Annotated in this window: 120 protein-coding genes, 6 pseudogenes and 3 riboswitches (2 of these 129 running past the window's edge); of the genes and pseudogenes, 39 read left to right on the top strand and 87 right to left on the bottom strand. The window is 40.5% G+C overall.

Features of this window, described 5'->3' with window-relative positions:
• Positions 1-736 carry the 5' portion of an ATP phosphoribosyltransferase regulatory subunit gene (gene hisZ, locus MKY93_RS13045; RefSeq protein ID WP_176132575.1) on the bottom strand. The gene continues 494 nt to the left of window position 1, outside the view, so only the first 736 of its 1,230 coding nucleotides appear in the window; its start codon is at positions 734-736; its stop codon lies beyond the left edge, outside the window.
• A 152-nt stretch (positions 737-888) separates the two neighbouring features.
• Between hisZ and MKY93_RS13050 the strand changes: the two genes are divergently transcribed.
• The gene (locus tag MKY93_RS13050; protein WP_078818123.1) at positions 889-1,683 is read left to right on the top strand and encodes a histidinol-phosphatase HisJ family protein; all 795 of its coding nucleotides are present in this window, start codon (positions 889-891) and stop codon (positions 1,681-1,683) included.
• A 531-nt stretch (positions 1,684-2,214) separates the two neighbouring features.
• On the opposite strand, the gene MKY93_RS13055 is transcribed toward MKY93_RS13050, so the two are convergent.
• Entirely contained in the window at positions 2,215-2,790 is a 576-nt protein-coding gene (locus MKY93_RS13055) for a YdcF family protein (RefSeq protein ID WP_340759435.1), read from the bottom strand.
• 297 nt (positions 2,791-3,087) lie between these two features.
• Positions 3,088-4,470 (bottom strand): NADP-specific glutamate dehydrogenase, encoded by a 1,383-nt coding sequence (gdhA, locus tag MKY93_RS13060; protein ID WP_078818125.1) that lies wholly within the window; start codon positions 4,468-4,470, stop codon positions 3,088-3,090.
• A gap of 381 nt (positions 4,471-4,851) precedes the next feature.
• On the opposite strand from gdhA, the gene MKY93_RS13065 reads away from it, so the two are divergent.
• Positions 4,852-4,995 (top strand): hypothetical protein, encoded by a 144-nt coding sequence (locus MKY93_RS13065; RefSeq protein ID WP_176132576.1) that lies wholly within the window; start codon positions 4,852-4,854, stop codon positions 4,993-4,995.
• A 48-nt stretch (positions 4,996-5,043) separates the two neighbouring features.
• On the opposite strand, the gene MKY93_RS13070 is transcribed toward MKY93_RS13065, so the two are convergent.
• Complete coding sequence (locus MKY93_RS13070; protein WP_078818126.1) at positions 5,044-6,327, bottom strand: LysM peptidoglycan-binding domain-containing protein; 1,284 nt, start codon at positions 6,325-6,327, stop codon at positions 5,044-5,046.
• A gap of 182 nt (positions 6,328-6,509) precedes the next feature.
• Here MKY93_RS13070 and MKY93_RS13075 point away from each other — a divergent pair, with 182 nt between their 5' ends.
• Positions 6,510-7,145 (top strand): spore coat protein, encoded by a 636-nt coding sequence (locus MKY93_RS13075; RefSeq protein WP_078818127.1) that lies wholly within the window; start codon positions 6,510-6,512, stop codon positions 7,143-7,145.
• A 92-nt stretch (positions 7,146-7,237) separates the two neighbouring features.
• Positions 7,238-7,897, top strand: coding sequence for an HAD family hydrolase (locus MKY93_RS13080; RefSeq protein WP_078818128.1), 660 nt, complete (start codon positions 7,238-7,240; stop codon positions 7,895-7,897).
• Between the two features lie 43 nt (positions 7,898-7,940).
• Here the strand turns inward: MKY93_RS13080 and MKY93_RS13085 are convergent, their stop codons facing one another.
• Together MKY93_RS13085 and metA are read right to left on the bottom strand one after the other, a co-directional pair.
• Complete coding sequence (locus MKY93_RS13085) at positions 7,941-8,645, bottom strand: DUF421 domain-containing protein (RefSeq protein WP_139366018.1); 705 nt, start codon at positions 8,643-8,645, stop codon at positions 7,941-7,943.
• Between the two features lie 71 nt (positions 8,646-8,716).
• On the bottom strand, positions 8,717-9,625 hold the full coding sequence (metA, locus tag MKY93_RS13090) for a homoserine O-acetyltransferase MetA (RefSeq protein ID WP_078818130.1): 909 nt from the start codon (positions 9,623-9,625) through the stop codon (positions 8,717-8,719).
• 93 nt (positions 9,626-9,718) lie between these two features.
• Positions 9,719-9,825: riboswitch (SAM riboswitch) on the bottom strand.
• 172 nt (positions 9,826-9,997) lie between these two features.
• On the opposite strand from metA, the gene MKY93_RS13095 reads away from it, so the two are divergent.
• Positions 9,998-10,267 (top strand): AbrB/MazE/SpoVT family DNA-binding domain-containing protein, encoded by a 270-nt coding sequence (locus MKY93_RS13095; protein ID WP_078818131.1) that lies wholly within the window; start codon positions 9,998-10,000, stop codon positions 10,265-10,267.
• 190 nt (positions 10,268-10,457) lie between these two features.
• Here the strand turns inward: MKY93_RS13095 and MKY93_RS13100 are convergent, their stop codons facing one another.
• Positions 10,458-10,769: a thioredoxin family protein gene (locus tag MKY93_RS13100; protein ID WP_078818132.1), complete on the bottom strand. Its 312-nt coding sequence runs from the start codon at positions 10,767-10,769 to the stop codon at positions 10,458-10,460.
• A 620-nt stretch (positions 10,770-11,389) separates the two neighbouring features.
• Between MKY93_RS13100 and serA the strand changes: the two genes are divergently transcribed.
• Positions 11,390-12,976: a phosphoglycerate dehydrogenase gene (serA, locus tag MKY93_RS13105; protein WP_040759340.1), complete on the top strand. Its 1,587-nt coding sequence runs from the start codon at positions 11,390-11,392 to the stop codon at positions 12,974-12,976.
• A gap of 46 nt (positions 12,977-13,022) precedes the next feature.
• On the opposite strand, the gene MKY93_RS13110 is transcribed toward serA, so the two are convergent.
• Together MKY93_RS13110 and MKY93_RS13115 are read right to left on the bottom strand one after the other, a co-directional pair.
• Positions 13,023-13,469, bottom strand: coding sequence for a small multi-drug export protein (locus MKY93_RS13110; protein ID WP_078818133.1), 447 nt, complete (start codon positions 13,467-13,469; stop codon positions 13,023-13,025).
• Positions 13,470-13,544: 75 nt separating this feature from the next.
• Positions 13,545-14,339 carry an HAD family hydrolase gene (locus tag MKY93_RS13115; RefSeq protein ID WP_340759442.1) on the bottom strand — a complete coding sequence of 265 codons (795 nt, stop codon included), beginning with the start codon at positions 14,337-14,339 and terminating at the stop codon, positions 13,545-13,547.
• A 179-nt stretch (positions 14,340-14,518) separates the two neighbouring features.
• Here MKY93_RS13115 and thpR point away from each other — a divergent pair, with 179 nt between their 5' ends.
• Positions 14,519-15,067, top strand: coding sequence for an RNA 2',3'-cyclic phosphodiesterase (gene thpR / locus MKY93_RS13120; RefSeq protein WP_176132577.1), 549 nt, complete (start codon positions 14,519-14,521; stop codon positions 15,065-15,067).
• Between the two features lie 33 nt (positions 15,068-15,100).
• Here the strand turns inward: thpR and MKY93_RS13125 are convergent, their stop codons facing one another.
• The 3 genes from MKY93_RS13125 to bioD form a co-directional block, all read right to left on the bottom strand.
• Positions 15,101-16,789 carry a methyl-accepting chemotaxis protein gene (locus MKY93_RS13125; protein WP_340759443.1) on the bottom strand — a complete coding sequence of 563 codons (1,689 nt, stop codon included), beginning with the start codon at positions 16,787-16,789 and terminating at the stop codon, positions 15,101-15,103.
• 297 nt (positions 16,790-17,086) lie between these two features.
• Positions 17,087-18,466, bottom strand: a complete 1,380-nt coding sequence (gene bioA / locus MKY93_RS13130; RefSeq protein WP_340759444.1) for an adenosylmethionine--8-amino-7-oxononanoate transaminase — start codon at positions 18,464-18,466, stop codon at positions 17,087-17,089.
• Complete coding sequence (bioD, locus tag MKY93_RS13135; RefSeq protein WP_078818138.1) at positions 18,435-19,178, bottom strand: dethiobiotin synthase; 744 nt, start codon at positions 19,176-19,178, stop codon at positions 18,435-18,437. The genes bioA and bioD overlap by 32 nt, the downstream gene beginning before the upstream one ends.
• Before the next feature lie 96 nt (positions 19,179-19,274).
• On the opposite strand from bioD, the gene MKY93_RS13140 reads away from it, so the two are divergent.
• From MKY93_RS13140 to MKY93_RS13155, 4 genes are all read left to right on the top strand, one after another.
• Positions 19,275-19,841 (top strand): biotin transporter BioY, encoded by a 567-nt coding sequence (locus tag MKY93_RS13140; protein ID WP_078818139.1) that lies wholly within the window; start codon positions 19,275-19,277, stop codon positions 19,839-19,841.
• Between the two features lie 144 nt (positions 19,842-19,985).
• A complete protein-coding gene (locus tag MKY93_RS13145; RefSeq protein ID WP_176132579.1) occupies positions 19,986-20,891 on the top strand; it encodes an AEC family transporter in 906 nt (301 codons plus the stop codon).
• Positions 20,892-21,069: 178 nt separating this feature from the next.
• Positions 21,070-22,227 carry an acyl-CoA dehydrogenase family protein gene (locus MKY93_RS13150; protein ID WP_078818140.1) on the top strand — a complete coding sequence of 386 codons (1,158 nt, stop codon included), beginning with the start codon at positions 21,070-21,072 and terminating at the stop codon, positions 22,225-22,227.
• The gene (locus tag MKY93_RS13155) at positions 22,224-22,781 is read left to right on the top strand and encodes a DUF1273 domain-containing protein (protein WP_340759445.1); all 558 of its coding nucleotides are present in this window, start codon (positions 22,224-22,226) and stop codon (positions 22,779-22,781) included. The genes MKY93_RS13150 and MKY93_RS13155 overlap by 4 nt, the downstream gene beginning before the upstream one ends.
• 46 nt (positions 22,782-22,827) lie before the next feature.
• On the opposite strand, the gene MKY93_RS13160 is transcribed toward MKY93_RS13155, so the two are convergent.
• Both MKY93_RS13160 and MKY93_RS13165 read right to left on the bottom strand, forming a co-directional pair.
• A complete protein-coding gene (locus MKY93_RS13160) occupies positions 22,828-23,367 on the bottom strand; it encodes a hydrolase (RefSeq protein WP_078818142.1) in 540 nt (179 codons plus the stop codon).
• Between the two features lie 268 nt (positions 23,368-23,635).
• The gene (locus tag MKY93_RS13165; RefSeq protein ID WP_340759446.1) at positions 23,636-25,825 is read right to left on the bottom strand and encodes a malate synthase G; all 2,190 of its coding nucleotides are present in this window, start codon (positions 25,823-25,825) and stop codon (positions 23,636-23,638) included.
• A gap of 357 nt (positions 25,826-26,182) precedes the next feature.
• Positions 26,183-26,316: riboswitch (cobalamin riboswitch) on the top strand.
• 143 nt (positions 26,317-26,459) lie between these two features.
• On the opposite strand from MKY93_RS13165, the gene metE reads away from it, so the two are divergent.
• Positions 26,460-28,754 (top strand): 5-methyltetrahydropteroyltriglutamate--homocysteine S-methyltransferase, encoded by a 2,295-nt coding sequence (gene metE, locus MKY93_RS13170; RefSeq protein ID WP_221835204.1) that lies wholly within the window; start codon positions 26,460-26,462, stop codon positions 28,752-28,754.
• Positions 28,755-28,795: 41 nt separating this feature from the next.
• Here the strand turns inward: metE and MKY93_RS13175 are convergent, their stop codons facing one another.
• The 10 genes from MKY93_RS13175 to cyoE all read right to left on the bottom strand — a co-directional run bounded on the left by MKY93_RS13175 (position 28,796) and on the right by cyoE (position 39,478).
• Positions 28,796-30,115, bottom strand: a complete 1,320-nt coding sequence (locus tag MKY93_RS13175) for a Na+/H+ antiporter family protein (RefSeq protein WP_245799515.1) — start codon at positions 30,113-30,115, stop codon at positions 28,796-28,798.
• Positions 30,116-30,276: 161 nt separating this feature from the next.
• Complete coding sequence (hutH, locus tag MKY93_RS13180) at positions 30,277-31,806, bottom strand: histidine ammonia-lyase (protein WP_221835205.1); 1,530 nt, start codon at positions 31,804-31,806, stop codon at positions 30,277-30,279.
• A 176-nt stretch (positions 31,807-31,982) separates the two neighbouring features.
• Positions 31,983-32,432 (bottom strand): hut operon transcriptional regulator HutP, encoded by a 450-nt coding sequence (gene hutP / locus MKY93_RS13185; RefSeq protein ID WP_078818147.1) that lies wholly within the window; start codon positions 32,430-32,432, stop codon positions 31,983-31,985.
• A gap of 128 nt (positions 32,433-32,560) precedes the next feature.
• Positions 32,561-33,028 (bottom strand): 6,7-dimethyl-8-ribityllumazine synthase, encoded by a 468-nt coding sequence (ribH, locus tag MKY93_RS13190; protein ID WP_078818148.1) that lies wholly within the window; start codon positions 33,026-33,028, stop codon positions 32,561-32,563.
• 12 nt (positions 33,029-33,040) lie between these two features.
• Complete coding sequence (locus MKY93_RS13195; protein ID WP_340759447.1) at positions 33,041-34,234, bottom strand: bifunctional 3,4-dihydroxy-2-butanone-4-phosphate synthase/GTP cyclohydrolase II; 1,194 nt, start codon at positions 34,232-34,234, stop codon at positions 33,041-33,043.
• A 14-nt stretch (positions 34,235-34,248) separates the two neighbouring features.
• Positions 34,249-34,893: a riboflavin synthase gene (gene ribE / locus MKY93_RS13200; RefSeq protein WP_221835208.1), complete on the bottom strand. Its 645-nt coding sequence runs from the start codon at positions 34,891-34,893 to the stop codon at positions 34,249-34,251.
• A 3-nt stretch (positions 34,894-34,896) separates the two neighbouring features.
• Positions 34,897-35,985 (bottom strand): bifunctional diaminohydroxyphosphoribosylaminopyrimidine deaminase/5-amino-6-(5-phosphoribosylamino)uracil reductase RibD, encoded by a 1,089-nt coding sequence (ribD, locus tag MKY93_RS13205; protein WP_009497869.1) that lies wholly within the window; start codon positions 35,983-35,985, stop codon positions 34,897-34,899.
• Between the two features lie 513 nt (positions 35,986-36,498).
• Complete coding sequence (gene menC, locus MKY93_RS13210) at positions 36,499-37,611, bottom strand: o-succinylbenzoate synthase (protein ID WP_221835210.1); 1,113 nt, start codon at positions 37,609-37,611, stop codon at positions 36,499-36,501.
• A complete protein-coding gene (locus MKY93_RS13215) occupies positions 37,601-38,443 on the bottom strand; it encodes a GNAT family N-acetyltransferase (RefSeq protein WP_078818153.1) in 843 nt (280 codons plus the stop codon). Before MKY93_RS13215 ends, menC begins: the two co-directional genes overlap by 11 nt.
• A gap of 123 nt (positions 38,444-38,566) precedes the next feature.
• Complete coding sequence (gene cyoE, locus MKY93_RS13220) at positions 38,567-39,478, bottom strand: heme o synthase (RefSeq protein ID WP_009497872.1); 912 nt, start codon at positions 39,476-39,478, stop codon at positions 38,567-38,569.
• 556 nt (positions 39,479-40,034) lie between these two features.
• Between cyoE and MKY93_RS13225 the strand changes: the two genes are divergently transcribed.
• The 3 genes from MKY93_RS13225 (at position 40,035) to MKY93_RS13235 (ending at position 43,226) form a co-directional block, all read left to right on the top strand.
• Positions 40,035-41,027, top strand: a complete 993-nt coding sequence (locus MKY93_RS13225; RefSeq protein ID WP_078818154.1) for an ABC transporter substrate-binding protein — start codon at positions 40,035-40,037, stop codon at positions 41,025-41,027.
• Positions 41,028-41,142: 115 nt separating this feature from the next.
• The gene (locus MKY93_RS13230) at positions 41,143-42,003 is read left to right on the top strand and encodes an ABC transporter permease (RefSeq protein ID WP_040759673.1); all 861 of its coding nucleotides are present in this window, start codon (positions 41,143-41,145) and stop codon (positions 42,001-42,003) included.
• Positions 42,000-43,226, top strand: a complete 1,227-nt coding sequence (locus tag MKY93_RS13235) for a quaternary amine ABC transporter ATP-binding protein (RefSeq protein ID WP_221835213.1) — start codon at positions 42,000-42,002, stop codon at positions 43,224-43,226. Before MKY93_RS13230 ends, MKY93_RS13235 begins: the two co-directional genes overlap by 4 nt.
• A gap of 61 nt (positions 43,227-43,287) precedes the next feature.
• Here MKY93_RS13235 and cobT read toward each other — a convergent pair whose 3' ends face one another.
• Positions 43,288-44,334 carry a nicotinate-nucleotide--dimethylbenzimidazole phosphoribosyltransferase gene (gene cobT, locus MKY93_RS13240; RefSeq protein WP_340759449.1) on the bottom strand — a complete coding sequence of 349 codons (1,047 nt, stop codon included), beginning with the start codon at positions 44,332-44,334 and terminating at the stop codon, positions 43,288-43,290.
• Positions 44,335-44,484: 150 nt separating this feature from the next.
• Here cobT and MKY93_RS13245 point away from each other — a divergent pair, with 150 nt between their 5' ends.
• Complete coding sequence (locus tag MKY93_RS13245; RefSeq protein WP_078818155.1) at positions 44,485-44,985, top strand: ferritin; 501 nt, start codon at positions 44,485-44,487, stop codon at positions 44,983-44,985.
• 36 nt (positions 44,986-45,021) lie between these two features.
• Here MKY93_RS13245 and MKY93_RS13250 read toward each other — a convergent pair whose 3' ends face one another.
• The 5 genes from MKY93_RS13250 to MKY93_RS13270 all read right to left on the bottom strand — a co-directional run bounded on the left by MKY93_RS13250 (position 45,022) and on the right by MKY93_RS13270 (position 48,203).
• Positions 45,022-45,213, bottom strand: a complete 192-nt coding sequence (locus MKY93_RS13250; protein ID WP_340759452.1) for a cysteine-rich CWC family protein — start codon at positions 45,211-45,213, stop codon at positions 45,022-45,024.
• Between the two features lie 13 nt (positions 45,214-45,226).
• Positions 45,227-45,376, bottom strand: a complete 150-nt coding sequence (locus MKY93_RS13255) for a hypothetical protein (RefSeq protein WP_009497879.1) — start codon at positions 45,374-45,376, stop codon at positions 45,227-45,229.
• A gap of 16 nt (positions 45,377-45,392) precedes the next feature.
• Complete coding sequence (locus MKY93_RS13260; RefSeq protein WP_040759352.1) at positions 45,393-46,391, bottom strand: YcjF family protein; 999 nt, start codon at positions 46,389-46,391, stop codon at positions 45,393-45,395.
• Between the two features lie 119 nt (positions 46,392-46,510).
• The gene (locus MKY93_RS13265) at positions 46,511-47,068 is read right to left on the bottom strand and encodes a DUF420 domain-containing protein (RefSeq protein WP_340759456.1); all 558 of its coding nucleotides are present in this window, start codon (positions 47,066-47,068) and stop codon (positions 46,511-46,513) included.
• A 244-nt stretch (positions 47,069-47,312) separates the two neighbouring features.
• Entirely contained in the window at positions 47,313-48,203 is an 891-nt protein-coding gene (locus MKY93_RS13270; protein ID WP_009497882.1) for a LysR family transcriptional regulator, read from the bottom strand.
• 131 nt (positions 48,204-48,334) lie between these two features.
• On the opposite strand from MKY93_RS13270, the gene MKY93_RS13275 reads away from it, so the two are divergent.
• A complete protein-coding gene (locus MKY93_RS13275) occupies positions 48,335-49,312 on the top strand; it encodes a DMT family transporter (RefSeq protein WP_009497883.1) in 978 nt (325 codons plus the stop codon).
• Positions 49,313-49,379: 67 nt separating this feature from the next.
• Here MKY93_RS13275 and MKY93_RS13280 read toward each other — a convergent pair whose 3' ends face one another.
• On the bottom strand, positions 49,380-50,996 hold the full coding sequence (locus MKY93_RS13280; protein WP_340759458.1) for a methyl-accepting chemotaxis protein: 1,617 nt from the start codon (positions 50,994-50,996) through the stop codon (positions 49,380-49,382).
• Between the two features lie 262 nt (positions 50,997-51,258).
• Between MKY93_RS13280 and MKY93_RS13285 the strand changes: the two genes are divergently transcribed.
• A complete protein-coding gene (locus MKY93_RS13285) occupies positions 51,259-51,672 on the top strand; it encodes a hypothetical protein (RefSeq protein WP_340759460.1) in 414 nt (137 codons plus the stop codon).
• A gap of 45 nt (positions 51,673-51,717) precedes the next feature.
• Here the strand turns inward: MKY93_RS13285 and MKY93_RS13290 are convergent, their stop codons facing one another.
• From MKY93_RS13290 to argC, 5 genes are all read right to left on the bottom strand, one after another.
• Positions 51,718-53,259: an S-layer homology domain-containing protein gene (locus MKY93_RS13290; RefSeq protein WP_009497886.1), complete on the bottom strand. Its 1,542-nt coding sequence runs from the start codon at positions 53,257-53,259 to the stop codon at positions 51,718-51,720.
• Positions 53,260-53,658: 399 nt separating this feature from the next.
• The gene (locus tag MKY93_RS13295) at positions 53,659-54,789 is read right to left on the bottom strand and encodes an acetylornithine transaminase (RefSeq protein WP_340759463.1); all 1,131 of its coding nucleotides are present in this window, start codon (positions 54,787-54,789) and stop codon (positions 53,659-53,661) included.
• Complete coding sequence (gene argB, locus MKY93_RS13300; protein ID WP_009497888.1) at positions 54,786-55,547, bottom strand: acetylglutamate kinase; 762 nt, start codon at positions 55,545-55,547, stop codon at positions 54,786-54,788. Before argB ends, MKY93_RS13295 begins: the two co-directional genes overlap by 4 nt.
• The gene (argJ, locus tag MKY93_RS13305; protein ID WP_009497889.1) at positions 55,528-56,751 is read right to left on the bottom strand and encodes a bifunctional glutamate N-acetyltransferase/amino-acid acetyltransferase ArgJ; all 1,224 of its coding nucleotides are present in this window, start codon (positions 56,749-56,751) and stop codon (positions 55,528-55,530) included. The genes argB and argJ overlap by 20 nt, the downstream gene beginning before the upstream one ends.
• A 45-nt stretch (positions 56,752-56,796) precedes the next feature.
• Positions 56,797-57,831 carry an N-acetyl-gamma-glutamyl-phosphate reductase gene (gene argC, locus MKY93_RS13310; RefSeq protein WP_040759359.1) on the bottom strand — a complete coding sequence of 345 codons (1,035 nt, stop codon included), beginning with the start codon at positions 57,829-57,831 and terminating at the stop codon, positions 56,797-56,799.
• A gap of 199 nt (positions 57,832-58,030) precedes the next feature.
• On the opposite strand from argC, the gene MKY93_RS13315 reads away from it, so the two are divergent.
• The 5 genes from MKY93_RS13315 (at position 58,031) to MKY93_RS13335 (ending at position 62,865) form a co-directional block, all read left to right on the top strand.
• Positions 58,031-58,810, top strand: a complete 780-nt coding sequence (locus tag MKY93_RS13315) for an enoyl-ACP reductase FabI (protein WP_340759466.1) — start codon at positions 58,031-58,033, stop codon at positions 58,808-58,810.
• Positions 58,811-59,012: 202 nt separating this feature from the next.
• The gene (gene brnQ, locus MKY93_RS13320; RefSeq protein WP_009497892.1) at positions 59,013-60,338 is read left to right on the top strand and encodes a branched-chain amino acid transport system II carrier protein; all 1,326 of its coding nucleotides are present in this window, start codon (positions 59,013-59,015) and stop codon (positions 60,336-60,338) included.
• A gap of 188 nt (positions 60,339-60,526) precedes the next feature.
• The gene (locus tag MKY93_RS13325) at positions 60,527-61,465 is read left to right on the top strand and encodes a cation diffusion facilitator family transporter (protein WP_009497893.1); all 939 of its coding nucleotides are present in this window, start codon (positions 60,527-60,529) and stop codon (positions 61,463-61,465) included.
• A gap of 5 nt (positions 61,466-61,470) precedes the next feature.
• Complete coding sequence (locus tag MKY93_RS13330; RefSeq protein ID WP_040759364.1) at positions 61,471-61,926, top strand: hypothetical protein; 456 nt, start codon at positions 61,471-61,473, stop codon at positions 61,924-61,926.
• Entirely contained in the window at positions 61,927-62,865 is a 939-nt protein-coding gene (locus MKY93_RS13335; protein WP_009497895.1) for a TRM11 family SAM-dependent methyltransferase, read from the top strand.
• Positions 62,866-63,435: 570 nt separating this feature from the next.
• Here MKY93_RS13335 and MKY93_RS13340 read toward each other — a convergent pair.
• Positions 63,436-64,479, bottom strand: a complete 1,044-nt coding sequence (locus MKY93_RS13340) for a DUF4030 domain-containing protein (protein ID WP_340759471.1) — start codon at positions 64,477-64,479, stop codon at positions 63,436-63,438.
• Entirely contained in the window at positions 64,460-64,981 is a 522-nt protein-coding gene (locus MKY93_RS13345) for an RNA polymerase sigma factor (RefSeq protein ID WP_009497897.1), read from the bottom strand. Before MKY93_RS13345 ends, MKY93_RS13340 begins: the two co-directional genes overlap by 20 nt.
• Positions 64,982-65,253: 272 nt before the next feature.
• Here MKY93_RS13345 and MKY93_RS13350 point away from each other — a divergent pair, with 272 nt between their 5' ends.
• From MKY93_RS13350 to MKY93_RS13360, 3 genes are read left to right on the top strand one after another with little or no spacing between them, the layout of a single operon-like run.
• Positions 65,254-65,673, top strand: a complete 420-nt coding sequence (locus tag MKY93_RS13350) for a hypothetical protein (protein ID WP_040759367.1) — start codon at positions 65,254-65,256, stop codon at positions 65,671-65,673.
• A gap of 54 nt (positions 65,674-65,727) precedes the next feature.
• Entirely contained in the window at positions 65,728-66,144 is a 417-nt protein-coding gene (locus MKY93_RS13355) for a hypothetical protein (RefSeq protein ID WP_340759475.1), read from the top strand.
• A 45-nt stretch (positions 66,145-66,189) separates the two neighbouring features.
• Positions 66,190-66,648 (top strand): GNAT family N-acetyltransferase, encoded by a 459-nt coding sequence (locus MKY93_RS13360; RefSeq protein ID WP_009497900.1) that lies wholly within the window; start codon positions 66,190-66,192, stop codon positions 66,646-66,648.
• 140 nt (positions 66,649-66,788) lie between these two features.
• On the opposite strand, the gene MKY93_RS13365 is transcribed toward MKY93_RS13360, so the two are convergent.
• From MKY93_RS13365 to MKY93_RS13385, 5 genes are all read right to left on the bottom strand, one after another.
• Complete coding sequence (locus MKY93_RS13365) at positions 66,789-67,490, bottom strand: hypothetical protein (RefSeq protein ID WP_040759369.1); 702 nt, start codon at positions 67,488-67,490, stop codon at positions 66,789-66,791.
• A 2-nt stretch (positions 67,491-67,492) separates the two neighbouring features.
• A complete protein-coding gene (locus MKY93_RS13370) occupies positions 67,493-68,299 on the bottom strand; it encodes an ATP-binding cassette domain-containing protein (RefSeq protein ID WP_078818166.1) in 807 nt (268 codons plus the stop codon).
• 202 nt (positions 68,300-68,501) lie between these two features.
• Complete coding sequence (locus MKY93_RS13375) at positions 68,502-69,866, bottom strand: leucyl aminopeptidase family protein (RefSeq protein WP_340759481.1); 1,365 nt, start codon at positions 69,864-69,866, stop codon at positions 68,502-68,504.
• 44 nt (positions 69,867-69,910) lie between these two features.
• On the bottom strand, positions 69,911-70,066 hold the full coding sequence (locus MKY93_RS13380; RefSeq protein WP_009497904.1) for a hypothetical protein: 156 nt from the start codon (positions 70,064-70,066) through the stop codon (positions 69,911-69,913).
• A gap of 130 nt (positions 70,067-70,196) precedes the next feature.
• The gene (locus tag MKY93_RS13385) at positions 70,197-70,433 is read right to left on the bottom strand and encodes a hypothetical protein (RefSeq protein ID WP_040759370.1); all 237 of its coding nucleotides are present in this window, start codon (positions 70,431-70,433) and stop codon (positions 70,197-70,199) included.
• Positions 70,434-70,522: 89 nt separating this feature from the next.
• Here MKY93_RS13385 and MKY93_RS13390 point away from each other — a divergent pair, with 89 nt between their 5' ends.
• Both MKY93_RS13390 and MKY93_RS13395 read left to right on the top strand, forming a co-directional pair.
• Positions 70,523-70,960: a YaiI/YqxD family protein gene (locus MKY93_RS13390; RefSeq protein WP_340759484.1), complete on the top strand. Its 438-nt coding sequence runs from the start codon at positions 70,523-70,525 to the stop codon at positions 70,958-70,960.
• A gap of 39 nt (positions 70,961-70,999) precedes the next feature.
• Positions 71,000-71,308 (top strand): hypothetical protein, encoded by a 309-nt coding sequence (locus MKY93_RS13395; RefSeq protein WP_340759486.1) that lies wholly within the window; start codon positions 71,000-71,002, stop codon positions 71,306-71,308.
• Between the two features lie 122 nt (positions 71,309-71,430).
• On the opposite strand, the gene MKY93_RS13400 is transcribed toward MKY93_RS13395, so the two are convergent.
• From MKY93_RS13400 to MKY93_RS13445, 11 genes and pseudogenes are all read right to left on the bottom strand, one after another.
• Positions 71,431-72,090: a zf-HC2 domain-containing protein gene (locus MKY93_RS13400; RefSeq protein WP_340759488.1), complete on the bottom strand. Its 660-nt coding sequence runs from the start codon at positions 72,088-72,090 to the stop codon at positions 71,431-71,433.
• Complete coding sequence (locus MKY93_RS13405; protein ID WP_009497909.1) at positions 72,083-72,565, bottom strand: RNA polymerase sigma factor; 483 nt, start codon at positions 72,563-72,565, stop codon at positions 72,083-72,085. The genes MKY93_RS13400 and MKY93_RS13405 overlap by 8 nt, the downstream gene beginning before the upstream one ends.
• 456 nt (positions 72,566-73,021) lie before the next feature.
• Positions 73,022-74,122: pseudogene (locus MKY93_RS13410) on the bottom strand (threonine synthase).
• 611 nt (positions 74,123-74,733) lie between these two features.
• A complete protein-coding gene (locus MKY93_RS13415) occupies positions 74,734-75,372 on the bottom strand; it encodes a FusB/FusC family EF-G-binding protein (protein WP_340759491.1) in 639 nt (212 codons plus the stop codon).
• A gap of 397 nt (positions 75,373-75,769) precedes the next feature.
• On the bottom strand, positions 75,770-76,096 hold the full coding sequence (locus MKY93_RS13420) for a YnfA family protein (protein ID WP_009497914.1): 327 nt from the start codon (positions 76,094-76,096) through the stop codon (positions 75,770-75,772).
• An 88-nt stretch (positions 76,097-76,184) separates the two neighbouring features.
• Positions 76,185-76,694: a histidine phosphatase family protein gene (locus MKY93_RS13425; protein ID WP_340759493.1), complete on the bottom strand. Its 510-nt coding sequence runs from the start codon at positions 76,692-76,694 to the stop codon at positions 76,185-76,187.
• Positions 76,695-76,916: 222 nt separating this feature from the next.
• Positions 76,917-77,438: a GrpB family protein gene (locus MKY93_RS13430; RefSeq protein ID WP_340760933.1), complete on the bottom strand. Its 522-nt coding sequence runs from the start codon at positions 77,436-77,438 to the stop codon at positions 76,917-76,919.
• Positions 77,439-77,564: 126 nt separating this feature from the next.
• On the bottom strand, positions 77,565-77,759 hold the full coding sequence (locus MKY93_RS20440; RefSeq protein WP_078818168.1) for a DUF6980 family protein: 195 nt from the start codon (positions 77,757-77,759) through the stop codon (positions 77,565-77,567).
• Positions 77,760-77,879: 120 nt separating this feature from the next.
• Entirely contained in the window at positions 77,880-78,227 is a 348-nt protein-coding gene (locus MKY93_RS13435; RefSeq protein WP_009497916.1) for a hypothetical protein, read from the bottom strand.
• A 295-nt stretch (positions 78,228-78,522) separates the two neighbouring features.
• Positions 78,523-78,906, bottom strand: a complete 384-nt coding sequence (locus MKY93_RS13440) for a hypothetical protein (protein ID WP_245799518.1) — start codon at positions 78,904-78,906, stop codon at positions 78,523-78,525.
• Positions 78,907-79,494: 588 nt separating this feature from the next.
• A complete protein-coding gene (locus tag MKY93_RS13445; RefSeq protein ID WP_078818169.1) occupies positions 79,495-80,058 on the bottom strand; it encodes a DUF6434 domain-containing protein in 564 nt (187 codons plus the stop codon).
• A 230-nt stretch (positions 80,059-80,288) separates the two neighbouring features.
• Between MKY93_RS13445 and MKY93_RS13450 the strand changes: the two genes are divergently transcribed.
• Complete coding sequence (locus tag MKY93_RS13450) at positions 80,289-81,689, top strand: vWA domain-containing protein (RefSeq protein ID WP_340759496.1); 1,401 nt, start codon at positions 80,289-80,291, stop codon at positions 81,687-81,689.
• Positions 81,690-81,749: 60 nt separating this feature from the next.
• On the opposite strand, the gene MKY93_RS13455 is transcribed toward MKY93_RS13450, so the two are convergent.
• The gene (locus MKY93_RS13455; protein ID WP_340759497.1) at positions 81,750-82,508 is read right to left on the bottom strand and encodes a class I SAM-dependent DNA methyltransferase; all 759 of its coding nucleotides are present in this window, start codon (positions 82,506-82,508) and stop codon (positions 81,750-81,752) included.
• 175 nt (positions 82,509-82,683) lie between these two features.
• Positions 82,684-82,781, top strand: a riboswitch (guanidine-I (ykkC/yxkD leader).
• A gap of 65 nt (positions 82,782-82,846) precedes the next feature.
• Between MKY93_RS13455 and MKY93_RS13460 the strand changes: the two genes are divergently transcribed.
• The 3 genes from MKY93_RS13460 to MKY93_RS13470 all read left to right on the top strand — a co-directional run bounded on the left by MKY93_RS13460 (position 82,847) and on the right by MKY93_RS13470 (position 83,871).
• On the top strand, positions 82,847-83,188 hold the full coding sequence (locus tag MKY93_RS13460) for a DMT family transporter (RefSeq protein WP_009497920.1): 342 nt from the start codon (positions 82,847-82,849) through the stop codon (positions 83,186-83,188).
• Positions 83,188-83,502 (top strand): DMT family transporter, encoded by a 315-nt coding sequence (locus tag MKY93_RS13465; RefSeq protein ID WP_340759501.1) that lies wholly within the window; start codon positions 83,188-83,190, stop codon positions 83,500-83,502. Before MKY93_RS13460 ends, MKY93_RS13465 begins: the two co-directional genes overlap by 1 nt.
• Positions 83,503-83,610: 108 nt before the next feature.
• Complete coding sequence (locus MKY93_RS13470) at positions 83,611-83,871, top strand: hypothetical protein (protein ID WP_340759503.1); 261 nt, start codon at positions 83,611-83,613, stop codon at positions 83,869-83,871.
• Between the two features lie 57 nt (positions 83,872-83,928).
• On the opposite strand, the gene MKY93_RS13475 is transcribed toward MKY93_RS13470, so the two are convergent.
• The 8 genes from MKY93_RS13475 to MKY93_RS13505 all read right to left on the bottom strand — a co-directional run bounded on the left by MKY93_RS13475 (position 83,929) and on the right by MKY93_RS13505 (position 88,630).
• The gene (locus MKY93_RS13475; RefSeq protein WP_040759677.1) at positions 83,929-85,146 is read right to left on the bottom strand and encodes an MFS transporter; all 1,218 of its coding nucleotides are present in this window, start codon (positions 85,144-85,146) and stop codon (positions 83,929-83,931) included.
• A gap of 51 nt (positions 85,147-85,197) precedes the next feature.
• On the bottom strand, positions 85,198-85,395 hold the full coding sequence (locus MKY93_RS20445) for a hypothetical protein (RefSeq protein ID WP_040759380.1): 198 nt from the start codon (positions 85,393-85,395) through the stop codon (positions 85,198-85,200).
• 264 nt (positions 85,396-85,659) lie between these two features.
• A complete protein-coding gene (locus MKY93_RS13480) occupies positions 85,660-86,169 on the bottom strand; it encodes a YfiT family bacillithiol transferase (protein ID WP_340759506.1) in 510 nt (169 codons plus the stop codon).
• Positions 86,170-86,224: 55 nt separating this feature from the next.
• The gene (locus MKY93_RS13485; RefSeq protein WP_078818243.1) at positions 86,225-86,749 is read right to left on the bottom strand and encodes a hypothetical protein; all 525 of its coding nucleotides are present in this window, start codon (positions 86,747-86,749) and stop codon (positions 86,225-86,227) included.
• 73 nt (positions 86,750-86,822) lie between these two features.
• Positions 86,823-87,050: a hypothetical protein gene (locus MKY93_RS13490; protein ID WP_040759382.1), complete on the bottom strand. Its 228-nt coding sequence runs from the start codon at positions 87,048-87,050 to the stop codon at positions 86,823-86,825.
• 71 nt (positions 87,051-87,121) lie between these two features.
• Positions 87,122-87,574: a GNAT family N-acetyltransferase gene (locus tag MKY93_RS13495; protein ID WP_340760934.1), complete on the bottom strand. Its 453-nt coding sequence runs from the start codon at positions 87,572-87,574 to the stop codon at positions 87,122-87,124.
• 110 nt (positions 87,575-87,684) lie between these two features.
• Complete coding sequence (locus MKY93_RS13500; protein WP_340759509.1) at positions 87,685-87,978, bottom strand: hypothetical protein; 294 nt, start codon at positions 87,976-87,978, stop codon at positions 87,685-87,687.
• 91 nt (positions 87,979-88,069) lie between these two features.
• A complete protein-coding gene (locus MKY93_RS13505; RefSeq protein ID WP_221835234.1) occupies positions 88,070-88,630 on the bottom strand; it encodes a methyltransferase family protein in 561 nt (186 codons plus the stop codon).
• 266 nt (positions 88,631-88,896) lie between these two features.
• Between MKY93_RS13505 and MKY93_RS13510 the strand changes: the two genes are divergently transcribed.
• A complete protein-coding gene (locus MKY93_RS13510; RefSeq protein ID WP_221835235.1) occupies positions 88,897-89,388 on the top strand; it encodes a hypothetical protein in 492 nt (163 codons plus the stop codon).
• A 54-nt stretch (positions 89,389-89,442) separates the two neighbouring features.
• Here MKY93_RS13510 and MKY93_RS13515 read toward each other — a convergent pair whose 3' ends face one another.
• Both MKY93_RS13515 and MKY93_RS13520 read right to left on the bottom strand, forming a co-directional pair.
• Positions 89,443-89,742 carry a cupin domain-containing protein gene (locus MKY93_RS13515; RefSeq protein ID WP_221835236.1) on the bottom strand — a complete coding sequence of 100 codons (300 nt, stop codon included), beginning with the start codon at positions 89,740-89,742 and terminating at the stop codon, positions 89,443-89,445.
• Complete coding sequence (locus MKY93_RS13520; RefSeq protein ID WP_340759514.1) at positions 89,729-90,757, bottom strand: LLM class flavin-dependent oxidoreductase; 1,029 nt, start codon at positions 90,755-90,757, stop codon at positions 89,729-89,731. Before MKY93_RS13520 ends, MKY93_RS13515 begins: the two co-directional genes overlap by 14 nt.
• 93 nt (positions 90,758-90,850) lie before the next feature.
• Here MKY93_RS13520 and MKY93_RS13525 point away from each other — a divergent pair, with 93 nt between their 5' ends.
• Together MKY93_RS13525 and MKY93_RS13530 are read left to right on the top strand one after the other, a co-directional pair.
• Positions 90,851-91,930: a type III polyketide synthase gene (locus MKY93_RS13525; RefSeq protein WP_340759517.1), complete on the top strand. Its 1,080-nt coding sequence runs from the start codon at positions 90,851-90,853 to the stop codon at positions 91,928-91,930.
• A 1-nt stretch (position 91,931) separates the two neighbouring features.
• Positions 91,932-92,459, top strand: a complete 528-nt coding sequence (locus MKY93_RS13530; protein ID WP_340759519.1) for an isoprenylcysteine carboxyl methyltransferase family protein — start codon at positions 91,932-91,934, stop codon at positions 92,457-92,459.
• A gap of 307 nt (positions 92,460-92,766) precedes the next feature.
• Here the strand turns inward: MKY93_RS13530 and MKY93_RS13535 are convergent, their stop codons facing one another.
• The 3 genes from MKY93_RS13535 to MKY93_RS13545 all read right to left on the bottom strand — a co-directional run bounded on the left by MKY93_RS13535 (position 92,767) and on the right by MKY93_RS13545 (position 96,085).
• A complete protein-coding gene (locus tag MKY93_RS13535; protein ID WP_340759520.1) occupies positions 92,767-93,879 on the bottom strand; it encodes a TolB family protein in 1,113 nt (370 codons plus the stop codon).
• A gap of 64 nt (positions 93,880-93,943) precedes the next feature.
• The gene (locus MKY93_RS13540; RefSeq protein WP_340759521.1) at positions 93,944-95,410 is read right to left on the bottom strand and encodes a HAMP domain-containing sensor histidine kinase; all 1,467 of its coding nucleotides are present in this window, start codon (positions 95,408-95,410) and stop codon (positions 93,944-93,946) included.
• 3 nt (positions 95,411-95,413) lie between these two features.
• On the bottom strand, positions 95,414-96,085 hold the full coding sequence (locus MKY93_RS13545; RefSeq protein ID WP_340759523.1) for a response regulator transcription factor: 672 nt from the start codon (positions 96,083-96,085) through the stop codon (positions 95,414-95,416).
• Positions 96,086-96,460: 375 nt separating this feature from the next.
• On the opposite strand from MKY93_RS13545, the gene MKY93_RS13550 reads away from it, so the two are divergent.
• Both MKY93_RS13550 and MKY93_RS13555 read left to right on the top strand, forming a co-directional pair.
• On the top strand, positions 96,461-96,790 hold the full coding sequence (locus MKY93_RS13550) for a PadR family transcriptional regulator (RefSeq protein WP_078818210.1): 330 nt from the start codon (positions 96,461-96,463) through the stop codon (positions 96,788-96,790).
• Between the two features lie 15 nt (positions 96,791-96,805).
• Positions 96,806-98,002, top strand: coding sequence for a chromate transporter (locus tag MKY93_RS13555; RefSeq protein WP_078818211.1), 1,197 nt, complete (start codon positions 96,806-96,808; stop codon positions 98,000-98,002).
• Between the two features lie 162 nt (positions 98,003-98,164).
• Here MKY93_RS13555 and MKY93_RS13560 read toward each other — a convergent pair.
• From MKY93_RS13560 to MKY93_RS13575, 5 genes and pseudogenes are all read right to left on the bottom strand, one after another.
• A pseudogene (locus tag MKY93_RS13560) lies at positions 98,165-98,470 on the bottom strand (DUF1541 domain-containing protein); the annotation flags it as partial.
• A 247-nt stretch (positions 98,471-98,717) separates the two neighbouring features.
• Positions 98,718-98,921 carry a hypothetical protein gene (locus MKY93_RS13565; RefSeq protein WP_340759528.1) on the bottom strand — a complete coding sequence of 68 codons (204 nt, stop codon included), beginning with the start codon at positions 98,919-98,921 and terminating at the stop codon, positions 98,718-98,720.
• Positions 98,922-99,129: 208 nt separating this feature from the next.
• On the bottom strand, positions 99,130-99,297 hold the full coding sequence (locus MKY93_RS20450; protein ID WP_445683509.1) for a M56 family metallopeptidase: 168 nt from the start codon (positions 99,295-99,297) through the stop codon (positions 99,130-99,132).
• Between the two features lie 20 nt (positions 99,298-99,317).
• Entirely contained in the window at positions 99,318-99,455 is a 138-nt protein-coding gene (locus MKY93_RS13570) for a hypothetical protein (protein WP_340759530.1), read from the bottom strand.
• Between the two features lie 251 nt (positions 99,456-99,706).
• Positions 99,707-99,955: pseudogene (locus tag MKY93_RS13575) on the bottom strand (BlaI/MecI/CopY family transcriptional regulator); the annotation flags it as partial.
• Between the two features lie 835 nt (positions 99,956-100,790).
• Here MKY93_RS13575 and MKY93_RS13580 point away from each other — a divergent pair.
• A complete protein-coding gene (locus MKY93_RS13580) occupies positions 100,791-101,783 on the top strand; it encodes a M23 family metallopeptidase (protein WP_340759532.1) in 993 nt (330 codons plus the stop codon).
• Between the two features lie 759 nt (positions 101,784-102,542).
• Here the strand turns inward: MKY93_RS13580 and MKY93_RS13590 are convergent.
• The 7 genes and pseudogenes from MKY93_RS13590 to MKY93_RS13620 all read right to left on the bottom strand — a co-directional run.
• Positions 102,543-102,752 (bottom strand): annotated as a pseudogene (locus MKY93_RS13590) (arsenate reductase/protein-tyrosine-phosphatase family protein); the annotation flags it as partial.
• A 45-nt stretch (positions 102,753-102,797) separates the two neighbouring features.
• Positions 102,798-102,889 (bottom strand): annotated as a pseudogene (locus tag MKY93_RS13595) (ArsB/NhaD family transporter); the annotation flags it as partial.
• A gap of 104 nt (positions 102,890-102,993) precedes the next feature.
• Positions 102,994-103,341 carry an ArsR/SmtB family transcription factor gene (locus tag MKY93_RS13600; RefSeq protein ID WP_340759534.1) on the bottom strand — a complete coding sequence of 116 codons (348 nt, stop codon included), beginning with the start codon at positions 103,339-103,341 and terminating at the stop codon, positions 102,994-102,996.
• Between the two features lie 140 nt (positions 103,342-103,481).
• Complete coding sequence (locus tag MKY93_RS13605; protein ID WP_340759535.1) at positions 103,482-104,210, bottom strand: thermonuclease family protein; 729 nt, start codon at positions 104,208-104,210, stop codon at positions 103,482-103,484.
• Between the two features lie 19 nt (positions 104,211-104,229).
• Positions 104,230-104,571: a fluoride efflux transporter FluC gene (locus tag MKY93_RS13610; RefSeq protein WP_078818225.1), complete on the bottom strand. Its 342-nt coding sequence runs from the start codon at positions 104,569-104,571 to the stop codon at positions 104,230-104,232.
• Positions 104,572-104,943: a fluoride efflux transporter FluC gene (locus MKY93_RS13615; protein WP_340759537.1), complete on the bottom strand. Its 372-nt coding sequence runs from the start codon at positions 104,941-104,943 to the stop codon at positions 104,572-104,574.
• A gap of 29 nt (positions 104,944-104,972) precedes the next feature.
• Positions 104,973-105,761 (bottom strand): alpha/beta fold hydrolase, encoded by a 789-nt coding sequence (locus MKY93_RS13620; RefSeq protein ID WP_245799521.1) that lies wholly within the window; start codon positions 105,759-105,761, stop codon positions 104,973-104,975.
• A gap of 117 nt (positions 105,762-105,878) precedes the next feature.
• On the opposite strand from MKY93_RS13620, the gene MKY93_RS13625 reads away from it, so the two are divergent.
• On the top strand, positions 105,879-106,394 hold the full coding sequence (locus MKY93_RS13625) for a gamma carbonic anhydrase (protein WP_009497963.1): 516 nt from the start codon (positions 105,879-105,881) through the stop codon (positions 106,392-106,394).
• Between the two features lie 354 nt (positions 106,395-106,748).
• On the opposite strand, the gene MKY93_RS13630 is transcribed toward MKY93_RS13625, so the two are convergent.
• The 7 genes and pseudogenes from MKY93_RS13630 to MKY93_RS13660 all read right to left on the bottom strand — a co-directional run.
• Positions 106,749-108,146, bottom strand: coding sequence for a sodium:solute symporter family transporter (locus MKY93_RS13630; RefSeq protein ID WP_340759542.1), 1,398 nt, complete (start codon positions 108,144-108,146; stop codon positions 106,749-106,751).
• A 72-nt stretch (positions 108,147-108,218) separates the two neighbouring features.
• Positions 108,219-109,820 carry an N-acyl-D-amino-acid deacylase family protein gene (locus tag MKY93_RS13635; RefSeq protein WP_340759544.1) on the bottom strand — a complete coding sequence of 534 codons (1,602 nt, stop codon included), beginning with the start codon at positions 109,818-109,820 and terminating at the stop codon, positions 108,219-108,221.
• On the bottom strand, positions 109,813-111,021 hold the full coding sequence (locus tag MKY93_RS13640; protein WP_340759545.1) for a YgeY family selenium metabolism-linked hydrolase: 1,209 nt from the start codon (positions 111,019-111,021) through the stop codon (positions 109,813-109,815). The genes MKY93_RS13635 and MKY93_RS13640 overlap by 8 nt, the downstream gene beginning before the upstream one ends.
• Positions 111,022-111,051: 30 nt before the next feature.
• Positions 111,052-112,281 carry a diaminopropionate ammonia-lyase gene (gene dpaL, locus MKY93_RS13645; RefSeq protein WP_340759547.1) on the bottom strand — a complete coding sequence of 410 codons (1,230 nt, stop codon included), beginning with the start codon at positions 112,279-112,281 and terminating at the stop codon, positions 111,052-111,054.
• 12 nt (positions 112,282-112,293) lie between these two features.
• Positions 112,294-112,653, bottom strand: a pseudogene (locus tag MKY93_RS13650) (Rid family detoxifying hydrolase).
• Between the two features lie 193 nt (positions 112,654-112,846).
• Complete coding sequence (locus MKY93_RS13655; RefSeq protein WP_340759550.1) at positions 112,847-114,601, bottom strand: sigma-54-dependent Fis family transcriptional regulator; 1,755 nt, start codon at positions 114,599-114,601, stop codon at positions 112,847-112,849.
• A 292-nt stretch (positions 114,602-114,893) separates the two neighbouring features.
• Positions 114,894-115,343, bottom strand: the 3' portion of a protein-coding gene (locus MKY93_RS13660; protein WP_009497964.1) for a metal-dependent hydrolase. 192 nt of this gene lie beyond the right edge of the window; the window shows 450 of its 642 coding nt (coding positions 193-642); its start codon lies off the right edge, out of view — the gene reads right to left on this strand; it ends in the stop codon at positions 114,894-114,896.

The following is a 115,343-nucleotide window of genomic DNA, read 5'->3' on the forward strand; positions in this document are numbered from 1 at the left end:
ATAGTTCAACTATTTTATATGTTTCCTGCAAGTATTCGATGGCTTGTTGTACCGAATCGCTGACTTGAAGATTTAGTAGTCTTTCAAACACATGAGCCGGTGCACCGTATAACAGCGGCAATTGTTCGAGCACCTCTTTGACAGTTTGATCTATGGACAATTGTTCTAGGAAAGGACCGATTTCCACAATATTCTTTGCTTGAATCAATGTCTTCAATTCAGCTGTCTGCTCGCATGTCAGTTGCAGATCCGCAATCAATTCAGTAAAAAATCCAGCATAACCAATTTCTATTTTCACATCCGAGAAGCCTACGTCTCTCAATGCGTGGCAGGCCAGCATAATCGTTTCTGCGTCAGCTTCTGGAGAACTTGGACAGTAGTACTCCACGCCTGCCTGAGTCTTGCCGATTTTTTCGTTTTCCTGAAAGGTTTGTCTAAAAACTTCTTGGACATAATAGAAACGCATTTCTTCTGGCAAGTTGCCGTTTAGCTGAACAAGTTGCTGAGTTAATGGAATCGTTACATCCGGCCGTAATACTAGTACTTCGCCCGTGTAATCAATCACTTTGATCATCTCATTTTGATTGATCGACGTACGCACATTCGAATACAGATCGTATCGCTCAAACGCAGACGTTTTGATCCGCTTGTAACCATATGTAGTGAAACGTTTGCTCAACGTCCCGATGATCTTTTCATGTTTCTCATGTTCATTCGCTAGAATTTCAGAATACAAAATAGTTCTACCGCCTTCCGTCCGTTCAATACTTCACTACTTTACTACGCTAAAGTTAATTATTACTATACTGCTTATAAAAGACGTTGTCAACTGTATGTCTCATTATGGTTCTGTTACACTATGTAGTATAGAAAAGGAGACATGAGATTATGTTTGATTATCATATGCACAGCGCATTCTCTGCAGACTGCGAAATCCCAATGGAAGAAATGGTCAAGACATCCATAGCCAAAGGACTGAGCGAAATTTGCTTCACTGACCATGTCGATTATGAATATCCAGACGACACAATTACATTCGACTTTGACAAACACGCATACGCTGAAAAAATCCGGCAGCTCAACCAGCAATTCCATGGACAGCTAACGATCAAAAAAGGAGTCGAAATCGGTCTCCAGCCTCATTTATTGGATCGTTACGAAAAGCTAATGGATGAGCATGCTTTCGACTTCGTCATCTGTTCACTACATACCGTTGAAAACAAATCCCTTCATTACCGCGAGTTATTTGAAGATCGCACTGTCGAGGATGCATTCGAAACGTATTATCGAGAATTGCTCTATTGCGTGCAGAACTTTAATCGATATAGCGTATTAGGGCATGCCGACTTGATCAAACGCTACACCGATCAGCCACCAGCGCATCTTTTTCACGACGCGCTTGAGCAAATCTTCAAAACGATCATTCCTGAAGGCAAAGGCATCGAACTCAACACGTCAGGCTCGCGCTATGGATTGCCGCACAATATGCCAAGCACGGATATATTGAAGCTCTACAAACAATGCGGAGGTGAAATCATTACTCTTGGTTCCGATGCTCATCGAACGACTGATATCGCTCATGAATTCAAAGAGTCACTTGAACTCTTTCAATCGATCGGCTTTAACTATCTTGCAACGTTTAAAGACGGCCAACCTGACTTTCATGCAATTTCTTCTTTATAAGCGAAAAAGGGAGACTAGGACAAAACTAAGTTGTTCATAATGAAAGACGAACGATCACAAAAAACACAAATAGGTTACTTAGTGTGCGGTCAGGGATTTCCCCTCCAGGCCGGGATGCTTTCCGGCCAAATCCTACATTTTGTTCGGTAGGAAAGTTGACTTGGCCCCAAATACAAAAAGTTTGGCTATGTTCAATTTTGAAACATAGAAACCCAGTGCTTAATCCGTATTTTTTGGTATTCAATAATGTAAAACTGCTATCAAACTGCCTTGTATACAAAAATTTGGATTGAAGTTGAGGTCAGGGCGAAAGGCGAAGCGTTAGGATCACAGGTTTTCCGAAGCGGACGAGGAGGCTCACCTGCGTCCCACGGAAAGCGACCCTGCCCGCAGCGGAAATCCCATAGGCAGCGCCGAGTCTACAGTTTCTTTATATAGAAAAAACCGAACTATATTACAAAACTATGATTAAATGTTTTGTAAACGTTCGGTTTTTTTATCGCTTTGAATCCTTTTGTTCCGGCTACTTTTTCATTTTCTAAAAAGCCACGTCTTAAACAAAGCCAAACGTTCGCGAATCCATACCTTCGTTTTGACGATTTCGGGCGTCCTGGCTGCCACTACATCGGTCTTCCACCCTAATTGCTTTGCTAAAAACCGTGCTCTCGCCAAATGAAAATCACTACTAATAATCGTCACACCAGCCAATTCAGGCAGTAGTTCTTGCGTATATTTCAAATTTTCATAGGTGGAAGTGGACTGATCTTCAAGCAACAACCGCTCTTTTTCAATGCCTTGCTGAATCAAATAAGTATACATAGCCTGAGCTTCACTTAATGCCTCATCTTTACCTTGTCCGCCCGACAATACCAATTGAACGTGCGGAAAACGTTTTGCATACTCCGTTGCTGCCTCTAAACGATAACGCAGCGATAAAGATGGCTCTTCTCCATTCACTTTCGCTCCAAGAACCACCGCATATTTATACGAACCATCTGCTGTATGCTGTTGCGCTTCTTTCATCCTTTCTGCTGGTATCAACCAAAACATCATCAGCCCCGCAAGTAACAACGCTGCAACTATTACTATACCTATAAGCTTTTTCATTCACTCGCCCCTCTTCTTCAACAGTTAGACGGAATCAACTGAAGAAGAGTTCCAACTATTCAATACCTATATAAACTGAAATTAATAACTTACATTTGAAGTAAAACGTATAACATGTTGATTTCCGTTCTATACGGACGCTTTCTTCCACTCCAATCAACTGAGTATCCATATCTGAACAAACTTATGTTAAAACTTTAATTCAACATACCTATCTATTCAATGATAGATATGGTTTCACCCCTTATAAATCAGAACAGACACAAGGACCAAATCCCTGTGTCTGTCTCTACTACATTATCGAATTCCGTGCGCTACCATTGCGCCGGCTACTCTTAGGAAACCAGCAATATTTGCACCCATCACTAGATTACCAGGCTTGCCGAATTCATCTGCTGCCTTTTTACAATCGTTATAGATATTTTGCATAACTTCTTTCAAATGTTCATCCACTTGTTCTGCCGACCAAGATAAGCGTTGGCTGTTCTGTGACATTTCCATCGCAGAAACTGCTACACCGCCTGCATTGGCGGCTTTTGCCGGAGCAAATAAAACATTGTGCTCTTGGAATATCTCGATGGCTTCGATTGTACAAGGCATATTCGCGCCTTCCCCAACCGCCTTCACACCATTCGCGATCAGCATATGTGCTGCAATTTCATCAATCTCATTTTGTGTCGCACATGGTAGAGCGATATCACAAGGTATTGACCAAATCGCGCTGCAATCTGCATGATATTCTGCTTCAGGACGTTCTTTCGTATATTCCCAAATTCGTTTATTGCCAAATTCCTTCAACTCTTTAACCAAATCTAGATCAATTCCATCTTTATCATAGATATAGCCATCAGAATCACTACATGCTACGACGTTTGCACCAAGCTGCATTGCTTTTTCCATAGCATACGTGGACACGTTCCCTGAACCTGATACGACCATCGTCTTTCCATCCAATGTAAGTCCATTCTCTTTAAGCATTTCATCAACGAAATAAACTGTCCCATATCCAGTAGCTTCTTTACGTCCCAGACTTCCGCCATGATCCGGATTTTTCCCTGTCAGGATGCCAGCTTCATAGCCGCCTTTAATTCGATTATATTGACCGAATAAATAACCTATTTCACGTTTCCCAACGCCGATATCCCCTGCCGGCACGTCAATATCAGGACCAATATGCCTGCTTAATTCCGTCATGAAACTTTGAGTAAAACGCATGATTTCACGATCCGACTTGCCTTTAGGGTCAAAATCAGAACCACCTTTACCTGCCCCAATCGGCTGACCAGTTAACGCATTTTTAAAAATCTGCTCGAAAGCCAAAAACTTCATAATACTAGTATTTACTGACGGGTGAAAACGTAATCCGCCTTTATAAGGTCCCAGATCACTGTTAAATTGTACACGGAATCCTCTATTCACATGCACTTTCCCCTGATCGTCTTCCCAAGCTACGCGGAATGAAATGATTCGTTCAGGTTCTGTGATCCGCTCAAGAATACCATTTGAAATAAATTCGGGATGCTTAGCAAAGACAGGACGGAGGGAATCAAAGATTTCTCTTGTCGCCTGCAGAAATTCCTTTTCGTCAGGATTCCTTTTCTTTACTAATTCATATACTTCATGAACATAATCGTTTGCTCGTTTACGATTATTAAATTGGATTTCATCTATCTTTGTCATTTGCGCCCATCCCTTTCCCTGGTGTTATTCGAAATACATCGACTGAGTAGTCGCTCACTTTACTCAGTAGAAGTTATCCATAAAGGACGAGTTCTACTGAATAAATTGAATTTCTAATGAATTGAATTTCAATTGTTCGAAATATTTCTTTGTATTCCAATATTATTACTGAAATCAAAGCAAGATACAAGAATTATTTGTAATTTAAGCAGAATGCTTTTACTTTTGTGTCAATTTTATGTATTAGAACTAACTTCTTCATTTACAGTTGACTGAATATAGTGTATTATTAATCTATTCAAACAATCAATGTGAAGCGGTTAGTTTAAGAGCATTCGCATGAGCGGGAGAACCAATACGAAAAGAAAGAGGCGAAGCACCATGACAAAGAAAAACAATCCAATACGCTCCATTTTAGGAGCCAATCTGCTCCTTATCATGACTTTTGCTTTCCTACCTGCTTTACTCGTAAATCCGGATATGGATGTTTTCCAAAATGCGATGAAGTTGATTACTAACGAATAGACGATCACGTAAATGAGCCTTTCCTGAGTTTAGGGAAGGCTCATTTTTTCACCTTTTGCGAATGGTAAACCGATCTTCCAACAGCAACCAATTCTGCGGGAAAGCCAAGCCAAGCTTCCAGTACATAATCCCACGCAACCTAAATTCTTTCAGCAAATCAAATTTCGCATTGATGCTTCTTGCGTCTTCAAACCACACTTCATGTTCAGTTCCTTGTTGGTCATAGTACGTAAAGTGAGGAGCTTGAGCTACCGCATCGTATTCAATTGAGACTTTTTCATTGATGGCTAAATTTGTTGCCATTCTTGGACTCAAGGCCACAGCCGGCTTACTATCAGCTTGCCCGAATGGGGCGGACCAATCATAGCCATATAAATTTTGTCCCAAGAAAATCTTATCGCGTGGAATTTGGCTCACTGCATATTCAACGACTCTCCTGACAGGACCAATTGGACTGACAGCTTGCGGAGCGCTATACGTATATCCCCATTCATACGTCATCAAGACAACAAAATCACAGATTTCGCCATGTGCTTTATAATCATGGGCTCCATATATACCCGTCGTCACTTCTCCTGCTTTCGGAGCAAGAGCCGTCGAAATTGTTAATCCTGCCTTATGGATTTGATCGCGTGCATTGCGCAATAATTGATTATATAATTCACGATCTTCCGGGAATAATAATTCAAAGTCAAAATGAATATCTTTATAGCCTATCCTGTTTGCCGTCTCAATTGCATTTTGAATCATCCGATTTTGCGCGGCCTGATCGGTAAATAGGGCGTGGGCCAGATCAGCGCTGAATCCATAGTTTTCTAAGTTGGTCAACACCATCATATTTAATGCACCTGCATTTTGGGCGATGGTCGGAATGTCATCAAGGGGTGGTTCTTTAAGTGAGCCATCACGTTGGACTTCATAGCTGAACATTGCCAAATATGTAAGCTGTCCGACGCGTTGTCTGACTTCCGTGATCATCTGTTGGCTTACCGGATTGCGGGGCTCCACGTATAATAGAGAGTCGATCGGCGTCTTAGGCGGTTCAGGAATGTAAAGACGCTGACCTACCTGCAAAATGCCCGCCGGATTAATATTATTAATCTGTGCGAGCCGTTCGACTGATAGACCATGAGTCTGCGCAATCCTATAAAGACTGTCTCCAGGCCGAACCCAATAATATGTTCCAACAATCGGTATGACTAACGCTTGTCCAATCGCTAACTGCGAGGCATCTTCCAATTCGTTCGCTTGTGCAATTTGTTCATAGGGAACACCATAGATGTTTCCAATTATAAAAAGACTCTCACCAGGTTTCACTACATGAATCTGCATGTGACTCCACTACCTTTCTCATGTTCTCTAACCAAGATATGGTGGAGTCAATGGAAATATGCTTGTTTTCCGAAGTCCGTAAATCTTCGAGTAGTCCATAGACCATACTTCGTATTCCAAATGCATAATTTCACGAAACCTCCTCATACTACCGTTGATGTAAATGACTATTAAAGGAGGATATGTATTTGACTAATCAATTCGAAACATCTCAACACATGCACGACGGAGCAGTCCCCCCCTCTATGAATCATGGCGGCCATGAACTTTTTGACGTTCACGAAGTATTGAACACTGCAGTTGGTGCATTGAATCAATCCATGATTCTTCGTCCGCACGTAAAAGATCCAGAACTCTTAGATATTCTGGACCGACAGTACCGTTTTATGCTTGATGAATACAATATTACGGTTGAATGTTTCAAAACAGGAAAAGACCCATCACACCCTACGCAGAGTTATCAAATGAAAGTTGGCAGTGATTTTGTCTATGGCATGAAGGAAAAGGCGCCTTCAAAACCAATTCAATCGACAAACGAAATATCTGATGAAATCATCTCCGGCTTTTTGCTCGGTTCTGCAAAAAAAGGGGCCACTGGGAAAGCAGCTGCTGCTTTGGAGACGTGTAATCCAGTCGTTCGTCGTGTGCTTGCAGACTCCATACCCAACTGTATAGAAATGGCGTATGAATTGTCGATTTATCAAAATAAACATCACTATTATCAAGTCCCTCAGTTGAATACTCAGGACATGAACATCCTACTCAACTCATTTGCCCCCTCGCAAGGACAACCCAGCATGCCAAAAAACCTTCAATAACCAGCTAAAAGCAGACTTTTGTCTGCTTTTTTGCTTTCTCCCTCATTGTATTTGTATACTGTAAGAATACAGACAAATGAAGGGGTGTATTTATGAAAGTTGCCATTTTTGACTTTGACGGCACGTTGTATACGAAAGAAACCTTTAAATTGCTTATGGAGCAATTGAAGAAACACCCGAGTTACCAGCGTTATTACGGAAAATTCTACAGATCGATTTTACCTTTATATATCTGTTACAAACTAAAATTACTGCCTGAAACCGAAATGAAAGAACGATCCATGAAGCTGTATTTGAAGGCTCTTGAATCTTTAACAACTGCACAACTAGAACAATACTTCGAAAATATGCATGAAGAAATGTTAAACGATTTCAATGAAGATGTCGTCAACAGATTAGCTCGACATCAAGCAGAAGGTCATCATGTATTGTTAGTTTCTGGTGCTTATACTCCCTTTTTGACTGCAGTCACGAGCCATTTGTCATTCGATCGTATTATCGGTACTGAAATCCCTTCATGCGGCGAACAGATTACGATGGACCAACCATTTCTACATATCCAAGGAGAGCGTAAAAACGAACAAATCGAAAAAGCACTTCAAGGTAAATCGATTGATTGGGAGAACAGCTTTGCTTACGGAGATAGCATCTCCGACTTGCCTGTGTTAGAGCAAGTCGGCAATCCTGTAGCCGTCAGACCCGATCCGAAACTTGCAGCCATAGCAAACCAACGAAATTGGGACATTTTATGATGAAAGCTGAAAAGCCCTGAATTCGGCTTCAGGGCTTCAAGCTTCAAGCATTCTTCAATGTATTAACATATAAGTTTCCATCGGTTTGAATTTCTGCATACAGCACATGCTCCGGCTTTCCGATGCCTTGCAGTTCCAGTTGTTGTTTCAACCATACATCAGTCAGCTTCAATTCACGCATATTTTCCTCTTGTACTTTTCCGTCGGTAATAATTTCGGTCGGAATATATTTAGGTTTAGGAGAAGCCACTTTGACATCTTTTTTCGTCGCCTTCTCTTCGCCCGGCTTAAGCATTATGCTCAAGTTTCCATTCGTTTCGAAAATCGCATAATTGACATCTTTCATGGAAAAAACGGCTTGTTCCCGAAGCATCATATTCAATTCATTGAAATTCAAACGCAGCTTACTTAACGAGCCTTCCACAATCTTTCCATCCTGAATTACGATGATTGGCTTATCATCCAGCAGGACACGTAGTTTTTTTGATTTAAACGTTAAATAATTGGCAAGTATCGTCAATACTGCCCATAGGATCATACCATATAACCCATTTAAGAACGGCGTCTCGGACTCCCCTGCCAAATTGGCGGCAATCGAACCGATCGTGATACCTGTCACGTAATGGAAGAAAGTCAATTGAGATATTTGTTTTTTTCCCATGAACCGGGCCAGGATCAGAAGGACGATAAAGGAAATAACAGTCCGCAAAGTCATTTCCCAAAAAGACAGCTCCAAAAACTCATCCATATTCACAACGCACACCTCCATTGAGTGGAGTATGTGTGAAATGCGGGAAACTATACTTTCATAAGCTTATTTCAATCCCAAACGTATGGCGTTGCTTGATAGACATAGTAGTTCAACCAGTTCGAGAATAACAAATGTGTATGTGAACGCCAAGTATTCATTGGTTCTCTCGTCGGATCATCATTCGGGAAATAATTTTCAGGTACATCAATATCCAATCCCTTTTGGACATCTCGCCCGTATTCTTCAGCCAATGTATGTGCATCATACTCTAAATGTCCTGTCACCATTATGTTTTTTTCATCATTAGAAATCACAATGAATGCACCCGCATCATCCGATACAGATAGCAGTGTCAAATCCGGATGCTTCTCAATTTCTTCTATGGAAACAGCCGTGTGACGTGAGTGAGGAGCAACAAATACATCGTTAAATCCTCTTGCCAAATTGACTGTTTGGTCCGTGATATCGTGAGAAAAAATCCCAAAACATTTCTTCGGCAACTCAAACTTATCAATGCCGTAATGATGATAAAGTGCGGCTTGCGCGCCCCAACAAATATGCAAGACAGAGGTCACATTGGTTTTTGTCCACTCCATGATTTTCTCTAATTCCTTCCAGTACACTACGTCTTCAAATTGCATATGTTCAATAGGTGCTCCTGTAATAATCATGCCGTCAAACTTGCGCTCTTTCACGTGTTCGAATGTTGTATAAAACGTTTCCAAATGAGTTTGACTGACATTTTTGGAAACATAGGTCGCCGTATTTAAAAACGTCACGTTTACTTGCAAAGGCGTATTACCAAGTAATCGTAATAATTGAAGTTCTGTTTTTTCTTTTTCAGGCATTAAATTCAGAATCAAAATGTTCAGCGGCCGAATATCTTGCTCCGTCGCCCGATCTTCATCCATGATGAAGATTTTTTCTTTCTTCAGTAACTCACCTGCAGGTAATTGTTTCGGTATATTAATCGGCATATTTCTTCCCCCTTGGCTATTCATTCGGCCTGTTTTTACAAAATAAAAAACCTCTTTTCCTGTAGATAAGAAAATGAAGGTTTAGGACCACAGTTCTTATCTCTCAAGACAACAATCTTGTTGGAGGTAGCACCTTCCTGTTTACACAGAGGTTGCTGAAGCTTCATCAGGCCAAATCCCTCAGCTTCTCTTGATAAGTAGTATTTAGTTAATATCATTTCACGAAAATGATTTACTGACTATTATAACATTAATAAACTAATTGTATAGTCAAATTTTCAAATAGTTCTGCTCATTCCAATCTCGTAAATTGTAGACCGGAAATATTTGTGTATAATAGGAACTACCAACTACTTTTTAAAGGAGGAACTCATGAGATCTTTAGGCATTGTTCGCAAAGTAGACCATCTTGGCAGAATAGTTATTCCGAAAGAACTACGCAAATCTTTGCAATTAGATAAAGGCGATCCCATTGAAATTTTCGCAGAAGAAGATCGAATCATTTTGAGAAAGTATCAAGTGAATAAGGCATGCTTCATTACTGGTGAAGTAACGAACGAAAACAAAGAACTATCAAACGGATTATTCATAAGTCCTCAAGGCGCGAAAATCCTTCTCGAACAATTACAGGATTATGTTTAAATAATAACAAGCCAACCATCTCCTCGGATCGTTGGCTTGTTAGCATACATCAAAGTAATAAAATTTGGTTGACTTCAGAGTGAAAAGCGGAACAAGTGAATATAAGTTTGTAGCCCGGAGATTGGCTCCCCGCGGAAAGCCATCCTCCCGGAACCTGGATCAACGGTTCTTATACCCACTCACCCTCTGCTCACAAACTATTGATAAACTCTTCAATCTCCTCTTTCGTCTTGCGATTCTTACTGACAAAACGGCCTGTTTCCTTGCCTTCACTGAATGCGATAAAGCTTGGGATGCCAAATATATCGAGCTGAGTGCACAAGTCAATAAACTCATCTCGGTCGACATAAATAAATTGGTACTCGGAAAATTCCGTTTCCAGTGTTGGTAAAAACGGCTCGATCACTCTGCAATCAGGACACCAATCTGCAGAAAACAAGAAAATCACTCGCTCTTCTTGCTTCAATTGTTCGAATCGCTCGAAGGACTCTAAGTTTTTCATCTTACATTACCCCTTTACTTGAATAGTATGGCACTACTATAACATTGATTGGCATATATCTTCTCTTCTCACGACTTATGGTATTTCCTAATACTCCATAGTAAAAGTTACTTATAATCCGCTTTTATCTCTCAAACACGAACGTTCACAAATCATTCAATAATTTACGTTCGCCTTTATTAGTTTTTCATTTTTTTCCGAAAAGTAATTGACAATTACTTTTGACGTGTTATGATTAGTTCAAATTTAATACACGCAAAACAATTTTGACGAAGACATACCTTCCTGTAAAAGAATTTTCTAGAGAGCTGATGAATTGGTGAGAGTCAGTAAATTCTTGGGATGGCGGCACTTCCGAATTGCTTGGCTGAATAGTTCAGTAGGCCAATCCGTCACATGCACGTTACGCATGCTGAATGAAGGCTGCTTTTGCAGCAAAACAAGGGTGGTACCGCGTTAGTTTATTGAGCTTTTCGCCCCTTACGTATGTAAGGGATGGAAGGCTTTTTTATTTTTCCTAAAAGGAGGTAAGCATAGAACGTACATATGGGATCAACTCTATAAAATTCATTTTGAAAACTTTACAACAATAAAAACTACTGAAGGAGAGAATGATTATTATGGCTTTTAAAGTACTTATTAGTGACCCACTTAGCGAGGACGGTATTTTTCCATTACGACAAGCAGAAGGTTTTGAAATTGTGATCGATACAGATTTGACACCTGACCAACTGAAGGATCGGATCAAAGGTTTTGATGCTCTTCTAGTACGTAGTCAGACAACTGTTACGAAAGAATTGCTAGATTCTGCTGATCAATTGAAAATTATTGGACGTGCAGGTGTAGGTGTCGACAATATCGATTTGGACGCAGCTACAGAAAAAGGGATTATCGTCGTCAATGCTCCTGATGGAAATACAAATTCAGCTGCTGAGCACACGGTAGCTATGATGATGGCGATGGCTCGTAAAATTCCACAAGCATTCAATTCACTGAAGAACAATAAATGGGACAGAAAATCATTTCTCGGTGTAGAGCTAAAAGACAAAACATTAGGGATTATCGGACTTGGCCGTATTGGTGCAGAAGTTGCCAGACGTGCGAAAGGTCAACGTATGAATGTCATCGCGTACGATCCATTCCTAACTGAAGAAATCGCAAAGAAATTGGGTATTGAAATTGGTACGGTAGATGAAGTATTAGCAGCTGCTGATTTCATTACAGTACATACACCATTGCTGAAAGAAACTCGCAGAATGATCAATAAGGAAGCATTCGAAAAAATGAAAGACGGTGTACAGATCATCAACTGTGCCCGTGGTGGAATTATTGACGAAGATGCATTATACGATGCGATTGTCGCCGGAAAAGTAGCAGGTGCGGCACTAGATGTATTCGAGGAGGAACCATTCCTAGATCATAAGTTACTGACTTTGCCTGAAGTAATTGCTACCCCTCACTTAGGTGCGAGCACAATTGAAGCACAAGAATCTGTTGCTGTAGACGTAAGCCGAGACGTCGTCAACTTCTTGACAATCGGATCTGTCCGCAACCCAGTGAATTTACCATCCGTTTCTCGTGATGTTTTAGCGAAAATCGAGCCATTCTTTGACCTTACTGAAAAACTGGGTATGTTCTTATCACAAATCCAAAACACAGTCATCGACGAAATCAACATCCAATATGCAGGTGAATTGGCGAATTACGACGTGCGTGCATTGACTCGTAATACAGTGAAAGGTTTGTTGAAGCGCAATCTTGGCGAAACAGTCAATGATGTAAATGCAAGACTGTTGGCTGATCGTTACGGCATCAAAATAAATGAACAAAAAACGACGACAGCTAGAGGTTTCATGAACTTGATCACAGTGGAAGTTGTTACGGCAAAAGGCATCCGCAAAGTAGCCGGTACCCTTCTAAATGGTCTCGGGCCACGTATTGTGAAAGTTGATGATTATGTAGTTGACGCAATTCCACAAGGTCACTTGTTGTTCATTCGCCATAAAGACCAACCAGGCGCAATCGGACGTGTAGGTACATTGCTTGCGGAAGAAAATATTAATATTGCAGCGATGCAAGTGGGACGTTCTGCTGAAGGTGGAGACGCGATCATGATGTTAACAGTCGATCATCACGTTGAGTCTGCTTCTGTTGCACGCGTCAAAGAAGTTCAAAATATCCATGATGCAAAAGCTATTGATCTATAAAAACACAGGAAAACCAGCTGACATTTTGAAATGTCAGCTGGTTTTTTCACGTCCGTGTGACAAAAAAATCAAAGCCCATAGCAGTCAATATACCGAAAACGAGACACCAGAACGCGATACTGATCGCAGACCAAACGGCTGTCTTCACTTTATTGGCACCGAACACTAAACCGATAAACGCAGCGATATGTGTACCGATCAGAATGGGACCTGCAATTGTTAATACGGGTAATCCATATGTATTCATGATTTTTTCACCACGTTGCAATCGTTTTGAATTAACTCTTCCTTTTTTCTTATTTCTTCGTTCGATCCAGTCATTGATTTGCTGAAATCCGAGAATCAACAGAAGGATAGTCGCCATATTGCCTATAAATGCGAGGAGCATTACCCAAGTAGGTGACAGACCACTAATTATGCCAACGGGAATGACGAGCATAATTTCAATCCAAGGTATGGCCGCTCCTAAAAAAACTAAGATATATTCCAACATGCTTACCTGCCTCCTTGCTAATTGAACAGCTAGAGATTAGTATAACAGAATCGGAAAACCGATGAGAAGCAAGCCTCATCGGTTTTCTAGTCCAGACAGTATAGGAAACAAACCTTCTAAATGGTCAATTTCAAATGTTGGTTTCACTTCGTCGCTTGATAGTTTGTTTTCACGATTGATCCAGACGTTTTTCATTCCAACTCGGCTGGAACCGAGAATGTCGGTCATTAGATTATCACCGATCATCAATGCTTCATCGGCAGTCACACCGCATGTATCCAATACATGTTGGAAGATCGAAGCATCAGGTTTTCCTTTGCCGAATGCTCCAGATACAATAATATGATCAAAATACGGTGGAATCTCCGGAGAAATCGTCAATTTGATCTGCTGCAAACTAGGTGAACCATTTGTCAATAAAATGAGCTGGTAATCTCCCTTTAGGCGATCGAGTACTTCAAACGTCTCTTCATATATATATGGATGCTTTTTACGCTCTTTCGGAAAGAGCTCTGCCAATTCCCTGCCGAACGCTTCATCCTCTATCCCTAATTTCTTCAAACCTCGAATCCATGCTTCTTTTTGGTATTTTGGAATGATTCCTTTCATCTTTTGAAACTCTTCACCAGGATCGTCGAACACGCCCCACAACCCTTCAAATGGATTAATTCCGATATTTTGTGTATGAGGAAATGTCTCATAGGTCGCATATAATTCTCGCGCCTCTTCACGTACAGCTTTCTCTAACTCCACTGGGTTGACCCCGTTCTTTTTCGTCGCATACTCGCATGTTTTTTGAAATGCTATCGCAATACTCTTTGCATCCCAAATGAGCGTATCATCCAAATCAAAAATAAGTGTTTTAATCATCTTGCCAGCCCCTTTCTTATATACATTCAGTAGGTATATCCACTTTTAATTATACACATTAAACAATAAATTTGTTAGTTTGCCCGGTATCTATTGCGCATTGCAGATAAAAACCTTAAACTTTTATGCATAGTTATCAAGAAGGAAGGGAATCCCATCAAATAGGAGGTGAGTCCCGAATGGCACAACATTATTTTATCGGCATCTCGATTGCCACTCCCATTTCTGAAATAGCTGAACACTTTCGCTCCAAGTACCAACTGGCTGAAAGATATAAAGTAATCCCGCACGCTGATGACCTTCATATCACCATGCGCTATATAGGAGAGCTAGGTGAAGCCACTAAGTCTTCGCTTGAGCCTTCGTTACAAGAGATCGCAGAGGCAAATACCAGCTTCACTACTTCTGTTACAGGTTTGTCCTTTTTCGGATCGCCTTACGGACCGCGCGTTGTCTACCTTTCTGTTGAGGCGGTGGGAGCTTTGGAACATTTACAAAGACAGATTGCAAGGCGCACAGAAAATATTCTTGAATTAGAAAAAGACAATCGTTTCGTTCCGCACATCACGATTGCAAAGAAACGTAAGACTGCGGATAAGATCCAGTTATCTAAAGAAACGATTACTCCAGTCCAAATTGATATAGAAGGATTCACTTTATTTAGAATTCATCCTAACGTACGGCCATCTTACGAATCAGTTGCCTATTTTCCATTTAAAAAGAGCTGATTGCCTGTTCGCAATCAGCTCTTTTCTTTCATTTCACACTCGAAAGCGTCCCATATCGCTCTGCAGCCGTTCTGCCAACTCCGCCAAAGTTTGAGAACTAGATGTAATCTCCTCATTCGCCGCCAACTGTTCTTCTGTAGCAGCGCTTGTGGACTGAGCTTCAGCTGAAGCCTGGATAGCGAGTTCCTCCACTTGTTTCGCTCCCCCAGCGACTTCAGTGGTCATTGTACGGATTTCTTCGATTGCTGTGGAGACAGTGGAGATTTTTTCACTCACATCTGTAGTTGCATTTTCAATGTTTACAAATACGGCACTGGTTTTTTCTGTAGATGTTAAACCTTCTTCCACACGCTTCCGTCCAGCTCCAGTGCTGTCGACCGCTTTCGCTACATTCAGAATCATCGTATCGATCATCCGTCCGATTTCTTCAGCTGACCGCTTGGACTGCTCTGCCAAATTCCGTACTTCTTCCGCAACGACGGCAAAGCCTTTTCCATGCTCTCCTGCGCGTGCTGCTTCAATAGCTGCATTTAATGCTAATAAATTTGTCTGTTCCGCAATAGCTGTAATCATACGCGTGACATTCCGAATATTTTCGGAGTGCTCCGCCATATCATTAATGATTGTAGTGGATTCCCCTATAGTTTGGCTGATTGTTTTCATATCAGCCGAAAACTCCTCCATTAATAAAGAGCCTTCTTTCACTAATTTCGATACTTCCCCGGAGGATTCCAGCATCTCTTCGTTATCATCTGTAATTCGGTCAATCGCCGTCATCATTTCTTGCATGGCTAGGGTTGACTGACTGACAATTTGTGCTTGCGAGTCACTTGTCTGCAAGTTCTTTTCCGAAATTTCAGCGACCATTTCAGAAGCAGCCAAGCTTTCCTCTGCACTTGCAGATAATTCTTCCGACTGGCCAGCTAGCTGGGTGGCAGAGTCCCTAGCACGCTGAATGATGCCTCGTAAATCTCTAACCATTATATTCAGTGCAGTGGACATTTCACCGATTTCGTCACGATTTTTAACAGTTACCTCTTCCACAGCAAAGTTTCCACTTGATAATTCGGATATCGCCGCTGTCATCTTGCCGACCGGTCTAGTAATCAGTCTACTAATAATAATTGTGATAGCTATACTTGCTATGATGCCTATAATTAATAAAATTCCCGTCAAATTAATGGCGATAAAGGTATATCTTTGTACTTCTTCCTCTAGTTTTTCTTGTTCTTCCCGTTGATGTTCAATCATTACTTGTATATTATTCGTAATAATATCCTGATAAATCGCGCCGTTTACACCTACTTGAATGGCTTTATCTCGCTTTCCTTTTTGTACCTCTGCTATCATATTACGTATAACGCCATCGTAATTTACTGTAGCAGCGCCAATTTCAAGCATCGCTTTCTTCATCTCTTCATTATGTATAATGCCTTCTAAAATCTCCAACCGCTCTTTATTTTTTTGTTGTGCTTTCTCAATTCCATCCACATAGGAAGGATTTTCATAAAGGACGTATCCGCGTATATTACTCGACATTAAATTCTGATCTTTCAGTTGTTGCTCCAATAAAACAACCTTTTGCATTCGATCGTCAATCAAATAACGATACTTTTCATTGACATTTTTTAAAGCCAAAAAACCTACTGCCCCAATTAAGATCATAATGACCACAACACTTAAAAAGCCTGTCCATAACTTTTTCCCCACCGTGAACTTCACTAATTCCATCCCCTTCTGTCAGATATGCGAATACTTAGGCATAATTGCTCAAATCTTTTTAATTTATTATAGCGTAATAAATTGAAAAGGTATATAAGGAATAGATTGTTTATGGGAAATTAGAACCTCTCACTTCAGTAAATAATCAGATGTCTTCACTTAATTTCATTTATAATTCATTCAGTTATTTATGCAACTTAACAAATTGTTTTTTAATCCTAAGCTCATTAAAAGCAAACGAGTCTTAGAAATGAGCTGGAGTTTCGCAATCGCTACTCAGTTCTCTATCTTTGCATATTATATATTCATCGTTTCGGCCGCAGTTAACCCATAATTTTCTTCAATGACTAACCTTATACCTTCCTTTACTACCGCAACCATTTCCACCAATTGCTCGGCAGTCGTTGCAAGAGGTGGCATCAAAACAATCACATCACCTAATGGCCTAGTCAATAAGCCCAATTCGCGCATTTTCAGGGTAGACCGATATGCGATGCGTCTTTCAAATGAGAACGACTCTTTTGTGTATCGATCCTTAACGATTTCTATTCCGACCATAAGTCCACACTGACGTACATCTCCAACATGCGGCAACTCTTTTAGATCAGCAAGCAGCTCCGTCAGCAATTCTGCTTTATCAGACGCTTGTTGAACTAATTGTTCCTTTTCAAATATCTCCAAGTTAGCCAGTGCTACAGCGCATCCTAGCTGATTCCCCGTATATGAATGACCATGGAAAAATGTTTTCATTTCTTCATGCTTTCCATAAAAGGCGTTATAGATTTCTTCTGTTGTAAATGTTGCGGCTACTGGCAAATAACCACCCGTCAGACCCTTCGCTACCGTCATGATGTCCGGTTGAATACTTTCATGCTCCACAGCAAACATTTTTCCAGTACGGCCAAAACCCGTCGCCACTTCATCCACAATAAGCAACACATTGAATTCCTTGCACAATTCCTCTACACCTTTCAAATACCCAGGTGGCATTGTATTCATTCCACCCGCACCTTGAATCATCGGCTCCAAAACCATGCCAGCAATTTCTTCATGGCGTTCTTCAAAAAGCAAGCGCAACTTGTGCAGACTTTCATCACGTACTACCTGTTCGTCATTAGACGGATGTCGGTATACTGCTGGAAATGGAATAACAAGCGCATCAAATAATAAAGAAGTATATACCTTATGATACAGCTCGATAGATCCAACACTCATTGTACCGACCGTATCCCCATGGTACCCATTACTCAACGTAACGAATTTCATCTTCTGGCTAACACCCTTGTTTTGCCAATACTGATAGGCCATTTTCACAGCAATTTCCACGGATGTCGCTCCGCTATCCGAATAAAAAACACGCGTTAACCCTTCAGGCACTAACTCGATTAATTTTTCCGCTAATAAAATGGATGGAACATTTGCAGCTCCTAATAAAGTCGAATGGGCAATCAGCTGTAACTGCTTTTGAATCGCTTCATCTAGTTCTTTCTTTTGGTGACCGTGTACATTCAACCACAAAGAAGAATTTCCATCCAGATACGTTTTACCGTATATATCTGTGACCCTTACGCCTTCTCCGCTTTCAATGATCAATGGATCTTGCTCATAATCGGACATTTGCGTAAAGGGCAACCACATATATTGTTTACTTTTTTCCAATAATTGATCTGCTTTCATTTCTTAACGCCTCCCGTAATCTGTTCATGTCCCAATTTCGATAGCACTCTATTCTCTTAGACGGATCCCTCAGTGTGTCGTCTACATTTTTCAGATGAGGAATCACTCCAATGATCGGGATTCCAGTCAACTTACTGATCATTTCACCATTATCATGAATGATTTCTTTTTCATCTTGTTGTAAATCGTTGAGCAGTACCCCTGCAATGGGGATTTGTCTAGATTTCAACGTATTTATGGTGAGCACCGAATGATTGATCGTCCCAACACCCGCTCTTGAAACGATCACGACTGGTGCGTCTAATTCTTCCATCCAATCGATCATGCAATAGCCGTCTCCAGTCAATGGAACATATAATCCTCCAGCCCCCTCTATAACTACCCCTTCAGCTATTCCACCTAATTGTCTGACTGCTTCACTGAGACGAGTCGGTTGAATTTCTCTGTCTTCGATTAACGCAGCCAAATGAGGTGAGCAAGGTTTTTGGAATAAATATTCTATATTTCCTCTTCCCATCTGTTTATGCGCAGCCGATTGATAGACCATCACGTCAGGCGCGATCCAATCTTCATCTTGCTGAATAGCACCTGTTTGGACAGGTTTGAACGGGGTGAATTGTAACCCATGATCTGCAAAATAACTTATTAGCAGTGTAGTCGCTATGGTTTTTCCCACATCGGTATCTGTGCCTGTAACGAATAAAACCGTCATACAATATCCTCCTCTCCCGAAAATGTGTTAACTAAATATAAAAGTATGTTAACATATAATCAGAAACACAACAATAGTTTTTAGGAGGAATGGAAAATGAAAGCAAGAGAAATTGTCATTTGTGCGTTGTTTGCTGCGCTAATGGGAGTAGGAGCTAACATTGCGCCTTTACTGACGATCGGCGGTGTGCCAATAACATTGCAGCTGCTAATTGCAATTTCAGCTGGGGGGTTATTAGGAAGTAAATTAGGCAGTCTGTCTATGTTCGCCTATTTATTTATCGGTCTAGCTGGTGCGCCGATCTTCGCTCAGTTCAAAGGCGGTCTCGGCAGCATACTGAGCCCGACATTTGGCTATATCATTTCGTTTATTGTTGTCGCTTATATTGTCGGAAAGTTTTTCGAACGTAAAACACTGTTTACATATGTAGGAGCTGGAACACTTGCTATTCTGACAAATTATATTATCGGCACAAATTATATGTATTTGGCCTATATCTATTGGGTAGAGGCGCCAGCAAGCTTCAGCTATGTCATCGCATGGTCTTGGATGGTGGCCTACTTGCCATTGGATATCGGAGTTACCATTCTTGCCTTAATTTTGATTCCCCGATTACAGAAAGTATTGAAATTTCATTCTATACGCAAACGAAGCCTCTCATGACCAAGGATCCATCCTCTGCGATGGATTCTTTTTTGGCGTAATATCTTCTGCCCAAAAATATTTATTGAATTCAGATAAAAAAGTTTTCTAGTATCATAGTTCATGTATAATAAGTTTCATCAACCTAGAAAGGACGGAATCTTCTTGGAACTTATTTCAATCATCGCTCCTGTATTATTTATTTTTTTAATTGGTTTCATTGGACAGAAGTTCCTGTCATTCGATATTAAAACGATATCAACGGCAGCTCTTTACCTGATGTCTCCTTTTTTGGCATTCCGGACTTTCTATACGAATGCACTTGACCGAACGTATTTGTATATTGCTGCCTTCGCAGTACTGTTGTTGGTCATTCTGTTCATTATCGTCTGGTTTACTGCTGATATTATGAAAGCTTCGCGTTCTGAACGTTCTGCTATGATTCTTGGCGGGGTATTTATGAACAGCGGGAATTATGGAGTGCCTGTCGTATTGTTTGCATTTGGCTCGGCAGCCTTTGATTACGGGGTCATTATGATGGTCTTTCAGTCAATTCTAATGAATTCAATCGGTATTTTTTTCGCTTCCATCGGAGGAGAAGCACATGCGACTTGGCGTGACTCGATGCAGCGGGTTATACGTATGCCATTGATTTACGCTGCGATTCTAGGTATTATCTTTCAAGTTTCTTCTATTAAGTTATCTGATTCCATGATGCAGGGAGTTGACTTGATTGCAGATGCTTCCATCCCGGTCGTCATGCTCGTCCTCGGAATGCAACTGGCGATGATTGTCCGCAAGCGCGTTGCCTATCGATATGTCACAGCGGTGACGATTATTCGCATGATCATTTCACCATTGATTGCAGTTGTCATTTTAATATTTTTACCGGTTGATGATTTGTTGAAAGTGGTACTGATTATCCAAGCAGCAATGCCTGGATCAGCGAATACGACAATGTTTGCAGTTCAATTTGGAACGGAGCCAGATTTGGTCTCGTTTACGACACTCACAACGACATTGTTAAGTCTTTTGACAATTCCAATCGTTCTCTATTTCGTCATGATGTGACGTCATTTCTTTTATAGATTTTTTTATTCGTCAGAATGGTATTTTTTTCGATTATCTAGTATACTATACTTTCATGTCCTTGACGGAGACGATCAAGGATCTCGTAGATTTGTGCAGATCTTATATACGAAAGAAACTATAGATAAATGAAGACTGAAGTAGTAAGGACGTGTTTCTCGTGTCGACAGAACTTTTTATCACAACGGACTTTCAACGCCGATGGGTCAATGAATTGACTGAGGCAGGTCCGTTTTTCAGCAGCTTTTCAGAGCAATCTGATACGCTGTCCAAATTCCCAAAAGAGAATATTCAAAAACTCGTGGAAATGGGCTACACTACGTTGACACTCCCGAAGGAATTCGGTGGTGAAGGCATCTCCGTAACGGATATGGTGTTGTTTCAAGAAACGATTGCTCGTTTTGACAGTGCGACTGCTCTAGCTATCGGCTGGCATCAAGGCGTAGTCGGCGAACTGTATGAAAATCGCAAATGGACTGCGGAACAATTAGCGCAATTCAGCGAAGCTGTTCAGCAAGGTGCACTAATCAACCGTTCTGTAACCGAGGCTCAAACAGGAAGTCCTACGCGAGGCGGTCGCCCCCAGACGACGGCAACACGTTCTGCAGGCGGCTGGGTGATTTCAGGAGAGAAAACGTTCACTACAATGGCTCCTGCCCTTACCCACTTCCTAGTATCTGTATGGATTGAAGAAAAACAGCAAATCGGTTTCTTCTTGATTCCACGTGAATCAGAAGGGCTGTCCATCAAAGAAACATGGCATACGATTTCCATGCGCGGTACAGAGAGCCAGACGCTCGTTTTGGATGACGTAAAAGCCACGGATGATCAGTTAGTGGAAGTGAATGAAGCACCACGCGGCAATAAGCTCAATGGTTGGCTTCTCCACATACCGGCTTGTTATTTGGGAATCGCACAAGCTGCTCGCGATTACGCGGTTCACTTTGCGGCAACTTATCAGCCTAACAGTTTAGATGAGCCGATCGCTTCCCTCTTCAATATTCAAACTCAAATCGGCAAAATGGATTTGGAGCTCATTAAAGCACGCCATCTCCTCTATGATATTGCCTCGATTTACGATGACGAAGCACGCCGTGTTCATCTGCAAAATGAATTAGGTGCCGCAAAGTCGATTGTTACGAATAGTGCAATAGAAATTGTTAATCTCGCAATGCGAATTGTAGGGGCGAAGAGTTTGGAGTTATCGAATCCACTACAGCGCCATTATCGCGATGTACGCGCGGGTCTTCACAATCCTCCGATGGATGACATGACGATAACAAAATTAGCTCACGCGGCGATTAACGAACAAAAATGACGAAGCGAATCATAGTAAGTGGATACAAAGCACATGAATTAGGGATCTTCAATGAACAGCATCCGGGTATTGCGATTATTAAAAAAGCATTAACGGACCAGTTGCTGACCCTTCTGGATCAAGGACTAGAATGGGTTATCGTCAGCGGCCAGCTCGGCGTCGAGACTTGGGCAATCGAATGTGTTTGGGAGTTGCAAGAGGAATACCCGCAGTTACAATATGCCGTGATTACACCGTTTCTTGATCAACAAACGAATTGGAATGAGACGAAAAAAGAGCAGTATGAACAAATCATCGCGCTTGCAGATTATACTGTCAGTTTAACGAACAAGCCATACGAAGCACCTTGGCAATTTATTGAGAAGAATAAGTTTCTGCTTCGTAATTCAGATGCACTGTTGCTTGTTTATGATGAAGAGAATGAAGGCTCTCCGAAATTTATCAAACAAATGGCCGAACAATTGACAGAGACGACAGACTATGAACTTTTGACCATCAGCGCCGATGATCTTCAGCTTATTGCAGAAGATTTACAGCGAGAAAAATGGGAATAAAAAAAGCGAAATGCCAAACATTATGGCTATTCCGCTTTTTTATTTGTTATTTTATGATTTTCAACACTTTTTTAAATTCGTCCGTCCCCGCTTCACCAATCAGTTCATATAAAGCAGTTTCCACACACGTCGCAGTAACTCCAAGCCCCTTCATTTTCTCGAGGCCGATTTGTTTATTCGCTTCCGTCCGTGAAGTGACTGCATCTTCAACCACTTCGACTTCATAACCTTGCTTCACTAAATCTGCCGCTGTCAGATATACGCAAATATGCGTTTCAATTCCTGCAATTAATACTTGTTTGCGGCCCGAGCTTTCCAGCTGTTTCATAAATTCTTCATTGCCCGCCGCACTAAATGTCATTTTTGCGATGGGTTCCTGACCTTCTAGTAAACTGGATAAAGATTCAGTCGTCGGTCCCAGTCCTTCAGGGTACTGTTCCAACCAAAGTATTGGAACATTTAACACTTGTAATCCTTTGATCAGTTTCTCCAGATTATCATGCAACGTCTTACTATCTTTAACAATTTGCGCTAGCTTACCTTGTACGTCCACTAATACAAATAGCGTTTGCTCTTTTTTCAGCATCTCATTTCCCCCTTTTTAATAATTATTGCTATATAAACTGAAATAAATAACTTACACTCAAAGTAAAACGTAGGAACCGTTGATTTCCATTCCAGGCGGACGCTTTCCGCGGGGCGCGGGAGTCGCCGCCTTCCACTCCAATCAACTGAGTATCCATTTCTGCACAATCTCATGTAAAACTTTAATTAACATATACAGTATACCATATTTACAGATTTATTAGAAAAACAGCTCCTCTTCCAAATTAGAAGAGGAGCTATTAGTGTAATTAATTTTGTACCGTTGCTTTTTGTTTCGCTTTGGCTTTTGCTTCGATTCGTCGGGCGTGCAAGATTGGCTCTGTGTAGCCGCTTGGCTGTTCGGCACCTTTGAATACTAAATCGCAAGCTGCCTGGAAAGCAATAGAATCGTCATAGTTGGGAGCCATTGGCTGATAAAGTTCATCGCCAGCGTTTTGCTCGTCAACGACCTTCGCCATTCGTTCCAATGTTTCCTGGACTTGCTCTTTTGTCGTGATGCCGTGACGTAGCCAGTTTGCGATATGCTGGCTGGAAATACGCAATGTTGCGCGGTCTTCCATTAAACCTACGTCATTGATATCCGGAACCTTAGAACAGCCAACTCCTTGATCAATCCAGCGAACAACATAGCCAAGGATCCCCTGCGCATTGTTATCCAACTCTGATTGAATTTCTTCTGCAGGCCAGTCTGTGTTCGGCGCCAACGGGATCTCTAGGATTCCATCTCGGTAATCAATTGCGCTGTCGACATTGGCTTGAACTTCTTTTACATTGATCTCGTGATAGTGCAATGCATGCAATGTAGCAGCTGTTGGAGATGGCACCCACGCTGTGCTTGCACCTGCTTTTGGATGGGCGACCTTTTGCTCAAGCATTGCAGCCATCATATCCGGCATAGCCCACATTCCCTTACCGATTTGAGCATGTCCAGGAAGACCAGTCTTAATTCCGACAGCAACGTTGGATGCTTCATAGGAAGCTAACCACTTGGAAGCTTTCATATCATTTTTGCGGATAACAGGACCCGCTTCCATTGAAGTATGAATTTCATCACCTGTACGGTCAAGGAAACCTGTATTGATGAATGCAATCCGTTCTTTCACCGCATGGATTGCAGACTTCAAATTCAATGACATTCTGCGCTCTTCATCCATCAAACCGATTTTCAGCGTATTGCGCTCCAAGCTCAATAAATCTTCAATGCGGTCAAATAACTTATTGGCAAATGCCGCCTCTTCCGGGCTATGCATCTTCGGCTTAACGATATAAATTGAACCATGTCTGGAGTTTTTGAACTCTGCATCATCTTTCAGATTATGTGTTGCAATCAACGAAGTTACGACACCATCTAAAATTCCTTCAGGTACTTCGTTGCCGTTTTCATCTAAAATCGCATTATTTGTCATCAAATGACCTACGTTACGGACGAACATTAATGAACGGCCGTGTAGCGATAGCTCTTTGCCGTCTGGTGTTTTGTATGTGCGGTCAGGATTCATTCTTCGAGTGACCGTCTTGCTGCCTCGTTTGAACGATGCTTCCAGATCACCTTTCATCAAACCTAACCAGTTGCGGTAGACCCCCACTTTATCTTCAGCATCTACTGCTGCGATCGAGTCTTCACAGTCCATCAACGTAGAAAGTGCTGCTTCCAAAATCAAGTCTTTCACACCCGCCGCATCGTCTTTCCCAATTGGATGGTTTCGATCGATTGCAATTTCGATATGCAATCCGTTATTCGTCAACAAGACAGCGGAAGGTGCGTCTTCCGAACCGTTAAAGCCAGCCAGTTTAGAAGCATCTTTCAAGCCTGTTTTATTGCCATTCTGAAGTGTCACTTCAAGTTTTCCACTAACGATTGCATACGCTGTGGCGTCTGCATGTGTCCCTTCCGCAAGCGGTGCTGCTTGATCTAATAACTCTTTTGCAAAGTTGATAACTTTCTGTCCTCGGATCGGATTGTACTGTACGCCAGCTTCAGCTTCACCTTCATCACTGATGACATCCGTTCCGTACAATGCATCATATAGACTTCCCCATCTTGCGTTTGCCGCGTTCAACGCATAGCGGGCATTGTCGACAGGCACGACCAATTGGGAGCCTGCTTGAATAGCGATTTCATCATCGACATTGGAAGTTGTCACTTGGAAGTCCTCAACAATCGGTTCCAAATAGCCAATTTCCTTTAAAAATTCTTTATAGTTAGCAGAATCTGCTGTTTCTTTATTGTTTTGATGCCATTCATTGATCTTTTTTTGCAATTCGCTTCGTTTCTCTAACAGCGCTTTGTTTTCAGGAGCAAGTTCATGAATGAGCGAATCAAAGTTTGTCCAAAATTGTTCTTTTTGGATTTCTAAGCCTAATAGAACTTCCTCATTAACAAAGTTGTATAGTTCTTTTGCGACTTGCAGCTTGCCTACTTTTTCATAATTTGTCATAGAATAAAGCCACCCCTTAAGTTTTTTTGCGCTGCTCTGTTGTATAACATACAGCGATAAACACGATTCTTCCTCAATTGATCATAGGTGCCCCCACAGCCAATAATCAAGATTTCTTCGTATGAATGACGATTCATGTCCTAATTTGAAGTCGTGTTATTACTTATCATACCTAAACTCTATAAAACTTTCAACAGAATTGTGTAAATTTTCACACCTTCTTTTTTGAAAGAGAATTTGTTACTTTTGTACAGTTATATAACAGATGACAAAAAAAGAGTATTGCTTAATTATCTATTTACCAGCAAGTTGACACTCAACGAACCTTATGATAGTTTTAGAGACAATCATCATGAATTGAATAGTTTGAAAACAGGTGAAATGATCATTGCTTTCATTTCTTAAAAGGGAATCCTTTTCTTGGAGCGGTCCCGCCACTGTGAAGACGTGCTTACGTCCAGCCAGATACCTGCCTGTTTTCATAACGCTTAATCCTACGGTGAATAGGGAGGTGTTAGACACACGGCAAACGATGCACGCTTATTTAGGCATGCATTTTACACATACGTGCATTTCTAACATTCTTTGTTAGGAATGCTTTTTTTATTGGATAAAATCATGAGGGGGAAATCAAATGGTAAAAAGCAGTATTGTCGGCTATCCTGTTATTGGCGAAAACCGGGAGTGGAAACGAGCGTTAGAAGCATTTTGGGCAGAAATAATTTCGGAAGAAGAACTTCTGCGGACAACAAAAGACATCCGTTTAGCCAACCTGAAGAAACAACAAGACGCAGGAGTAGACCGAATTGCAGTCGGCGATTTCACATTGTATGACCGGGTGCTCGATACATCCACAATGTTCGGAATCATCCCTTCACGCTATCATTGGAAAGGCGGTCAAGTGTCGATATCCACTTATTTTTCAATGGCACGCGGTAATGACGATGCTGTCGCTTCCGAAATGACGAAATGGTTCAACACGAACTATCACTACATTGTCCCCGAGTATGAAGGACAACGTTTTCAATTGACTGAGAACAAACCACTTACTGCATACCGCGAAGCAAAGAAAGAACTCGGTATCGAGGGGAAACCTGTTCTACTCGGCCCCTACACTTTATTGAAACTTTCTAAAGGGTATGAAGAAATAGACGTACCTTCTATCATTCTGCAATTGATTCCTCTTTATCAAAAGGTATTGCAAGAATTACAGGATGAAGGCGTTCAATGGGTGCAAATTGATGAACCAATTCTTTGCACTTCCATTTCTTCTGATGAAATGAAAACCGTAACTGAAATTTACTTGCAGTTAACAAAAAACATAAATAGCTTGAACGTTTTAGTGCAAACATACTTTGATTCAGTTGAGCACTATGAAGCAACACTTGCATTACCAGTAGCTGGAATTGGTCTTGATTTCGTGCATGGCGGTGTCAAAAACTTGGAAAACCTTAAGAAATACGGCTTCCCTGATGATAAAGTACTCGCTGCTGGTATTGTGGACGGTCGGAATATTTGGCGATCAGATTTGAACGTCAAGCTGTCATTACTAGGAAAGATTCAACAGCATGTAGAGTCCGGAAACGTTTGGATCCAGCCATCCAGCAGTCTGCTTCACGTACCCGTGACAATTCAGTCAGAGCAGAAATTAGATTCAACAATTAAGAATGCACTTTCATTTGCGGATGAAAAAATTAAAGAACTCAATGTACTGAAAGCTGCGTTGCAACAAGGTAAAGAAAGCGTCGCTTCAGATTTCAAACAAAATGAAGCCGCTCTTACTGCATTCAATCAACTCCCTGCCCGCAAACGCGAGGAGGTTCGACAAGCAAGTTCAGGCAGTACTTTGTCTGACAGCAAGCGGAATCTGCCGTTCGCAGAGCGGAAATTGAAGCAGCAAGAGAAGTTCCAATTACCTGTATTGCCTACAACCACAATCGGCAGTTTCCCCCAAACGCCTGAAGTACGTATAACACGTACAAAATGGAGAAAAGGCGAAATTACGGATCAGCAGTACAAAGACTTTGTAAAAGCGGAAATTAAGGAATGGATCCAAATCCAAGAAGAACTCGGACTTGATGTGCTCGTGCACGGGGAATTCGAACGGACGGATATGGTAGAATATTTCGGCGAAAAGCTGGATGGTTTTGTCTTTACGGAAAAAGCTTGGGTGCAATCCTATGGTTCCCGATGTGTGAAACCACCAATCATTTATGGAGATGTTGTATTTACGAAGCCGATGACGGTAGAAGAATCCGTATACGCTAAATCACTGACAGATCACGAAGTAAAAGGTATGCTGACCGGACCCGTGACGATTTTGAATTGGTCATTTGTTCGCGATGACTTGACCAGAGAAGAAGTGACCAATCAAATTGCTCTCGCACTGCGTAAAGAAATCGAGTCGCTTGAAGCAGCAGGTATCCATATGATCCAAGTAGATGAACCGGCACTTCGAGAGGGGCTCCCATTAAAGCAATCCGAATGGAATCATTATCTCGACTGGGCTGTGAATGCTTTCCGTGTTGCTACAGCTTCCGTTGAGGATACGACGCAAATTCATACACATATGTGCTACTGTGATTTCAATCATTTCATTGAAGCAATCAGTGCGCTGGATGCGGATGTTATTTCCATCGAAACGTCACGCAGTCATGGTGATTTGGTGGAATCTTTCAAAGAATATCATTATGACAAAGGAATTGGACTTGGCGTTTATGACATCCATAGCCCGCGCGTTCCGGCTGTTGAAGAAATGACGGAAATCATCAATAAAGGTTTGGAAGTGCTAGAACCTTCACAGTTCTGGATCAATCCCGACTGTGGTTTGAAAACAAGAAAACGCGAAGAAACAGTTGCCGCATTGAAACATATGGTCATCGCCACGGAACAAGCACGTGAGCGTTTAGGTGTTTCTGCAGTAAAATGATAAAAGAGCAGATCCGTTATTTCGGATCTGCCCTTTTCGTTTTATAATACCATTGCTGCAATTACACCAAAGATTAGTAGAGGGATATTAAAGTGAAGGAATGTCGGCACACATGTATCCCAAATGTGATGATGCTTACCGTCCGCATTCAGACCCGAAGTTGGACCAAGTGTACTGTCTGAAGCCGGTGAACCAGCATCTCCAAGCGCCCCTGCCGTACCAATCAAAGCCGCCGTCGCGAGTGGCGAAAAGCCGACTGCCATACAAATCGGAACGAATAATGCAGCTATAATCGGGATCGTACCGAATGAAGAACCAATCCCCATCGTAATCAATAAACCGACAAGCAGCATGATAAATGCGATCATCATTTTATTGTCACCTAATATACCTGTTGCCGAATCAACCAGACTTTCTACCGCACCTGTCTCTTTAAGAACCGTAGCATAACCTGAAGCAATCAACATGACGAACGCAATCATACCCATCATTCCGATTCCCTCGTTCACTACCCTTTCGCCGTCCTTAAATGGAATAACAGTCAAGACGAACATCAAGAAAATCCCGGCAAGTGCTCCAAGTATTAATGAATCGGTTATAAGCTGTATAACTAATGCTGCAATAATTGAAACGATCGTGAAGCCGTGGCGTATATTAAACTTCAATTCTGCATTTTCCACTTCTTCTTCTCTTAGAATATTCACTTTCTCCGCCTCAACGTCCGCATAATTACGAGGTTTTCGATAAGAAATGAATACTGCCACGAACAGCCCGAGGACCATTCCGATTCCCGGAATCAACATTGCCATATTGGCTTCTGACATCGTAATATCCATACCACTTGCAGCCATTTCATCAACGATTATTCCCTTAAAGATCAATCCAAATCCAGCTGGGATCATAATATAAGGTGCTTTTAGACCGAAAGTAAGCGCAGTTGCAATGCCGCGGCGGTCAATTTTCATCTTATCGAACAGATGCAGCATTGGCGGAATCAATATTGGAATAAACGCAATATGTATAGGTACTAAGTTCTGCGAGAAACAAGCTACACCCGCAATCGTCAACAATAAAATTATTCGCTTTCCTCTTAATACCCTAACTAAATTTTTTACTAAAAACCCTGCAATTCCAGACATTCCGATCATGACCGCAAACATACCTAACAAAATATAACTTAATGCCGTGTTTGCCTGACCACCCATTCCTGAAACTAGCATATTTGTTGCATCTGTTAAGGAAAGCCCTTCCATCAAACCGGCTACTCCAGCTGCTGCTAAAATAGCAAAAATAACATTGACCCGCAATAAACTCAGTACTGCCATTACAATGACAGATACGACCACAGTATTGAATAACATCTTCTCATCTCCCATGTCCCCATTATACAACAAACTGCAATTACTGTAAGCAAACGCTTACATCTGCCCGAAGATATTTATCCAGATATACTCCAGCGGGAACTTCCCGCTTGGAGTAAAATACTAGATAATTAAATTTCATATCCCTTTATATTTCCTATTTAATTTGCGCTAACTTCAGTTGGCAAAGATTTATCTGCGAATGCCTTCCAATCCATTTCTAGTAACCAAGCTGCCGCTTTTTCAATATCTTTAGAGAAAATCCGGTCTTGCTTGATGCTCGGCACAATGTTTCTCGCTTCTTTATAGAAAGCTTTTGTGAAGTCCGCAAGTTTTTCAGCACCTCTATGTTCTGCAGCCTGCAATGCACAGATCAATTCAATAGCTAGCACTCTTCGCGCATTTTGAATAATTTGATAAGCATGTCGTGACCCGATTGTTCCCATGCTGACATGATCTTCTTGGTTGGCTGAAGATGGAATGGAATCCACACTCGCCGGGTGCGCCAACGTTTTATTTTCAGAAACAAGAGATGCAGCTGCATATTGCATGATCATTGCACCAGACTGCAATCCTGGTTCAGGGCTTAGGAATGGCGGCAAGTCGTTCAACTGCGGATTAACTAGACGCTCAATCCTACGCTCTGAAATATTCGCGAACTCCGCCATTGCCACTTTCAAGAAATCCATTGCAAAGGCAATTGGTTGCCCGTGGAAGTTTCCTCCTGAAATAACTTTGTCACCATCTTCAAAGATTAACGGATTATCTGTAGCTGCGTTCATTTCGATTTCCAGCTTTTCTTTGACGTAATCCAAAACTTGCCAAGAAGCTCCATGAACTTGTGGAATACAACGTAGCGAATAAGCATCTTGTACGCGTAATTCACCTTGTTTCGTTGTCAATTGGCTGCCTACGAACATACGGCGCATGCGTTCTGCTACTTCCGTTTGCTGGCGGTAACCACGTGCTTCATGTACATCGGCGTCGAATGCATCGACAATTCCACGCAAACCTTCCAACGTCATCGTAGAAATAGCTTCTGTCTGATACGCAAGCTGCTCTGCCTCAATATAATTGACAAGCCCCATTGCCGTCATCGCTTGTGTTCCATTAATTAACGCCAATCCTTCTTTCGCCTTCAACGTCACTGGCTCAATGCCCTCTTTTGACAACGCAATAGCTGATTCCATACGCTCTCCCTTATAGAACACTTCCCCTTCTCCCATCAACACAAGTGCCAAATGAGAAAGCGGCGCCAAGTCACCGCTTGCACCAAGTGAACCTTGTTGAGGAATAACCGGATGAATCTGTGCGTTAACTAGATCTAGTAAACGCTCTATGACTACCGGGCGAATTCCAGAGAAACCTTTTAGGAGTGCGTTTGCACGAAGAAGTGTCATTCCACGAGAAACCATCTCGGGGAACGGTTCGCCAATTCCACAAGCATGCGAATGAATCAAATTTAATTGAAGTTGTTCCGTATCTTCCGCTTCGATGAATACATCACTAAATTTACCGAATCCAGTAGTAATTCCGTACACCACTTTACTTTCCGCAACAATTTTCTCTACTGCTTCACGGCTCTTTTGAACCGCTTTCATACTTTCTTCAGAAGCTTTTACTTTCGCTCCATTCACCAATACTTCTTTCGCTTGTTCAATCGTTAACGTACGACCTGTCAATTCAATCATTTCCAATTCCTCCTCGTTGTCTTTAGTTCTAGTTGCGCTGATCCTGTGCAAAGAATTCATTCCTAAACAAGCAAAAGGAGACTATATTGACAGACGGGTGCCCTAAAAGGGGGGTCCCCGCATGTGTCAATATAGCCTCCTTATTGTCTAAATAACTATAGGCTTCATTCTTTTATTCAGATGTGATTGATACCTAAACCAATTGCCTCATGCTCGAAGCCACGAACCGGGGCACCGATTGTTCCATAGACAGCAACGGCAATCCATTCACCTTCCGCTGCATTTTCATACGGAGTCCCACGCACAATAGCAAATCGAAGTCCCGCTGTTCGCAGCATGCCGCCGAGCTCAACCTGCCCACGTGTCACGCCTTGCATAGCTTCGATTATCGCATGATAGAGCGCATGCATCTCTCGATAGATGTCTTGATTTACAATTCCTTGCCGTTTCGCAAGCGTTTCAATTGCCGCCACAATTTTCTGGAACTCCATTGAGCCCACTTTACCTTTTCCGAACTGCCAACCTAGTTGCTGCATGCCGTTTTCTATTCTACTATCTTCTGCTTCGCTATTTGAAAACGTATACATTACTGCCTGGCGTCCGATCTTCGTATCTACCTGATTCATGTTGTACCTTCTTTTTAGATGTACTTGATATTGAATATCAACTAATGACTAACTCTATTATTACAGAGGAAATCTCTTAGGTCAATACTTGAAAGAAAAATAAAGCGCTTACTGTGCAAATTTGGCGATCAATCGAATTGTTTAGTCAAGTTCGCCATTTCTATAGCCGACACTGCAGCATCCCAGCCTTTATTCCCTGCTTTAGTCCCTGCCCTTTCAATAGATTGCTCGATCGTGTCTGTCGTCAGCACACCAAAAATCACCGGGACTCCTGACTGCATACTCGCTTGTGCTACACCTTTGGCCGCTTCATTACAGACGTAGTCGAAGTGAGGTGTGGCTCCGCGGATGACAGTACCGAGTGTAATGACAGCATCATATTTTTGGGAATCTGCCATCTTCTTTGCGATCAACGGAATTTCAAATGCCCCGGGTACCCAAGCGATATCTACATCTGCTTCAGCTACGCCATGTCGTTTGAATGCGTCCTCAGCGCCCGATAACAACTTGCCTGTGATAAACTCATTAAATCGTCCTACGACAACGCCTATCTTTAATCCTGTACCTACTAAATGTCCTTCGAATAAATTCCCCATATCTATCTCTCCTTAAATTGTTAATAAGTGATCTAATTTTTCCGCTTTAGTTTTTAAGTATTTTTCGTTTTCTTCTTTCATCGGCAATTGAATCGGAACCCGTTCAACGATTTCCAATCCATAGCCTTTTAAGCCTGAAATTTTCTTCGGATTATTCGTCAACAAACGCATTTGTTTAACGCCAAGTTCATGTAAGATTTGAGCACCGATGCCGTAATCACGCAAATCTGCTGCAAAGCCCAGTTTTTCATTGGCTTCTACCGTGTCGAAACCTTGTTCTTGCAGTTCGTATGCTTTCAGCTTATTGATCAAGCCGATGCCTCTGCCTTCTTGACGCATATACAATAAAACTCCGCGACCTTGTTGTTCGATCTGAGAAAGCGCTGCATGCAATTGAGGTCCGCAATCGCATCGGCAGGAGCCAAATACATCGCCCGTCAAACACTCCGAATGAACACGTACTAACATGGGTTCTTCTGGCGTTACCTCACCTTTCACCAGCGCTACATGCTCTTTACCTGTTAACGTTTCGGTGTATCCAATCATACGAAACTCTCCGAAGTCAGTCGGCAGCTTGATCTCCGCTTCCCTAACAACCAGCCTCTCCTGCTGCAGGCGATAATGAATTAAATCTTGGATTGTAATTAATTTCAGATTCAATTCTTGCGCCATCAGACGCAATTCAGGCACTCGCGCCATCGTACCGTCATCATTCATGATTTCACAGATTACCCCTGCTGAAGAACTCCCTGCCAGTCGAGCTAAGTCAACCGCTGCTTCCGTATGACCAGTACGTTCCAAGACACCGCCGGATTTTGCGACTAACGGAAATACATGACCCGGACGTTTAAATTCACTAGCTACCGACCGCGAATCCATCATTTTGACAATCGTTTCGGCCCGTTCAAATGCACTGATTCCAGTGTGCGTGGAAAGATGATCCACACTGATCGTGAATGCCGTGCCATGCGAATCCGTATTGTGATCGGTCATCATCTGCAAACCAAGTTGTTGAGCTTTCTGCTCCGTAATCGGCACACAAATCAAACCGCGCCCTTTCGTCGCCATGAAATTAATAATCTCAGGCGTGATCTTATCAGCCAATGCGACGAAATCTCCTTCATTCTCCCGATCTTCATCATCGACGACGATCACTACTTTACCTTGTTTTAAATCTTCTAACGCTTCTTCAATTGTATGAAACATCTCTGTCCACTCCTTCACTTAAATCCGTGCTGTTGTAGAAAATCCTCTGTCAGTGGCTGTTCTTTCGCGTCTCGTCTCTTAAGCATGTTCTCTACGTACTTCGCCAGCATGTCGCATTCGAAATTAACAACATCCCCTAGGGACTTTTTCGCAATGACCGTCAGTTCTTGGGAATGCGGAATCAACGAAATCGTAATATCTGTTTCATTCACATCAAAAATTGTCAGTGACGTACCGTCTAATGCGATCGAGCCTTTTGGCAATAAATACGGACTATACTGTTCAGGCAAAGCCAGCCGAATATAAAGTGCATTATCGACAGTACGTTTTTCACGAATGATGGCGACACCATCGACATGTCCCGTGACGAAATGACCGCCAAATCGACCGTTAGCTGCAAGAGCACGTTCCAAATTCACTCGACTTCCCACCTTCAATTGTTGAAGTGAGGTAGAAGAGACGGTCTCAGGCATGACATCTGCAGAAAATTGTTCTTTCGAAAACTTTTTGACTGTCAGACAAACTCCATTGACTGCAATGCTGTCACCTAATTGGACATCGGCTAATACAGTAGAAGCTGCAATCGTCAATGTCATCGACTGCGCTCCCGGCTGTACACTTTTGACTGAACCGATTTCTTCAATAATCCCTGTAAACAACGGTCAATCCCTCTCTTTCGGTAGCGCTATAATTTTAATATCAGGGCCAATCATTTCCACACTTTCAAAAATCAACGGGAAGGCCTCTCCCATAATCTCCGGGTCTGTTCCACCAACAGGTGTCAGCGAGCCACTGCCGCCAAGTAACTTCGGCGCCATATAGCAAATAACACGCTGAACGGCACGCGCCCTGATGAATGAAGCATTGACCGCGGCACCACCTTCTACCAATAACGTCATGACACCGTCAGAGCCTAAGCGCAAGAGGATCTCTTCAATATCAAGCTGAATTTTCGGCATGCGTATGATTCGGACGTGCGGCTTTTGGAGCAACTGTTCACGCAAGTATTCTGCTTCATTCCCACAAAAAATCCATGTAGGTGCAGCATTGTTTTGAATGACTTGACTATCAATTGGTGTTCGTAACCAAGTATCTAAAATAACTCGAATAGGATGTTTTCCACCTCGGGGCAATCTGGTGGTGAGAAGGGGGTCATCATGAAGAATCGTTTGAACGCCGACTAAAATCGCATCTTGGGTATGACGAAGCAGATGGACATCGAGCCTTGCTTGCTCACTCGTCACCCATTTACTGTCTCCTGTAGATGTTGCAATCTTACCGTCTATCGTCATCGCTGTTTTCATTGTCACATGAGGTGTTTTCGTTCGAATAAAATGAAAAAATGGTGCATACAATTTCTGTGCTTGATCGGTACATACATCTTTCTCTACTTCCAAACCCGCAGCACGAAGTCGTTCCATGCCTTTGCCGGCAACCAACGGATTGGGATCGGAAATCGCCACGTAGACACGCTGGATACCAGCCCGAATAATCGCATCTGCGCAAGGCGAAGTTTTACCTGTATGAGAACAAGGCTCCAAAGTTACATACAAATCAGCGCCTTCCGCTTTTGTGCCGGCCATATCAAGCGCAACCCGCTCAGCATGTCGTTCCCCCGCCTGCAAATGAGCACCCATACCGACGATTCTGCCGTCTTTCACTATCACGGCGCCAACTGGCGGATTCGGAGAAGTTTGTCCAACAACGTTTCGAGCTAACTTCAACGCCATTCCCATATAATCTTGATTCACTGCACAACACTCCAACTTGCAAAATTCCTCTTGTGACAAAACAAAAAGCCCCGCAAAATATAAATGCGGGGCTTGTAACCATGACAAAATAAGCGTTATAAATGTAGATTTTAAAAACGCATTGTTCCTTCTCTCATCCAGACTTTAACTGTCGGCTTTGGAGTTTCACCAAATCCACCTTCTGCTTTTTAGCTAATCAATCACGCCTAGGCGTGATTGCGCCTGGATTTTGAAATGTACTCGCACATTTCAAAATCCATGACATCTGCCAGAGGCTTTATCTGGATTCAGCGGGCGTTTGAACACCCACTGAACAGAAAAGCCACCGTATTCATACCGCCACTTATGGAAGTGAGGGTTTCTGCTGAATTTAGATAAAAGCATCCGGGTCACGGACTAAGAGCTTGTAAGCTCATCACCGTCGGTAGGGACTTCCACCCTGCCCCGAAGGAAACTTATTCGATTACCTAAGAGTCTAGCACAACTAATAGTGAAATGACAATCACTGAATATTTATTCAGCTCTAAATACCCACTTATCCACCGTGAATTGATCGATCGCTTCGATATCCGTTTTATAACCAATACCAGCTTCATTTGGCACGGTAATATAACCATTTTCCGCTACTACCTCAGGCTTGATAATATCTTGATCCCAATAACGAGAAGAACCCGCCGTATCTCCAGGCAGTGTGAAATTCGGCAGCGTCGTTAAAGCGACATTGTGCGCTCGTCCGATGCCTGATTCCAGCATCCCACCGCACCACACATCAATCCCTTTAGCTGCGCAGTAGTCGTGGATCTTCTTAGCTTCCGTCAAACCGCCCACACGTCCGATTTTAATATTTATAATCCGACAGCTCCCAAGCTCCACAGCTTTCCTGGTATCTTCCAAGGAATGGATACTTTCATCCAAACAGATCGGTGTCGACATTTGTCTCTGAAGTTTTGCATGATCGATAATATCGTCAGACGCAAGCGGCTGCTCGATCATCATCAAATTAAACTGGTCCAATTCCTTTAAAACTTCTGCATCATCCAGCGTATAGGCAGAGTTCGCATCTGCCATCAATGGCACATCGGGAAATTCGTTGCGGATCGCTCGGATGACTTCCACGTCTTGCCCCGGTTTGATCTTCACCTTAATCCGCTTATAGCCTTCATCGATGAAACCTTTCACATTGGCAAGTAAGTCTTCCACACGTTCTTCAATGCCAATACTGATCCCGACTTCAATATAATCCCGTTCACCACCTAACGCTTCGGCAAGCGACATATCGTGACGTTTTGCATACAAATCCCAAACCGCACCTTCAATCGTCGACTTCGCCATGTTATTCTTTCGAATAGGTGCAAAAAATTCATTCACTTCATCCGGATGTTCGATTGTCTTACCAAGCACCGCCGGAATCAAGAAATCACGCAACATATGAATACATGTTTCCGTTGTCTCTTCGCTATACCATGGGTAAGTGAACGCCACGCTTTCTCCCCAACCTTCGTTGCCCAGTTCATCTTGCACTGTAGCCAACAGGAAGTCTCTTTGATGGATTGTTCCGAAACTCGTTGTGAAAGGATTCTTCATCGTCATACTCATCCTACGAATGGTTACACTTTCAATTTTCAATCGGCTCACTACTTTCATTTTGTAATGGAATCATGGAAAGCTTACAAAAACGATAGTATTGTACAGCTTCTTCCGTTCTGCGCACATCAATTAATGCAAACCCTGCGCTGCACAGTTGTTGAAATAGATTCCTTGTTTTCAAACGCCAATCAAGCGCCAACTGGGAGTCTTCAGTCTTCAGTAGCTGGGTATGTTTTGGAACGGGCACTTCTACCGCTTCTGCCGACAGCCAATCGTTTTCTTCAGGTAACTGCAGCTCAGGGTGATTTTCATTTGTCAGGCGAACCGTAAACGGACACATGTACTGAAGATTTATCGGTTGCCAACATTCATTCACTCGCGGACTAGTAATCCACCACGCCACTTGAAAACGGTCGGTCGGTAAGCCTTTATTCAGACCGTCCGCCATTTCACCGTAGCAATTGACGATATAGTCGTAACAGACTCCGTATAATTTTGATGTATTTAGGTAGGCATTGCGGCTTTCGAGTGGATCAAATGTCCAGACAATTAATTCATAACCCATCTCGCGCGCCAAACGTAGCTGTTCATCTTTCAACAACTTACCGATCCCCATTAATTGAAATTCTTGATCGACAGCTAACATATGGGAACATAAATACGACTGCCCTTCAGAGAATCCTGCAAAGCTGTAGGAAAAACCAATCATTCGCTCGCCGGCAAACGCGCCGACAATCAGGCCACCATTTTTCACCGCAGTAATCGTTTGATGAACAGGAATCGGCTCCATTCCCCAGATTTGCTTCTCAAGTTTTTGCACCGCATAAATTTCTTCAATTTCAGTCACTTTTCTAATTTGTACATTCGTCATCGGCGCACCTTCTATTTTTAGATTGAACTGCTAAATTCGTCTCCAACACGACGGTCTACACCACTCAATGTTAACATAAAAAAAGACCTCTCTTCACTTTAAGTGAAGGGAGGCTCTTTGCAATTAAAATGTCAATAAAATCATCATCATAAACAATAGGGTCATGTAATTCACAGAATACAAAAACATGACATGCGCCCATTTGTGGTTGTCCTTTGCATAAAAACCATAAATACTAGCCGCAATATAGCCAACATTCATCAACGTAGCGACGATGATAAAGCCCATTCCGAACATTGGCAACAAAAATGGAAAAGGCAGCAAACATAGTACATATATCAACATTTGACGTTTTGTGAAATCAAAACCGCACACAACCGGCAACATCGGCACGTTCGCCGCTTTATACTCATCATGCTTCTTCATAGCAATCGCAAACGTATGCGGCATTTGCCAAATAAACAAAATCGAAAATAAGACAATCGGCACAATATGATTCGCCGACATAATGGCAGCCCAGCCAATCAAAGGCGTTACCGCCCCCGAAACACTTCCAATTACCGTATTTAACGTGTATTTACGTTTAGACCACATCGTATAGGGTATGACATACGTAAACCACCCAATGAACGCGTAAAGAGCTGCTTCAAAAGTAGTAAATAAAAGCAATAACATGCCGATCCCAGATAACACCAAACCAATATTTAAAACTGTTTTCAAAGCAAAGTTTCCTGTAACAGTCGGCCGTTGCTGCGTTCTTTCCATGAAAGTGTCAATATCCGAATCAAACCAGTTATTCAACACGAGCGCACCTGCCATTAGAAAGGTGCTGCCGACCATCGTCAGCCAGAAAACGCCCCAATTCCCTGCAAGTGTCATTCCTGAGAAGTGAAGCGCCAACCAGAACCCTGCAAATACAGGCAAGACATTCGCGATGAGTACAGGACCTTTCACTAATGATTTAATATCTGAGAAGAAGGCAGATGCCGAGCGACTTTGTGTAGTCGTCGAAACAATATGGACTTCTTTCGTCATAAGATCCGTTCTCCTTTTCTACATACGTTCCTTTTTTATATAACTTTATTTATATTACTAACTATATCATTTTCTTAAAAGCAAAATCAAAAATTCACGATAATTCCTCATAAACTGTTACAAATCTTTGTCATTCAGCTTTCAGAAATGTTAAACCTAACTAATTTTCTTTAGTAATCTAAAAATTCTGATTCTTACGTTTGGAAATGCAACATTTCCCTCTAGTATTCGACTCGAGGAAATCCTATACCCCTTGTAGGATAGAGCCTTGATTCGTCCATATTTAATTCCAGTTAAAAACTTTACTTTTTAATGAAGTTTATAAGTGTATTTTATTATAAAAAATACACTCAATCATCAGTTGTCTAAATTATTAAATTGATAATAATTTTACTATCCTGTAAACTATCTAAATGTCACCACGAAATAAAATGATAGTTTTTCCTTAATCTCTTCAACTTTCCTACGTTTTTTCTGGGTGATTGCAAATAAGAGATTCGAGTAAAAAAGATCATTTCGTGATGAAAAAAACCACAGACAGAAGGGATTTGATTTTTTGAGAAAGTTTACGTTTCTATTCTCAGTCTTCGCATTACTGCTTTTAACTGCTTGCGGTAATAGTGTAAGCAAAGATTCGATCAGTGTCATTAAACTTGCAGACGCAGGATGGGACAGCATTCGTGTCCACAATAGCATCACACAACTCATTTTGGAGGAAGGCTATGGATATGACACAGAAGTAACCAATGGGACTTCTACGGCCGTATTCCAAGCTTTACAGCAAGGCGATATCCAAATCTACACCGAAATTTGGACAGATAACATGGAAGATATCTACACTAGCGCTATTGACAAAGGAGATATAGTGAAACTTTCAACAAACTTTGACGACAATTCTCAAGGTCTATATGTACCGACTTACGTGATAAAGGGCGATCAAGAGCGCGGCATTGAACCTATGGCACCTGACCTGAAGACAGTGGAAGACCTGGCAAAATACCCTGAACTTTTCAAAGACCCCGAAAACCCAGAAATGGGCCGCATTATCGGCGCCCCTTCGAGCTGGGTCGTCAGCAAACATTTAGCTGAAAAAATGAAGACTTATGGCTTAGATAAGACGTTCACATACTTGGCTCCAGGATCTGACTCTTCAATTATTGCTGATTTGGTGAGCGCTTACAAAAAAGGCGAGCCGTGGGTAGGTTATTATTGGTCTCCAACTTGGGTAACTGCAACGTATGATTTAACACTTTTAGAAGATCATCCGTTTGACCAAGAAATTTGGGACAAAGAAAAAGGAACTGAATTCCCACCGAATGATGTTGTAGTCGGTATTCATAAAGATCTGCAAACCCAAGCACCTGAAGTTGTTGACTTTCTGAAAAACTATGAAACGAGTAACGACTTAACTGAAGAAATGCTAAATTATATGGGCGAGAATGAAGCAGATCCAGACGAAACCGCAAAATGGTTCATGAAAGAACATGAAGACATTTGGACTTCATGGGTACCTGACGATATTGCTGAGAAAGTAAAAGCAGCACTATAAAAAACTAAAAAGATTGCGGGGATGGACGCCATTCCGCTCCATCCCCTTCTTCACTACTTACTTAACTTAACTACAGAAAGAGAGGGACAAGCTAGTGTAATCTAGCTTAATGCCTATGACTGAATTCCCCAATGTACGAATACCGATAGGAGACTATGTTGAAAAGTTTATCGACTTTCTCGCAATGAACTTTGGTTGGCTTTTTGATTTTATCTTCATGATTGCTTCATCAACTATCCGCACGATCGAAACGACTCTGTTAGCCACACCATGGTGGGTAATCATGATTATCGTTTTCTTACTGGGATGGTACTTCAACAATATATACGGCGGTTTGCTGTTCGCCCTCTTCATTTTTTTAATCGGATCTTTTGATCTCTGGACAGAAACGATGACCACTGTTGCCATTATCGTGATTTCTGTTGTCCTATCCCTTGCGATCGGTATTCCGGTTGGCATATTGATGGCCTTCAGCCGAACATTTTCTATTATCATGCGGCCGATATTAGACGCCATGCAGACGATGCCTACCTTTGTATACTTGATCCCTGTAATTTTCTTCTTCCCTTTAGGAAACGTACCAGCAATTATTGCAACGATTATTTATGCATTGCCCCCTGTCATTCGACTAACGGAGCTTGGCATACGAAATGTCGATGATGAAGTAATAGAGTCGGCCGAGTCATTCGGATCCTCCCGTAATCAGATGCTCGTAAAAGTACAACTTCCTCAAGCATTGCCTACAATGATGGCAGGTATTAACCAAACGACTATGATGGCGTTGTCCATGGCGGTAGTCGGTTCAATGGTTGGCGCACACGGTCTCGGTGAACGGGTACTATACGCTATCAATCAAATCAATATTTCATTAGGATTTGAAGCAGGTATCAGTATCGTATTTTTAGCGATTATCATAGACCGCATCACAAATGGAGTGGCGGATCGCCTACAAAGTTCTAGGAGGAGATCAGCATGACAGTAAAACTCAAAGTAGAAAATGTCACCAAGATTTTTGGCCCCCGCCCTAAAAAAGTTATTCCGTTAATTGAAAAAGGTGCTTCTAAACGAGAAATTCTCGACAAGACTGGACATACAGTCGGTGTCTATAATGCCAATATGGAAATTATGGAGGGCGAAACATTCGTCATCATGGGTTTATCGGGAAGCGGAAAATCTACGTTGATCCGTTGCTTTAATCTGCTGAACAAACCGACTTCAGGCGCAATTTACGTAGACGGGGAGAATATTGTCTCTTACAACAAGGAACAGTTAAAATTTTTCCGCCAAAAGAAAATTGCGATGGTTTTCCAGCACTTCGGTTTATTCAGCCACCGGACGGTTATGGAAAATATCGAATACGGTCTCGAAGTCCGCGGATTGTCCAAAAACGAACGACGTGAGATTGCTCAAAAGCATATTGATACAGTCGGACTAAAAGGTTATGAGAATCAATATCCCGATGAACTCTCAGGTGGAATGCGTCAGCGTGTCGGTATTGCACGGGCTTTGACGAACGATCCGGATATTCTATTGATGGATGAGCCGTTCAGTGCGTTAGATCCACTCATTCGAAGAGAGATGCAGCTGGAGCTCTTGGATATTCAGACACGCTTGCAAAAGACCATTATTTTCATTACACATGACGTCAATGAAGCCTTCCGTATCGGTGACCGTGTGGCTGTCATGAAAGATGGCAATGTCGAGCAAGTCGGAACACCGGAAGATTTATTAGAATCACCGGCGAATGATTATATTGTTGAGTTCACACGGGAAATCGATCGTTCCAAAGTTTTGCAAGCTGAAAATATTATGTCGAAGCCATTGAGCATCGTAAATAGTAAAGACGGGTTGCATGTCGCTATTAAAAATATGGAAGAGCATGGAATCTCCAGCGTTTTCATTACGAACCGCGAGCGGCAATTACTCGGATTGGTCACTATTGATCAAGCGATTGACGGCGTAAAAAACCGCAAGACCATTGATGAAGTTATGTCTACTGATGTGCGGACGGCTTACCCGGAAGAATATGTCCAAGATATTATTCCACGTGTGCTTGATTCTAAGTATCCACTTGTCGTTGTAGATGAGACAAATCGAATTAAAGGAATCATTCTGCGTGTACATGTACTCTCAAGTATTATTAGTAATTCATCTGAAGATCAGGACGTTGAAGCGATCACACCAGCGGAAACCGTTTGAACTGATGAATTTAAAAACTGAGAAGAAATGGCGATGGCCACTTCTTCCCAGTTTTTTCATGTCATTCATTCTTACCGGAGACCCCTGCGCTTTCGAAGGTCGCCATTTCATTGACCATGTAGACAGCAGATTGAATGATGCTAAAAGCTACCGCTGCACCTGTCCCTTCCCCAAGTCTCATGTCCAGTGAAACAATTGGTTCCTTCCCTAAGTATTCATAGGCTTTTTGATGGCCCGGCTCCATAGACTGATGGCCAAGTAACATATAGTTCACTGCACCTTTTCCAATACTCTCCGCAACGCATGCAGCCGCCGTAGAAATAAATCCATCCAACACAATTGGTATCCGATTCGATGCGGCTGCCAGCATTGCACCCGCCATTGCAGCAATTTCCAAGCCGCCGACTTTGCGTAGTATGTCGTAGCCATCTTGTCGGTCCGGCTGATGAAATTCCAGAGCCTGTCGAACGACGTTGATTTTATGTACATGCTGTTCAGATGAAATTCCTGTTCCGAAGCCCACAAGCTCCGCAGGATCCATTCCCGTAATAGCCGCGACAATCGCACTGCTCGTAGTTGTATTACCGATACCAACTTCTCCTACTACTAGACAGTCTACTCCTTTATCAAACAGTACCAGTGCTTCCTCGTAGCCTATTTGTATCGCTCTCTCTACTTCTTCCTCTGTCATTGCCTCTGTACGTAAGAAATTTTGAGTACTTTGGCGAATTTTGCGGTTTTTCACTAGTCCCGTAAAATCATCACCGATCACACCGACATCCACCAATGAAAATTCGGCTTGCTGCTGTCTGCCAAATACATTAATCGCAGCTCCGCCTTGCGCCATATTGTCTACCATTTGACGTGTAACTTGTTGCGGGAATGCCGAAATCCCTTCTTCGACGATGCCGTGATCCGCAGCGAACACGATAATACCGAGCTTATAGATGACCGGTTTGCGATGCCCCTTCATTTCGGCCAGTTGCATGACAATTTCCTCTAATTTCCCTAAGCTTCCGACCGGCTTTGTCAGCATATCCAAGTAAGCCTTTGCTTCAACTCTTGCCTCTGTATCCAACATGGGGACATTGTAGTTATTCAATTTCATTCCTACTTTCTTGTTGTTCTTTAACTTCTCTTTACTAGTATATCATCCGTTGCGTGTATAGGCATATTTAGGAATGAAGGCTAGTTCCTTTAGGTTCAATTTACACCAATATGGGTATAGATAGGGTATAAAGAAAAGGAGACGATGTACATGATCAGCGAAAAATTAGCACAAGCTCTGAATGAACAAATGAATAATGAATTCGCCGCCGCGCAAACGTATTTATCCATGGCATCTTATTGTGAATACCGCAACTATAGCGGATTTGCTCACTATTATTTACAGCAAGTAGAAGAAGAGCGGTTCCATGCCATGAAAATTTATTCCTACTTAAATGACCGCGGTATTCATGCAGTCATTACGGAAATTCCCGCGCCTACTACTTCTTTCGAAAATCTTGTGCATACTTTTGAAGTTGCGTTAGAACAGGAGAAAAAAGTAACAAAATCATTTTATGCAATCATGGATTTGGCATGGGAAGAAAAAGAACACGCGACAATCTCATTCCTCAACTGGTTCTTGGATGAACAAGTCGAAGAAGAAGCGACATTCGATAAGCATATCGAGTATTTGAAACGAATTCGCGATGATAAGAATGCGCTGTTCATTTACGAAAAGGAACTGGCGACACGCTCGTTTGCAGACGAATAAAAATAGGCAAGCGCCGGTCGTCAGACCTTCGCTTGCCTATTTTCCTGCAGTGATACGCTTCAGACAACTTTGACAAACACAGCGTTTGTGCAATTCTTCCCTCGGAATTTGACCATACACTTCATCAGGAAATTTTTTGTCTGTACACCAGCATTTGCCCCCATCTTTCAAATTTCCATTACCGCATTGGTTATGCCCGTTGCAAATCGGACATACTGTCTTCCCCATTCCATTACCCTCTTCACATACGGTGTTTGTCCAACTCCGCAGTATTTTTCTTTTCCAGCTCTTCCACTCGCTCCTCCAATTCCTTATTGCGTTTCATGCTTTCCATCGAGTAAAGCCCTGCCAGTAAAGCGACCACAAATGTGGCATAATTAAACCACTCCATACAACCCGCCCCTTTTTCACTTTTCTTTCTTTAAATACATCTTGTAAACTTTCTTCAATGTCTCAGGCTTTAAATCCATATCATTTTCATACATATATTTCACAGCATAGCCGAGTGCGACAGTCATGGAACCAGCAACGCTAGCAGCCACGACCATTCCAGCGCCCGGTATGACTTTGACGATTTGACGAAATGCTGTTTTGCCGATATTCCCAACCACCGTTGCAATGATTAATTCCTTTGCGTGGTCTTTCGTAATCGGTTTTCCGTATAGAGTTGAAAGTTTCAACATCAAACCAACTTGTAAAGTGGTCAGCGGAACAAAGTCCGCTCCAGGAATAGGGACTGCGCCGATTGCGGCTGCCGATGCTCCAGCCGCCAAAATCCACCTTTTTGCGATGGATGGCTTATCTGCCATATTGGCCGCCAGCAAGAGATCCTTATTCACTTCCTTCAGCTGCTGAAGAATTTCTTTCTGCAATAACTCCATATGTTCTCCAGTCTTGGAGGAAATCGGAATGACAGGATACGCAAACTCAGTATGCTCTAGTATGTAGTTCACTAAACTTGGAATATCATCTGCCGCATCAATTTTATTCAGCACTATAATGACTTTCTTATTAAAAGTGGCAATTTTATTCAGTGATTTCAATTCCGTATCCGACAGCACAGTGCCTGCTGCATTTAAGAAAAATAAAATTACGTCGGCTTCATTGTAAAATTTTAATGTTTCTTGAGAGTGTTCTTGGTAAATATCATCGAGTCCCGGCGTATCGACAAACAGGATATTGTCTCGGTAGTAATACTTTTTGACTTCTTTCGTCTCTCCCGGTTGCGCTCCCACTTCAGCTACACTTTTTTGCATAAGCCGATTTAAAGTAGAAGATTTTCCTGCGTTGACATCCCCAATCATCGCAATCAATATTTCTTTCTTTAACTGTTCATTAATATCATCCGATTCTTGTTGAAAAATCTGATCGAATGCGTCATTTGACATGAAATTAGAAGTATTCATTCCTTCACATCCATTCATTTATTTTCAATACTCAGTTTAGTCTGTTGTAAAAAAGAGCATCAGTCATTCTACCTCTTCTGACTGATGCCCTTTTAAGTTGTTTACCAAACAATCTTCCCTTAATAATAAGGCGAAATCAATATATACACAAGTACCCCGGTCAAGCTAACGTATAACCAAATCGGCATCGTCCATCGTGCAATTTTACGGTGACGCGCGTTTTCCATATTCCAAGCTCTGGCGACACTTGTCAAAGCAAGCGGAACAATTACAGCAGCTAAGACAATATGAGAAAACAAAATGAAATAATAGAAACCAGCCATGAAACCACTGCCGCCATACGGAGTCGATTCAGCTAAATAATGATAGGCCACATAAGTGACTAAGAACAATGCAGTCGTACTGAATGCAGCGTATATGAATCGTTTATGAACCGTAATATTTTTCTTCAAAACGGCGACCAAAGCGCACACTAAGAAAATAAAGGTAAAACTATTAAAGATGGCATTCAAAAGAGGCAAGATCGTAATGTCGAAAGCAGTAAAGTCTTCGGCTCCCGGCAGACCTGACAGCACACCGATTGCTCCAATCAAAATCACCGAAATGATAATGATGGCCGGTCGGTAATTGCGCTTTTTGAATGAACTGGAACTAGCTGTTTGATTGCTGTAATTCATCTATTGTCACTCCAATTCTATATTTATCAATTATGCCTCAGCATAATTGCGTCCGGATTTTTTCGAGCTTGCTCGAAAAGCTCCCTTAAAAACCCGTTACATCCCCCCGAAATTCAGCAGGCGTTTAAACACCCTCTGAACCGCAATAAAATCACATTCTTCATACCACATGCAGATTTAGAAGTATACTGCTGAAATCAGATAAGCTACCCTTCATATTAGCATAAGTAACCTATCGTAGACCTCAAATTTGTGTCGAATTTTGCAATTGATTCGATGTTTCTTGATGGAAGTCTTCAATGACTTGAATGAACTTATAGATCGTCGGAGTTAAATACGAATCGGCACGGCGGACGAAAACAGTTTTAATCTGACTATACTCCGATGGCAAGTGATAGCAATGAACGTGACCTTGTTCCACTAGATGAGCGACAGCCGATTTTGGAACGAATGTCACGCCGAGACCTGCTGCTACACTACCGAGAATGGTCTCCAGCGTACCAAATTCCATCATTTTCGTCGGTTTAAATTGTTCATCCTCCAGCCACTGTTCCAATCGGGCACGATAGCCGCATCCTTTACTGAAGCATAAAATCGGTTCATCTTTGATATCTTCTTTTGATTGAAACGGCTTGTCGGAAACAAGGACGAGTTCTTCCTCCAAAACGTCATGGACCGCTAAATCAGGGTGCGTCGTGCCTTCGGAGATGAAAGCACCGTCCAATTGGTGGTGAAGCACTTTATATTGCAATTGTTCAGTGACGCCCGTCAGTAAAGATAAATCTACTTGTTTGTATTTTTTATTGTATCTCGAAAGAATGACCGGAAGTTTGATAACCGTTTCTACAGAGCCGATTTCCAGTTTTCCGGACGGCTCTTTGTCGTTTTGTACAACTTTCCTCATCTCATTCGTCAATGATAGAATTTTCTCGCTGTAGATCAACAGTCTTTTCCCTTCGGGCGTTAAAATCATCCCTCTATTATGGCGATTGAATAACGGTGTCTTCAGTTCATTCTCCAACTTCTGAATGCGAGAAGTAATATTCGATTGAACGTAGCGCAGTTCTTTTGCCGCCTCCGTAATTGTGCCTTTTTCGGCTACCATTTGAAATATTTCCAAGTCTTTAAACTCCATCGTCATCCCCCTTTTCTTCTGTCTCTTTTATGATATCAATAATAATGATAGTAGTCATCATTATTATTCGTTTTACATGATGTCTATTTTCTAGTTTACTAGAGTAAGTACTTCGAGGGGAGTTTGGTCCAATGAAAAACAAAATTATATGGGGAGCGTTTCTATGTTTTATCGCCAGTGCATCATGGGGCGCGATGTTCCCTGTTGCCAATAGCGCATTTAAAGCAATTGATCCCTTTTATTTCACATTGATTCGCTACGTATCGGTAACAATTTTACTCGTCATTTTATTGTGGTGGAAAGAAGGAAAACAGGCTTTTCGCTTGGAGAAGAGGGGTTTATCGCTTTGGTTTTTCGGTACGATGGCATTTGTTGTCTACAACTTGTTCATCTTCTGGGGCGAAGATCTGATGGGTGAACCGGGAATCATGGTTGCTTCCATTTCAGAAGCCATGATGCCGATGATTTCCATTGTAATCGTTTGGTTCATCAGCAGGCAAAAGCCGCATGGTTTTACATTAACATGTGTATTTACTGCATTTATCGGTGTGATGCTCGTCATTACAAAAGGTGATTTACGAACATTTTTGACTGCGACGGATGATATAATTCCGTCCTTGCTCATCTTTTTAGCTGTGATCGGCTGGGTGGTCTATACGATGGGCGGCAATCAGTTCAGCGAGTGGTCTTCATTGCGTTATTCCACATTAAGCTGTCTGCTCGGTACTGCCACAGCTTGTGTCATCGTCTTTTTCGTCACGTTGACTGGTTATATTTCCGTTCCGACACTTGCAACTGTGCAAACAGTTAGTCCGCATATGCTGTTTATGATTGTTTTCCCCGGTATCATTGCATTGCTTGGCTGGAATGTCGGAGTTCGAATTTTGTCACCATTAAATGGTCTACTATTCATCAACTTTGTTCCAGTGACTACATTGGTCATTTCGTTTGTGCAAGGTTATCAGTTGACGGTGTTTGATTATATCGGTACGGTATTCATCATTCTTTCTCTTGTCGGCAATAACATTTTCTTGCGGTTGCAGCAAAAGCGCAAAGACGAAGTACGACAATACAAGAAACAATCTGCCGAGCCTAGTGTTTCGGCTTAAACATGAAAAGTAAACAGGCGATGCAAACCAACTGGTTTTGCATCGCCTGTTTCGTTGTTTGTGTAAATCAAAATTTAAAGCGGTGAACAATGCGGTTCAGCGCGGCAGCTTGGTCTGTCAATCTGACCGCGTCACTCGCCAACTGTTGAATTCCTTCGACTTGCTCATCCATTCCCGCAACGGTTTCTGTAACACTATCCGTAAATTGTTCGGAAATGATTGTGATCTGCTCGATAATTCTTTCAATCTGTTCGCCGTCTTGAATCATTTCTTCCGCATGACGACTGTTGTTATTGACAGCAGATTTCGTATCGATCACCGCTTCATTCATTTGATGGATGGATTGACCGGCAACTTTGACGATTTCCACACCTTCTTGAATTGTGTCGGTATTCGATTCCACTTGCTGTACCGCAATTTTCACTTCATTGTTGGTTTGCTCGAGTGTTCGCACCACGTCATTCGCAAAATCATTCGTTTCTTCAGCGAGTTTACGGACTTCATTGGCAACAACGGAGAAACCACTTCCCGCTTCACCCGCCCGTGCTGCTTCGATGGATGCATTCAGTGCCAATAAGTTGGTCTGCTCCGCGATTTTCGTAATCAGAGATACTTTTTGAATGACTTGATGGATGTCTTCCGCCACTTGCATGATTTTCTGGGAAGATTTTTGCACGGCTTCATTTATTTGCTGCATCTTTTGCTCGGATTCTTCAATAGCTTGGCTACCCTCTTCTGCTGCTTGAGATGCATCTTCAGACTTTGCGAGCGTCTGCTGGATACGCGCTTCCATTTCACGGATGCCTTGCATCATCGTTTGGACCATGGCGTTTGCTGACTGTAATGAAGAAAGTTGTTGCTCCGTTCCGACCTGGAAGTTTTGCATGGTGTCCCCATATGCCGTGAAAACACTAGATAAGCGTTTCGCTTCAGATGCTTGATCTTGACTAATTTGGTCAACGATACCGGATGAACTATCCAGCTCTTTGACGATGTTTTTCGTGCCAATCACCATTTTATTAATTTCAAATCCAATTTGATTGAATTCCGATCTTGACCGTTCAGTGACTTCCGCCGTCAAATCCCCTGTCGAAATTTTTCTCGTGACTTGGCGCCAGGAACGGATGCCAATCATGACGGTTTTATAGAGTGCTATGATTGTAATAGCAGAAATAAGAAGCGATGCCACCGAAAAAATCAGCCCTTGGTTGAAAGGTAAATCAAGAAGATATGCAATCAGTGCCATGATAAGGGCTGGCAGTAGAATAGCGCCCGTCATGCCGTAAAGAATATACTTTTGATGAACGATCCGACCGAGACGTAAACTATAGCGAGTGCCGTTTGATTTGATGATTGGGGCGGATGCGTCAATAAGACGTTCACCTGATTGTCGTTCATATATTTGCAGTAAAGGTTGGTCAGTATTCGCAGCTTTCAAGCCAACAGGATCAGAAAATAACGTTCCTTCCCATAATCGGTTTGTATGGATGTAGCTGCGCCCTGTCTCGTCGACGATGACAAAGTATTCATCTTCATTCAACTCATCATCCAGCAATCTATGAAGCTGTTTGTAATTTTTTTCAAATGAATGTTCATTTTCCACTAGAGGTTGAATGCGTTTTGTTACTTTTTCTACTTTGTTAAGCGCTTTTCTTGCAGATGATGATCTTAATAGCTTCTCCATTCACTTTCCCCCATCCGTGCGTATCTACTATATATTTACTATAGCATAAAGTGTGAGGAAAGTTATACGTATTTTGAATATTGTAGTTATTGAGCTGGCGAATTTGCAAAATGCAAATCTTCAATTACTATCTAATAATCCAGTCAGACAATAAAATTCCAATCTCCCAAATCTAGTTTAAGCCTCTTAATTTGATTTGCGCGATGGATTCTTTTACACTTGTTTACGCAAAAGATTTAGTCCTCAATAGGAGTGGTACTTAATGAAGAAATGGTGGTTACTTCCCGCGTTGGCGATAGTCTTGGCAGCGTGTGGAAACAACGAAGAATCGCAACCCAAAGAAGAAGAGGAGATTGCGAAGGATACGATAGAATCTGAAGAGGAGTCGGTAACATCTCCTGATAGCGAAATCGCGCCGGAAGATGAGCCGGAAGATCATTCAGCTTCGTCTGCTTCCGACTTATCAGGGTATGAAGAGTCTGCTGTATTAGGCGAGCATATGCCAATCTATAAGCTTACATCCCACGTGGAGACAGACAATCCCGGTAAACGAATTATCTTATTTGAAAATGGACGTGGTGAAAAAGTCTATAAAAGTATTTTTATAAAACATGACCGCTTCTTGAAAATTATCGATTTGAAAGATGATCAGCTACTGTATAAAGACAAATTATAAGATTGAGAAAAAGCGCGCAGGCCATGGTCTGCGCGCTTCTCCTATTTAACGAAGATATCTTCTAGCTCCAGCGTATTCTGATTTGTATGGTTCAAGTGTCAACGGCACAATTTCGACAGTTCTTTTCGGATTCGGTGCGTGGATCATTTGACCATTGCCAATATACATACCGACATGATGCACGGTCCCTTTTCCTTTATTGTAAGCAAAAAACAATAAGTCACCCGGCTGCAAATCTTTTTTCAAGACTTTCATACCATTGACCGCTTGCACGGAAGCATCCCGCGGCAAGTTGATGCCGTGTTGGCGGTAGACAGAATAGGTAAAACCTGAGCAATCGAGGCCGAAACCTGAAGTACCTGCCCATAAGTAGGACAACCCGTCAAAGATTTTAGCAGTCTCTACGATTTGCTGAGCTGTCGGGTTCGGCAAACTTTCTTTTGCATTTACCAATTTCACAGTATTCTTATTAATATATTTCACCCCGTCCGTTGGGGTCTGCACAGCGATTCGATCGCCTGTCTCTCCGACAACTGGCAGGGTGGTGTTGAAACTGATCGTTCGGAATGGTTTTTTTCCATTTTCATCATGAGTCAGAATGGCTGTTTTTGTTTTCACCATAGCCGTTTTACATGTTGAATAATTTGGATAAACAGTTGCGAGATGGTTCTTCGGCAGCCAGCCAGGATAGCCCGCTGCATGTTTTGGTGAGCTTTGATCTACAACTGCGACTTGCGCCCAATCCCCTTTTGTCTGCAGTACTTTCACAGTTTGTCCATAAAGAACCTGTGTCTCCAACTTACCAACAAGCCATTGTTTTTGCGGCAGGGTCATGGAAGATACCCATTTACTAATGTCCGGTGTTTTACCGTTCGCATATGAATCTACCGGACGTTTCGTGCCAGGCTGTTTCCATAATGTTGAGACCGGGACAGTGACAACTTGCTGAGCTTTATTGTCACCGATATAACAAGCGGGCGTATTTTTAAAGCTTGGCTCCAAGATTCTGGCAAGGAACACCGCGAAGTGCCCGCGCGTTAAGGAATCATTCGGCTTAAATGTATTGTCTAAAAATCCAGTTGTAACGGATTGAGCAGATAACGTTTGAATCGCAGGCAGTGCCCAATAGGAAGCAGGTACATCACGGAATCGATAGCCGGATGTTCCTTTCAAGTCAAATGCTCTGACGAATACAGCCGCCATCTGTCCGCGTTTCAAGTTGCCATTCGGCAGGAATTCCTGATTTGCATTGCCCATAAAAATGCCCTCGTCCACCATTGTCGCAATCAGCTGATAGTGCGGATGGGATGACTTGACGTCTGAAAGTTCCACAGCTGGTCGATTTTCCATCGAAAGCTTCAATGCACGCTGAATCATAGCGGATGCTTCGAGTCGCGTAATCGGTTCATTGACACGGTACTTTTGGTTGGGCTTTTCTATAATAATCCCTTGTTCGACTAAGTATTTTATTTCGACGGAGGCAGAATGCTCATCTTTCACATCAGGAAAAATGGCTGCCAGTGATGACAGTGGCAGTACATACGCAGCGATCAAAACAGCCAACAGCAAGCTGTATAGTTTTTTCAAATCTAGGACACTTCCATTCTAGTTGTTTTTCATTAACTATACCTTAGCCTGATTTCTTTGTATAGAAAAAATTCCAAAAAAGGGTTGTGTAGTAAGACGTGGAGACACTAGATGTGCTGGGCAGTAAGTGGATTCATTTGAGGGGGATAAAGCTGTTCTATAGGCGTTTGAAGCGAATTTATGATCGCGTTCATTGTGTTTATGATCACTTGGAGGAGGTGTATGAGCGGTTAGAGATGAGATATGAGCGACGGCATAATTTTATGAGCGCATTTAGGTAGATTATGAGCACGAAGCAACAATTGACGAAATAAAAACTAGGGCTATCAGGAAAACGTTCCAGATAGCCCTTCCATGTTGAATTGCAGCTCACCGACTACTTTAATTCAAGTGGTTCCTCTATACCAATATGTTCTTTAAAATCCCAACAGCCTGATCGATTTCTGCTTGAGAAACCGTCAATGGCGGCAATAGTCGAATGACATTTGCTCCGGCTGGCACAAGTAGCAGTCCTTGCTTTTCAGCTTGTTGAATGACTGGCCCGATTACTTCATTGGAATGAATACCTATCAATAGACCGTTACCGCGCAGTGAATACTTCTCGGCTGGCAACACTGCTTGTAATTGTTTTTTAAAATAAGCTGATTTGTCTTGAACAGCTTGCAAAAACGCAGGATCAAAGACATGATCGACGACCGTTTGTGCGACCGCAATCGCTAATGGATTCCCACCGAACGTCGTTCCATGCGAGCCAGGTCCGAACGTGTCGAACAAGTCTTTTCCTGCAAGGAGTGCGCCTATCGGGAAACCACCGCCAAGCCCTTTTGCAAGCGTGATGATATCCGGCTTCAGTGCTGTCTGCTCGTACGCATAACGAGTCCCCATACGGCCGATTCCTGTTTGGACTTCATCAATCACCAATAAAATCCCATAGTGCTGACAAACTTCCATAATCGCTTGCGCAAATGCAGGTTCGACCGAATTGACTCCCCCTTCGCCTTGGACAACTTCAAGCATGATAGCTGCCACGTTTTCATTCGCTGCGTCCGTCAGTGCTTCTACGTCATTGAAAGGCAATGCTTCAAAACTTTCAAGCATTGGACCGAAACCTTGCTTGATTTTATCCTGTCCTGTCGCAGCCATTGCCCCGAACGTCCGTCCATGGAACGATTGTTTGAACGTCAGGATCTTATGCTTTCCTGTATGTTTCCTTGCAAGCTTAATGGCCGCCTCGTTCGCCTCAGCTCCGCTATTGCAAAATAGTGCATACGCGAGATCCGTATCTTTCGTCAACGATTCCGCTAACTTTTCCTGTTCCGGACTTTCGAATAGGTTCGAGATATGCCAGAGTTTTTCACTCTGTTCTTGTAACGCTTTGACAATCGCAGGATGAGCATGGCCTAAACTGACGACTGCGATGCCGCTCGTAAAGTCCAAATACTCTTTTCCTTGATCGTCTGTGACGACAGTGCCCTGTCCTTTGACAAGGTGCACCGCACGTCTCGCATAGTTATTAAACAAAGAAGTCACACGATTGCCCCCTCATTGGTAATGACCGTCCCTGTCAGCTGTTGACCGACAATCTGAACGGAAGGAATACCTGCTTCCAGACAGTCCATTGCTGCCTGAACCTTCGGGATCATTCCTCCATAGATATCTTCCGTCTCAATCCAGCGATGAATATGTTCCGGCATCACATTCGCCTGAGGTTGATTCTGAATTCGAATTCCCGGCGTATCCGTCACGAGCAGTAAGCTTTCCGCTTCAACCGCTAACGCAATCTGACTGGCTACAGTATCCGCATTGACATTCAACGGCTCCCCTGCAGCCGTCGCCCCGATACAGGAAATGACCGGAATTACATCTGCACTGAGTAATGAATCCAAAATATCCGTTTGTACGTGCTGAATTTCGCCTACATAGCCATACGTCTCGAAATCCAACAGATCACAAGTGAAAAGATTTGCATCAAAACCGCTCAGCCCAATCGCTTTAACGCCTTGCTCATTAAAACGATGAACAAGCGCCGGATTGACTTGACCGATTAAAATGGATTGGACGACACCAATCGCTTCTTCGGAAGTAACACGAAACCCATTAATTACGGAAGAAGTAATCTCACGAGCCGCCAGTTCCTCATTAATATTCGGTCCGCCGCCATGGACGATAAGTAATTGTATGCCAGCTTGCTGCAATTCTTTCACGCGATCAAAAAACGATTCACTCAATTCATCCAGCATACTGCCACCAAGTTTTATAACCTGTCGCTTATGTGCGATAGGTTGCATTGATTTGGACATAGTCATAAGTCAGATCGCACCCCCATGCGGTACCCTCACCAGTTCCCTGGTTCAGTTCCACGACAAATTTCACTTCATGCTGCTTCAAATAAATGAGCAGTTCATCTTCCGAAAAAGGAATCGGCTCGCCGTTCTCCACGACGAGTGTCGTACCGATATAGATTTTGATGTCGTCCGGATCAATCGTCGCGCCACTATACCCAACTGCAGCGATGATGCGGCCCCAGTTTGCGTCACAGCCGAATACCGCTGTCTTCACAAGCGGTGATCCTACAACTGACTTCGCGATTTTACGTGCCTCTTCATCAGAGACAGCGCCTGTCACTTTCGTTTCAATTAACTTCGTTGCACCCTCTCCGTCTTTCGCAATCATTTTCGCCAAGTCACGCGCTACCGCGTGCAATGCGTTTAAGAAAGATTGCCAATCAGGGTGTGAAGGAGTCAGTGCATTATTTCCTGCCATTCCATTTGCCATCACAAGAACCATATCATTTGTCGACGTATCCCCATCCACTGTGATGGAATTGAACGTCACGTCTGTAATGTCTTTTAGCGCCTGCTGCAGGTGTTCAGATTCAATATTCGCGTCCGTCGTAATGAAGCCGAGCATTGTCGCCATATTTGGTTCAATCATTCCTGAACCTTTCGCCACACCTGCAACGACCACTTCGCGATCATCGATAGCTGTTGCATATGCTGTATTTTTCGTCACCGTATCCGTCGTCAAAATAGCTTGTGAGAATTGAATCGAGCCTTCTAAACTATCTAATGGCTGCAGTTGCTCTATACCAGCCAACAACGGTTCCATTTTCATCTGTTCTCCGATCACACCTGTTGAAGCAATGCCGACTAAATTTTGATCGATCCCTAAATGTTCGGCTGTTTTTTGCTGCATCGTCAAAGCATCTTTCATGCCTTGCTTGCCTGTACAAGCATTCGCATTGCCCGAGTTGATGACAACCGCCTGCATTTTCTGCGTTTCATATACCACTTGCTTGGTTACGCTAAGCGGAGCTGCCTGGATCGCATTCGTAGTGAAGACACCCGCAACACTTGCCGGCACTTCGCTGACCAATAATGCCAGATCGTTTTTCTTATGTTTCAGTCCGCAATGAATGCCGACTGCTTTAAACCCTTTTGGTGAGATAATATTTTTACGCGAGATGCGCTTCATGCTTTCGATGGTTTCCATATACGTGCTCCCCTCAATTCCGGTATTTTCTGTGTGAGCTTCTTATCAAATAAATAATGGAATATTATCAATTCCAGTCGTTTCATCCAGACCATATAAAATGTTCATATTTTGGATCGCTTGGCCGGAAGCTCCTTTTACAAGATTATCGATGACAGCTACTATCGTCGCTCGATTTGTGCGCGGATCTACCTTGACATGTATATCACAATAATTGGAGCCGTATACTTGTTTCGTTCCGATCTTCTGGATATCTGTCAGGACTCGGACGAATGGACTCTCTTTATAGGTTTCTCTTAAACAGTCTAGTAGTTGTTTTTCAGTTACCTGTTTATTCACTTTTGCATAGCTTGTTGCCATAATTCCTCTCGTCATCGGCACGAGATGCGTTGTGAATGTGATCGGTTCAGGCTGATTCGCGAATAGATTCATCGCCTGCTCGATTTCAGGTATATGCTGATGCTGATGAAGTTTATAGATGGAGAAGTTTTCATTCGTTTCACTGAAATGCGTTACCGCACTCGGTTTATTACCAGCGCCGGAAACCCCGCTTTTTGCATCGATGACTAACTGGCTGCCATCGATCAATTCATTTTTTAATAGCGGCAACAATGAAAGTAACACCGCCGTTGGATAGCAACCCGGATTTGCAATAAACTCCGCCTCTTTGATTTGCTCTTTATTCCATTCGGGCAGCCCATACACACTTTTCTCCAAAAATTTCATTTCAGGGGCGTCTTTTTGATACCACTCTTCATATAAAGAAGGATCTTTTAATCTGAAGTCACCTGCTAAGTCGATTAGCTTCGGCCCTACCCCTACAAGAGGAGGAAGTAACGAAGTGGTCACTCCTGCCGGTGTACTGAAGAAAACTGTGTCAAGTTGCCGGATATGTTCCTGCTCTATCGCCTGCATCGGTTGGTCGTGAATCGTCACGAGATGCGGATATTTCTCAGAAAATACAGTCCCCACTTCGGAGGATGTGAATAAATCAATCTGCTCAATTTCCGGGTGGTTGTGCAGCAACCGAATCAATTCGAGGCCACCATACCCGGACGCTCCTATGATTCCTACCTTCAACGTCATCACCTCATTATTCATTACAGCTAAGTATACTTGTGCATAATTATAAAGTCAACTGTATTTTTATTTATTGACAGTCAATTCAAAAAAGGTGAATTTGCTACTGTAGAAAAGCTACATCTTCAATCGCACAATATGGTACTATTATGAAGAGTATTAGAAGCTACAGTGACGAATGAAAATTCAGGAGGTTATTATGGTAGATTTATTAAAATTGTCAGGAAAAAATATTGTCATTATGGGTGTCGCAAATGAACGCAGCATTGGTTGGGGAGTTGCGAAAGCATTATTTTCAGTCGGTGCGAATGTTATTTTCACTTATCGAAAAGATCGATCCCGTGAGAAATTGGAGAAGGCTTTAGAAAAGAATGATCTGCAGGCTACGCAAATCGTGCAATGTGATGTGAATAGTGATGAAAGCATGGCTCAAGCTTTCAAAACGATCGGAGAACAAGTAGGTGTCATTCACGGACTTGTGCATTCTGTCGCCTTTGCACACCAAGAAGATTTGCGTAATCCATTCGTTGAAACAACCCGTGATGGATATGCATTTGCGCAAGACTCCAGTTCATATTCATTGGTTGCAGCAGCACGTGAAGCACGCCAGTACATGACAGAAGGCGGCGCAATCATAACGATGAGTTATTTAGGAGCGGAACGTGTGCTTGAAGGATATAACGTAATGGGGGTTGCCAAAGCAGCCTTGGAAGCATCTGTACGCTATTTGGCGTCTGAACTTGGAGAACAGAATATTCGTGTCAATGCGATCTCTGCCGGTGCGGTCCGTACACTGTCTGCTAAAGGAGTTCCTTCCTTTAATACGATTCTCGGTCAAATCGAAGAACGCGCTCCACTGAAACGCAATGTCAAACCGGAAGAAGTTTCCGATATGACAATTGCGATGTTAAGCAACTTGTCTAGCGGTGTGACAGGCGAAGTGATTTATGTGGATGCCGGCTATCACATTATGGGGTAATAGATGCAGGATTCTCATTTTGAGAATCCTTTTTTTGCTTTCCATGAGTACAATTACGTGATTCAGAGAATTCTATTCTGTATACTTGACAGAACATTAGTACATATCATATAGTATTACGGCAGCAGATTGGAATTTAATATGCATACAGAAAATTAACAAAATACATGCGCTTCTCAGAGTTCTTCAGGAGGAATTATAAATGAATAGTTTTACCAGGTTTGACACGATAAAACTAGGGCTGACCATGTTCGCCCTTTTTTTTGGCGCAGGGAATATGATATTTCCTCCACTTCTTGGTCAACAAGCGGGAACGCAAATGTGGATCACGCTTGCTGGATTTCTGATCACTGGTGTAGGACTTCCCTATCTTGGCGTAATTGCTGTGACAATGAGTGGAAATCAGCTGAGTGACTTGGCAGGAAAAGCCTCTCCTATATTCGCAACATTCTTTCCATTTATCGTCTATTTGGCACTCGGACCGTTTTTCGGTGTACCGCGAACAGCAACTGTGTCTTTTGAAATTGCCGTGTCACCTTTTGTACCGTCTTCTCATCACGGGCTGGCATTGGCGCTATTTTCGATCGTCTTCTTCGCTGTGACGGTTTGGCTTTCAATGAAACCGAATAAAATGGTCGATCGTTTTGGCAGCCTTTTGACACCTGTGCTTCTTGCCATCGTAACGCTTATTGTTGTGATCGGTATTGTTAATCCATTGGATGCGGCAGGAGCGCCTCAAGGTGCTTTTGCAGAAGATTTCTTCATTAAAGGATTTATAGAAGGATACGGCACGATGGACGCGATGGCCGCGCTCGTTTTCTCTATTATCGTCATTAACGCGGTGAAAGCAAAAGGAATTACAGATAGGAAAGCCATTACCTCCATTACGATGAGAGCAGGTCTGATTGCGGTTGTCGGATTGAGTCTCGTATATGCTGGGCTCGCCTATCTAGGAACAACAAGCCGTGGCGTAGCAGCCGGTGCAACGAACGGTGGAGATATATTGGCAAAGCTCGCTTATGCATTAATGGGAAATAACGGACTATACCTGCTTGGAGCTGCGGTTACACTCGCTTGTTTGACGACGTCGGTAGGATTGGTATCCGCCAGTGCCACGTATCTTTCAAGAGTCGTTACAGCGATTCCTTATAAAGCATTTGTGGTCATTATTTGCGGGTTTTCCACGATCGTCGCGAATATTGGTCTGACGAAATTGCTTGCTGTGACGATTCCAGTGTTGATCGGTATCTATCCGTTAGCAATCGTACTGATTTCATTCCGCCTATTCCATAAGGTGTTCAGAGGTTACCATGAAGTATACATATTCGGTTTAGTCGCCGCTGGTGTAATCGGACTCTTTGATATGCTGATTGCTTTTGGCTTGGAGTTGAAACCTGTAGTCAAGGTACTCGGATACTTGCCCCTATATGAGCAAGGTGTCGGCTGGATCGTGCCAGTTTTAGTGTTCGGCTTGATTGGTTTTGTAATTGCTTTCGCGCAGGGCAAACCGAGAGTCACGCAGGATTAAGTGGTCTGTCTCTCCTCAGTTGCATAGAATATCGTTTCATGGGATAATGGACTAACTACAAATGAATGAGTGATCGCAATGAAAATTCTTAACCAAATCCAACAATTAAAAATGTTTCAAACCTCACCTACAACAGGTGAGGTTTTTTTGTTGCTTATAGGAAACACTAGTAGAGGGGGAAAAAAATAATGATCAATCTCAATCAAAGTCAAAATCATTCTGCTTCTGCTATTATGGCAATCTGGATTAGTTTGCTGAGCAATATCGTCTTAACCGTTTTAAAACTAATCGTCGGGTTTGTTTTTAGAAGCCCTGTGTTACTTGCCGACGGCTTCCATAACGCAGGAGACGTCGTCGCTTCAGCCGCTGCTCTAACTTCTATGCAGATTTCAAAACGCCCTGCTGATGAAGATCACCCATATGGTCACGGCAAGGCAGAAGTGATCGGGTCCGGTATTGTCGCGATCATTTTAGGACTAGCCGCCATTTATATCGCATTCGAAGCGGTAAAGGCGCTATTCGAAGAACCTGCAACGGCCAGCAAAATTGCTTTGTTGACGGCAGTGATCTCATTCATTTGGAAGTATGTACTGTACGTCTATACGATGCGCATCGGGAAAAAGGAAAATAGTAAAGGATTGATCGCAACGGCATACGATCATTTGGCAGATGTCTACGCTTCACTCGCCGCAGTCGTCGGGATTGGCCTGGCGTTAGTTGGAGATCTTTTTGACATTCCCTTCCTTTCTTATGGCGATCCATTTGCCGGTATCGTCGTGTCGGTTCTCGTTTTTCGGTTAGCAATGGAGATCGGTAAAGAGAGTATGGATATTCTTATGGAGAAAAGTGTCAGCGATGAACGTCTCGCTGCGTTTGAAACAGTTATTCTCTCTGTACCTGAAGTGAAGAGAATCGATCGTCTTCGCGCGAGAGAACATGGCCATTACGTGCTGGTCGATATTCGAATTGGTGTAGAGGGAAATTTGACGGTTCAAGAAGGTCATGTAATTTCGAGCAGGATCCGAAATATGATCATGGCGCAAAATGAAGATGTCGACGAAGTGTTAATTCATTTAAATCCGTGGTATCCCGAAAATGAATCCGGTATACTTACTAACGAGGAGTGAACGAAATGAACCCATTAACAATTGATGCATTGGAAATCTGTCTAAAGGAAACTGAAGAAACACTACGCAGCGCAGACTCCGCCTTTTTAAAGGAGCCGATATCCTATCTAAAATCTCACTTACCTGAATTTCTTTACGTAGAATCCCCTGACTTTGACGACTACAAAGTGGATTCACTCGTAATTGAAGTAGATGATATTTTTGGAACATATATGGTGCTTTTCGGTTTACAAGGGAAGAAAAAAGAAGGAGATGCGATTCGTTCTTATATCGAATCCATCCTTCAGCAACAACTCATTGGATTCAGTATCTCTTTTTCAGATAACGAAGGTCTGTGGGAAGTGAATATGCCGCTTGATCCAATTGAAGGTTTTGAAGAGTCCATGCCAATCGAGCAAGTGCTTCAACTTCTTCACCAAGCACTAGATGGTCTGCGCAACCAAATGAAAGCAGGTAAGTAAGTGAGGTCTCCAAAATTTATTTATACGTATATCCGCCATCGTGATGAGCAAGAACTATGTCAGATGGAAATGCGTGCTTTTTTCGGAAAAGACGTGCAGGACAATGTCATCCAGAGCGATATGGAAATCAATCCATCACGCAGTCCATTTATGCAAGCACGACTTGATGTATGGATTCAGGCAGATAGTGCGGATTCATTGGCAAAACAAGCTTCTGAACTAGAAATTGGCCAATCATTCAAGACGGTTTGCCTCAATGATATGGAGCTGGCCGGTACCCCGAAGATCGGTCATGCCGAACGCCGTAAAGTCGAACGAAATGTCGGACTACAAATAAAGGGTGAGCCTGAGCTGGATGATCCCAAAGTATTGATTGGGATTATACAATTGGCGGATCAGTGGTATGCAGGAAAGCTGACCCGAAGTTCATCCGACTGGCATGCACATCAACAAAAGCCCCATATGTATTCGACTGCGCTCGGTACTCGATTGGCAAGAGCAGCTGTGAATATTGCTGTGCCACATCCTGAAGGTGTGCGGGTGATCGATCCATGCTGTGGAATCGGGACCGTGCTGGTGGAAGCTTTATCGATGGGGATTCCGATCGAGGGACGGGATATTAATCCGCTAGTCGTCTATGGTTCAAGAAAAAACATTGCGTATTTCGGCTTGGAAGGCACTGTGACAATCGGACCAATCTCAGAAGTGAAAGAAACGTATGACATTGCGATTATCGACATGCCTTATAATTTGTTTACGCATATTACAGCTGAGGGACAACTGGAGATTTTGAAGGAAGCCCGTCGTTTTGCCAAAAGCTGTTTGATCATTACGATTGAAAACATGGATGAGATGCTTGCAGTAGCTGGGTTTCATGTGGCGGACCGGTGCCTTGCGCGGAAAGGGACATTTTCTCGAGAAGTGGTTTTGTGTACATAAAAAGAGGCTATGACAGAACGAAAACATAGTCCGTTCCCCTGCGCTCCAAAAGGCACGCTCTTGAATACTAAATGGGTGAGCCTGTAAATATGGCGTACAATAGAAAAAATGCATGAAGGCGAAATTTGTCCTTCATGCATTTTTGAAGTTATGTCCCAGCCACTTATCTCATATCAACAATTTTAAATTCTATAAGAACACTTAAATATTCCTTGTAATAGATTCATTTCACATTTCCTAATAGAATTTTAGGTAGGAGTATTCAATTTTTTTCATGGTAGCCAGCTCCGCTACCTCGCCTTTGTATATTAAATCAAACGTATACTGATCGTTAGTTGAATAAGTTTTGTCCCCATCTTTTTCACTTTACCTCTGTTCCTTTATAATTATATACAGCTTTCCAATGTTCACTTTCACCTTTAAATTGATATTCATTGGGTTTTTTTCTAAACAAGCTGTCAACATTATGATTGTGAATGCTGCGCAAATATCTTTTTCAACTTAATCCCCCCTGCTGTATACTTCGTTAAACCGGAAGAAATTCCTACTTATTCCAATAATCCTCTCAACTTAATTTGCTATTTCAATGAAAGGTGTTTCCTTATCTTCCATTAATTGAATTGTGTACTTGTCATCACGAATGATCTCTTGTATCTCTGGAAGAGCTAAATATTCCCGTATCGCCTGTTCAATTTCTTCCGTAGTTTCTTTAGAAGTCAGTTGGTCCAAGTTTGATTTAATATATACATAGGCACGCCCGTTTTTCACTTTATACGATATACCTTCCAGTTGATACCTTGATTTCCCTGCCAATGCATCGTGTATATCCGATACAATATAGGCCCATCGGTTATCTTGCTGCCGATGTTCCAAATTGAAGGTTGTTACTTTTACATCCTTCACCTTTAACTTTTCTTTCTTTATTTCATTTTCAATATCTGCGATAATTTCCGTGCTCTCTAAAATATGATCCGGCATATCAATGGTGACGGTGTTCGAAATCCAGGATGTCTTCAAACCTGCCAATTCATGATCTGCTTCTTCGGCATAACCATACGCTGTAAACACTTCCTTCACAATCTCACGTACTTGATCATAAAGATCATTTGATTTTTGTGGACGTGGTGTATCCAATGCTTGAAGAATCTTCACTTCATAGCTGTCATAGCCATTTTCCGATAAAAAGCCCAGTATTTTCGGTTCAAGTTCTTTTGTAGCTTGCTTCAACGTAGAATCATTCAGTTCGAGTGCTATTTCAATGAGGTATGGAGATGGCAAGACCCCTACCGAACTCACCGCATACCCCTCCGCTTCCACTAATTTAAACAGTTGTTCTGTTAAATCGGACGTGTCCTCACCGTCTGAAATACTAGGCGTAATCGATATAGGCAAAACCTTCGCAGCAAGACCAGCCATAGTAGTTGAATAAAAAGGAGACAGGATGAAAAAAGCCATACATACCATGACTGCAACATAAAGGTACTGTTTTGTTTGGCATCTTTTGCTGCGAATTGTGCCATTCATAATTTTAGTTCGTAGTTGACTTTTGGATTCTTTCGTCATCTTTAGTTCTTGTTCCAGATCCTTAAATTCTTCATCCATGAAATCTTTCATAGGTAAACCCTCCTTTTATCAGTTCATTTTTCAATTCAGCCAAGGCTCGTTTCAACGTCATTTTGACCTTGCTTTCAGACCAGTTTAGAATGTCGGCTGTTTCTGCAGTAGAAAACTCTTTTAATTTCCTCAAAATAATTACATGCCGATAAGTCAGCTTTAATTGTTGAATCGTCCGGTAAAGTTGTTCCGTTTGATCATTCATCGCAACAATCTGTTCAGGCATAGGCTTGAAATCTTTTTCATGCATTGTTAAACCTAAATAATGTTGCAGCGGATGTTTTTTTCTGAAATAGTCTTGTGTGACATTAAAAGCAATAGCAAATAACCACGTTTTCGCTGTCGATTGCTGTTCAAATTTCGAATAATTCTTATGTGCTTTCAGGAACGTTTCCTGGGTCAAATCTTCTGCTTGTTGATAATCTCTCACCATTAAGAGTATGTAGCTTAAAATAGATTCTCCATATTCATCGAACCATTCAACCAAGTCGTCTTCTTTCAAAGATGTTCACCTCTTTCTATATACTTAGACGGAATCTGGAATGGAAGCGTCACGTTTTTATAATTTCATTTTTAATCAGTGAGTAAAAGTGATCGCTCAGCAACATATATCACGAATCAAGGAAAAAAGCATTAATCCGCTGTTGGATTAATGCTAATGAAGTGAATCTATTTAAGTTAGCTATAATCCATGCCACTAAACAAAAATAAAACTGCTTATTTGTATGGTAAAATTAATCTAAAGTTAACATGGAGGTGACTTTCATAAAAAGGTTGTTAGCAGCAATAGTTGCAGCTATTATTTTCGCTGTCATTTATTCATCTATTTCCTATGTTCCGCAGTCACAGCGTGAATATAATACGTATTACTTCGGATTCTTTGAAACAGCTTTTTTCGTCATATTATATGCTGGACCTGTTTTTCTTATGGTCGGGATCCCTTGTTCGATACTGATTGATAAATTATCTGAATTAGGAAATCTGCATTCAAAGAAAAACAAGTACATTAAAAGACTGATATTCTATTCAATTGCAGGTCTATTAGTTGGCACTGTCTTCCCTCTAATTTTGATGCCAGGAGATAATTCACTGTCTATCCTCTTTTGGTATAGTCTCATTGGATTTGCGGCATCCACTATCTATTACCATGTACTATTATTGATAACTAGTAATAACCTATTTAAAAGTAAATGATTTAAATTGAAAAGGTGAGTTATGAAAACGTTCGTCAAATTACTTATTGGATTCATGTCCGTGTTTACGCTAACTGGTTGTTTCGGTGAGGAGTATGATTTTACTCCACCCACTGTTCTTTTATCAGATCCTAACACCTTAGAAAGTGTCAAATTAATTGAGACGAATATTGATTGGAATTCTGATAAGGTATACAAAAAAGTAACGGAAGACTATGTAGCTTTTGCAAAAAGCCAAGAACCTTTGCATTTCAGTTCTAAGCAGAAAGTGGATATAGAATTTGATAGTCAGGATTTTGCTGTCGAAGAGCTTAGCGTAGCAGTGTGGGAAAATGATAAGCAGATAGAATTGGAATTACATGACGACCGAAGCTTTTATTTTCCAAAAGAAAAAGGCAAATATGTGCTCGAGGTACAGCTGATTTCTGATAAGGGTAACGCTCAATATGTAGGAAATATTATTATCGAATGAAAACGAAACGACAAATTTTCAGCAAAGCGGAAAGAGAGAAAGATCATGATAAAAAAAATTGATATAAAGAATGAAACAATTGCTGAAGAACTATTAAAACTTCAACTGCTTTCTTATAATGTAGAGGCAGAGTTAATTGACTTCTACGAGATACCTCCATTGAAAGATACCATCAAAACATTACAACAGTGCGATGAAATTTTTTATGGTCATTATGAACAGGACGGGGAGTTAAGTGGGGTAATTTCCATTAAGGTAGAAAAGAATGTCCTAGATATACACCGATTAATGGTGCACCCAAAGCACTTCAGAAAAGGCATCGCCAATATGTTATTGGCATTCGTTGAAGGCAGTGAGAAAGAAATTGATAAAATTATCGTATCAACAGGAACCAAAAACACGCCCGCAGTACGTTTCTATGAAATAAACGGATTCTCAAAAACAGGTGAAACTAGAATAACAGAACAACTTTCCTTAACTTCTTTTATTAAGATTCTTCACTGAGCATATACCTAGAGAACTGGTTGCATAGCCCAATAAAAGATTGATGAAATGAAGATGCCGCTAATTTTTTGAGAATTAGCGGTGTTTTTTAGTTTAGATGCTGAATAATCGGTCAATAATTAAGCACCCAATCAGGCGACTTATTCCTTTTTTATAAACAATCTTATCGTCAATATGAATGCCAGTATGATATAAACCACTATCCACATCGCATCCATCCAAAAATCCATTGCAATGCCATACAATGCATCATCTGTAAAATGGATAATGACTTGGGTTATGGGAGGAAACGGTAAAAGAATCCATTTAAATATAGACAGCTTCTCCGCAATTCCTTCCCCCGCCAATGACACGGCAATGACGAACATGGATGAGAGCCATGCAAACCGTTTTGAATCCTTCTTTATAATAGAGAAAAAGGATCCGAGCAATATACCGAATATTGCTGACACCAAATGTCCGTAAATGACAACACCCAATTGAAGCATTTGAATGTCTTCCTTAAATATAGAAAAGGTTAATGGATACACTATTGCACTCATACCCATCACAAACGCAAAGAGGAAGCAGACGAACCATTTACCATATAAGTACAAACGTTTGCTTTTCAGTTGAACAATCAACAAATCTTTTTCTCCATTTTCCTCTAATGAAAATACAGACATCGCCACCCACGTCATAATTAAATATAATGAAATACATGTAACTGCATAACTGCTCAAAATTGGAACACCGCTGTATGTATAAAAAATGATAATCCATGCTCCGAATAAGGTGATTGGTGGAATGAATGTCAACGAGCGGATATAACTTTTCAGTTGATATTTAATGTAACCTGGCATTATCATGCTTTCTCCTTCACTTCCAGTATGGAGCAGTTCATTTGGAGCAACTTCAGTAATAGTTCATCACTTTTTTCTTGATCCACAGTAATTAGTGCTGTATTGCCGTCAAATTGTATTCGGTTAGGCGGTATAAAACCTAAGTCCTTTTCATCAATAAACTGTACGCGGATCCACTTTTCCTTTTTAAAGTGTGGCTGATAGGAAGTCATTTTTCCGGAACTAATATGTAAAATATCTGTTGCCATTTGTGAAACTAATCCCTCGTCATGTGCTGTAAATAGGATTGGCATTTGCCCTCGAATCTCTTGCAATACAGAGATCAATGTTTGTTGTGATTTCAGATCCAATCCAGTTAGCGGCTCATCTAAAAGAAGGATTTCAGGGCGCATGAGCAATGCTTGAATAATCCCCACTTTCTGTTTCGTACCTTTTGAACAAGCCTCAAGGGGCATAGATAAAAAAGGACTTAAATCAAATAAATCAACATAGTTTGCAATCAGCTGTTCTTTCCCCTCTTCAGCCGCATGAAAGGAAGCTGTAAGAGACAAGTATTCTTTCACTTTAAAACGAATGCCTTCGGGAAAGTGTTCTGGTACATATCCAATTTTGTTCGTATTCCTAATCACTTTACCATCTGTTGGTTCGTAAATGCCTGCTAAAACTTTTAACAATGTACTCTTACCTGAACCATTGCTCCCCTGAACAAACAACACTGATTTCTTTTTACAAGTAAAGGATATATTCTCAAACAAACGATTCCCATCAAAATCCTTACTAACATTACGCGCTTCCAAAACAACCGACACTCATGCACACTTCCTTTCCGAATGTTACATATTAATGAGAATAAACCATTAAACTCACTGTACTTGATTAATAGAAATTCGCGTTGTTCATACGTTTACTATAAGATTAATTCCAATAGATCAAAACACATACAAAAAAGCAATGCATAATGCAATGCTTTCTTGTATTTGTAACAGATTAGTATAAATTGGATCACTGTTATTATTTCAATGATGTAGTGTAATCCGCAAGCAATCGTGCACCATATCCCGTTGCCGACTTCGTATAATAGCCTTTCGTCTTCTGCTTATCCATGACGCCTGCCATATCCACATGCAACCAGTTCTTCTTCGGTGCAAATTTACGCAAGAAGAGACCCGCTGTGATTGCACCCGCTTCAGACATCGAGCTGATATTATTACAATCCGCGTATGCGCTATCCAATGATTCTTCATAGACATCAACTAAAGGAAGCGGCCAGATGAAATCACCGTTTTGATCGCCAATTTTCTTCATTTTAAAGGCTAATTCCTCATCACCAAAGACACCGCCGACTTCCGTACCGAGTGCGCTGACTACGGCCCCTGTCAATGTCGCAATATCGACTGTATACTCTGCGCCTAATTCTTCTGCACGAATCAAGCCATCCGCCAGAATCAAGCGACCTTCCGCATCCGTATTGCCGACTTGTACGCTTATGCCATTCTTATATTGAATGACTTCACCAGGCATTACCGCTTCCGGTCCAGGTGTGTTCTCCACCATCGGAATCAACGCAACGACATTTACTTTCGCATCAGAATACGCAAGAAGTGACATCGCACCGCATACTGCTGCCGATCCACCCATGTCCATTCGCATATCACTATCGTCTCGTCCACCTTTTAAGCTGATGCCGCCAGAATCGTATGTTACACCTTTTCCAACAAGCGCAACAAGTGGTTTTGAAGCATCGGTTTGTAGAGTCATTTCAACAAATGAAGGCTCATACTTACTACCACGGCAAACTGTAAGGACTCCATTCATTTGGCGCTCCTCAATTTCTTTCTTGCCGAGTACATCCACTTTTACCTTTGTACCTTTAAAATAGTCTTTCAGCACTTTCGGATACGTTTGCGGGTTGAGAACATCAGATAATTCATTCATCAGATCGCGGGAAAACTTCATCGCTTCTGCACGGACTACTCCTGCTTTCACTGCCGCTTGGTCCGCATCTTTTATTTCTAACACTGTAATAGGATTCGCTTTCTTGGATTGGTAGCGATCGAAGTGATACGCTCCGAGATGCCAGCCCTCCACAAATGCCGTTACCGCTTCGTCAGCAGACAACCATTTTTGTTCTAATTGCTCTGCGCTGATCGTTGCTGTTTGCACTTTTTGCGCAGATAAGTCTCGGGATACTTCACCCGCAATGTTGCGGATATCGTCGAGTGATTTCCATTGCTTGTCTTTTAAGACAACGACTTGTTTTCCTTCGAGAACAAATGAAGAATGTCCTCCAGATTGATTGTTTACGAATTGTTTCACCAGTTGATTTTTCGTTAACTGTCCATCATTTGCGAATAAAATTTCTGCGTTAATTTGCATGTATTAGTAGCTCCCCTCATTATTTCGCTTCTCTAAATAGTTTATCATTTTTTATCGAAGAGCGCTAAGCTTAGCGTTGCAATGGGACCGAGCAGTAAAGACAGCAAGAACCAATTGAAGCCGCTTCGATTCTTCCCTTGCGCGAGTACCGCATTAATGAGTGCGAGCGTCCCCCACCCGACAAAATATCCTTCATTCATTTACTATCACTCCATTATTAGTTTGTTATACCATTGTATACGGTTTGAGTGATACGTTGGTTTCATGGACAGTTTGCCAAACAAAAAAGGAACATTCAAGATGCTCCTTTCAATCCAAACTGCTATTCTGTTAGCTATTAATAGCTGTCGGTGCAATGTCATCGTTGGAATTTTGGTAGTTTTGCTCCCCAACTTTTGCACGAATTTCCTCTTCTGACAGCGGTGGCGGAATTTCGTGATCTGCCAGTGCTCTCGTTTCCGGAGGTACTTCAACATTTTCCAATGCAGCATTACGCGCATCAATTTCACGTCCATATTGCTCGCGCTGTTCCACGGTAGATCTTTCGCCCTTCGGTAAATCAGCCATACATGTCACCTCAGTCTCCTGTTTTCCCTTATCTTTCCCCAAATTTGTTATACTAAACCTACTAAGTGAAGCGGAAGGAGTTCGACATTTTGACAACTATTTTAGTGGATGCGGACGGCTGCCCTGTCATTCAAGAAACAATTGCGCTTGCCAATGAATTCAAGTTGCCTTGCGTGTTGATTTGCGACACGGCCCATGAAATGCATCGAGAAGGCGCGGAGACAATTACCGTTTCAAAAGGCGCAGATGCCGTGGACTTTGTATTGGTGAACCGAATCAAAAAAGGCGATATTGTCATCACACAGGATTATGGATTGGCTGCTATGGCACTGGCGAAACAAGGTTTGCCAATCGATCAAAATGGCAGACTGTATACAAATGAAAATATTGACCAATTGCTTGCTGCGCGACACCAAGCCCAGAAAATCAGACGTGCTGGAGGAAGGTTGCGGGGTCCGAGAAAACGGACAGCTGAGCAGACAGAAGGGTTTGTGTCCAGTCTAAGGAATTTGTGCGACTCGCTATAGAAGGGGTAAATTTTATGGATACAGGCAGGTGTTGAAAAATTGTTAAAATTACTGATCATGCTTTTTTGTCTATTCATTGCACTACGGCTTCTTTTTAAAAAAAGACAAATCATTTTAGGTTTATCCGTTAAACAAGTCTTCCTTTCACTTGTTGCTTACCTAGTTGCCGTTTTAATTGGAACCGTTTGTATTTATTATATTGGGAACTGGATTGCAAAGAGCTTTGCAAGTCCCTTTCTTCAATATGCTGTATTCATATTGATCATTATTGTTACGTTTGCGTTCGTTCAACCCTTATTGCACAAAGCGGTTAACAGAATCACTGACGGCAAATTGTTCAGTGATTAATAAGCATAGGATAAAAAAAGATCCCTTTTGATTTTTCAAAAGGGATCTTTTTATTGAAGTGAATGCTTATTTTCATAGACCATCTCGCAGGTTTGTTTCTAAACTTTAACTCTCTGTTTATATCATTCGATTTCGTATAGATCTTTTACAAGTATTTCGTCAGTACTATCTTTATAATGTATAGTTACTTTATCTTCATCTTTTATTTTTTGTTTTTTTCCATCATCAAGCAAAAGTGTATTGTTATCTACAAAAGTATATCGAATGCTAATTCCGTCTTTCAAAAGTTTTGTCGAAGGGGTAAAATCATCTCTCATTTCATAGACAAATATAGAATTTATATATCCTTCATCCGAATTTTCCATCGTTAAAAGATAGCGATTTTTTTTAGATGGTTTGAAGGTAAGTGTAGTAGTCATATCTTGGCTTTGAATGTTTGCCTCCACGTTGTCGGCATTTGCTAATCGCATGTCTACAAACATAATATAATAAGTCGCAATCAATAGAAGAAAAACGGATACTAATGATAAGACAATAACCAAAACCTTTTTTCTGTTGTTGGTGCGTACTTTTTTGAAGTAATCAATATTTCTTTTTTCCTTTGTTCGCTCATTTTCATCTTTTCGGAAAAACTCTTCTTTCATCTCGTTTAGATAACTTCTGCATTCTTCACATTGTCCCATGTGTTTATTCATTTGGTTGTTGGTCTTCTCACTAGTTAGCCCTTCGATATAAGCAGGGGCTAAATCCTTAAAAACACTATGTTCCATCGCATTATTCACCCTTCCTTAATTCTAATTTTGCGCGGTAAAAAGTTACTCTTGCCCAGTTTTCTGTTCTTTCAAATACGGTTCCTATCTCTTTAAAAGATAAGTCACCCAACAATCGAAGATATAGTATTTCTCTTTTTTCCTCACTAAGCCGCCGTGCTTTTTTAAAGAATTCCATTACATCTTCATGTCGTATATACTCTTCCTCCAGATCGTAAAATTTTGTCTCTTCAAGACTTAGTGATGTTACCAGCTGCTGTTTTTTATTATTGCGATTGGTTTCTTGTAACCAAACGTTTTTAGCAATCGAACAAAGCCATGTAGAGAATTTTGCTTTACCATTGCTATGATAGTTATTAATGGACTTTACTGCTTGATAAAATGTTTCTTGTGTTAATTCTTCTGCTGAATGAAAGTCATTCGTTAAAGTGAACAAATACTTGAAAATAAAATCTCCATATTCTTGATATATAGTATCTTTATCCACTGCCTACCTCCCTCGTCCAACTTGGAATGATTCGAATTCGAGTAACCTATCTCAATGAAAGGTATTTTGTTGATCTAATTTACCATTTCTTTATAGTAAATCAACATCTCAAATGGCTAATCACTTATATATCCATAAATTTCAGGTTTCGTTACAACATTTTTAAATTTTCCATTCAAAACTTTGCATAAAAAAATAAACATCTTATAAAAAGACGCAGATATGCATTTATTTAACTATACGAAAGGATCGATCACAAGACTTATTGAATAAAAGAACTAATTACTTAGGAGACCGAATAGGATAAGGTCTACTTTGCACATTCAAAAAAACACAAGTGGTTTCAATCCTCCACTTGTGTTTTTTGCGTGTTTATGAAAGTTTATAAGCTAATTCCTCGCTAACAATATAGGGCTTTGAACTAAAGTTTGATTTTTATGGAAGCATCCTTTAATTCTAATTCGACTTAATGCCAGCTCCACATAAAGGGATTATAATTACCTCATCTTGAGACTTCGAATACTTTAAGTACCCTGCATAATTAATAGCTGAAGTGATTTCTACATAGAATCCTTTCGTTGCAAGTTTTTTACGAGATTCAGCTATTGCTTCTTCGCCAAATGTAATAATTGTGCCTTCAGTTTCTCGGATTGCTTCTAATATTTGCTTCGACCTTGCTGGCACTGCAATGGCAATCCCCTCTGCTAAAGTTCCTTCAATACGAACGGGCTTTGCAATTAACTCTTGTTTTTCAAACGCTTTAGCCAGTGGTGCGCAATTTTCAGCTTGAATGGCTACAATCTTTGGCATACGTTCAATTTTTTCCACCTCTAAAAGTTCCTTGAAACCATAATATACTCCTAATACTAATGTTCCGTTGCCTACTGGAACAATCACTGTATCGGGTGCTTTTTTTAACTGCTTAAAAATCTCAAACGCATATGTTTTCGTTCCTTCGTAAAAATATGGATTATAGACATGCCTGGCAAAAAAATCTTGTTCTTCTTCAACAGCTAATTGGGCCGCAACAGCCACATCTTCTCTTATCCTTTTAATAGCTTTAACCTTTGCTCCATGTGCCTTAATTTGCGCAAGTTTTTTGGGTGAAGTATCGGCACTCACATAAACATCACATTCAATTCCGTCTCTTGCACCATAAGCAGCAATTGCTGTTCCTGCATTCCCACTACTGTCTGCAATCATTTTTTTCACGCCTAGTTGTTTTGCCAGAGTTACTAATACTGCAGCGCCACGATCTTTAAATGAAAGTGTCGGCATCATAAATTCTTTTTTCACAAAAGTACTTGACTCTGCTTCATCTAATACAAGTAAAGGCGTTTGACCTTCACCTAGAGTAACAGATGACCATCCTGCCAAATCTTCTCCAGCGTTCACTGAAGACGCATATCGCCAAATCGATGGATGGCTTGTCCATGGATCTTTTATTGAACCTACTTCGGATTTTAACAGGTTCAGCAGTTCGCCACATTCACATTTCCAGCGAGTTTCTTAAATCGGATAAGTTTCATTACATACTGAACAAATATAATTAGTCATTTTCATCGTCTCCATTATTCGATATTCCCTATTGCTTCATATTCAATTTTAATACAAAGATGTAGAAGGAAATGAAGCAGCCCTCCCAATGGAATAAGCATGAATGTGTATCCATAAAAACTTGTCCCACAGACCTAGAATTTTTTAAAGTCGTGGAACAAAGGCTTAAAGATAGACCTGAATTGAAAGTTGAGAGTAGGATTTATATGTGGTGCTCATTCTCCTAATTAAGAGAGCAGATCACGCTGAAGGAAGTGGGCAAAAAAATATGGGTGCTTTGGCGAGCCCGTAATGACACGGACTGACAAAACACCCTTCAACAGCTAGAAAAAACACTTATTCCATTGTCCCGATGACCGTGAAAGCAACCGGCCTCATTGAGTGGCTCGCCTAACCAATAAGCAGACATTTTTAGGGGGTAAAATGAGTATTATTGGTCGTGCCTTTGGCTAATGGACTTACCAATAATATACCCAATCCTTCCAACTCAAAACTTATTTTCAGTTACAAATTCATTTTCTTAGAAATTAGACGTTAAATGATCAATAAAAAAAATTGGTATTTTAACTTGACGCGCCGGGTCGCAAGTGACACGATTTTCCACTATTGTTTTATTTTACGTTATCAACAAAATCATATACTTTTTCCAAAGAAAGCAAATGGTGATTACAATCTTCAGTATCTCGACAGATATAATTCCCTTTTTTTGTATAGGTTCCAGCAATATTTCCTTTTGTTTTTGTCATAAACATACAAACAGGAGTCAGTCGGTTACATATTGCACAAATTTGCTTAGTTTTCGTTTCATCAAATGTACCGGTTAACCCAATCATGCCCTTCCGAGTAGGAACGGCCATATATCTTTTTTTCGTTCCAAAATCGTCATAACTAAAAAAAGACATTCTATTATAGTTCAGACTTTCTTTCGGCAACTTCATTTTTTTCACTTTTGGGAAAAGCTTTTGCAACTTCTGCTCTGAAAGCTCCTTGAACGGAATGATGTAAGCTTCTATTTCTACTAGATATTGTTCGGCTGTTTCCTTATCTACAACATTTACTATTTGGTTAAGTAGGTTCCTTTGTGCGGCTGTTACCCCCGCAAACAAATCTACTGTTTTTTCGATTGACAGTGATTCTATCGCGCCAATGACTTGTTGATCATTCACTGTTGCGTGACCATTCACTAGTTGTAATACCTGTCGTTTTATAAAATTAAACTGATCGTTTCTTATAAATTGTTCGTTCTTCATTTCTGTCAGCTCCTCTGTTTTTATGATGATCAAACAAAGTGCAAAGCCTTTAAATCGGAAATGGAGAAACTACATTCAAGCGATTAGATAACCATTCGCCCCATGCAAAGAATCGCCTTTTGATCATCTGGCTTTGCATGAGTCTTTTTAGAAGCTGGCAATGCCATTTGAGTTGCCATCTTCACATCACCTCCCGAAATATCGCCCTCTTTCTAATAGGCGCTACGTCGTTTATCATACAACTTTCTGTCTTTCGAGACAATATTTTTTTGTAAACGAATTGCATGTATATAAAACAAACAATAGACTAGTACTACACAAATAACCTATTGTTAACGGCTTTTTCCCCTCAATAATTAAAGTTCCCTATACTTGAGTTGGAACAGATTATTTTGTGTCATTGACGTGGTGCGAACAATATCACTGAAACACCAACCAAGCAGATACCTGCCCCTATAAAATCATATATATCAGGTGTTTTTTTATCAATTCCCCACCCCCATAATACGGATAGAAAGACAAAGACGCCTCCATATGCTGCATACACCCTACCAAAGGATGGGAATGTCTGGAATGTAACTACCACACCGTATAAAACTAATGCTATCCCTCCGAATAGCCCTAAAACAGCAGATTTATCCTCTCGCAACCATTGCCATATTAAATAACCTCCACCGATTTCAGCTAAGCCAGCTAAAAGGAAAATAATAACGACCTTAAACATCTTTAAAACCTCATCTCTTGAATTTCTGCAAACAATATAGCACGTTTATGCGACATGCATGCGATTGTTTATTAAACCATCACACGTGTCAATTTAATAAAGTGTATGTGGTACAATTCCAGTGCTTTGAACTTGACCTTTTCTTACCTTCCCACCCCATTTTCTGAAGCTCTTTTGCGATCAGCATGTTAAAAAAACCATGACCTACCAATACTATCGATGTATGTATTTCAGCGTATACTGCTAATAATTCTGATGCCTTTTCAGCTCGATCTTTTGCTTCTTTCAAGGACTCACAATCTCTTGAATAGCCCAAAAACCATAAACACCTTAAAATCAGGCTCCAAGTACTCGGACTTAGTTTGATACTCCCCACTGATGGATTGGGCAATTCTGTTTCACGAAACAAGGGGTCTGATACAGCTAATAAATTGGGTTTTAACAATCTTGCTGATTCTATAGACCTTTCTAAATCACTTGAAAAAACAATATTTGCCGATGCTATTCTATCAAGCGTATCTTCCGGATAAAAGTTTTCTTCAAAAACCCCTTGATTATCATACTTTCCAACCCAAATCTTAAACTCTTTACATTTCATTCGATTACTATCAGTACACGTAGATCTACCATGCCTAATTAATGAGATTTCCATAGTAACTCTCCTGCTATTCATTTTATGATAATATACCACTAAATGGCCATTTTACTGAATAGGCGGAGGTCCATAATCTGGAATTACGATCGTTTGTTAAAACCTATTTTGTAAGTACCATTTGATATTTCATAATTTGGTCCGATTCCAAAAGATAACAATTACAATTCACCTTTTACTTTTTCTCTTCCATTCTAGCGCCATTCGTTCCAAGTTCTGTACGAAGTTATTTTTACCGTCACTGTATCCTTCAATATCTTTTGGGAACTGTCGGGCAAGTCGCTCCTTTATCTCCCCATATTCTTCCGCCGTTCCTTTATGTGAATTAAGATAATCGCGTACTGCAAGATGTCGCTCAATCTGAGTAAAATTATCGGCTTGTAATATATGTAGTTGATGTGTCCTGTTTTCTCCGCCTTTTCTAAAATACCTTCTTCCTTTCATACCCAATTCTCCAAGCGCCTCGTAACCTATTTCAAACATTTTTTCGTTATATTTATTGATATTCTCAATATCTTTGACTATTGGCATAATATCAATGATAGGCTTGGACTTTAAACCCGGAACCGCCGTGCTTCCAATGTGGTGAATCTCAATAATCTCTTCTTTTAATATCTCCTTAATCTTTTCCGCTTCCATTTTGAACAGTTTAACCCAGTTTTCATCATAGTTTGTTACAACAATATTCATAGCACGGTTCACCACGATATCTTACCTCCTTCAATTCCCTTGTTTGCACTCATTTTTATTCAGCTGCTTGGCTCGTTTTTGGAAAATACTGATTCAACTGTCGAACTTCATAAGAAGGATAGTAAATTATAATTTCGAACTACACCACGGACAGAATTCAATTCTTACACTTGAAGAGCCACCATCATGGATTACCAACCCGTATTCGATGTCTTTAGCATAAAAAATTATTATTTTATCAGGACATTCAAATGGATCGCTATGCACATCACATTTGAAATTTGCGTGGTATTCCATATCTTCACAACAGTGTTTTTTCATATATTTCTCCTCCTAAATTTAGCGTTCCATTTGTACGAGATGGACGCAATTATTCGCTGCTATAACGGATAGAGATTGTAATGCCATGCCCTATGAAGGAGAAGCTTTCAAGAGAAGTTATTATAGTATTAGCTGGTGCACCTCCCCAATAATGAACATTATTAAGCCGATCAGTGAAAGCATTATACCTACATAGAAAGGCCACGGATTGTCTTCTCTTTCCTTATCATATGTAAAAAGGGTTACTATGCAAAAGATAAGAGTAATGACAGGAATGAAGCCGTATTGAGGACCGAATGCAAATGCTATCCCACCAAAGATTAATCCAATAAGACCATAGGGATTTTGAGTTGGAATCCGGTCTAGATATTCCTTTTCATTCTCGGATAAACCATCCTTTTTGTCTCCCCATACATCTATATCTTTCATTTCATTGAGCAATTCTATTAACTTGTTAAACGATTTCATAAATCAAATCCACCTCATCATTTGATAGGTAATTCACTTTAAAAGTTTTGGCATTTTGAACTATGTGCGTCTAATTTGCGAGCCCTATACTGTCTTCTATCCTTATTCGAAATCAGGTCAACTTCAGAAAGAGCACACTAAAATCCATTAGTGCACTCAACTATTGACTGTATGTGTGTATTTATCAAAGATTATAAGTAAACGCTATCTATCTGTATGCATGTGAATAATTATATCTTCTACTTGATTTTTTCTAGACATACGGCTCCCATTATTGCATCCGATAGTTAAAAATCTATCTAGCTAAATCTGTGAAAAACTCCCTCATATCTTCAGGTAATGCTTCAACTGCAAGAACTTTTAATCTTTCAGTTCCTGGCGAAGTCATAATTATATAAGTTTTTTTCTTATATTCAAATAAAGTAAACTGCCCTAGGCTATCTGCTGAATGCTTTTGAATATAATTGAAATCTTCCTCTGAAAAATAGTCTTCATAGCCATCCAATATAAGTTTTTGTGCCTGCTCAAAACTATCTGAAAAATGCAGTTTTTGATATAATTCAAGTGAATTTTTAGGTGTGAAAAAATAGATATAATATACTGATCCACTAACTATAAATAAGAACAAAACAAAGAAGACAATCCAATCTTTTTGCGTTTTTTTCCTTAAAGCTCTCAAGTTTCATCCCCTCTGCATTAATAATTCTTCCCTCTCATAATTGTAAATCCCCTCTTTTTAAACCCATGTTATCTTCTCTTTAAGTAAAATCATTCCTTTTATCAAGAATATTGTTAGTGAAATTAGGGAAGTTTTATACCTTGTTTTTTGAACGAAAAGAAATGCAAAACTTCTACTAAGATTTATTATTTTTTAACCGTTTATCTAGCATTAGCGATGATTCTTATTTCATTATCGTATCCTTTATTTGAATGTCTTTCTAGCATAACTTTCTACTATTTATCTTAAAATGCATCTACTCATTATCTTTTGTGTAAATCTTTTTTAGCGTTGTATTAATATTAACTAGAGCTATCAATATAAAGCCAAGCATTATGAAAGTTATAATTTCACCTGTAAAAAAAGACACGACACCTAATATCAAGGCATATAGCCCATACAAACTGTTATTCATATACAAAACCCCTCTTTTACGACAAACTTGTTCATTTGTTCAACGTTTATGCTGATTCCTATTTCAAAATTAATTCCAGTTCTAGAATAACCTCACCCTATATTAGCATATATTGTAAAATTATAAAAAGCTATTCACCCTTTATATTTATTGCTACCTGGCAGAACTTTAATTTTATTCCAAGCTTTAATTGCATCTTCTCGTTTTTTATTTTTGTTTTGAGGATCCGCAAAATAATCTCTGATGAATTGATTGTATTCGAATTGCGGGCCTATTTGTTTGTTATAGGATGGGTCTTTTTTTCTTTCTTCTTCCTCGTACCACGCTTCCACCACGTCCCGATATGTTTTTCCTGCATTGGCCTTAAAATAATTTTGAATATGCGTGGAGAAATGAAACTTCGGGATGACTGACTGGAAGAAGCCTCTAACTACCTGACTACAACGATGATTTTCTGCAATCACTGTATCTAAATTTAATTCTTCTAATTTTGTTTCTGTCGAGAAAGAACTTCTTTTCCTTGTTGGCTTTTCAATTTTTCCGGTATCGAGAAATATTGCTATTCTCTCTGTAAGTTCAGTTTTAGAACCTGAAGCACTTATCCCATTTTCTCTACAGAAAGATTGTAATTCCTCTTTTAGCCAATAAAAATCACGAAAATTATGTACATCTAAATCCCTTGTTAATTCAGGCCTCAATTATCCTACCTCCGATTTTAAATTCCGAATTAATGAATGCCAATATATTCTCTGTCTTAAAGATAGCCATTACCACCCATTCAGACTCCCCCTTTTTAACTACTATTACATTATAAACTTGTATTCTTCACCATGCCTTTTTCCTATTTATATATGAAAATCTTTAACCAAATTTAAATAGTGCTACAATATTAAAAATACATTCTATATTTCTGAGATAAGGAGACCTAATGAAACTAAAACCCTTTTTATTGTGGACTGCTTTGATTTTCATCCTAGCTGCTTGTGATGGAAAGAAATCAGTCTCAAACGAACCCAATGCCCCAAAAGATGTAGAGGCAACTGAGAAAGAAAAAGAATCTGAAACTGATAATGAGACTAAAAAGCAAATTATAGCTGAAGACATTGAGCCTACCCCACTTCCGCAAACATTAGCTGAATTAGCTGAGTTACCACCTGGTTATACAGGTCCCCAGCTTTTTGGAATACATGAGGAAGACCATCCGAAATTGGATGAATTAACTGCACACTTACCTGATATTTCTGGTGAACCTACAGAGGCACAGCTTGATCACTACTATAATGAAATTTTGGCAGTATTCCAACATGATTTTAAAGGTCCTGAAGAGTTACTTGCCAAGATGCGTTTCCAGGCGATAGGCAATCCTGATATTGAGGATTCTCGGATGCAGTTTAAGGAAAATTTAAATGTGCTTGTGTTGCTTGATGCTTCTGGAAGTATGGGAAAAGATCTTGGCGGGGAAACACAAATGGCAGCAGCGAAAAAGGCAATTACTAATTTCGTGGAAGGCCTGCCTGCCGAAGCCAATGTTGGACTGCGAATTTATGGACATGAGGGTACAGGCAATACTTCTGACAAAGCAAGGTCATGTGCAAGCAGTGATTTGATCTATCCTATAGGAAAATACGACAAAGCGAACTTTCAAACTTCTTTAGAAAAAGCTCAGCCAGCAGGATGGACTCCAATTCAATTGGCGATCAACGAAGCTCAGAAAGATTTAGCAGAGTTCAAAGGAGATCAAAACACAAATATTGTTTATTTGGTCAGTGACGGGGTTTCAACCTGTGATGATGATCCCGTTGCCGCCGCCAAACAGCTTTACGGGTCTGATATTACTCCCATTGTCAATGTCATCGGATTTAATGTCGACAATGAAGGTCAAAAACAGTTGAAAGAAGTAGCCAAAGCAACAGAGGGCACATACGAGGACGTGCAAAATGCAGAAGGGCTACAAAACGAGTTAGATCAAATGAAGGAAATAGCGAAAAACTGGAAAAAGTGGAAAGATCAAAAAACAACGAGTCTAAATCATGACAAGCTAAAAAACTCGCTCGATATCTTTGGCTATGAAACAGGTGAGTATAAAAAAAGGGTAGATGAAGGAAGTCAAGTTGGAGTAGCCCTACAATATTTATATCAGGATCAAAATTTGATATCGCGGGAAACCCACGACTATTTAAGAAAAAGAAATTCTGAATACCACACTTGGATTGAAGAAGAATATATTAAATTAAAACGAGAATTGGAAGAACTTAACGAAAAGAAGATTGATGAAGCGTTACAATTACTCGAAGAAAAGTTTAATCAAAACGTGCCAAGAGATTCCTAATACAGGAATCTCTTTTTTTACGGAGTCACTCTCACTGAATAGGTAACCACTATTAATAGATTACCTTTTAACAATGGCTTCAAATGTTATGGTTTGAGTTCGGTCTGTTGGATATTGTCCATACTTATAATCTGCTGAGATCGTTATATCCTCAAATCCAATCCGTTCAAGGATCATTTTAAACTCTTCAACTCCATACCAACGAAGTGGGAATCGCTCTAGCTCTGTTTGTATAAGTTTTCCGCTGTCCCACTTTTCATAGCGATTATGAGACACAGTGTATTGATTGATGTGGTCAACTTCAACAATTTTACTTTCTAATGTAATCATCCCACCATCCTTAGATTCCCAAGTTCTCGTCGATATTTCGTTTGTCGTTACCTCGGTTTGTAAAAATATGTCCAGTATAAGCTTACCGCCATTAGAAAGATGATTGAAAAAGTTTTTTAGAGCTTTAATTGAGTCTTCTCTTTTATATAGGAGCAGAAAGGTTCCAGTTGGCACGATAATCGCTTCATATTCTGTATCTAAAGAAAATGACTCCATTTTTCCTTCAAATAATTTCGGGTACAGCCCCCTATTTTCACAGTTATCACGGCAAATTTTTAACATCTCTTCTGAAACATCGAAACCGTCAATTTTTAAACCTTTTTCTAATAGTGGTATAAGGATACGTCCCGTTCCGACCCCTGGCTCGAGGATGTTCCCCTTACAAGAAGACAATCTTTCGCTATAAAATTCTACATCCCCAAATGAAAGACCGATATATTTGTCTATATCGTATACTTCTGAAGAAAGCCTATTGTAATAACCCAACATATACTTTTCCCCTTCTTTCTAATTTGATTTAGCATGCCCTTAGTTTACTATAAATCTATGTGTTGAGATACTCATTCCTTAACAGTCTAATACGATTGGAGCTAGTAATTGAGCTTGATTAATGAATATATCTTTTCATTCAAAAAAGGTGTATACTATTAGACAATAGAATAACTAAAATGTTTTCTAGGGTTCCGCAACTATTTTGTTGGTCTGGTCCGAGAGAAAACTCACAGTCATGCTGTGTCACGGAAGGATAAAAGCCTGGGAGAAACTGTTCAACAGTTTTTTCCAGGCTTTTTTATTTTGCAGAAAAAATAACAGGAGGTGTTCTGTATATGAATACAGATTGGATCAAAGTAATCATTGCAGCTTTTTTTGAAATTGGTTGGGTTATTGGATTAAAGCATGCAAGCAACTTTTGGGAGTGGACAGGGACGGCTGTTTGTATCGTCGTTAGTTTTTATCTGATGATTATGGCAGGGAAAAAACTTCCTGTAGGAACAGTCTACGCCGTCTTTGTAGGACTAGGAACTGCTGGAACAGTATTTGCAGACATCATATTTTTTGGTGAATCGTTTAAAATAGCGAAAATTGTTTTGGTCATGGTTTTATTGGGTGGGGTTATTGGCTTGAAATTAGTGACGAAAAATCCTGTTCCAGAAGGAGATGAGTTGTAATGGCATGGGTTTCTTTAGTTGTTGCAGGTTTATTTGAAATGTTTGGTGTCGCCATGATCAATAAGTTGCACAAGGATCGAAACTGGCAGGCATTTGTTTTGTTGGTGGCGGGATTCGGAGCAAGTTTTCTATTCCTTTCTCATGCAATGAAAACATTACCTATGGGAACAGCCTACGCCATTTGGACAGGAATTGGGGCTTCGGGCGGTGCGATTTTAGGAATGGTTCTGTACGGTGAACCAAAAGATTCGAAAAGAATGTTTTTCATTGCACTGGTTCTAGGCGCAGCAATCGGATTAAAACTGATTTCATAAACCATCATTGGAAAGCCTATTTTGTAAGTAGGCTTTCCTTTTTCAAAACTCTAATTTTTCATCCAAGTTAATACGCGTATAATTTGAAATGGTTCTGTCCAAATGATTATGAAACTTAATAAAAAAAACGCAACCACTGATGAAAACTTTGCCGCACCCTTTTCTCCCCTAACCATTGCCCAAAAGCATAGAAACGATCCAACAATTAACGAACCAAACCCTAAGACCATAAGGAGCTCAAAGGATTCCTTAAAAATATATGAGAAACCAATTAACAGAACACCAATAATTGCAAATAGAGTTGACAAAACACTAAAACTTCTCATAGCGGTCCCTCCTCTCCACTCATTATACCGAATAATAATTTAATTCGGAAAGTTGATATAAGATATTGTAATTCTGGAGACGCACTCTATACGGAACAACTTAATAAAAAGCCTTTTTTGTTTTATCCAAAACAACTATACTCATAATAATTCCTAGAATCAAAAAGGCGAAGGAACCTATACTATATATGAACCGAATCTCATACGACTCAGCAAGAACACCAACTGCCGCAGTAAATAGAATGATTAATAATGCCTCTAATATGCCAAAGATACTTGAAAACCTACCCATGATATGGACCGATACATTATTTTGATAAAATGTTAAAAAACCAGTATTCCCAAATGATATTGCGAATGTTAATGTTAAAAATCCTATAGCTGCCCAAGTAAAATCTTGTGAGTATGCAAAGATCAAATAACCGATTGGTGTAAAAATTGCACCTACGCCGATAAGGATGTTCGTTTTTAAACGACCAGCGAATAAAGCGTTTGTTAATGAGCCTATTATAATTCCTATTCCCGCGATACTTACCAGAAATCCATAAGAACTTTCAGATAACAGGAGAACTTTTGTTGCGAATGCGGCTTCTAATGAATCTAACGCTGTCATAAATACTGTAATTCCACTAAAGAGAACATAAACCAATGTAATATGCATGTTTGATTTACTAAAACTTAGAATTTCTCTCCAATCATTCCTGATTACTTTAATGCTCACTTTTTCGGCTCTAACTGTTTCCTCGCTTAATTCTAAATTGGGAAGTAAAAAGATTACTATAGCCGACATACATAATGCTAGAGAATTCAGCTGAATAGCAAGATATGGAGAACCTATAATAAACAAAAAACCTGCAATGGAAGGTCCTAGTATAAACCCGCTTGAATTAATAAAATTTCTAAGCGCATTAAATCTTTGTCGATCTGTCTTCGGTATAAGCTTCGTCATATAAACCATAGATGCAGGCTCAAAAATAGAACTCGCAATATTGATGATAAAAACCAATAGATAGATGAAAAACAGTGAATCCATAAATGGGAGTAGGAATATAAAAACTGCTCTGATTAAGTCGAGAAAAATCATTAAATTCCTTTTATTTAACCTGTCAATAAAACTCCCCGCCCAAAAATTTGTACACAAAGCAGCAAAGGGTATTAGGATATAAAGAACGGATACTGCCAATGGGGAACCTGTCATATCTAATACAATCAGGTTCAGAGCAATTAAATAAATCCAGGCACCCAGATTGGATACGCCAATACCTAACAGCAGTAATAAGGGGTTTTTCCACTTACTAGATTTCAACATCTTATCCACTCCTAAATTCATTGTTTATAGACAGTAAAAAAGAATCCCACCCCCAAGTCATTAGACTTGAGGACGAGACTCCCTGAATTTAGAAGTTCGCGGTGCCACCCCAGTTTGTTCTTGTGTTGCCACAAAAACCTTTTCAAGTACGCCTACTGTGTAATGTAGGATATACTCTATCTCGATAACGGGAGAAACCGGCACATAATCAATATCATGAAGACAATATCCTATGGCAGCTCTGAGGCTTGGTTCCATGTACTTGTACATCCTCCTTCGCAGCTAACGGAGTTCTCTGTCATGCTTAAGCACATATACTCTTCTCTTCATCGCTTTTTAATTAATATATATGTTACCACAATTCAAAAGTATTTAAAATAAGGATGATTTTTATAGTATCTTAGTCAAAGCACCTATCTTGCTTCAGAAAGACGCCCTTTAATTGAAAAAATCGCTGAATTATTTTTTGTTTTTAAAAAGTGGCTTATCAAAGTTCGATACGCCACTTTCGTACATATTGTATTAGTTTGATAAAGCGATTTTAATATGAGCTAAGTGGTGCTCTTCGTGCCATGCTAACTTTGCCACTTTTGCAGCAACTGTTATTTTACCATCTATCTGATGAATAAACGCACGATCCAATTGCTCTTCAGTTAAATTATTTCCTAAAAATACGATACGCTCATTTATACCTTCTAGCATTTGAGTAGAACTTTCTACAGGAAGCCTTGTATCCGGTTGAACAGCCCATTTTTCTTCGTCAAAGGCTACTACTGTTGGATTCTCATCTGTTAAGGCCAGCTTCAAACGTTGATACATATTCAACTGAGAATCTGCAATGTGATGAACCAGTTGACGAACTGTCCAGCTCCCGTCACGATAGGTTCTGCTCAATTCTTCATCACTTAATGAAGCGACAGTTCCCCTTAATCGAATCGTGAAAGTTTCGATTTCCTTTAGCCATCCTTGAATATTTTCTAATGTCACATTTTCAGGAACTTGTAATCTCCCAATTGGATATCTCACATCCATTTTCATTCCCCTCTCCCTAGTCGTTATTTCTTTTACCTATTTATTATTACATAGTTTATTTTTTAATACCCCATTTAGTAATTGCATACATAATTTCTTTTGGGTTAGGGTCGTGTTCTACATATCCTCCATAACGGGAAACTAGAACACCATAGCTGAAATCTTGACCAATAATCCATATATCATCATAGTTTATACAGTTCCATAAAACGCTAAAATTCCTTACTATCCATTTTCCATCAACCAGAAATATTGGACTATCATCTATCCCACCTAAAAATAAATAGACTTTTTTCTCTGCAATAGCACACCCTTGAACATACTCCATAACCTCTTGTTCCCAACTAAATTCCTTTCTGAAATCGCTATAAGTAAGCGCAAAATCATTTTTATGCAAATCAAAGTTCCATTTTTCATGAACTTTTTCTAGTATTTTTTCTAATTCCGGAGAAGTGATTAATTCGCTTTTCTCAATAACAACAGACATATCTGGAGGCAGAAGTTTCATTAATTCTACCCTTAGACTTTTTTGTTTGTTGATTCTTAGCTTCTGTTTTAAGAGCATTTTTCGTTCATTCATATTCCTGCCCCCATTAACGACATAAGTATTTATGCTTTTTGTGGCTAAAAAAATTGCTTTCCAACTACCTTTTTTATTCAATGATCTCGCCTGAATAAACTCTCAGTTTTTCCTTGGCAATTACCGTTGCACTGTTTAAGTTGTCGGTGAGTGAAAAGCCAGTAGATTTTTGTATCCAAGTGTCCCATTCACTATCCCACAAATAAACATCTATCTCTAATAGCCCGTCTCGTGAACGTTTATTAATTTCAACTTTATACGCCTTACTTGGAGCGTATATTTCTTTAAGAAGTTCATGCATGACTCCAAATTCTCCTATAAATATGTATTCCTTGTTCAACTAGTGCATCTGTTTGTTGAAAACTTGTTCACCTATAAATCTTGAGATAAACGAACCATATCTCTGCATTGAATACCATTTTCAAAGATTTTCTCAGAATAATGCCTAACGAAAAAGTCCATATCTACACCCATTATTCTAAACCCGCATTTTTGATAAAGAGCCAGTTGCCCAATGCTTGAATTTCCTGTTCCTATTTCAATGGTTTTGTAGCCTTTTGTCTTAGCTATCTTTATTGCATCCAACACCAACCGTTTGCCAATCCCTCTACCTTGTTGACTTTCAATAACCGCAACATTCACTAGCTCGACTGTCTCAGGTCTTGTTGGAAGTAATACATAGGCTCCAATCGTCTGCTGTTCCATCTCAGCGATAAAACATTCTCCCCTAGTGACATACTCTTCAATAATTTTTCTTGAAGGATCAGCCAATAACAATAATTCCATTGGAGTTTTTTCGCCTTCATTAAGTTTCCTAATAACCATTTTCACGTCTTCCAATTCCCTTCATATTTCTTATATGTTGTTCTGCAATATGCTCTGACTGACTAAAACTGTGATCCAGAACGCACTTAATAGCGGCATACTTCCAGTAATTAATTTTTATGATTATTTCTAAAGTTAAACAATTCATTGCCCGACAAGACAATGAATACAACATAGAAAATAAACGCGACTCCGCTCGTAGCCACGTAAAAATACCACGCTCCTAACAATAACAGCTTTGTCATGATACAGCTGATGAGTACTGTTAGCCCCGCTCCTAACACATTTTTGATCGCTGTGGAGGGTGAAAACTTGTAAATTACTTGGTAAAACAAAAATCCAATAGCAGCACTCATTACCACTGTAAACACGAACACAGAGAAAATGGTTAGATAGGCCAACATAAAAAAACCCTCCCTATAAATTCAAATGACTCTCTAAAAAAAGAAGAGCATACTGAACTATTCAATTAGCGTTCTCGTATAGTTACTCTTCTCAAAGATACCTACGAACTTTTTTTCGATATCGATTGTATCCATCACCATAAATTTCTTTCAAAGAACCTTCTTCACGGAGAACCTGACGATTAATAAACCAAAACCCGACAATTAGATACAGCAACAATATCCAATTTGGGATGACTAAAAATATTCCTGACAAGATAAACAAAAATGCCGAATAAATCGGATTTCTGCTGATGGAAAATACACCTGATGTGATAAGCTCTCCTGGATGATCCTTATCTATTCCTACACGAAAGCTTTTGCCAAAAGCAATTAAACTAAGCAAAAATAGGATAAGTCCAATTATACAAAATGCAATACCTATCCAACTTATAATTTTGTTGTTAAATAAAAAACTTCCTAGTATTGGGAGGTCAAGAACAGATGTCACTATAATATAAAAATACAATAGAACAAATGGAATTACGATATAATCCTTTTTATCCAACTCCCCAAACTTCATAGCTTCGATTCCTTTTTTCCGCAAGATCGCAACGCGGGCAAGAACCATAATAATAACTAAGATAAGTGTGGTTATCGCAAAATATCCCATTAAGATCACCTCCAAATTTTAATACCATAAATCGTTTGCTGCAATTTTTTAAAATTGAACCGGCATAAATTTCTCTTCCAATATTTCTGGTTTTAGTATAGGTACACTCGAATTCCCCTTATATTTCTTTCATCTACTTGCATCGGGAGCTGTTCTTCCACTTTCAGCATTTCACCCAATACTTCTAGGTTATTATAATGAATTCCCCTTACCATTACAGTATAATCAGATTATTAAGACTAATATTCTGTTAGGAGGTAAAATTAGTGCATTTAACATACAAGCTTTTAATTTTCTTGACTCTAGTTCTTCTAGTTGCCGGGTGTTCTCAAAAAGAGGAAAGTATATTGAAACTGCCTGAAGACATACCCGACTTTGTAAAAGAAACGGATTTTGACAGTATCGATTGGGATCATAAAGCAGTTCGTCTTTCGGATCACATGATTGGGAATGAAAATAAATCTGGAGTCATTGGCATTGATATGCCAAGCCTGCAAACTCAAAAATGGATGTGGCATTTGTGGGGATTAGAAAACCCAGTAAATAAAAAATTTACAGTGATCGGTTATCATAGAGAAACGGGAACGGTCCATCAGGTTTTAACATCTGGCTGGACAATCGGGCTTTCGGGAGAAAACAATGGAGCGGATGCACATACCCCCTCCAATGTACAAATACCAGAGGCGGGAGAATGGGCATTCCTGCAATATATTGAAGGCGAATTATTCGATACGTTGGTTTATAAGATTACTGAATAATGTGCAACGACATCTCAGATTTCAGCCCTAAACAAGCTGTTCAAAAAGTCGGAGTCATGGTTGCACCTGAACTAACACTAAATCCGTATCTTCAATTGCATGCAGGCTATGCTTTTCAAGCGGTGCCATGTGCAGAATGTTTTCAGGTGTCACCTCAACCGGCTTCCCTTCCACCGTAAATCGTACCTTGCCTTTACGTACAATAATAATTGCTTCGTTTTTTGAATCGTGTTCAGCAATTTCCTCGCCTGCTTTTAGCTGGATGTTCGTCAATGTGGCATTGTCCACTCCAACTACTTTTCCCATGTGCTTTTCTTTGTCATTCAGCTGATTCTTCGTGTCAATCAGTTTCATTTTCTTTCGCTCCTTTCAAAAATTCATTCGCAATCAACTCAAATGATTTCAGCTTATCATAAAAGTCATAAGTTATTGTGACAAGCATGATTTCTTCGGCTTGAAAGTCATCCGCCAGCCGTTCGAGTTGCTTGCGAACAGTTTCTGGAGTACCTACGCTCATACGCTCGCGATTGAGCTGTACGAGTTCCCATTCGAGTGGACTGTATTCATACTCAGCCGCCTGCTCAGGTGTTGGAGTTCCCTCAACCGGCATTCCTTGCTGTTGCATGATCAGCAATAAATCCAATGAAGACGCCACGCGATTCGCCTCTTCCTCTGTTTCAGCACAAATACAGAAAACCGCCAAGGCTTGTTCCGGTTGCTGATAATAATCGGAGGCTTGAAAGTTAGTGCGGTAGTGTTTTGCAGCTTCCACGCCACCCTCACTATTAATGAATTGTGCAAAAACATACGGCAAACCTTTTTCTGCCGCTAAACTTGCTGACCCCTCATTCGTACCAAGCATCCATACCGGCGGTGCACTCTGCGTAATCGGAGTCGCTTTTAACCCTTCATATTTATGGTCTTCAGGCAATGCATCATGTAAATACATCAGCAATTCCTCCACTTGATCTGGAAATTGTTCTCTGTTTTGATACTGTCCTTTGTTTAAGGCATATGTCGCTCGCGGCATTCCGCCCGGTGCCCTGCCCATTCCGGCGTCAATTCGTCCGGGAAACAGCGCTTCGAGCACTTTAAAGTTTTCTGCCACCTTATAAGGGGAATAGTGAGGTAGCATGACACCGCCAGACCCGATGCGGATAGTGGAAGTGATAGTGGCCAAATGTGCCATTAAGATTTCAGGAGATGAACCTGCCAATGTGGATGCATCATGATGTTCTGACACCCAAAAACGAGTATATCCCCACTCCTCCGCTTTTAACGCTAGCTCGGCTGTCTGCTGGAGAGCTTCGTGAGCGTTTTGCCCGTCTGAAATAGGCGATTGATCCAAGTTACTTAATTTGACCTTCAAGACAAGTCCTCCTCTCTTGTTGCATATAGTTTACAAGAAGTCTCAGCATAACTCACTACTCTAGCTCATTATAATTTTTAACGGAGGTTGCCTATGCCAACAATTCATTCTGTCAGTACCGTTTATCCGCCAGTTGAAATCAAGCAAGAAGAAGCCATGTCGTTTGCCCGTTCTTTGTTTTCGGATTCATTTAAAAACATTGATCGTTTACTTCAAGTGTTTCAAAATGGAGAGATTAATACACGGCAAGTATGCATGCCGATTGAATGGTATGCTGAACCGCATGATTTTGAAACTCGAAATAATGTCTATATCAAACACGCCGTAGAGCTTGGTAAGACAGCGGTGGAACAATGTCTCAATAATACAGCCACACTTGCGCGTCCGGTAAATTTTGCTGAGATTGATGCAATCTTCTTCATTTCAAGCAGCGGTCTGGCTACGCCAAGTATCGATGCGCGTCTTATTAATCAATTGCCGTTTCGTCATGATATCAAACGTATTCCGATTTGGGGACTTGGTTGTGCAGGCGGTGCTTCGGGCATGAGCCGCGCATCTGATTATTGCAACGCATACCCCGAATCAAATGTACTCGTCCTGGCGATTGAACTATGCAGTTTGACGTTCCAGCGTGACGATGTATCAAAAAGCAATTTAGTGGGTGTGTCTTTATTTTCTGACGGTGTTGCTTGTGCACTCGTTTCAGGAGAACAGTCGACAGTGAAAAGTATACGTCCGATGCCTGCCATCCGCGCGACTTCCTCTCGCTTCATGCCGGACTCAGAGGACGTCATGGGGTGGGATATCAAAAATGATGGCCTTCATGTTGTGTTTTCGAAAAGCATCCCGACCATCATCAAGAGCTGGCTTGGACCGGTCGTCCACCGGTTTGTCGAAGAACAAGAGCTGTCAATGTCCGACATTAATCATTTCGTCGCACATCCAGGGGGCAAGAAAGTGCTGGACGCTTATCAGGCCGCGCTTCATTTGGATACCAATGAAACCGCTACTTCGAAAAAAGTCTTGCAGCACCACGGCAATATGTCGTCTCCTACTGTGCTGTATGTGCTGAAAGAATTTATTGAACAACAGCCGGCTGTGGGAGAACGTGGGTTGATGGCTGCTCTCGGTCCTGGCTTCTGCGGAGAGCTTCTGTTGCTGGAGTGGCAGTAAGATGAGCGGTTTATTCTTGATTGTCTTCATTATCGTGGTCATCCAGCGATTGGTGGAGCTCGCTGTAGCAAAGCGCAATGAACGGTGGATGCTCGGCCAAGGCGCGATTGAGGTTGGTTCGGCACATTATAAGTGGATGGTGCTGATGCATACTGCATTTTTCGTCTCATTGCTTGCGGAAGTACTCATTTTTAATCGACCTTTGCCGGCTTTCTGGAGCATCCTGCTGGCAATTTTTCTGCTGATGCAAGTACTGCGTGTTTGGTGTCTTTCATCGCTAGGCAAGTTTTGGAATACAAAGATCCTCATCTTGCCAGGGGCGAACGTTCAGAAAAAAGGGCCTTACCGCTGGATCCGTCATCCGAATTATGTAATTGTGACTTCGGAATTGATCGTCTTGCCCTTATTGTTCAATGCGTATGTTACCGCTGGATTATTCTTTATTCTAAATCTGTGGATGCTGTCGGTCCGAATTCCTGCGGAGGAAAGAGCACTGCGGGAGCTTACGGATTATAATGAGGTGTTTTAATTCGAAAGGATGATGTCCGGTAAATACGGGAGTTTTTGTTTCATCCAGTCGGTTGGTAAACAGAGAAAAGGTGTGGCGCAGGGCTGGATTGGTGCGGTTCAGAAGCTGATTGGTTCGGTTCTGAAGGTGTTTGGTTCGTTTCGGAGATAGTTTGGTTCGGATGGAGAGTTGATTGGTGCGTTTCTGAATCTGATTGGTGTGGCTACCGCATACTTTGGCTCGTTTCGCTGCTTTACTTACCGATCGTGCAAAAAAGACTGTTACTGAAAGCCGTTTTGGACTTTCAGGACAGTCTGTGTTTTGATATTTATTTATCCAATTCGATTTTAAAAACTTCTATTGCATCGATTTTGTCATTTCCCGGAACCGTCGTACTGATATAGGCTTTGCTTGAATCATCGCTCCAATAACCCGTCTCCGAAATCACGGCAAATAATTCTGCATTTTGCATAAGCAGCGCAGGCTTTGTTAGTTTGCCTTCTACAAACTCCGCTACATAGACATTGGTTTTATATTCTTTGCCAACTTGCACCGGCGTATCAAATAAAATTTTACTCTTATCCGGCGATAGTTTATAAAACGGCACCCAGATGCCTTCTTTATCCTCTCCACCCGCTACAAGCTGTGTCACATCTCCTGTTGATAGATTCAGCGTATAAATACCCGATTTGCCTTTGTATTCATCATTGAAAATGATCGTCTGCTCATCTAAAAACTGAAAGCGGGCCATTGAATTTACCCCTTCCAAAGATGAAAGTTTTTTCACATCTCCATTATCCAATAAATGATACAAGCCATATCCTTCTTTTAAAGAATTACCTGCAATATATATTCCTTCCTCGCTCGATTGAAATGAATTGATTGCTATACCGTCACTATTGAAAATTTCATAAATATCCCAACTGAACTTTTGACCAGTCTCCAATACTGTCTTTTCCACTGTAAAATTTTCACCCGTATGTTTCACTTGAATGACCGACGAACCCTTAACATCTCCAAAGTACGTACTCCATTCCTCCGTAGCATTGCCAATAAATTTTTTCGTGCCGTTTTGGAAATCATGTACGTAAAATTTTTCATTTATATGTGAAATTGCTCGCTGTTCGTCATCCGATATAGAGGTGAACGGTGTTCCCATCACCTTTTCCTCTTTTTTGCTCTCTACATCATACTTATACATTGCGTTGTGTTGATTGAAATACAGCTGATTCCCTTTAAAACCTGTGTAATCCGCTGTAATTTCAATGGGAAACGTAGCTTCATGCGTGATGAGTAGATGGTTCTCATCCAACGCACTTTCAAGTTTTACATTGTCACTTAACGTGACAGTCTTTGGCGCCGCTTCTCCGGAAAGTGAACAGCCTGCTGCCAGCATACTGCTTAACGTGAGTACCGCAATTCCATGCCATTTTCTTTTCATTTTCATAACCTCCTGTTAGTAGCGTACAGATTGATCATAAGTAAATGTTGTTGCCAACCATGCTTTACTTGTTGCCGACATGTTTCTGTTGAGGTATTTTTATTTTGATTTCAGCCTGTCCATTTTTCTCTTCAAACTGAATCGTTCCGTGATGACGTGCCGTAATATCCGCACATATGAATAATCCTAAGCCTGAACTGCCTTCCGATTTACTGTGCACAAATGGTTCGAATATATTGTCGGCAATGGCCGGAGGGATAGGCACGCATGGATTGGTCACCATGATTTCTTGGTCTACGGTGATTTCAATAACGCACCCTGATATTCCATGCAGGATGGCATTATCAATTACATTAATAAAGAGCTGCTGGATTTCATTCGGATTGCCCTCCACTATATAAGGACGGCCCTGTAGGTGAATCTTCATGTCGCGTGGAGCTGCCATCATTTGCAGGTCTTCACAGACAGATTGCAGAATCGGATACACATCTACAGTTTCATGAATGGAAGCGGGCACATGCGATTGGTATTTTGACAGTGCTAGTAATTGAGTGACCATTTCATTTAGACGTTCGCTCTCTTTTCTTATTTTCAAAGAAGCTTTTTGTAGAAATTCTATGTCGTCAAATGCTCTTTCACCTATTATTTGGGCATAGCCTGAAATGGTTGTCAGCGGTGTTTTCAGTTCATGGGTAATATTATGGAAGAAAGTTGTGCGTTTTTCTTCGAGCACTACCACTTTGTCTTTCTCCTGTTCAATCGTTTGAATATGCTGCTGAATTTGCAATTGCATCTGCTGGAAATTCTGAGCCAGTTCACCTATTTCATCGGATGCCTTGTTTGCAGAAATTGGCTGATAGTCGCCTGTTGTCATCCTTTTCGTTGCACTTGTCACTTCTTTAACTCTTTGGATGAATTGATTAACTAATAACAATGAAATTAAATAGACGCCGCAAAACAAAAGTATGGTAAGCAAGGTGAATGCCCGAAGCAGGCTTTTATTATGTAAAAAAACATCCGTGTAATCTGCTGTAAAACGAACGACTCCATAGAGCGTATCATTCAGATAAAGCGGGTAAGCGAAATAGAGAAGTGTCCCCTCCCGCAGAGGTTGAATGGTATAAGAAGATTTATTTTGAAAAGCTTGTTTTAACTCCTCGCTGCTGTTCTCCCCTACACTTGCTTGATAGCGTTGTTGTTCCATCAGAATTGGGTGATCGATTGGCACAGCTTCATATAAAAACCGCCCTTCGCTATCAAACAGAGCTACACTTTGGTTATTCAATTTACTTAACTCATTCGCAAGTCTATCACTGTGTTCAACGATGAAATTTCCGTCTTGCGGATGCAGCTGTTCAAATTGCTTTATAAATTGAGTCGACGAATATTGCAGAGAGGTCACAGCTTCTTCGAGATTGGTCATCGTATATTTTTCAAGTATTTTCGCCATGATTTGATTGCTCAGAACAGCTGCAAAGAAAAACAAGATGAAAAAAACAATGAAGAATTTCTTCCGGATCGTTAGTTTCATTGCTCAATATCCTCTCATTCTATAACCTACACCGAATACCGTCTCGATGAGTGATGAATCAAGCTTCTTACGAATTCGTTGAACATGTACGTCCACTGTTCGCAGTCCGCCTTCATAATCCATTTCCCAGACAGTGTCGAGAATTTCTTCTCTTGAAAATACTTGATTCCGATGTTGAGCGAATAATAGTAAGAGTTCATATTCCTTCGGCTTTAATGTGACCAATTGTCTATCCTTGAAAACGGCGTGGGCACGTGGCTCAATATGGATACTCTCATTGACGTGAATCAATCGATATGGCGTCTGGTTGCGTCGAAGTAACACATTCACACGCGCAAGAACTTCCCGAATATCGAATGGCTTCGTCATATAATCTTCTGCCCCGAGTTCGAGCCCTACAACTTTGTCTACGATATCATCGCGCGCCGTCAGCATGAGAATCGGGGAATTTGTCATGACCGTAATCTTTTTGCAAAGCTCAAAGCCCGTCGTATCGGGCAGCATGATATCTAAAATAATAAGATCGATCTCTATCCCTTGAAGAAATTCTAACGCCTTCACTCCTGAAGATGCACCAATGACTCGAAACCCTGCTTTCCGTAAAGCATACGATAGTATATCGTAGATCGATTCTTCATCTTCTATAATTAAGATCGTCTTTTGTACATGTTCCATTTTCATCTTCTCCTACTTCTAAGCTATATCCAGTATAGCGTGAACTTGTTGCTAAGTTGTTGCTTGGTTAAATAAAGAGCCCGTTGAGCCGATATGCTTCTCCTTCAAACACCCAAAATTCGTTTACACAATTACAATTTTAAGGATAATGATAGCTTTTGACAGGAAACCAGAGAGTATTGTTCTAGCAGATAAATTCAAACTATCATATTTCCATTTAACACATTTAGGTATTATACATGATTAGACAAAAACAACTGAAGATGAATTGGCATACTGTTAAGAATATGTAAACTTTCATCAATCGGACTAGCCAGACAGTATTAACAGTGTTATATTCTCAATAACGGTTACCGATATTGACTTTCGTTATTAATGACAGGAGGTGAGAATTTGGAAAACGACAAAGTGTTACGCAAGCTTTTTCTTGGTTTTATTCACATACATATTTTGCATCACGCAAAAGAACATCCCGTTTTTGGTGTGTGGATGCTAGAAGAACTTAGAGAACACGGCTATACCATCAGCCCAGGTACTCTTTATCCAATATTACATTCCATGGAATCAGACGGTCTTCTAATGAAGGAGGAACGTAAAGTGGAGGGGAAAATAAGAAAATATTATACGATAACTGAAAAAGGAGATCTAATACTGATTGAGGCGAGGAAAAAGGCATACGAACTCTTTAAAGAAATCAATGACTAATAAAAGGAGTTACTAATGAATCAAACGAATCCGCGTAGGAAAATTACATCACTTTTAGAAATATTTTTAGTTTCATTAAGACTCGGTTTTACATCTTTTGGGGGACCAATCGCTCATTTGGGGTACTTTCATGAGGAATATGTACGTCGAAGAAAATGGATGGATGAAAAAAGTTATGCTGATTTAGTTGCGTTAGCTCAATTCCTGCCAGGACCGGCGAGCAGCCAAGTAGGAATAGGCATAGGAGTTATGAGAGCAGGAGTTTTAGGAGGGATTATTTCTTTTTTAGGATTTACACTCCCCTCAGTTGTTGCTTTAATACTATTTGCTTTGCTACTCAAAGAATTTGATATCGGAACTGCCGGTTGGATTCATGGATTAAAAATTGTAGCGGTAGCTGTCGTTGCCCATGCCATAATGGGCATGTCAAAAAACTTAACTCCTGATATCAAAAGAAAAGCCATTGCTTTATTCGCTCTAGTCGGTACACTGGTTTGGCAAACAGCTTTCACTCAAATAGGCGTTATATTACTAGCTGCACTCCTTGGGTTTCTTCTTTACAAACAACCTGAAGAATCCGAAGAAACAAGCTCGCCATTCCCAATCGCTAAAAGAATTTCAGTGATTTTTCTAGCACTGTTTTTCAGTTTGCTTTTTCTATTGCCGATCCTGCGAGAAATAACTGGTTCCTATTGGGTAGCTATGTTTGATAGCTTTTATCGAGCCGGCTCATTAGTTTTTGGTGGCGGGCATGTTGTTTTACCTTTATTAGAACAAGAATTTGTACCTACCGGATGGTTAAGTGAGGCATCTTTCTTAGCTGGTTATGGAGCAACACAAGCAGTACCCGGTCCTCTATTCACCTTCGCTGCCTATTTAGGCACTGTTATGAATGGTTGGCTCGGCGGATTGGTCGCAACGGGCGCGATCTTCTTACCAGCTTTCCTTCTGATCCTTGGTGCATTGCCTTTTTGGGATAGTTTACGGAACAACCCTAAAATTAAAGGCGCAATATTGGGCGTGAATGCAGCAGTAGTCGGAATCTTAATCTCCGCCTTTTATTTTCCGATTTGGACAAGTTCCATCTTAGCACCTGTGGATTTTGCCTTAGCCTCAATTTTGTTTAGTATGCTCGCCTACTGGAAACTTCCTCCCTGGATTATTGTAGTTTCCGGGGCTGTAGGCGGATCGCTGTTGGCAATGTTTCAATAAATATGTAAAGCACCACTCAATAAATTTGAGTGGTGTTCACTGGTTGATTAAATCCCTTGCCTCACAATCCGAACATTTTAAATTATGCTTCCTAGCCTACAATGTGCTAGGTGATCGATGTTTTCCCTGTTATCCTTTGCCTAATATTTCTTTGGTGAATTTTCAGTTACCAGAAAGTTCGCTTTCCGTAACCCATTTATGGTTTGTCACTCTCTCGTCGCCTGAAGTCGGATTGTAATCAACCATGTATACAGTTGTGTGTTCAGCTGACTCAATCTCCGCCACTGCACCTTCCATTCCTTGCATATGATCGGCCAGTAAGGTAGCCCCACTTCCTTTTTCTAAAGTCTTATCGTCTGCATCTTTTAATTCTTCCTGGATTACCCATTTATGATTCTCCATCCGCTTTTCTCCTGTAGTCGGTGTATATGAAACGGAATAAGCCACGGTGTCATATGCACCTACTATTTTAAATAAATACGCGACGTCTGCTTCTACCAGCCATTTCGGCAATCTACCATTTTCGGTTGTTGCGCAACTCAGTGAACCGCCATCAAATTCCTCTATTTAATTAACACTATCTTCGCTTTCGCCTATATCAACTGTTTTATCAAGATTATCTTTATCACTACAACCGACAACAAAGACAACCCTCATAAACAAAATCATAAATCATCTTGCCCCTGAGCTACATATTTTACACTAGATTGTTTTACTAAAATGAATCCGTATATACTTCTTCCTTTTTTGGGTCATTCGCATTTAATTTCGCTTGCTTTGTTTTAACAAAATCAATAGTACGTGGACTTTCTGAAGTTAACGCACTTGCTGGTATTCCAATAGCTCCAACACTAATAATAATTACAGTTGCCGTCACCAAAATAAACTTTTTCATTGGTTTCACTTCTAATAACATCATTAATCGCTTTTTAAGCGATAATTTTGTTTCCAAATAAAAAAGCACTATAAAAAACAGGAGTTTCAAGTGAATCTTCTAACATGTTTAAAATTGTTTCACCGTATCTCTTTCTTTCAGCATAAGACATTTCAGATACAACTTCTTCTTCACAAGATAATTCGCTTCATATGTGAATCTCCTTACATAGAATATGAACGAATAGATTAAATCAGTGTAAAGAACTTACTATTAACATAAACAATTTTATCCATACATCTTTTCGTTTAAAATGAATCAACTCATGATGAAGCACCATGTTTAATTCAACAGTAGGTATTTTCCTAGTCGATAATAGAATCGTTGGATTGAGTAACCCAATGAGGGCTGGACTTGCTATTTAATCATTGTACACAAGTTTTAAATACGTCTTACTCTTAGCTTTTCTTTATGGCTATCCAACAACTGATAAGCATCATTAACGACTACTATTGAGATATTATTTTTTAAATTTTCCATAATAATATACATTCCAGCCACCAAAAATGATGGCTCCAACTCCTCAAATACTTAAGTATACCAACACCCATTCAAAAGAAATATATTGTTCAGGAATTATTTCTCTCCAATAGCCTGTCTGTATAGCAGTAATAGTGCTATTCTGTTCTGTTGAAAGAAAAGAGAGCCCTCGTACAATCAGCCAAACAGGTACAAGAAAGAAGATTTAGAACAAAAATACACTCCACAACAGTGCTTCCCACAACAGATAATACGATAAGATTTTCAAATAACTCGCTCACATTATGCATCTATTTCTCTGAAAACCATTGTTTTAAATCTTTGATATCTTCTTTCGAAATATCCTCACCGTCATAAAGTGTAGATAAGAAGTTACTCACAGAACCTTGATACAATACGACGAGTAGGCTTTGAGCTCTCCATCTTTTGTACTCTTCGAGAGATAGACAGGGAAGTAAGTATTTGCACGGACCTTGTTTATTGGCTAATAACAGCCCCTTGTCAACCAATCTTGAGAAAAAAGTAGCGATTGTCAATCCTTTCCAATTCCTACCCTAATTTTGAGAAAAAATCTCTAACAATTAATTGGATTGTCCGGGACCGCCTATCTCCCATATCACTTGCATCAACTCCATTTCTGTATCCGATAACTTTTGAAACTCCTTCATCGTGTACACTTAGCAAATTATTATGTGAGTCCACACTTTTGACTACTACAATGTTGTAGTAGTCAAATGTTTTATTTTTTCTTTTCGAATTCTTTAAATGCACTTTTCAATGGTAAGCGACAAAGAAAAACTGACCTTTGCTATCATATAGAGCTACGCTTTGCGCGTTCAATTTGCTCAGTTCATTCGCAATCGCATCATACTCTTCCATAAAAAGTTTTCGTCTTGCGAATGTAGCTGTTTAAATTGCCTCATCAAATCACCAAGTCTAAAACCGAAGAAATTTGTATTACCTCACCTAATTTTAGCCACACTAATGAATAAAAGAGAATAAAGGGTGAAATTATGGTAATTAGAATTGTTACAACTCTCGTACTGATCTTTTATTCTATCTTTGGTCTGTATTGGTGGGGGTTGAAAACACCCGTAGCTAGATACCTATCATTAACATTTATCAAAAGAGAATATTGCTGTCTTGATTGAAAAGCTGCTGAGGAAGCAATAAGTTACTAATATTGTGACTCTTACCTAAAATTCAGAATCAAAAATTCTTTTCTTCACTGTTTTTGAGTAAAGTAATAACTAATTTCTGTGATCTAATTATGCTAACCGGATAGTTCAAAACGAGAAGGAAAACATCGAGAAAATACTCATAAAAAAATGCAAATAGGGAACTTTATGAATGCACCGAAAAGGAGGTTTTTGAATGCGGCACTGGTTTCTATTGCCGATTTATTTAATCATGCTGTCCTTATTTTTTTTCGTCGTTGTTTCAGCTCAAGAACAACCAACCCAGGAAAAATTATTGGAAGAACGAATGAACTACTATTTAAAATTCGAGAACGAATTTGTCCCTTGGTACTATTTAGCTGCTGTAGACCAGTTTGAACGCAACATCCAACAAGTACGTAATGATATTCCAAATAAGGAAGGAATCATTGCTCTCCAATTTACCAAAGACTATTGGATGGGTGAGCTTAATCCAAATAAGGAAGATACATCACCGTTGTCTATTGCACTTTTCGCAGGAAAAGGATTGGACGGAAATGGGGACGGTTACGCTGATCTGGATGATGATGAGGATGTGCTCTTTACGATGGCTACTTTTTTAAGTGGATACGGAAGTGCTGAAGAGGAATTTTCTTTGGCTTTATGGGATTACTATAAGCGTGAAGAAACCGTCAATCAAATTATTACCATTGCGAATCTTTATAAACACTTTGAAACGTTGGATTTGGATGAGCACGCCTTTCCTATTCCCATCAAGCACAATTATAGTTTTCAAGGTACTTGGGGAGCTAACAGAGGATGGGGCGGTCGAAGAATACACGAAGGAACCGATTTGTTTGCCTCCTATGGAGTTCCTGTCCAGTCAACATCTTACGGAATTATTGAAACATTGGGATGGAATGAATACGGAGGATGGAGAATAGGTATTCGTGATATCCATAATACGTACCATTATTTTGCTCATTTAGCTTATTTTAATGAAGGTCTTAAAGAAGGTAACATTGTTGAACCTAGAACTACTATCGGCTATGTCGGCAATTCTGGATATGGAAAGAAAGGTACTTCAGGTAAATTTCCTCCTCATCTTCACTACGGTATGTATAAAGATAATGGACGGACGGAGTGGGCTTTCGATCCATACCCCTCCCTTAGACTTTGGGAAAGACAAGACAGGAATACTGACCGTTAGTAAGTTTGTGGGAAGGCAATTCATAGGTACGAATCGTTAAAAGAGAATGAAGGAGTTCCTCCACGCTCTTTCTTACATTCTCCAAAGGATTTGAAATGTTCCAATTCCCTCAGGATCTATTCCACACCGACCTATCCTTGCCAAAACAGCGCCGCTACCATCATCGATTTCATTAACGATGATGCTAGCGGCGCTTAATTTTGATACAGAGATTTTTTCAGTGTCCTCTACCCAAAAGGTGCGGTTTTTTATAATTTGGGCTTACTTTGAAGAAGTTCCGCTATTTACTGTTCATACTAACCCTGATTATCTCTTCTAGCGATATACTCATCATACGCAGCTTGCACCTTATCAGATTTCCGTGAAACCCAAGGGCTAATTTGATTCAGCAAATATAAAACCTAAAGCAAACAGCCTGTCATGATAACAAAAGTAAGAAGACCATCTTTTATTGGATTAATCAAAGCAAAATATATCCGAGCAATGTTGCAAAAAAATAGATAGAGCGTAAGCCCCCAATCTGTATTAAGCAATAGTCTCTTACCTGCTTCGTCAATGTTATACGGCCAAGGCGAGAAAAGTGTCACATGCTCCCATGTGCGGACATTCGCTGAGACTGTACCTTTTTTTAATACAAAGAATGGTACCCCTCTTTCTTTTAGATGCGCTTGCCGCCGCTAAACCGATTGGTCCCGCACCAATGATAGCTATCGGTAGATCAGGCTCGCAACAACCCGTGTTTGGGTCACAGCAAGTTGATGGAGGAGTCATAGGGCATTTATCCGAAGCATCCCCGCAAAGCGTAACAACTAAATCCGCATTGTTAAGAACCTTAGAATCTATGGTGTTTGATGTTTGATTTGAGATATCAATCCCAATCTCTTTCATTGTAATTATTGCTTTAGGGTTTACTCCATGTGCTTCAATACCAGCACTAAGTACATTCCATTCCTGACCGAGAATTTTCTTCCCTCAGCCTATTTTCACACCTTTTTGAGAAAGCACATGTAGCTACAAGAAAGTTGCCAGTGAACCGATTGGCGTAATTTTAGGTCCGAGATCAGATCAGATCCGATCACATTTGCATAGATAAGAGCTTCACGAATGGCAACTGTTGTTAGACAAATTTTGGGGCTGCCAGATAACAAAAACTAACGTTATTGCAAAGATTGCTATCGCAATACTAGTTGTAACCAATCAATTTTCCTCCCTAGCCACATGAAATACGTAAACCTTGTTTTTCCAAGTCGTTAATCGATTCATCCTGTCCCGGCAATTGGTCTAGAATACTTTTAATCAGCAGGTAATCCTCATGCTCAGAATTGATCGAATAAAAGATCCATTGTCCTCTCCGCTCTTCCCTTACCAGCTCAATATCTCTCAACTTACGCAGATGTTGGCTAATAGCTGGCTGGCTCATCTTAAAAATCTCCACGAACTCACAGACACAACATTCATGAGAGGAAAGTAATTTCATCATCGTCAAACGTGTCTTATCACCTAGTAATTTTAAAAGTTGTGAGGCGCGCTGTAAATCGACAGTTTCTTTTGTCTTCATTTTATAACCTCCTTAAAAAAGTATATAATGATATACTTATATGATCAACAAAGAATATAAAAAATCCCGACTTCGATATAAATATTATCGTCATCGGGATTCATTTATATTATTGAACACAATTTTTATTTTGCTGAAATTTACTCACATGCCCTGCCATCATTATTCCGATCCAAATGAGAAGCGTATGCAGGGTGTCCTTTTTTGACGCCGTCAGGATATTGTTTTCGCAGTTCCGTGCAGTTTGGGAATATTCCCTTTTTTCCACTTACTGGCTGTTTGGCTGTCTCATTGGCCGGATGCTTATCGCTATCAAAACCACGATCTGTCGCATAATCCTCTAACGTCCAAATTCCAACACCAGACTTTTTAGCGTGTTGCTCTGCTTTCTCAAATCCATCCAAATAACGTGTATTTGGCGGATACACATAAGCTACTCTCGCCAATCCTTCTTTCAATAGTTGCTCCTGCACGCTTTTTCCGTCTATGTATATATACGCCAGCAATCTGCCGTATTTATCGTATTTTTCACCGATATCAAACTCAATCTCTAGCTTCCCTTTTTGCAACAGCTCTTGATTGCGCACTTTCGCTTCTTGGCCAAACGGCTGCTTGCCCAGTCGAGGATGGTTTGTTTCAGGTGTGTCGATCAATAGATAACGCACATTCTGCTCTTTGCCTTCATACATGATTTTTATTGTATCACCATCAATCGTCTTGACCAATTCGACTGGAATCAAGCCATCGCGGCTCGGTTCTTTTTTTTCTTCCATTAATTCAGGAAAATAGACAGCCGCGATCGCGACTACTACGGCAATCAGAAAAGAGCCGACCCATTTTTTTCCCGTATTCTTTTTCTTTGTACTCATTTAATTAAAATCCTCTTTTCTACAAACTAAATCCAATATAGGCCAAGCCGACTCCCAACCCGAATGTCAGCACAGTATAGGCCGCTGAACGCCCTATTCGGCCTTCTTTCCAATACGTCCAAATTTCTTTCATTAAGGTGGAGTATGTCGTCAACGCTCCCGCCACGCCTGTCGCCCAAAACAACGTCCACTGCAATGGCAGCTCCATGCCGACAATCCAACCAATGAAAAAGCTGCCTATGCTGTTAACGAGTAACGTCCCAAATGGCAAGACGCTTCCGTTCAGTCGGTTTGATACTTCAAATCGCAAAATTGCTCCAAGAAACCCGCCAAAGCCAACCGCCACTATATGCCATATCATTCAGCTCACCTTCCTTGCCAATGTAAATCCGAAAGCCGCCATGGTAAGACCTCCGAATAAACTACAGAAGACATATGCACCTGCAATTACCATCAAACCGTCCTTCAGCAACTGGATTGTCTCTAAGCTAACGGCAGAAAACGTTGTGAAGGCGCCTAGGAATCCAACCGTGAGAACCGTAACTGCAAGAGGAGAAAGATGCCCGCCAAGCCTTGCTCGTTCCACTAGAATACACAGCAACAATGTCCCGACCATATTTACAGCAAACGTGGCAACAGGAAAAGCACCATTGACGATCCATAACTGACCGACCAGTAAGCGGGTTACCGCACCGATTGCCCCTGCAATTCCTATGTATAGTCGCACTCTCATTTATTCACGTCCTCCAGCTAAGTTTCATTTCATTCAATTACATAGCCTAATGAACGAAGCACATTTTTCATGAAGGACCGCATATATACGTAAACTTCTTCACGCTCAGGCTCTTGCATGACGTCGTGGTACAGATCTTTCCATCTCTTATCCTGCAGTTCGGATAAATTTTGTGCTTGTGCCCATTTGCGAGAGTAATCGGGATCCGTTATTTCATCCGCTTCTCCCGTCAGCAGCAGAAATGGGACATCCTGTATCACCGAGTCCTTCTGCATGACATTCTTCAATAGAATTTGCAATTCTCGATACCAGCTTGCTGTAATGACCGAAGTATACAATGCATCGTCTTTGTATTGCTCTAGAAATTCAGCATTACGCGATAGCAAAGCCGGCGTGATTTCATGGTTTAGCTTCATCGATTGAGATAATTTCGTTAACATCTGTGCCAGCAACGGCGGTTGATGTTCCAAATGCAGCCAAGGCGAGGAACAAATAATACCCGCGCATTCCACCTGTTCCATCTGCATTATTCGAAGAAGGCATGTCGCACCTAATCCATGTCCATATAAAAACAGCGGTAAGTTGTCGTCGAGCCCTGTCATAACCAATTGTTTAATAAATCGACGATATTCTTTAAATGTTTCCGAATGAACGGTCAAGCCTTCTTTTCCATGACCAGGCAAATCTCCTGTCACGACATGGAAGCCATCATTCCTCAATCGCTGAATGAGCCAAACATACCGACGATGATGTTCATATGCATTATGGACAATTACTACTACAGCTTTCGGCTGGCCTTCCGCTTCCCACTTCCACATGGCCATCACTCCTCATTTAGCTTTATTATTTTATGGAATGCCCTTCTTTTGTATCGGAAAAACCAAATCTTTGTTAGGATAAATTATACATGATTTTTTGGAAAAGAGGAGATTTCATTGATTTATCCATACGAAGGAAAAATACCTGAGATCGATCCATCTGTATATATTGCAGATTATGTAACCATTTCAGGTGATGTCACGATCGGTCCCGAATCATCCATTTGGTTCAATACGGTTATTCGCGGCGATGTGTCCCCGACAATTATCGGCCGAAAAGTGAACATCCAAGATTTTTGCTGTCTGCATCAAAGTCCGAAATTCCCGCTTATTTTAGAGGATGAGGTGACGATTGGACATAAAGTGATGCTACACAGCTGCACGATCAAAAAAGGAGCACTGGTTGGGATGGGCGCAACGATTCTGGATGGAGCTGAAATCGGGGAAGGCGCATTTATCGGAGCGGGCAGCTTGGTGACCCCTGGCAAGAAAATTCCGCCTAACACCTTAGCGCTCGGTTCTCCGGCTCGAGTCGTTCGTGATTTGACCGACGAAGACCGTGCCGACATGACGCGTATCGTGAACGAATACGCACGTAAAGGACAATTGTATAAAGTGCTGCAAGACGAATAAGCACTAGCACCCATTCTTTTGTGGAATGGGTGCTTATTTTGGTATCTTATTCAGTTTCATTTGATCTCTCGTCTACTTTTGGATTCTATCTTCTTTAATATAACTTACTACTAATCGCACTATGATATAAAGATACACCTGGATAACTACATTTGTCTCTGTTCTTTAAAATCATTACTTATAGCATAATTTGGTCCTACAAGTACTAAGTTTGGTTAATGATTATTTCACTCGGCTCTGATTTTCTTAAGTAACTATTCGAAATTCATTAGTTTCCGAGCAAAATATATTTTCTAATGTAGGATTATAAAAACACCAAGACCTTCACTCCATAAGAGAGATGATCACTTAATTTTATTCTTTTGGGTATGCAGTAGGCGCGATATCCACTCCACGCCGTAATTCAATTTGGTTAACAATCAAGAATGTGATCAAGCTGGCAGTACTACCCATAATTACAGCCATTATGTTAAACGGATTCTTCAGAACCTCCCAAATTACACCTACAATTGTACCGATGATTATCGAAGCTAATCCTGCATTTTTAGTAACTCTTTCAACTAGTAACCCCAATAAATAAGCAGCGAATGGCCCAGTAGAACGGATAGTAAATGCGAATACAAGAAGCGGAATGATTTGTTGGCTGAATAAGGATATACCAATTGCTCCTACCCCAGTGATAACAACAATCCAGCGAGACGCTTTTAATTCTGCCTCATCTTTCAGCTCTTTTTTAAATAGGTTTCTATGAACATCTTTAATATAGACTGATGCAACAGCCAATAAGTTTCCAGAGGCACTAGACAATGTGGCTGATATGACGCCTGAAAGAAGTATACCTGCTATGACTGGTGGTAATAATTCTACTGAAACTGTGGCAAGTGCACTATTCTCTTCAATGTTTGGAAATGCTGCTAATGCGATCAAGCCAAGTACAGCTGGGATAAAGGCATATAATGTCATGAGACCGCCACACATGATTGAGCCCCAAATAGCAGTTTTCTCATCCTTTGCAGCATAGTATCGTTGAACAGCTTCTTGACCTGTTGAAAAAGTCATAAAGTACAAAACAATGAATCCTAGAATTGTGCCCCAACCTATTTTGGTAAACCCTAACTGCTCTTTTGGAAGTTGACTAATTACATGTTCCATTCCACCTGCATTAGAAAGAGCAAATGGCACTGCAATAGCAAATCCAATTACAATAATGAAAAATTGTACAAAATCTGTTAGTGTAACACTCCACATACCACCTAAAAATGTGTAGAAAACAACTACAGCACCTGAAATTACGATGGCTAATTTTAAATCAAATCCAGTCAATACATGAACAATGGAAGCGGTTGCAGTAATTTGTACAGCAGTCAAAGCAGATGAGGCAACAAGCGAGAGTATACTCGCAATTAATTGACTTGACTTACCATATCGTCTACCAATAACCTCAGGTACCGTAGTAGCCAAAGCTCTTCTCATATAAGGAGCTACAAAAGAGACTAAAATTATAGCTATACCAGCAGAAACCACATACCAACCTGCTGAAAGTCCCCATTCGCCGTATGCTTTTGATGCTACTCCTACAGAGCTCCCTCCTCCTATTTCTGTTGCAGCCAAAGTTCCCGCAAGCATTATAGGTCCTAACCTTCTCCCTGCTAAGTGATAATCTGTACTATCTTTAATTTTTGTTTTTGCATAAAAACCAATCCCAATCATTGCCAACATATAAATTATTATAATACTCCAAATAATCGACATATCTATCCTCCTCATAAGAGATATAGAGAAGTTTCTCAACTATGGTTTGCATGCCGAGAGACTTCTGTTTGATCATTTATTTTTACTATACTCCCGAGTAAAGACGTTACCTGAAGGCGTGCGATAAGCATCGTCTCCGTCAATGACAACATCACCGTTTACAATTACATAATCTATACCAATATTAAACTGGCGCGGCTCTTCGAATGTGGCTTGATCCATGATAGTATCTGGATCAAAAATCACAATATCAGCAGCCATTCCTTCTCTTAAAATTCCACGATCCTGCAATCCGATAATTCTAGCAGGTTGAGAAGTCATTCGACGAATCATTTCTTCAAGTGTTGTGACCTTTTCTTCACGAACATATTTACCAAGTATACGTGGGAATGATCCATATGCTCGTGGGTGTGGTTCTCCGCCCAGTAGTCCATCTGAGCCCACAGTTCCTGCTGGATGGGCTACTATGCGCTTAACTGATTCTTCGTTCATCACGAAATCTATCATTCCAACACCATTTTTTTCGTGTAGTATTAGATCCAAAGCAGTAACTGCTTCGCTTTTCCCTTCAATCTCTGCTATCTCTGTAACCGTTTTACCTACACAATAACTTTTTTCATCTGAATCTACTGATGTAATAATTATCCCATCCCAGCCAGCCCACTTGGACATACTATCCCACCCTTTTAGAGCGGACTTCATTTCTTCAATCATTTTTTCACGTAGTGATTCATCTTCAAGCCGTTTCAACATTTCTTCTGTTCCACCGTCATGTGCCCAAGGCGGTAAAATAGCACTGAACATAGTACTTCCGGCAATATACGGGTACTGGTCAAATGTTACTTCTAATCCATCCTCACGCGCTTTATCTATTTTCTCAAGAACTTGTTCGGTTTTATACCAATTATCTTTGCCACAATTTTTCAGATGTGAAAAATGTAAATGTGCCCCACATCTTTTCATCATCGCTATAAGTTCATCCATTGATTCTAGTATTTCATCACCTTCACTACGTTGATGAATGACCAATGGCGCTCCATACTCTCCCAGTACCTGGCAAAGGGCTTCTAGTTCTTTCATTTCTGCAAAACAACAAGGTAAATAAATTAATCCAGTGGAGAGCCCTACAGCTCCTTCGTCTAAACATCTACGCAATACGGCGACCATTTGCTTAATTTCATCATCTGTAGCTGGACGATTTGCCAGACCCATTACTTCCATACGGATATTTCCATGTGGTGCTAGTACCGCCAAGTTATAGCTAGGGTTATTTCTTTTTATCTTCTGAATATAATCTCCGACTGTTTCCCAATCCCATTCAATAGGCGGAGTTCCATTGAGGCCGGCTAAATTTTTCTGCCATGTAGATACATATTCTGGAGGAAGGGGGGCTGCTGCAATCCCATCCTGTCCCAACAAGTCTGTAGTGATTCCTTGCCGAACTTTTGCTTCAATTAGCGGCTCATCAAGGATAACTAAGTCCGAGTGAGTATGCATGTCGATGAAACCCGGAGAAACAACTTGTTGTTTAGCATCAATGACTGTCTTAGCCTTTTGAGAAGTTAATAATCCAATAGATTCGATTTTGCCATTAGACACCGCTATGTCAGCGTAGTACCAAGGCGAGCCTGTTCCGTCTACAATTCGACCGTTTTTTATTAGTAAATCATACATGTGCATTCCCCTTATCATTTAAGTTTATTAATGTCTCGATAATCGAAATGTAACCAATAACAGACTTTTTCAGTTGATCAATTTCAATATATTCATTATCAATATGAGCTAACTTCTCCAAAGATGGTCCAAAACCTATTGTTGGGATATTTGCTTCTCCAGCAAAATGACTGCCGTTTGTGCAAAATGAATAATGTGACATTGTAGTTTCAGGCAAAATAGTCTTTAGGTTTTGAAAGGTTTTTTCAATAAACGGCTCACTTTCATCATATAACCAAGCTGGAAAAAAACGTTCTGCCTCGATAATAGTATCCGTATAACAGCTTTCACTACCTCTTGAGAATGAAACTTCTGCTTTTAATTCAGGATCTTCTTTCATAGACTCTTCAATTAGTTCTTGAATCGGCTGCAACACACTTTCACGAGTTTCATTCACTAAAAGTCTGCGATCAAACGTTACACTAGCTCGTGAAGGGATCACAGATGCGCCTGGATAAGGTGAAGAAATGATATCCGTTAATTCCAAAATACCCTTGCCCAAAACTGGATGATTATTAGTCTCTAAATTTTGTATTTTTGAAAGTAATTTCACCATTTTATTAACTGCATTTATTCCAGCCTCTGGATTAGATGAGTGAGCGGGTTTACCAAAAGTTTCAAGCAATATTTCTGCCCTTCCTCGCTGACCATTATTAAGTTGCAAATTTGTTGCTTCCCCAATTACGACAAAATCTGGCTTATATTGAACGCTTACATTTCGCGTAGCTACTCCTTCGAAACATTCTTCATGTACACTGCAGGATACAATAAGTTTACCTGGGAATTTCTTTTTACGGTCTTTTGCATAATAGGAAGCGGCTAATAACATGGCACTTACTGCACCTTTCATATCAGATGTCCCTCTGCCATAAATTTTTCCGTCGCGGACATCCCCGCTAAAAGGATTTTTGCTCCAGTTGCTTTCTTGGACACGTACCGTGTCGATATGACCGTCTAACAATACAGTAGGTCCATCTTCAACTCCATTAATAATAGCTGCCACATTACCTAATTCATCTATTTTCACTTCATCAAATCCAATTTCTTCTGCATACTGTTTAATATAAATAGCTATCTTTTGCTCTTCTCCCGAAAAACTTGGAATCTTTACAAGTGAACTACATAGTTGTACAACTTCTTCAACACGTTCTTGTGCTAACATTTTCTTGACTCCCTTCACGATGATTATTAATTATTGAACGGGCAAAAACCCATCCCACACAATTTTACGGTAGTTTTCTTCGTCTGTATCACCTTCAGTATTAATTACTAAGATTCGGGCGTTCTCATCAAGCCCTAACTCATCATTCAAAGAAAGATCTTTCATAAACTTTCTCAAGTAATAAACAACTCCCAAAGTAACAGAACCTGATTCGCCTGAAATTATGGAAGGATCACCTTTTAGAGGATTACCGTATACCCTCATTCCGACTGTTGCAATAGCGTCATCGCAAGACAATACTCCAGTTGAGTAACTTCTCAATAATTTAAACGCCTCGGTATTAGGCTCTCCACAAGCCAATCCTGCCATTTCTGTGGACATTGCTCCCCCTACAAATTCTCGTTCACCCTTTTCAGTAAGAAAAGATTGATAGAAACAGTCAGCTTGATTGGGTTCTACGATGATTATTTTCGGTGCTTGCTCACCATAGACCTGTAAGATATATCCTGCTATCCCTGCGGCAAATGAACCTACACCTGCTTGTAGAAAGAGATGAGTAGGTGGTTGTTCTGATGTTTGATTCCATTGCTCAACAATTTCATGAGCCATGGCAGAATACCCTTGCATGATCCAGAGTGGTATTTCATGATAGCCTTCCCAAGCTGTATCTTGGACCATAATCCAACCATTTTTTTCAGCAAGCCTTGCACAAATTCTAACAGTATCGTCGTAGTTCACATCTTGAATATCGGCCAATGCTCCTTCGCTCCGTATCGCTTCTAAGCGTTGTAGCGACGACCCCTTGGGCATATAGATAACCGATTTAAAACCCAACTCCCTTGCAGCCCATGCAACCCCTCTGCCATGATTCCCATCTGTTGCTGAAATAAAAGTTAGATCGCCAAGCCTGGCTTTCACTGATGGATCTTTTAATTTATCAAAGGATAAGTTTTCAATTTCCTCTCCTAATTGTTTTGCAATATACATTGCAATTGCATAAATTCCGCCTAATACTTTAAATGCATTTAATCCAAATCTTTGGGATTCATCCTTAGTTTGTATCATTGAAACATCCAAGTAACTTGCTAGGCGTGATAAACTATAGAGTGGTGTATGTGTATAAGATGGATGGGTTTGTTGGAATTTCAAGATATTTTGGATATTCTTTATCTCGAAGTTATCTAAGTCACCTTTATTTATTTCGTTGTTTTTAAATTTATTTTTCACCCATTTGATTAGTTGCTTATCTTTAACCGTCATTTTAATTCCTCCCTATTCTTTAGCGACAATGGTCTCAATTTCAATTAACGCTGATTTCTGAAGAGCACTTACTTCTACACAACTTCTATCAGGTCGATGACTTGTAAAATATGAAGAATATATAGTATTCACAATTTCAAAATCATCCATTGAAGTTAAATAAATTGTTGTTTTATTAACATTATTTAATGATAATTTTTGTTTTGATCAGTTAAAAACAACTTTATGTTCGACAATACCTGTTCAGTTTATCTCGGCTATATTTGGATTAACAGGTAACATTCCCGATAAATAGATTACGCCGTTAAAATCAATCGCTTTTGAATAAGGCCCGACCGCTGTTGGTGCAGATTTACTTGTTAATCCATCCATTTATTCAATACCTCCTTTGCATACTACTATTGCAATAACCATGCCAAGTTCGTAAACACCGAATTGACAGTGAACTATCGCGTAAAATATAAATAGGTTAGTTCAATAAGTATCTTATTGATACTTATATATCCTTTTAAGTCCCTTGATTCGTTAACTTGAGTGACAAAAAAGAAAAAGTATCAAAACGACACTAAGTGTCATTTTGATACTTTTTCAATTTCCTAAATAAGGTTGCTCTACTTATCCCAAGTAATGTTGCCGCCTCTTCTATGTTTTGCTTGTTTTTCTTCACAAATTCAACTGCCTTTTCAATATGTTCTTTTTCTACCTTCTCTAAGGAGTATATAATAGGCCGCGTTTCATCCAATGCCGTAATATCTAATTTATTTTTAATTAACGTGCCTGCATTTTCTATAGTGATGTATCCATTTTGAATAAAATTAAACAAGTACTCAATGAAGTTTTTTAATTCACGTACATTTCCTTTCCATGGATATTGAAGCATGATGTTCATTACATCTTCAGTAAATCCTTGAACATTCGCGTTAAACAATTCATTGTATTCTGATACGAAGTAATCACACAAAGATACAACATCTTCAGGCCGACTACGCAAAGGTGGAATCATCATAGGTATAACATTTAAACGAAAATATAAGTCCTCCCGAAAAACACCTTCTCCTATTAGTTCTCCAAGTTCTCGATTTGTTGCAGCGATTATCCGAACGTCGATGGGAATCGTTTTCGTTCCACCAACACGTTCAATCTCATTTTCTTGCAATACACGCAAAAGCTTTACTTGTAAATGCAGAGGCATTTCACCAATTTCATCTAAGAAAATGGTACCTCCATTCGCTAATTCGAATTTCCCTACTTTTCCTAGATTGCTGGCCCCAGTAAATGCACCTTTTTCATATCCAAAAAGTTCACTCTCTAGTAAATTTTCCGGAATGGCTCCACAATTTACTGCTACGAACATGTTGTCTTTACGCATGCTAACTTTATGGATAGTCTTAGCAAACACTTCTTTTCCCGTTCCACTTTCACCTTGAATTAATATTGTAGATCTAGATTGTGCGGCTTTGAATGCATATGCCTTCACTTCATTAATTTGCTTACTGGAACCCACAATATTTTGAAGTGCTTTCATCTGTTCTTCACTGGCTCTCTCGGCTATCCCCTGAATTATTTCTACGTCTTGTATTGTTAACAACAGTTCTTTAGTTTTACCACTGCTATATATAACTTTTTTTGTTACAACAAGTGCTTTTTGAAACAACTGGTGATTAAGTTCGAATGTTTGATTCTCCACGTTCTTTTCTTCTAAAACCTTTTGAATAAATTTTTTAACATAAAGAGGAAGTTGCTGATGTTCAGAAATACCTAAAATAGACTTTGCTTGCTCATTAAGTTCTATTATTCTTGCATATTGGTCCGTTATTAAAACTCCTTCTTGAATAAGATCTAATATTTTAATTATCTTTTTATTATGTATTTCTAACTCTTCCAACATGTAATATTGATCCAATTTACTAGCTAGAAGGTCTGCCATCTTATCCAGAAAAGTAAGGATTCCATCAATATTTTCAAATAATCGACTTTGCTGGTCTTGATTAAAGGCTAACAAACCTATTACGCCAACTACTTCTCCATGAATAATGATAGGAACGCCTATTTCCCCCATCTCTATACAGTTTTTAAAGAACTTGCAACTAACACAGATATCCTCATATCCCGGATTTCTTATAATGACGGGTTGTTCTTTCCGAAATACTTCTTTATACACAAGGTCGCCTTCTAACTTTTTTAATATGTCTATCTGCATTTCTCCCGTACACGCAATACGTATAAACTCATGATTGACGATTTCGACCTCAATTTTCAATACGGCAGCTGTTGCTTCTGCTATACTTTGTACAATTGATTGAATATCCATCAAATTCATTTCTCATCCACCACCCTGTTTAGATTTTTTCTTACATGAATCATCTTTGACTTTAAGTTCATTAAATGCCGGTGTAACGGCAAAAATAAAATATATCGTAGGCGATATGTATATGATAAATCTAAATAAAATCTAATCTTTAGGGCTGATCAATAAATCTTCTCATAAGCTGTTTTTAACACTTGTTTCAAAAAAGCTTTTATACTTTCTAAAGCGCTCTTAATTGACATTTAAACTAAATTATAATTTGGCATAGTTTTAATGAGTTCATTGTGTTTCCTTATCATCCAGGTCAGAACACTCGATTCCAAACAGGCGCAAACGGTTTCACTCCTCTGCGATTCATTGGCAGTATTTTCATATCCGCCACTATATGACTGATATAACCAGCCAGCCCTGCCTCGAAGACTCCTTTCATCGGCCACTCCAGCATCAGATGATGTAAAATGAAAGCGAAAAAAACGATGCCTAGTACAGAATGCGTATATGACCGGTGCGGAAGAAAGGAAGCGATGATAATATAGCTTCCGGCCAGAAGGATTCCAGTTGAATTATGTAAATACAATCCGAACAGTACGACGAATATTCCTGTCAATGTCAACAGCCGTCTTTGGGTAATGAGCTGCGACAGAACAACCAGCGCCAGTCCTGCAAATCCATATGTCAGATCGGAAGTCTGGAATCCTCTGCTAATAGATTGATAGACGATAATCAGCAACAAAGCCACGCCTAATAATCGTAA

Origin of the sequence: Sporosarcina sp. FSL W7-1283 (assembly GCF_038003105.1) — a bacterium.
GTDB classification, from domain to species: domain Bacteria; phylum Bacillota; class Bacilli; order Bacillales_A; family Planococcaceae; genus Sporosarcina; species Sporosarcina newyorkensis.

Bases quoted from the DNA above. Each gene is read 5' to 3' on its own strand.
- MKY93_RS13550 (WP_078818210.1), top strand. From the start codon at position 96,461: ATGACAGGAGGTGAGAATTTGGAAAACGACAAAGTGTTACGCAAGCTT.
- MKY93_RS13375 (WP_340759481.1), bottom strand. From the start codon at position 69,866: ATGCAAATTAACGCAGAAATTTTATTCGCAAATGATGGACAGTTAACG.
- MKY93_RS13080 (WP_078818128.1), top strand. From the start codon at position 7,238: ATGAAAGTTGCCATTTTTGACTTTGACGGCACGTTGTATACGAAAGAA.
- MKY93_RS13360 (WP_009497900.1), top strand. From the start codon at position 66,190: ATGATAAAAAAAATTGATATAAAGAATGAAACAATTGCTGAAGAACTA.
- MKY93_RS13655 (WP_340759550.1), bottom strand. From the start codon at position 114,601: ATGAATTTGATGGATATTCAATCAATTGTACAAAGTATAGCAGAAGCA.
- gdhA (WP_078818125.1), bottom strand. From the start codon at position 4,470: ATGACAAAGATAGATGAAATCCAATTTAATAATCGTAAACGAGCAAAC.
- MKY93_RS13535 (WP_340759520.1), bottom strand. From the start codon at position 93,879: ATGAAAAGAAAATGGCATGGAATTGCGGTACTCACGTTAAGCAGTATG.
- MKY93_RS13640 (WP_340759545.1), bottom strand. From the start codon at position 111,021: ATGTTAGCACAAGAACGTGTTGAAGAAGTTGTACAACTATGTAGTTCA.
- MKY93_RS13450 (WP_340759496.1), top strand. From the start codon at position 80,289: ATGAAACTAAAACCCTTTTTATTGTGGACTGCTTTGATTTTCATCCTA.
- MKY93_RS13540 (WP_340759521.1), bottom strand. From the start codon at position 95,410: ATGAAACTAACGATCCGGAAGAAATTCTTCATTGTTTTTTTCATCTTG.
- MKY93_RS13635 (WP_340759544.1), bottom strand. From the start codon at position 109,820: ATGTATGATTTACTAATAAAAAACGGTCGAATTGTAGACGGAACAGGC.
- MKY93_RS13505 (WP_221835234.1), bottom strand. From the start codon at position 88,630: ATGGGATATTTTGCGATAACCACACTTATCTTAGTTATTATTATGGTT.
- MKY93_RS13605 (WP_340759535.1), bottom strand. From the start codon at position 104,210: ATGAGTACAAAGAAAAAGAATACGGGAAAAAAATGGGTCGGCTCTTTT.
- MKY93_RS13215 (WP_078818153.1), bottom strand. From the start codon at position 38,443: ATGACGAATGTACAAATTAGAAAAGTGACTGAAATTGAAGAAATTTAT.
- MKY93_RS13385 (WP_040759370.1), bottom strand. From the start codon at position 70,433: ATGGCTGATTTACCGAAGGGCGAAAGATCTACCGTGGAACAGCGCGAG.
- MKY93_RS13515 (WP_221835236.1), bottom strand. From the start codon at position 89,742: ATGAAACTGATTGACACGAAGAATCAGCTGAATGACAAAGAAAAGCAC.
- MKY93_RS13115 (WP_340759442.1), bottom strand. From the start codon at position 14,339: ATGATTAAAACACTTATTTTTGATTTGGATGATACGCTCATTTGGGAT.
- hutP (WP_078818147.1), bottom strand. From the start codon at position 32,432: ATGAATCAGGTAGATACGAAGATCGGACGCCAGGCAGTAATGTATACG.
- bioA (WP_340759444.1), bottom strand. From the start codon at position 18,466: ATGAAAGCAGATCAATTATTGGAAAAAAGTAAACAATATATGTGGTTG.
- bioD (WP_078818138.1), bottom strand. From the start codon at position 19,178: ATGACGGTTTTATTCGTTACAGGCACAGATACCGATGTGGGAAAAACC.
- MKY93_RS13615 (WP_340759537.1), bottom strand. From the start codon at position 104,943: ATGAGAGTGCGACTATACATAGGAATTGCAGGGGCAATCGGTGCGGTA.
- MKY93_RS13495 (WP_340760934.1), bottom strand. From the start codon at position 87,574: ATGGTTATTAGGAAACTTAATGAAGGCGAAAAAACTCCAATGGAATTA.
- MKY93_RS13340 (WP_340759471.1), bottom strand. From the start codon at position 64,479: ATGAAAGATTTCATGGATGAAGAATTTAAGGATCTGGAACAAGAACTA.
- MKY93_RS13530 (WP_340759519.1), top strand. From the start codon at position 91,932: ATGAGCGGTTTATTCTTGATTGTCTTCATTATCGTGGTCATCCAGCGA.
- MKY93_RS13065 (WP_176132576.1), top strand. From the start codon at position 4,852: ATGACAAAGAAAAACAATCCAATACGCTCCATTTTAGGAGCCAATCTG.
- serA (WP_040759340.1), top strand. From the start codon at position 11,390: ATGGCTTTTAAAGTACTTATTAGTGACCCACTTAGCGAGGACGGTATT.
- MKY93_RS13455 (WP_340759497.1), bottom strand. From the start codon at position 82,508: ATGTTGGGTTATTACAATAGGCTTTCTTCAGAAGTATACGATATAGAC.
- MKY93_RS13580 (WP_340759532.1), top strand. From the start codon at position 100,791: ATGCGGCACTGGTTTCTATTGCCGATTTATTTAATCATGCTGTCCTTA.
- MKY93_RS13230 (WP_040759673.1), top strand. From the start codon at position 41,143: ATGACTGAATTCCCCAATGTACGAATACCGATAGGAGACTATGTTGAA.
- MKY93_RS13175 (WP_245799515.1), bottom strand. From the start codon at position 30,115: ATGTTATTCAATACTGTGGTCGTATCTGTCATTGTAATGGCAGTACTG.
- MKY93_RS13315 (WP_340759466.1), top strand. From the start codon at position 58,031: ATGGTAGATTTATTAAAATTGTCAGGAAAAAATATTGTCATTATGGGT.
- MKY93_RS13330 (WP_040759364.1), top strand. From the start codon at position 61,471: ATGAACCCATTAACAATTGATGCATTGGAAATCTGTCTAAAGGAAACT.
- MKY93_RS13325 (WP_009497893.1), top strand. From the start codon at position 60,527: ATGATCAATCTCAATCAAAGTCAAAATCATTCTGCTTCTGCTATTATG.
- brnQ (WP_009497892.1), top strand. From the start codon at position 59,013: ATGAATAGTTTTACCAGGTTTGACACGATAAAACTAGGGCTGACCATG.
- dpaL (WP_340759547.1), bottom strand. From the start codon at position 112,281: ATGACGGTTAAAGATAAGCAACTAATCAAATGGGTGAAAAATAAATTT.
- MKY93_RS13470 (WP_340759503.1), top strand. From the start codon at position 83,611: ATGAAACTTAATAAAAAAAACGCAACCACTGATGAAAACTTTGCCGCA.
- MKY93_RS13085 (WP_139366018.1), bottom strand. From the start codon at position 8,645: ATGGATGAGTTTTTGGAGCTGTCTTTTTGGGAAATGACTTTGCGGACT.
- metE (WP_221835204.1), top strand. From the start codon at position 26,460: ATGGTAAAAAGCAGTATTGTCGGCTATCCTGTTATTGGCGAAAACCGG.
- MKY93_RS13500 (WP_340759509.1), bottom strand. From the start codon at position 87,978: ATGTTGGCCTATCTAACCATTTTCTCTGTGTTCGTGTTTACAGTGGTA.
- MKY93_RS13620 (WP_245799521.1), bottom strand. From the start codon at position 105,761: ATGTGGAAGTGGGAAGCGGAAGGCCAGCCGAAAGCTGTAGTAGTAATT.
- MKY93_RS13270 (WP_009497882.1), bottom strand. From the start codon at position 48,203: ATGGAGTTTAAAGACTTGGAAATATTTCAAATGGTAGCCGAAAAAGGC.
- MKY93_RS13425 (WP_340759493.1), bottom strand. From the start codon at position 76,694: ATGAAATGTAAAGAGTTTAAGATTTGGGTTGGAAAGTATGATAATCAA.
- MKY93_RS13255 (WP_009497879.1), bottom strand. From the start codon at position 45,376: ATGGAGTGGTTTAATTATGCCACATTTGTGGTCGCTTTACTGGCAGGG.
- metA (WP_078818130.1), bottom strand. From the start codon at position 9,625: ATGCCGATTAATATACCGAAACAATTACCTGCAGGTGAGTTACTGAAG.
- MKY93_RS13490 (WP_040759382.1), bottom strand. From the start codon at position 87,050: ATGCATGAACTTCTTAAAGAAATATACGCTCCAAGTAAGGCGTATAAA.
- MKY93_RS13160 (WP_078818142.1), bottom strand. From the start codon at position 23,367: ATGCTGAAAAAAGAGCAAACGCTATTTGTATTAGTGGACGTACAAGGT.
- MKY93_RS13630 (WP_340759542.1), bottom strand. From the start codon at position 108,146: ATGTCGATTATTTGGAGTATTATAATAATTTATATGTTGGCAATGATT.
- MKY93_RS13415 (WP_340759491.1), bottom strand. From the start codon at position 75,372: ATGAAGAACGAACAATTTATAAGAAACGATCAGTTTAATTTTATAAAA.
- cyoE (WP_009497872.1), bottom strand. From the start codon at position 39,478: ATGACGAAAGAAGTCCATATTGTTTCGACGACTACACAAAGTCGCTCG.
- MKY93_RS13095 (WP_078818131.1), top strand. From the start codon at position 9,998: ATGAGATCTTTAGGCATTGTTCGCAAAGTAGACCATCTTGGCAGAATA.
- MKY93_RS13050 (WP_078818123.1), top strand. From the start codon at position 889: ATGTTTGATTATCATATGCACAGCGCATTCTCTGCAGACTGCGAAATC.
- MKY93_RS13260 (WP_040759352.1), bottom strand. From the start codon at position 46,391: ATGAATACTTCTAATTTCATGTCAAATGACGCATTCGATCAGATTTTT.
- MKY93_RS13250 (WP_340759452.1), bottom strand. From the start codon at position 45,213: ATGGGGAAGACAGTATGTCCGATTTGCAACGGGCATAACCAATGCGGT.
- MKY93_RS20445 (WP_040759380.1), bottom strand. From the start codon at position 85,395: ATGGAACCAAGCCTCAGAGCTGCCATAGGATATTGTCTTCATGATATT.
- thpR (WP_176132577.1), top strand. From the start codon at position 14,519: ATGGCACAACATTATTTTATCGGCATCTCGATTGCCACTCCCATTTCT.
- MKY93_RS13235 (WP_221835213.1), top strand. From the start codon at position 42,000: ATGACAGTAAAACTCAAAGTAGAAAATGTCACCAAGATTTTTGGCCCC.
- MKY93_RS13110 (WP_078818133.1), bottom strand. From the start codon at position 13,469: ATGTTGGAATATATCTTAGTTTTTTTAGGAGCGGCCATACCTTGGATT.
- MKY93_RS13485 (WP_078818243.1), bottom strand. From the start codon at position 86,749: ATGAATGAACGAAAAATGCTCTTAAAACAGAAGCTAAGAATCAACAAA.
- MKY93_RS13460 (WP_009497920.1), top strand. From the start codon at position 82,847: ATGAATACAGATTGGATCAAAGTAATCATTGCAGCTTTTTTTGAAATT.
- MKY93_RS13480 (WP_340759506.1), bottom strand. From the start codon at position 86,169: ATGGATGTGAGATATCCAATTGGGAGATTACAAGTTCCTGAAAATGTG.
- MKY93_RS13565 (WP_340759528.1), bottom strand. From the start codon at position 98,921: ATGATGTTATTAGAAGTGAAACCAATGAAAAAGTTTATTTTGGTGACG.
- MKY93_RS13600 (WP_340759534.1), bottom strand. From the start codon at position 103,341: ATGAAGACAAAAGAAACTGTCGATTTACAGCGCGCCTCACAACTTTTA.
- MKY93_RS13100 (WP_078818132.1), bottom strand. From the start codon at position 10,769: ATGAAAAACTTAGAGTCCTTCGAGCGATTCGAACAATTGAAGCAAGAA.
- ribH (WP_078818148.1), bottom strand. From the start codon at position 33,028: ATGGGGAATTTATTCGAAGGACATTTAGTAGGTACAGGATTAAAGATA.
- MKY93_RS13195 (WP_340759447.1), bottom strand. From the start codon at position 34,234: ATGTTTCATACAATTGAAGAAGCGTTAGAAGATTTAAAACAAGGTAAA.
- MKY93_RS13280 (WP_340759458.1), bottom strand. From the start codon at position 50,996: ATGGAGAAGCTATTAAGATCATCATCTGCAAGAAAAGCGCTTAACAAA.
- MKY93_RS13165 (WP_340759446.1), bottom strand. From the start codon at position 25,825: ATGACAAATTATGAAAAAGTAGGCAAGCTGCAAGTCGCAAAAGAACTA.
- cobT (WP_340759449.1), bottom strand. From the start codon at position 44,334: ATGAAATTGAATAACTACAATGTCCCCATGTTGGATACAGAGGCAAGA.
- MKY93_RS13355 (WP_340759475.1), top strand. From the start codon at position 65,728: ATGTCCGTGTTTACGCTAACTGGTTGTTTCGGTGAGGAGTATGATTTT.
- MKY93_RS13435 (WP_009497916.1), bottom strand. From the start codon at position 78,227: ATGAAATCGTTTAACAAGTTAATAGAATTGCTCAATGAAATGAAAGAT.
- MKY93_RS13140 (WP_078818139.1), top strand. From the start codon at position 19,275: ATGAAAGCAAGAGAAATTGTCATTTGTGCGTTGTTTGCTGCGCTAATG.
- MKY93_RS13365 (WP_040759369.1), bottom strand. From the start codon at position 67,490: ATGCCAGGTTACATTAAATATCAACTGAAAAGTTATATCCGCTCGTTG.
- MKY93_RS13265 (WP_340759456.1), bottom strand. From the start codon at position 47,068: ATGAATTACAGCAATCAAACAGCTAGTTCCAGTTCATTCAAAAAGCGC.
- MKY93_RS20440 (WP_078818168.1), bottom strand. From the start codon at position 77,759: ATGAAAAAACACTGTTGTGAAGATATGGAATACCACGCAAATTTCAAA.
- MKY93_RS13420 (WP_009497914.1), bottom strand. From the start codon at position 76,096: ATGTTTAAGGTCGTTATTATTTTCCTTTTAGCTGGCTTAGCTGAAATC.
- argJ (WP_009497889.1), bottom strand. From the start codon at position 56,751: ATGGAAACCATCGAAAGCATGAAGCGCATCTCGCGTAAAAATATTATC.
- MKY93_RS13285 (WP_340759460.1), top strand. From the start codon at position 51,259: ATGAAGAAATGGTGGTTACTTCCCGCGTTGGCGATAGTCTTGGCAGCG.
- MKY93_RS13545 (WP_340759523.1), bottom strand. From the start codon at position 96,085: ATGGAACATGTACAAAAGACGATCTTAATTATAGAAGATGAAGAATCG.
- hutH (WP_221835205.1), bottom strand. From the start codon at position 31,806: ATGATTGAATTGACAGGTCGTACGTTAACGATTGAACAAGCGAAAGAA.
- MKY93_RS13245 (WP_078818155.1), top strand. From the start codon at position 44,485: ATGATCAGCGAAAAATTAGCACAAGCTCTGAATGAACAAATGAATAAT.
- MKY93_RS13525 (WP_340759517.1), top strand. From the start codon at position 90,851: ATGCCAACAATTCATTCTGTCAGTACCGTTTATCCGCCAGTTGAAATC.
- MKY93_RS13275 (WP_009497883.1), top strand. From the start codon at position 48,335: ATGAAAAACAAAATTATATGGGGAGCGTTTCTATGTTTTATCGCCAGT.
- argB (WP_009497888.1), bottom strand. From the start codon at position 55,547: ATGCAACCTATCGCACATAAGCGACAGGTTATAAAACTTGGTGGCAGT.
- MKY93_RS13155 (WP_340759445.1), top strand. From the start codon at position 22,224: ATGACGAAGCGAATCATAGTAAGTGGATACAAAGCACATGAATTAGGG.
- MKY93_RS13380 (WP_009497904.1), bottom strand. From the start codon at position 70,066: ATGAATGAAGGATATTTTGTCGGGTGGGGGACGCTCGCACTCATTAAT.
- MKY93_RS13555 (WP_078818211.1), top strand. From the start codon at position 96,806: ATGAATCAAACGAATCCGCGTAGGAAAATTACATCACTTTTAGAAATA.
- MKY93_RS13075 (WP_078818127.1), top strand. From the start codon at position 6,510: ATGTATTTGACTAATCAATTCGAAACATCTCAACACATGCACGACGGA.
- MKY93_RS13070 (WP_078818126.1), bottom strand. From the start codon at position 6,327: ATGCAGATTCATGTAGTGAAACCTGGTGAGAGTCTTTTTATAATTGGA.
- MKY93_RS13430 (WP_340760933.1), bottom strand. From the start codon at position 77,438: ATGAATATTGTTGTAACAAACTATGATGAAAACTGGGTTAAACTGTTC.
- MKY93_RS13465 (WP_340759501.1), top strand. From the start codon at position 83,188: ATGGCATGGGTTTCTTTAGTTGTTGCAGGTTTATTTGAAATGTTTGGT.
- MKY93_RS13610 (WP_078818225.1), bottom strand. From the start codon at position 104,571: ATGATATGGCATATAGTGGCGGTTGGCTTTGGCGGGTTTCTTGGAGCA.
- MKY93_RS13055 (WP_340759435.1), bottom strand. From the start codon at position 2,790: ATGAAAAAGCTTATAGGTATAGTAATAGTTGCAGCGTTGTTACTTGCG.